General features: G+C 63.8%; 109 protein-coding genes, 1 pseudogene and 1 riboswitch (1 of these 111 only partly in view). Of the genes and pseudogenes, 46 read left to right on the top strand and 64 right to left on the bottom strand.

Annotation, left to right across the window (positions count from 1 at the left end):
* A protein-coding gene (hemB, locus tag P0X85_RS09005; RefSeq protein ID WP_275811702.1) for a porphobilinogen synthase crosses the window boundary here: on the bottom strand, positions 1 to 305 show its beginning. The gene continues 694 nt to the left of window position 1, outside the view; only the first 305 of its 999 coding nucleotides appear in the window; its start codon is at positions 303 to 305; its stop codon lies off the left edge, out of view.
* 129 nt (positions 306 to 434) lie between these two features.
* On the opposite strand from hemB, the gene P0X85_RS09000 reads away from it, so the two are divergent.
* The gene (locus P0X85_RS09000; RefSeq protein WP_275811700.1) at positions 435 to 965 is read left to right on the top strand and encodes a component of SufBCD complex; all 531 of its coding nucleotides are present in this window, start codon (positions 435 to 437) and stop codon (positions 963 to 965) included.
* Positions 966 to 1010: 45 nt separating this feature from the next.
* Positions 1011 to 4457, top strand: coding sequence for a transcription-repair coupling factor (mfd, locus tag P0X85_RS08995; RefSeq protein WP_275811698.1), 3447 nt, complete (start codon positions 1011 to 1013; stop codon positions 4455 to 4457).
* Positions 4458 to 4466: 9 nt separating this feature from the next.
* Here the strand turns inward: mfd and P0X85_RS08990 are convergent, their stop codons facing one another.
* The 6 genes from P0X85_RS08990 to P0X85_RS08965 form a co-directional block, all read right to left on the bottom strand.
* A complete protein-coding gene (locus P0X85_RS08990) occupies positions 4467 to 5642 on the bottom strand; it encodes a multidrug effflux MFS transporter (RefSeq protein WP_275811696.1) in 1176 nt (391 codons plus the stop codon).
* 154 nt (positions 5643 to 5796) lie between these two features.
* The gene (locus P0X85_RS08985) at positions 5797 to 6444 is read right to left on the bottom strand and encodes a DsbA family oxidoreductase (RefSeq protein WP_275811694.1); all 648 of its coding nucleotides are present in this window, start codon (positions 6442 to 6444) and stop codon (positions 5797 to 5799) included.
* On the bottom strand, positions 6441 to 7964 hold the full coding sequence (locus P0X85_RS08980) for a class I adenylate-forming enzyme family protein (RefSeq protein ID WP_275811692.1): 1524 nt from the start codon (positions 7962 to 7964) through the stop codon (positions 6441 to 6443). The genes P0X85_RS08985 and P0X85_RS08980 overlap by 4 nt, the downstream gene beginning before the upstream one ends.
* Before the next feature lie 113 nt (positions 7965 to 8077).
* Complete coding sequence (locus P0X85_RS08975) at positions 8078 to 8395, bottom strand: hypothetical protein (protein ID WP_275811691.1); 318 nt, start codon at positions 8393 to 8395, stop codon at positions 8078 to 8080.
* Positions 8396 to 8510: 115 nt separating this feature from the next.
* Positions 8511 to 8627 (bottom strand): entericidin, encoded by a 117-nt coding sequence (locus P0X85_RS08970; protein WP_275811690.1) that lies wholly within the window; start codon positions 8625 to 8627, stop codon positions 8511 to 8513.
* Between the two features lies 1 nt (position 8628).
* Positions 8629 to 10449, bottom strand: a complete 1821-nt coding sequence (locus P0X85_RS08965; RefSeq protein WP_420851814.1) for an extracellular solute-binding protein — start codon at positions 10447 to 10449, stop codon at positions 8629 to 8631.
* Positions 10450 to 10775: 326 nt separating this feature from the next.
* On the opposite strand from P0X85_RS08965, the gene P0X85_RS08960 reads away from it, so the two are divergent.
* Together P0X85_RS08960 and P0X85_RS08955 are read left to right on the top strand one after the other, a co-directional pair.
* Positions 10776 to 11549 (top strand): 3-hydroxybutyrate dehydrogenase, encoded by a 774-nt coding sequence (locus P0X85_RS08960; RefSeq protein ID WP_275811689.1) that lies wholly within the window; start codon positions 10776 to 10778, stop codon positions 11547 to 11549.
* Between the two features lie 52 nt (positions 11550 to 11601).
* Positions 11602 to 12639 (top strand): patatin-like phospholipase family protein, encoded by a 1038-nt coding sequence (locus P0X85_RS08955; RefSeq protein ID WP_275811688.1) that lies wholly within the window; start codon positions 11602 to 11604, stop codon positions 12637 to 12639.
* On the opposite strand, the gene P0X85_RS08950 is transcribed toward P0X85_RS08955, so the two are convergent.
* The 3 genes from P0X85_RS08950 to P0X85_RS08940 all read right to left on the bottom strand — a co-directional run bounded on the left by P0X85_RS08950 (position 12600) and on the right by P0X85_RS08940 (position 15243).
* Positions 12600 to 13346: a DUF502 domain-containing protein gene (locus P0X85_RS08950; protein WP_275811687.1), complete on the bottom strand. Its 747-nt coding sequence runs from the start codon at positions 13344 to 13346 to the stop codon at positions 12600 to 12602. The genes P0X85_RS08955 and P0X85_RS08950 overlap by 40 nt on opposite strands.
* A gap of 68 nt (positions 13347 to 13414) precedes the next feature.
* Complete coding sequence (locus tag P0X85_RS08945) at positions 13415 to 14350, bottom strand: pseudouridine-5'-phosphate glycosidase (protein ID WP_275811686.1); 936 nt, start codon at positions 14348 to 14350, stop codon at positions 13415 to 13417.
* Positions 14347 to 15243: a PfkB family carbohydrate kinase gene (locus tag P0X85_RS08940; protein ID WP_275811685.1), complete on the bottom strand. Its 897-nt coding sequence runs from the start codon at positions 15241 to 15243 to the stop codon at positions 14347 to 14349. Before P0X85_RS08940 ends, P0X85_RS08945 begins: the two co-directional genes overlap by 4 nt.
* 313 nt (positions 15244 to 15556) lie before the next feature.
* On the opposite strand from P0X85_RS08940, the gene rpsB reads away from it, so the two are divergent.
* Entirely contained in the window at positions 15557 to 16321 is a 765-nt protein-coding gene (gene rpsB, locus P0X85_RS08935; RefSeq protein WP_275811684.1) for a 30S ribosomal protein S2, read from the top strand.
* A gap of 71 nt (positions 16322 to 16392) precedes the next feature.
* The gene (gene tsf, locus P0X85_RS08930; protein ID WP_275811683.1) at positions 16393 to 17271 is read left to right on the top strand and encodes a translation elongation factor Ts; all 879 of its coding nucleotides are present in this window, start codon (positions 16393 to 16395) and stop codon (positions 17269 to 17271) included.
* 85 nt (positions 17272 to 17356) lie between these two features.
* On the opposite strand, the gene P0X85_RS08925 is transcribed toward tsf, so the two are convergent.
* The 18 genes from P0X85_RS08925 to P0X85_RS08840 form a co-directional block, all read right to left on the bottom strand.
* On the bottom strand, positions 17357 to 18127 hold the full coding sequence (locus P0X85_RS08925; RefSeq protein ID WP_275811681.1) for a LuxR family transcriptional regulator: 771 nt from the start codon (positions 18125 to 18127) through the stop codon (positions 17357 to 17359).
* Positions 18128 to 18244: 117 nt separating this feature from the next.
* On the bottom strand, positions 18245 to 19993 hold the full coding sequence (locus P0X85_RS08920; RefSeq protein ID WP_275811679.1) for a SulP family inorganic anion transporter: 1749 nt from the start codon (positions 19991 to 19993) through the stop codon (positions 18245 to 18247).
* 23 nt (positions 19994 to 20016) lie between these two features.
* Complete coding sequence (locus tag P0X85_RS08915; RefSeq protein ID WP_275811677.1) at positions 20017 to 20448, bottom strand: TIGR01244 family sulfur transferase; 432 nt, start codon at positions 20446 to 20448, stop codon at positions 20017 to 20019.
* 101 nt (positions 20449 to 20549) lie between these two features.
* The gene (locus P0X85_RS08910) at positions 20550 to 21413 is read right to left on the bottom strand and encodes an MBL fold metallo-hydrolase (protein ID WP_275811879.1); all 864 of its coding nucleotides are present in this window, start codon (positions 21411 to 21413) and stop codon (positions 20550 to 20552) included.
* 75 nt (positions 21414 to 21488) lie between these two features.
* A complete protein-coding gene (gph, locus tag P0X85_RS08905; RefSeq protein WP_275811675.1) occupies positions 21489 to 22151 on the bottom strand; it encodes a phosphoglycolate phosphatase in 663 nt (220 codons plus the stop codon).
* Positions 22148 to 22705: a thioredoxin family protein gene (locus tag P0X85_RS08900; protein WP_275811673.1), complete on the bottom strand. Its 558-nt coding sequence runs from the start codon at positions 22703 to 22705 to the stop codon at positions 22148 to 22150. The genes gph and P0X85_RS08900 overlap by 4 nt, the downstream gene beginning before the upstream one ends.
* A 10-nt stretch (positions 22706 to 22715) precedes the next feature.
* On the bottom strand, positions 22716 to 23663 hold the full coding sequence (locus P0X85_RS08895) for an MBL fold metallo-hydrolase (RefSeq protein ID WP_275811671.1): 948 nt from the start codon (positions 23661 to 23663) through the stop codon (positions 22716 to 22718).
* A 3-nt stretch (positions 23664 to 23666) separates the two neighbouring features.
* A complete protein-coding gene (locus tag P0X85_RS08890) occupies positions 23667 to 24575 on the bottom strand; it encodes an MBL fold metallo-hydrolase (RefSeq protein ID WP_275811669.1) in 909 nt (302 codons plus the stop codon).
* Between the two features lie 99 nt (positions 24576 to 24674).
* A complete protein-coding gene (gene rpe, locus P0X85_RS08885; RefSeq protein WP_275811667.1) occupies positions 24675 to 25364 on the bottom strand; it encodes a ribulose-phosphate 3-epimerase in 690 nt (229 codons plus the stop codon).
* 17 nt (positions 25365 to 25381) lie between these two features.
* Complete coding sequence (locus P0X85_RS08880) at positions 25382 to 27706, bottom strand: nitric oxide reductase activation protein NorD (RefSeq protein WP_275811665.1); 2325 nt, start codon at positions 27704 to 27706, stop codon at positions 25382 to 25384.
* Between the two features lie 7 nt (positions 27707 to 27713).
* Positions 27714 to 28565 carry a CbbQ/NirQ/NorQ/GpvN family protein gene (locus P0X85_RS08875; RefSeq protein WP_275811663.1) on the bottom strand — a complete coding sequence of 284 codons (852 nt, stop codon included), beginning with the start codon at positions 28563 to 28565 and terminating at the stop codon, positions 27714 to 27716.
* Between the two features lie 79 nt (positions 28566 to 28644).
* The gene (locus P0X85_RS08870; RefSeq protein ID WP_275811661.1) at positions 28645 to 29004 is read right to left on the bottom strand and encodes a ribulose bisphosphate carboxylase small subunit; all 360 of its coding nucleotides are present in this window, start codon (positions 29002 to 29004) and stop codon (positions 28645 to 28647) included.
* 39 nt (positions 29005 to 29043) lie between these two features.
* The gene (locus P0X85_RS08865) at positions 29044 to 30474 is read right to left on the bottom strand and encodes a form I ribulose bisphosphate carboxylase large subunit (RefSeq protein ID WP_275811659.1); all 1431 of its coding nucleotides are present in this window, start codon (positions 30472 to 30474) and stop codon (positions 29044 to 29046) included.
* A 68-nt stretch (positions 30475 to 30542) separates the two neighbouring features.
* Entirely contained in the window at positions 30543 to 31610 is a 1068-nt protein-coding gene (gene fba, locus P0X85_RS08860; protein ID WP_275811657.1) for a class II fructose-bisphosphate aldolase, read from the bottom strand.
* A gap of 75 nt (positions 31611 to 31685) precedes the next feature.
* Entirely contained in the window at positions 31686 to 32687 is a 1002-nt protein-coding gene (gap, locus tag P0X85_RS08855; RefSeq protein ID WP_275811655.1) for a type I glyceraldehyde-3-phosphate dehydrogenase, read from the bottom strand.
* A gap of 10 nt (positions 32688 to 32697) precedes the next feature.
* Complete coding sequence (gene tkt, locus P0X85_RS08850) at positions 32698 to 34668, bottom strand: transketolase (protein ID WP_275811653.1); 1971 nt, start codon at positions 34666 to 34668, stop codon at positions 32698 to 32700.
* A 15-nt stretch (positions 34669 to 34683) separates the two neighbouring features.
* On the bottom strand, positions 34684 to 35556 hold the full coding sequence (locus P0X85_RS08845; RefSeq protein ID WP_275811651.1) for a phosphoribulokinase: 873 nt from the start codon (positions 35554 to 35556) through the stop codon (positions 34684 to 34686).
* Between the two features lie 2 nt (positions 35557 to 35558).
* Entirely contained in the window at positions 35559 to 36554 is a 996-nt protein-coding gene (locus tag P0X85_RS08840; RefSeq protein ID WP_275811650.1) for a class 1 fructose-bisphosphatase, read from the bottom strand.
* Between the two features lie 104 nt (positions 36555 to 36658).
* Here P0X85_RS08840 and cbbR point away from each other — a divergent pair, with 104 nt between their 5' ends.
* From cbbR to P0X85_RS08825, 3 genes are read left to right on the top strand one after another with little or no spacing between them, the layout of a single operon-like run.
* A complete protein-coding gene (gene cbbR, locus P0X85_RS08835) occupies positions 36659 to 37597 on the top strand; it encodes a LysR family regulator CbbR (protein WP_275811648.1) in 939 nt (312 codons plus the stop codon).
* A 42-nt stretch (positions 37598 to 37639) separates the two neighbouring features.
* The gene (locus tag P0X85_RS08830; protein ID WP_275811646.1) at positions 37640 to 38047 is read left to right on the top strand and encodes a carboxymuconolactone decarboxylase family protein; all 408 of its coding nucleotides are present in this window, start codon (positions 37640 to 37642) and stop codon (positions 38045 to 38047) included.
* A 4-nt stretch (positions 38048 to 38051) separates the two neighbouring features.
* Positions 38052 to 39023, top strand: coding sequence for a quinone oxidoreductase family protein (locus P0X85_RS08825; protein WP_275811644.1), 972 nt, complete (start codon positions 38052 to 38054; stop codon positions 39021 to 39023).
* Between the two features lie 86 nt (positions 39024 to 39109).
* Here P0X85_RS08825 and P0X85_RS08820 read toward each other — a convergent pair whose 3' ends face one another.
* The 8 genes from P0X85_RS08820 to cobU form a co-directional block, all read right to left on the bottom strand.
* Entirely contained in the window at positions 39110 to 39784 is a 675-nt protein-coding gene (locus tag P0X85_RS08820) for an adenosylcobinamide amidohydrolase (protein WP_275811642.1), read from the bottom strand.
* On the bottom strand, positions 39781 to 40533 hold the full coding sequence (locus P0X85_RS08815) for an ABC transporter ATP-binding protein (protein WP_275811640.1): 753 nt from the start codon (positions 40531 to 40533) through the stop codon (positions 39781 to 39783). Before P0X85_RS08815 ends, P0X85_RS08820 begins: the two co-directional genes overlap by 4 nt.
* Positions 40530 to 41525: a FecCD family ABC transporter permease gene (locus P0X85_RS08810; RefSeq protein WP_275811638.1), complete on the bottom strand. Its 996-nt coding sequence runs from the start codon at positions 41523 to 41525 to the stop codon at positions 40530 to 40532. The genes P0X85_RS08815 and P0X85_RS08810 overlap by 4 nt, the downstream gene beginning before the upstream one ends.
* Positions 41522 to 42370, bottom strand: a complete 849-nt coding sequence (locus tag P0X85_RS08805; RefSeq protein ID WP_275811636.1) for an ABC transporter substrate-binding protein — start codon at positions 42368 to 42370, stop codon at positions 41522 to 41524. The genes P0X85_RS08810 and P0X85_RS08805 overlap by 4 nt, the downstream gene beginning before the upstream one ends.
* Complete coding sequence (locus P0X85_RS08800) at positions 42357 to 44180, bottom strand: TonB-dependent receptor plug domain-containing protein (RefSeq protein ID WP_275811634.1); 1824 nt, start codon at positions 44178 to 44180, stop codon at positions 42357 to 42359. Before P0X85_RS08800 ends, P0X85_RS08805 begins: the two co-directional genes overlap by 14 nt.
* A gap of 123 nt (positions 44181 to 44303) precedes the next feature.
* Positions 44304 to 44503: riboswitch (cobalamin riboswitch) on the bottom strand.
* A 56-nt stretch (positions 44504 to 44559) separates the two neighbouring features.
* On the bottom strand, positions 44560 to 45306 hold the full coding sequence (cobS, locus tag P0X85_RS08795; RefSeq protein WP_275811632.1) for an adenosylcobinamide-GDP ribazoletransferase: 747 nt from the start codon (positions 45304 to 45306) through the stop codon (positions 44560 to 44562).
* The gene (cobT, locus tag P0X85_RS08790; RefSeq protein WP_275811630.1) at positions 45303 to 46319 is read right to left on the bottom strand and encodes a nicotinate-nucleotide--dimethylbenzimidazole phosphoribosyltransferase; all 1017 of its coding nucleotides are present in this window, start codon (positions 46317 to 46319) and stop codon (positions 45303 to 45305) included. Before cobT ends, cobS begins: the two co-directional genes overlap by 4 nt.
* Positions 46303 to 46827: a bifunctional adenosylcobinamide kinase/adenosylcobinamide-phosphate guanylyltransferase gene (gene cobU / locus P0X85_RS08785; protein WP_275811628.1), complete on the bottom strand. Its 525-nt coding sequence runs from the start codon at positions 46825 to 46827 to the stop codon at positions 46303 to 46305. Before cobU ends, cobT begins: the two co-directional genes overlap by 17 nt.
* 45 nt (positions 46828 to 46872) lie before the next feature.
* Here cobU and P0X85_RS08780 point away from each other — a divergent pair, with 45 nt between their 5' ends.
* The 4 genes from P0X85_RS08780 to cobD are packed head-to-tail and all read left to right on the top strand — an operon-like array spanning position 46873 to position 50214.
* Positions 46873 to 47472: a histidine phosphatase family protein gene (locus tag P0X85_RS08780; protein ID WP_275811626.1), complete on the top strand. Its 600-nt coding sequence runs from the start codon at positions 46873 to 46875 to the stop codon at positions 47470 to 47472.
* On the top strand, positions 47469 to 48281 hold the full coding sequence (locus tag P0X85_RS08775; protein WP_275811624.1) for a propanediol utilization protein: 813 nt from the start codon (positions 47469 to 47471) through the stop codon (positions 48279 to 48281). Before P0X85_RS08780 ends, P0X85_RS08775 begins: the two co-directional genes overlap by 4 nt.
* The gene (cbiB, locus tag P0X85_RS08770; RefSeq protein WP_275811622.1) at positions 48278 to 49216 is read left to right on the top strand and encodes an adenosylcobinamide-phosphate synthase CbiB; all 939 of its coding nucleotides are present in this window, start codon (positions 48278 to 48280) and stop codon (positions 49214 to 49216) included. Before P0X85_RS08775 ends, cbiB begins: the two co-directional genes overlap by 4 nt.
* A gap of 8 nt (positions 49217 to 49224) precedes the next feature.
* Positions 49225 to 50214 (top strand): threonine-phosphate decarboxylase CobD, encoded by a 990-nt coding sequence (cobD, locus tag P0X85_RS08765; RefSeq protein WP_275811620.1) that lies wholly within the window; start codon positions 49225 to 49227, stop codon positions 50212 to 50214.
* Here cobD and P0X85_RS08760 read toward each other — a convergent pair.
* From P0X85_RS08760 to P0X85_RS08725, 8 genes are all read right to left on the bottom strand, one after another.
* Positions 50200 to 51645: a cobyric acid synthase gene (locus P0X85_RS08760; RefSeq protein WP_275811618.1), complete on the bottom strand. Its 1446-nt coding sequence runs from the start codon at positions 51643 to 51645 to the stop codon at positions 50200 to 50202. The two genes, cobD and P0X85_RS08760, sit on opposite strands and share 15 nt — an antisense overlap.
* A gap of 3 nt (positions 51646 to 51648) precedes the next feature.
* A complete protein-coding gene (cobO, locus tag P0X85_RS08755; RefSeq protein WP_275811616.1) occupies positions 51649 to 52260 on the bottom strand; it encodes a cob(I)yrinic acid a,c-diamide adenosyltransferase in 612 nt (203 codons plus the stop codon).
* A 67-nt stretch (positions 52261 to 52327) separates the two neighbouring features.
* Positions 52328 to 54568, bottom strand: coding sequence for a hybrid sensor histidine kinase/response regulator (locus P0X85_RS08750; RefSeq protein ID WP_275811614.1), 2241 nt, complete (start codon positions 54566 to 54568; stop codon positions 52328 to 52330).
* Entirely contained in the window at positions 54565 to 55743 is a 1179-nt protein-coding gene (locus P0X85_RS08745) for an FIST N-terminal domain-containing protein (RefSeq protein ID WP_275811612.1), read from the bottom strand. The genes P0X85_RS08750 and P0X85_RS08745 overlap by 4 nt, the downstream gene beginning before the upstream one ends.
* 21 nt (positions 55744 to 55764) lie before the next feature.
* A complete protein-coding gene (locus P0X85_RS08740; RefSeq protein WP_275811610.1) occupies positions 55765 to 56475 on the bottom strand; it encodes a response regulator in 711 nt (236 codons plus the stop codon).
* Between the two features lie 149 nt (positions 56476 to 56624).
* The gene (locus tag P0X85_RS08735; protein WP_275811608.1) at positions 56625 to 58391 is read right to left on the bottom strand and encodes a PQQ-dependent methanol/ethanol family dehydrogenase; all 1767 of its coding nucleotides are present in this window, start codon (positions 58389 to 58391) and stop codon (positions 56625 to 56627) included.
* 139 nt (positions 58392 to 58530) lie between these two features.
* Positions 58531 to 58914, bottom strand: a complete 384-nt coding sequence (locus P0X85_RS08730; RefSeq protein WP_275811606.1) for a c-type cytochrome — start codon at positions 58912 to 58914, stop codon at positions 58531 to 58533.
* 208 nt (positions 58915 to 59122) lie between these two features.
* Positions 59123 to 59668, bottom strand: coding sequence for a tetratricopeptide repeat protein (locus tag P0X85_RS08725; RefSeq protein WP_275811604.1), 546 nt, complete (start codon positions 59666 to 59668; stop codon positions 59123 to 59125).
* Between the two features lie 160 nt (positions 59669 to 59828).
* Between P0X85_RS08725 and P0X85_RS08720 the strand changes: the two genes are divergently transcribed.
* The 5 genes from P0X85_RS08720 to P0X85_RS08700 are packed head-to-tail and all read left to right on the top strand — an operon-like array spanning position 59829 to position 63904.
* Positions 59829 to 61001 carry an ABC transporter substrate-binding protein gene (locus P0X85_RS08720; RefSeq protein WP_275811602.1) on the top strand — a complete coding sequence of 391 codons (1173 nt, stop codon included), beginning with the start codon at positions 59829 to 59831 and terminating at the stop codon, positions 60999 to 61001.
* Positions 60998 to 61957, top strand: a complete 960-nt coding sequence (locus tag P0X85_RS08715) for a YVTN family beta-propeller repeat protein (RefSeq protein WP_275811600.1) — start codon at positions 60998 to 61000, stop codon at positions 61955 to 61957. The genes P0X85_RS08720 and P0X85_RS08715 overlap by 4 nt, the downstream gene beginning before the upstream one ends.
* A 21-nt stretch (positions 61958 to 61978) precedes the next feature.
* Entirely contained in the window at positions 61979 to 62407 is a 429-nt protein-coding gene (locus P0X85_RS08710) for a cupredoxin domain-containing protein (protein WP_275811598.1), read from the top strand.
* Positions 62400 to 63122: an ATP-binding cassette domain-containing protein gene (locus P0X85_RS08705; protein ID WP_275811596.1), complete on the top strand. Its 723-nt coding sequence runs from the start codon at positions 62400 to 62402 to the stop codon at positions 63120 to 63122. The genes P0X85_RS08710 and P0X85_RS08705 overlap by 8 nt, the downstream gene beginning before the upstream one ends.
* Positions 63116 to 63904, top strand: coding sequence for an ABC transporter permease (locus tag P0X85_RS08700; protein WP_275811594.1), 789 nt, complete (start codon positions 63116 to 63118; stop codon positions 63902 to 63904). The genes P0X85_RS08705 and P0X85_RS08700 overlap by 7 nt, the downstream gene beginning before the upstream one ends.
* Here the strand turns inward: P0X85_RS08700 and P0X85_RS08695 are convergent.
* From P0X85_RS08695 to P0X85_RS08685, 3 genes are read right to left on the bottom strand one after another with little or no spacing between them, the layout of a single operon-like run.
* Positions 63871 to 64488, bottom strand: coding sequence for an ABC transporter ATP-binding protein (locus P0X85_RS08695; protein ID WP_275811592.1), 618 nt, complete (start codon positions 64486 to 64488; stop codon positions 63871 to 63873). The two genes, P0X85_RS08700 and P0X85_RS08695, sit on opposite strands and share 34 nt — an antisense overlap.
* The gene (locus P0X85_RS08690; protein WP_338030523.1) at positions 64485 to 65288 is read right to left on the bottom strand and encodes an ABC transporter permease; all 804 of its coding nucleotides are present in this window, start codon (positions 65286 to 65288) and stop codon (positions 64485 to 64487) included. The genes P0X85_RS08695 and P0X85_RS08690 overlap by 4 nt, the downstream gene beginning before the upstream one ends.
* Before the next feature lie 18 nt (positions 65289 to 65306).
* Positions 65307 to 66272, bottom strand: coding sequence for an ABC transporter substrate-binding protein (locus tag P0X85_RS08685; RefSeq protein WP_275811590.1), 966 nt, complete (start codon positions 66270 to 66272; stop codon positions 65307 to 65309).
* Positions 66273 to 66497: 225 nt separating this feature from the next.
* Between P0X85_RS08685 and pedF the strand changes: the two genes are divergently transcribed.
* Both pedF and P0X85_RS08675 read left to right on the top strand, forming a co-directional pair.
* Positions 66498 to 67160, top strand: coding sequence for a cytochrome c-550 PedF (pedF, locus tag P0X85_RS08680; protein WP_275811875.1), 663 nt, complete (start codon positions 66498 to 66500; stop codon positions 67158 to 67160).
* The gene (locus P0X85_RS08675) at positions 67160 to 68089 is read left to right on the top strand and encodes a substrate-binding periplasmic protein (protein ID WP_275811588.1); all 930 of its coding nucleotides are present in this window, start codon (positions 67160 to 67162) and stop codon (positions 68087 to 68089) included. The genes pedF and P0X85_RS08675 overlap by 1 nt, the downstream gene beginning before the upstream one ends.
* Before the next feature lie 3 nt (positions 68090 to 68092).
* Here the strand turns inward: P0X85_RS08675 and P0X85_RS08670 are convergent, their stop codons facing one another.
* From P0X85_RS08670 to P0X85_RS08655, 4 genes are all read right to left on the bottom strand, one after another.
* Positions 68093 to 68953, bottom strand: coding sequence for an FAD:protein FMN transferase (locus tag P0X85_RS08670; protein WP_275811586.1), 861 nt, complete (start codon positions 68951 to 68953; stop codon positions 68093 to 68095).
* Complete coding sequence (locus tag P0X85_RS08665; protein WP_420851813.1) at positions 68950 to 71016, bottom strand: 4Fe-4S binding protein; 2067 nt, start codon at positions 71014 to 71016, stop codon at positions 68950 to 68952. The genes P0X85_RS08670 and P0X85_RS08665 overlap by 4 nt, the downstream gene beginning before the upstream one ends.
* A 41-nt stretch (positions 71017 to 71057) precedes the next feature.
* Complete coding sequence (locus P0X85_RS08660; RefSeq protein ID WP_275811584.1) at positions 71058 to 72683, bottom strand: alpha-D-glucose phosphate-specific phosphoglucomutase; 1626 nt, start codon at positions 72681 to 72683, stop codon at positions 71058 to 71060.
* Between the two features lie 110 nt (positions 72684 to 72793).
* Positions 72794 to 73843 (bottom strand): ATP-binding protein, encoded by a 1050-nt coding sequence (locus P0X85_RS08655; RefSeq protein ID WP_275811582.1) that lies wholly within the window; start codon positions 73841 to 73843, stop codon positions 72794 to 72796.
* A gap of 218 nt (positions 73844 to 74061) precedes the next feature.
* Between P0X85_RS08655 and P0X85_RS08650 the strand changes: the two genes are divergently transcribed.
* Complete coding sequence (locus tag P0X85_RS08650) at positions 74062 to 74463, top strand: hypothetical protein (protein ID WP_275811580.1); 402 nt, start codon at positions 74062 to 74064, stop codon at positions 74461 to 74463.
* A 13-nt stretch (positions 74464 to 74476) separates the two neighbouring features.
* On the opposite strand, the gene P0X85_RS08645 is transcribed toward P0X85_RS08650, so the two are convergent.
* Genes P0X85_RS08645 through P0X85_RS08630 form a run of 4 tightly spaced genes read right to left on the bottom strand, consistent with a single transcriptional unit; the run spans position 74477 to position 76733 of the window.
* Positions 74477 to 74647, bottom strand: coding sequence for a hypothetical protein (locus P0X85_RS08645; protein ID WP_275811578.1), 171 nt, complete (start codon positions 74645 to 74647; stop codon positions 74477 to 74479).
* Positions 74644 to 75174 carry a gamma carbonic anhydrase family protein gene (locus P0X85_RS08640; protein WP_275811576.1) on the bottom strand — a complete coding sequence of 177 codons (531 nt, stop codon included), beginning with the start codon at positions 75172 to 75174 and terminating at the stop codon, positions 74644 to 74646. Before P0X85_RS08640 ends, P0X85_RS08645 begins: the two co-directional genes overlap by 4 nt.
* Positions 75171 to 75806 (bottom strand): guanylate kinase, encoded by a 636-nt coding sequence (gene gmk, locus P0X85_RS08635; protein ID WP_275811871.1) that lies wholly within the window; start codon positions 75804 to 75806, stop codon positions 75171 to 75173. The genes P0X85_RS08640 and gmk overlap by 4 nt, the downstream gene beginning before the upstream one ends.
* Positions 75807 to 75818: 12 nt before the next feature.
* Positions 75819 to 76733 carry a YicC/YloC family endoribonuclease gene (locus P0X85_RS08630; protein ID WP_275811574.1) on the bottom strand — a complete coding sequence of 305 codons (915 nt, stop codon included), beginning with the start codon at positions 76731 to 76733 and terminating at the stop codon, positions 75819 to 75821.
* Between the two features lie 162 nt (positions 76734 to 76895).
* On the opposite strand from P0X85_RS08630, the gene P0X85_RS08625 reads away from it, so the two are divergent.
* Positions 76896 to 77627 (top strand): PAS domain-containing protein, encoded by a 732-nt coding sequence (locus tag P0X85_RS08625; RefSeq protein WP_275811572.1) that lies wholly within the window; start codon positions 76896 to 76898, stop codon positions 77625 to 77627.
* Between the two features lie 70 nt (positions 77628 to 77697).
* Here P0X85_RS08625 and P0X85_RS08620 read toward each other — a convergent pair whose 3' ends face one another.
* Complete coding sequence (locus tag P0X85_RS08620; protein WP_275811570.1) at positions 77698 to 79071, bottom strand: class II 3-deoxy-7-phosphoheptulonate synthase; 1374 nt, start codon at positions 79069 to 79071, stop codon at positions 77698 to 77700.
* Between the two features lie 238 nt (positions 79072 to 79309).
* Between P0X85_RS08620 and P0X85_RS08615 the strand changes: the two genes are divergently transcribed.
* The 9 genes from P0X85_RS08615 to P0X85_RS08575 all read left to right on the top strand — a co-directional run bounded on the left by P0X85_RS08615 (position 79310) and on the right by P0X85_RS08575 (position 88759).
* A complete protein-coding gene (locus P0X85_RS08615) occupies positions 79310 to 80371 on the top strand; it encodes a GlxA family transcriptional regulator (RefSeq protein ID WP_275811869.1) in 1062 nt (353 codons plus the stop codon).
* 178 nt (positions 80372 to 80549) lie between these two features.
* Complete coding sequence (locus tag P0X85_RS08610; RefSeq protein ID WP_275811568.1) at positions 80550 to 81734, top strand: ABC transporter substrate-binding protein; 1185 nt, start codon at positions 80550 to 80552, stop codon at positions 81732 to 81734.
* 104 nt (positions 81735 to 81838) lie between these two features.
* A complete protein-coding gene (locus tag P0X85_RS08605) occupies positions 81839 to 82699 on the top strand; it encodes an ABC transporter ATP-binding protein (protein ID WP_275811566.1) in 861 nt (286 codons plus the stop codon).
* Positions 82696 to 83400 (top strand): ABC transporter ATP-binding protein, encoded by a 705-nt coding sequence (locus P0X85_RS08600; RefSeq protein ID WP_275811564.1) that lies wholly within the window; start codon positions 82696 to 82698, stop codon positions 83398 to 83400. Before P0X85_RS08605 ends, P0X85_RS08600 begins: the two co-directional genes overlap by 4 nt.
* Positions 83401 to 83403: 3 nt before the next feature.
* Positions 83404 to 83841 carry a hypothetical protein gene (locus P0X85_RS08595; protein WP_275811562.1) on the top strand — a complete coding sequence of 146 codons (438 nt, stop codon included), beginning with the start codon at positions 83404 to 83406 and terminating at the stop codon, positions 83839 to 83841.
* Positions 83841 to 84848, top strand: coding sequence for a branched-chain amino acid ABC transporter permease (locus P0X85_RS08590; protein ID WP_275811560.1), 1008 nt, complete (start codon positions 83841 to 83843; stop codon positions 84846 to 84848). The genes P0X85_RS08595 and P0X85_RS08590 overlap by 1 nt, the downstream gene beginning before the upstream one ends.
* Positions 84845 to 86176 (top strand): branched-chain amino acid ABC transporter permease, encoded by a 1332-nt coding sequence (locus tag P0X85_RS08585; RefSeq protein WP_275811558.1) that lies wholly within the window; start codon positions 84845 to 84847, stop codon positions 86174 to 86176. Before P0X85_RS08590 ends, P0X85_RS08585 begins: the two co-directional genes overlap by 4 nt.
* A gap of 94 nt (positions 86177 to 86270) precedes the next feature.
* Entirely contained in the window at positions 86271 to 87836 is a 1566-nt protein-coding gene (gene guaA, locus P0X85_RS08580; RefSeq protein ID WP_275811867.1) for a glutamine-hydrolyzing GMP synthase, read from the top strand.
* 161 nt (positions 87837 to 87997) lie between these two features.
* Positions 87998 to 88759: a GNAT family N-acetyltransferase gene (locus tag P0X85_RS08575; protein WP_275811556.1), complete on the top strand. Its 762-nt coding sequence runs from the start codon at positions 87998 to 88000 to the stop codon at positions 88757 to 88759.
* Positions 88760 to 88761: 2 nt separating this feature from the next.
* Here P0X85_RS08575 and aroB read toward each other — a convergent pair whose 3' ends face one another.
* Both aroB and P0X85_RS08565 read right to left on the bottom strand, forming a co-directional pair.
* Complete coding sequence (gene aroB, locus P0X85_RS08570) at positions 88762 to 89871, bottom strand: 3-dehydroquinate synthase (RefSeq protein ID WP_275811554.1); 1110 nt, start codon at positions 89869 to 89871, stop codon at positions 88762 to 88764.
* Entirely contained in the window at positions 89871 to 90440 is a 570-nt protein-coding gene (locus P0X85_RS08565; RefSeq protein WP_275811552.1) for a shikimate kinase, read from the bottom strand. Before P0X85_RS08565 ends, aroB begins: the two co-directional genes overlap by 1 nt.
* 192 nt (positions 90441 to 90632) lie before the next feature.
* Between P0X85_RS08565 and P0X85_RS08560 the strand changes: the two genes are divergently transcribed.
* Genes P0X85_RS08560 through P0X85_RS08545 form a run of 4 tightly spaced genes read left to right on the top strand, consistent with a single transcriptional unit; the run spans position 90633 to position 94665 of the window.
* Positions 90633 to 90779 carry a hypothetical protein gene (locus P0X85_RS08560; RefSeq protein ID WP_275811550.1) on the top strand — a complete coding sequence of 49 codons (147 nt, stop codon included), beginning with the start codon at positions 90633 to 90635 and terminating at the stop codon, positions 90777 to 90779.
* On the top strand, positions 90769 to 92352 hold the full coding sequence (locus P0X85_RS08555) for a hypothetical protein (protein ID WP_275811547.1): 1584 nt from the start codon (positions 90769 to 90771) through the stop codon (positions 92350 to 92352). The genes P0X85_RS08560 and P0X85_RS08555 overlap by 11 nt, the downstream gene beginning before the upstream one ends.
* Positions 92349 to 93311 (top strand): site-specific tyrosine recombinase XerD, encoded by a 963-nt coding sequence (locus P0X85_RS08550; protein ID WP_275811545.1) that lies wholly within the window; start codon positions 92349 to 92351, stop codon positions 93309 to 93311. The genes P0X85_RS08555 and P0X85_RS08550 overlap by 4 nt, the downstream gene beginning before the upstream one ends.
* A 31-nt stretch (positions 93312 to 93342) precedes the next feature.
* The gene (locus P0X85_RS08545) at positions 93343 to 94665 is read left to right on the top strand and encodes an HlyC/CorC family transporter (RefSeq protein WP_275811543.1); all 1323 of its coding nucleotides are present in this window, start codon (positions 93343 to 93345) and stop codon (positions 94663 to 94665) included.
* 72 nt (positions 94666 to 94737) lie between these two features.
* On the opposite strand, the gene P0X85_RS08540 is transcribed toward P0X85_RS08545, so the two are convergent.
* The 6 genes from P0X85_RS08540 to P0X85_RS08515 form a co-directional block, all read right to left on the bottom strand.
* Positions 94738 to 96306, bottom strand: a complete 1569-nt coding sequence (locus tag P0X85_RS08540) for a trimethylamine methyltransferase family protein (protein WP_420851812.1) — start codon at positions 96304 to 96306, stop codon at positions 94738 to 94740.
* Positions 96307 to 96378: 72 nt separating this feature from the next.
* Positions 96379 to 97467, bottom strand: coding sequence for an ABC transporter ATP-binding protein (locus P0X85_RS08535; RefSeq protein ID WP_275811541.1), 1089 nt, complete (start codon positions 97465 to 97467; stop codon positions 96379 to 96381).
* A complete protein-coding gene (locus P0X85_RS08530) occupies positions 97460 to 99103 on the bottom strand; it encodes an alpha-glucosidase (protein WP_275811540.1) in 1644 nt (547 codons plus the stop codon). Before P0X85_RS08530 ends, P0X85_RS08535 begins: the two co-directional genes overlap by 8 nt.
* A gap of 1 nt (position 99104) precedes the next feature.
* A complete protein-coding gene (locus P0X85_RS08525; RefSeq protein ID WP_275811538.1) occupies positions 99105 to 100238 on the bottom strand; it encodes a carbohydrate ABC transporter permease in 1134 nt (377 codons plus the stop codon).
* 12 nt (positions 100239 to 100250) lie between these two features.
* Positions 100251 to 101246 (bottom strand): carbohydrate ABC transporter permease, encoded by a 996-nt coding sequence (locus tag P0X85_RS08520; protein WP_275811536.1) that lies wholly within the window; start codon positions 101244 to 101246, stop codon positions 100251 to 100253.
* Positions 101247 to 101309: 63 nt separating this feature from the next.
* Positions 101310 to 102659, bottom strand: a complete 1350-nt coding sequence (locus P0X85_RS08515; RefSeq protein ID WP_275811534.1) for an ABC transporter substrate-binding protein — start codon at positions 102657 to 102659, stop codon at positions 101310 to 101312.
* A gap of 282 nt (positions 102660 to 102941) precedes the next feature.
* On the opposite strand from P0X85_RS08515, the gene P0X85_RS08510 reads away from it, so the two are divergent.
* The 11 genes and pseudogenes from P0X85_RS08510 to P0X85_RS08460 form a co-directional block, all read left to right on the top strand.
* Positions 102942 to 103982 carry a LacI family DNA-binding transcriptional regulator gene (locus P0X85_RS08510; RefSeq protein WP_275811862.1) on the top strand — a complete coding sequence of 347 codons (1041 nt, stop codon included), beginning with the start codon at positions 102942 to 102944 and terminating at the stop codon, positions 103980 to 103982.
* A gap of 12 nt (positions 103983 to 103994) precedes the next feature.
* The gene (locus P0X85_RS08505; RefSeq protein WP_275811532.1) at positions 103995 to 105326 is read left to right on the top strand and encodes a GH1 family beta-glucosidase; all 1332 of its coding nucleotides are present in this window, start codon (positions 103995 to 103997) and stop codon (positions 105324 to 105326) included.
* Positions 105323 to 106306 carry a glucokinase gene (locus P0X85_RS08500; RefSeq protein ID WP_275811530.1) on the top strand — a complete coding sequence of 328 codons (984 nt, stop codon included), beginning with the start codon at positions 105323 to 105325 and terminating at the stop codon, positions 106304 to 106306. The genes P0X85_RS08505 and P0X85_RS08500 overlap by 4 nt, the downstream gene beginning before the upstream one ends.
* 111 nt (positions 106307 to 106417) lie before the next feature.
* Entirely contained in the window at positions 106418 to 106693 is a 276-nt protein-coding gene (locus tag P0X85_RS08495; RefSeq protein WP_275811528.1) for an STAS domain-containing protein, read from the top strand.
* On the top strand, positions 106690 to 107055 hold the full coding sequence (locus P0X85_RS08490; RefSeq protein ID WP_275811526.1) for a response regulator: 366 nt from the start codon (positions 106690 to 106692) through the stop codon (positions 107053 to 107055). Before P0X85_RS08495 ends, P0X85_RS08490 begins: the two co-directional genes overlap by 4 nt.
* A 10-nt stretch (positions 107056 to 107065) precedes the next feature.
* Positions 107066 to 109195 (top strand): chemotaxis protein CheA, encoded by a 2130-nt coding sequence (locus P0X85_RS08485; RefSeq protein WP_275811524.1) that lies wholly within the window; start codon positions 107066 to 107068, stop codon positions 109193 to 109195.
* A gap of 4 nt (positions 109196 to 109199) precedes the next feature.
* The gene (locus P0X85_RS08480; RefSeq protein WP_275811522.1) at positions 109200 to 109664 is read left to right on the top strand and encodes a chemotaxis protein CheW; all 465 of its coding nucleotides are present in this window, start codon (positions 109200 to 109202) and stop codon (positions 109662 to 109664) included.
* A 20-nt stretch (positions 109665 to 109684) separates the two neighbouring features.
* A complete protein-coding gene (locus P0X85_RS08475) occupies positions 109685 to 110539 on the top strand; it encodes a CheR family methyltransferase (protein WP_275811520.1) in 855 nt (284 codons plus the stop codon).
* A complete protein-coding gene (locus P0X85_RS08470) occupies positions 110530 to 110916 on the top strand; it encodes a response regulator (protein WP_275811518.1) in 387 nt (128 codons plus the stop codon). Before P0X85_RS08475 ends, P0X85_RS08470 begins: the two co-directional genes overlap by 10 nt.
* The gene (locus P0X85_RS08465) at positions 110916 to 111299 is read left to right on the top strand and encodes a hypothetical protein (RefSeq protein ID WP_275811516.1); all 384 of its coding nucleotides are present in this window, start codon (positions 110916 to 110918) and stop codon (positions 111297 to 111299) included. The genes P0X85_RS08470 and P0X85_RS08465 overlap by 1 nt, the downstream gene beginning before the upstream one ends.
* Positions 111300 to 111409: 110 nt before the next feature.
* A pseudogene (locus P0X85_RS08460) lies at positions 111410 to 111541 on the top strand (transposase); the annotation flags it as partial.
* Positions 111542 to 111744 lie beyond the last annotated feature (203 nt).

Genomic DNA, 111744 nt, shown 5'->3' with positions numbered 1-111744 from the left:
GGGTCCCAAGCCATCTCGCAGGTCTCGGTCTTGACCGCCGGATCGGTGAAGGGAAAGAGGCAGATCGCCGGGATACCCAGCTCCGCCGCCTCTTGAGCCGCGCGCACAGCGCCGTCGAGCGTGCGCCGCACGACACCCGGCATCGAGGAAATCTCGACATCGGCGCCGGGCACATCGGTGATGAAAATCGGCCAGATCAGATCCTTGACGCTCAGCCGGTGTTCCTGTGCGAGATCGCGCAAGGCTTCGGTGCGGCGCATCCGGCGCAGGCGCGTGTGGGGGAAGGGCGGCAGGATCGGGGTCATGGCTGTCTCCTCAAAGCTGTTCCCGAGGTGCCACGGATTGCCGCGCGCATCAAGCGCCTCGCATCTCCAAGACTTGCAAAGCGCGGCCAAAGGCGGTCAAACAGGACCTTGGGGCAAGAGAGGCGCAAGGTGCAGATCTTTCACACAATCCTGGACCTGATCGCGATGCGGTCTTTCTCCAATCTTTGGTATTGGATCGCGCTGGCGGTGACGTGGTCGTCGGCCTCGCACTGGGTGCTTGGGGTGCCCTATGACATGGTGTTGCGGGCGCGGCGCGTGGGCGGGCAGGCGCAGGAAGATCTGGTGCTTCTGGCGCGGCTCAATGTGGCGCGGCTTTTGAATATCGCGCGTGAGGCGGGGCTCATTCTGGCGATCATGGTGCCGTTCGGGCTGACGTTTCTGCTGGTGACGGGGTTCTTTTATGGCTCTGAACTGGCGCAGGCGGTGTTTCTGCTGATCTTCCCGCTGTCGGGCGTGGGCCTTCTGAGCCTGCGGACCGCCGCGCGGCTCGAACCGATCGTGGCCGAGGGCGATGCGACGCTCGTCGACCGTATCCTGTCGCGGCACCGGATTTCGGTTCAGGCGATCGGCATGGTGGCGATCACCTGCACGGCGCTTTGGGGGATGTGGCAGAACCTGAAATTCTCGGTTCTGGGCTAGGCCTTGCGGCCTTGACACCGGCGCGGATGCGGATACCTCGGGGCCATGGATCACTTTCTTCTCTCGGGCGCGCCGGAAGGCTTTGACGCGAAGCTTCTGGCGGATGAACTCGCCAAGGGGCGGCCCGTGCTGCATATCGCGCGCGATGACCGCCGGCTTGAGGCGATGCGCTCGGCACTTGGCTTTTTCGCACCCGATGCGGTGGTGCTGAGCTTCCCGGCCTGGGATTGTCTGCCCTATGACCGGGTTTCGCCCAATCCCGATATTTCGGCGGCGCGGATGGCGACGCTGGCCGCGCTTCAGGGCGGGATCAAAGGGCCGTTCATCCTGCTCACCACGCTGTCGGCGGCGATGCAGCGGGTGCCCGCGCGCGAGGTTCTGGCGAAGTCGAGTTTCTCGGCGCGTGTGGGTGGGCGCATCGACGAGCGCGCCTTGCGCGATTTCCTCGTGCGGATGGGCTTCAGCCCGGCCTCGACCGTGTCCGAGCCGGGTGACTATGCGATCCGGGGCGGGATCATCGACATCTATCCGCCCGGTGAGGGCGGGCCGGTGCGGCTTGACCTGTTTGGCGATGTGCTGGACGGCGCGCGCGGCTTCGATCCGGTGACGCAGCGCACCACGGCGCAATTGAAAAGCGTCGATCTTGCGCCCGTTTCCGAGGTCATCCTCGACGAGGCCTCTATCACGCGCTTTCGGCAGAATTACCGGGTCGAGTTCGGTGCAGGCGGCGCGGATGACCCGCTCTATGAGGCGGTCTCGGCAGGGCGCAAGCATGCGGGGATGGAGCATTGGCTGGGCTTCTTCCATGAGCGGCTGGAGACGATCTTCGACTATCTGCCCGAGGCGAGCGTGATGCTCGACGATCAGATCGAGCCGCAGCGCGAGGCCCGCTGGGAGCAGATCGCGGATCAATACGACACCCGGCTGGAGGCGATGAAGCGGCGCGACCGGGTGGACAGCGTCTACAAGCCCGCCGCGCCCGATCTGCTTTATCTGGACGAAAACGGTTGGGAGGCGGCTCTGGACCCGCGCCGCGTGTTGCGGCTGCAAGTGCTGCCCGCGCCGCCCGGTCCGGGTATCCTGAACGCGGGCGGGCGGCTGGGGCGTAATTTCGCGCCCGAACGGCAGCTTGAAAATGTAAGCCTTTTCAGTGCCTTGAAGGATCATGTTGAAGTCCGCACTGGACAGGGGCCGGTGGTTGTCGCCTCATGGTCCGAGGGCGCGCGCGAGCGGCTCAAGGGGCTGATGGAGGATGAGGGTCTGATCGGTGCGCGGCTCATCCGCGATATCCGCGAGATCGGGCCGGGGGTAAACCTGTGCATCTGGGCGCTCGATCAGGGGTTTGAGGCCGAAGGCCGGATGCCGATCACGGTCATATCGGAGCAGGACGTTCTGGGCGACCGGCTGATCCGCGCGCCCAAGAAAAAGCGCAAGGCCGAGAACTTCCTGACCGAGCATCAGACGCTGAGCCCGGGCGATCTGGTGGTCCATGTCGATCACGGGGTCGGGCGCTATACGGGGCTTGAGACCATCACCGCGCTTGGCGCGCCGCATGATTGCGTGGCGCTGGAATATGCGGGCGGCGACCGGCTCTATCTGCCGGTTGAGAATATCGAACTGCTGAGCCGCTATGGCCACGAGGAGGGGCTTCTAGACAAGCTGGGTGGCGGCGCGTGGCAGGCCAAGAAAGCCAAGCTCAAGGAGCGTATCCGCCAGATCGCGGACAAGCTGATGCGGATCGCCGCCGAGCGGTTGCTGCGCCGCGCGCCCGTGCTGGAAGCACCGCATCACGACTGGGAGGCCTTTGCCGCGCGCTTCCCATATAGCGAGACCGAAGACCAGATGAGCGCCATCGAGGATGTTATCGCGGACCTCGCCTCGGGCACGCCGATGGACCGGCTGATCGTGGGCGATGTCGGTTTTGGCAAGACCGAGGTGGCGATGCGTGCGGCCTTTGTGGCGGCGCAGGCAGGGGTTCAGGTGGCGGTGATCGCGCCGACGACGCTGCTCGCCCGCCAGCATTACAAGACCTTTGCCGAGCGCTTCCGGGGCACTGCGATCAACGTGCGCCCGCTCTCGCGCTTTGTCTCGGCCAAGGCGGCGAACGAGACCCGCGCGGGGCTGGCCGATGGCTCGGTCGATATCGTGATCGGCACCCATGCGGTGCTCGCCAAGGGCGTGAAATTCGCCAATCTGGGCCTGTTGGTGATCGACGAGGAGCAGCATTTCGGGGTGGGCCACAAGGAGCGCCTCAAGGAGATGCGCTCGGAAATTCACGTGCTGACACTCACCGCGACGCCGATCCCTCGGACGCTGCAACTGAGCCTGACCGGCGTGCGGGACCTGTCGATCATCGGCACGCCGCCGGTGGACCGGTTGGCGATCCGCACCTATGTCAGCGAATTCGATGCCGTCACCATCCGCGAGGCGCTGTTACGGGAGCATTACCGCGGCGGGCAGAGCTTCTACGTCGTGCCGCGCATCTCGGATCTGGCCGAGGTGGAGGAGTTCCTGAAAACCCATGTGCCGGAGGTGAGCTATCTGGTCGCCCATGGGCAGATGTCGGCGGGGGAGCTCGACGACCGCATGAACGCCTTTTACGACGGCAAGTTCGACGTGCTGCTGGCGACGACGATTGTCGAGAGCGGGCTGGATATTCCGACGGCGAACACGATGGTCGTGCACCGCGCCGATATGTTCGGCCTGTCTCAGCTTTACCAGATCCGGGGCCGGGTCGGGCGCTCCAAGGCGCGGGCCTATTGTTACCTGACGACGAAGCCGCGCCTGCCGCTCACGCCGCAGGCGACCAAGCGGCTGCGTCTTCTGGGGAGCCTCGACAGCCTTGGGGCCGGGTTCAATCTGGCGTCTCAGGACCTCGATCTGCGGGGCGCGGGGAACCTCTTGGGCGAGGAGCAATCGGGCCATATCAAGGAAGTCGGCTACGAGCTCTATCAAGCGATGCTCGAAGAGACGATTGCCAAGCTGAAATCGGGTGAGCTGGGCGAGCTGGAGGAAGACGGGCAATGGGCGCCGCAGATCAATCTCGGCGTGCCGGTGATGATCCCCGAAAGCTATGTGCCCGATCTGGATGTGCGGCTGGGGCTGTATCGGCGGCTCTCGGGCCTGTCGCGGAAGGTCGAGTTCGAGGGCTTCGCCGCCGAGCTGATCGACCGCTTCGGCCCGCTGCCCAAAGAGGTCAATACGCTGCTTCTGGTGGTGCGGATCAAGGCGATGTGCAAGCGCGCCCATATTGCGCGGATGGATGCCGGGCCGAAGGGCGCGACGGTGCAGTTCCATAACGACAAGTTCCCGAACCCTCAGGGGCTCGTGGAGTTCCTCACCGCGCAGAACGGGCTGGCCAAGATCACCGGCAACAAGGTCTCGATCCGCCGCGACTGGTCCAAGGACAGCGAGAAGATCAAGGGCGCCTTCGCGATTGCCCGCGATCTGGCCGAGAAGGTTGTGGCGCTGGAGAAAGCGAAGAAGGTCTGAGCCGGGGGCTCAGACTTCGTCCTGAGTTCGCTTCATCAGCACATAGGCCAGTGCCGAGCAGGCCAGCGTCGCAAGCACGATCGGCTTGGCGGAGCCGTCGAACAACAGCCCCACGGGCGCCGCGATCACGACCGCGCCAACGGTGGAGATGGCGGTGATGACCGAAGCGGCAAGCCCCGCGATATGGCCCATCTTCTGCATCGCCAGTGCGTTCAGATTGCCAAAGGTCACGCCCGCCATGAAGAAGACGGTCACAGACCAGAAGAAGATGAACGGAAAGCCCGGCGCGCCTTCGGTCAAGCCGCTGAGCGTCAGAACCAGCATCACGCCAGAGGCCACGATCTGCATGAGATAAGCGCCCGTTGCGATCTTGCGCATGCCCAATTTCATCACGAATTTTGCGTTGAAGATCGTGCCGGTCCCGGCCAAGAGCGCCATGGCCGCGAACCAGCCGGGGAAGGTGTCGCCTACGCCATGCGCCGCAAAAAGCTGCTGCGCCGAGGAGAGCAGTGCGAACATCTGCCCAAAGCCGAGCGCGAGGACGACGATGTAAATGCGCACATCGGTATCGCGGAGCACTTCGACCACGGCCTTGGAGAGTGTCCCAAGATGCAGCGGGCGGCGGCGCTCGGGGGGTAGGGTCTCGGGCTGGCGGATAATCAGCCACGAAGCCCCGATCAGGCCAAAGACCACAAAGGCCCAGAACACGCCATGCCAGCTTGAAAACGCGATGATGACCGCCCCGATCGAGGGCGCAATCGCGGGCACGAGGATGAAGAGCATCATGATGAACGAGGTCACCCGCGCCATCTCGCGCCCCGAATAGAGGTCGCGCACCAGAGCCATCGGCACGATCCGCGCGCCCGACGCGCCAAGCCCCTGCACGAAGCGCGCCAGCAGCAGCACTTCGAGGGATTGCGCATAGACCGCCCAGACCGCGCCCGCCATGTAGATCGCGATCCCGCCGACAATGGTGGGGCGCCTTCCAAACGCGTCCGAGATCGGCCCGACGAAGAAGGTTCCCACGCCCATGCCCGCCACGAAAGAGGTGAGCACCAGCTGCGCCCGGTTCACGTTGTCGGGCGAAAGCGTCGCCGCGATCTCGGGCAGGGCGGGCAGCATCGCGTCGATGGAAAAGGCCACCGTCGCGATCAATGCCGCCAGCATCGCGGTGAATTCAGGCATGGAAAGCCGCCGCTGAGGGGTCTCTTGCGGCGTGGAGAGAGGAGTATGCGTCACGGGAAATCTCTTTGACTGTCGAAGCGCGATGGTAGCGCGAACGCGCGCGAAGGCCAGTGCCCCGCGCGCGCAACGGGCTGTGCGGATTTGCCGATGGGCGTCAGTGGCGCGCGGTCGAGGGGGCTTCGCCGTGCAGCTCGTCGATGACCTGAAGCCAGAGCGCGGTGGGTTGCGCGCCCTCGACCGCGTGCCGATTGCCGATGATGAAGGTGGGCACCGCCTTGATGCCGCGCTCGCGGGCATGGGCGTCGCGGGCGATGATCTCGTCGCGGTCGGCGTCAGAGGCCAGAAGGCGCGCGACCATCGCGGCATCCATACCCGCCGTGCCCGCAATCTCGCTCAGCACCTCGGGGCGGCCGATATCGCGCCCCTCCACCCAGAAGGCGCGCATGATCGCGTCCACGACCTGCGGCTGACGTTCTTCGAGCCCGGCCCAGTGGATCAGCCGGTGCGCGTCGAGCGTGTTGGGCTGACGCTGAACGCCCAGCAGGTCGATCTCGATGCCCTCGGCGCGGGCGATCTCCATCAGTTGCACATGCATCTCGACCGCACGGTCCTGCCCGAATTTCGCTTGCAGGTAGTCCGCCCGCGCCATGCCCTCGCGCGGCATGGTCGGGTTAAGTTGAAACGGATGGAAGGCAAGCGAAAACCCGTGATCGGGACGCGCGGCCAGCGCCTTGTCGAGCCGCGCCTTGCCGATGAGGCACCAGGGGCAGACCGGGTCGATGAACAGATCGAGGGGCGTCATGTCGGGCCTCCATGGCCGGGCCAGCTTTCACGCAGGGCGCGGCGGTTGAGTTTGCCATTCGGGTTGCGCGGGATCGCTGCCACATGGGCAAAGAGGCGCGGCTGTTTGTAGCGCGCGAGATGCGCGGCGGCGTGGGCGGCGAGCGCCTCGGGCGTGGCGGGGCCGGTATGGGCGAGCGCGATGACGCTTGCATCGGCCTTCACGCGCAGCTCGATCGCGGCGACTTCGCCCGCGTCGGCGCACTGCGCCATGGCGCTCTCGACCTCGATGGGCGAGACGCGGAACCCGCCGGCATTCATCATGTCGTCATCGCGCCCAAGGTAATAGATTGCGCCATCCTCGGCCATCGAGACCGTGTCTCCGGTCACGAACCAATCGCCCTGAAACCGCGCGGCGGTTTCTTCGGGGGCGTTCCAATAGCCCAGAAACAGCCCCGGATCGGAGCGGTGCACGGCGAGCGTGCCGGGCGCGCCGCGCGCGACAATCGCGCCTTCGGGGGAGAGCACGGCAATGCGGCGGCCTGTCTGCGGATAGCCAGAACTGCCAGCGGGGGCAGGGTGGTCGGGTGCGCCCGAGATAAAGGTCGAGCATTCCGACATGCCGAGCGCCTCGTAGACGCGGGTGCCGGTGGCCGCGTTCCAGCCCGCGCGCACAGGCTCGGGCATGGCTTCGCCCGCAGTCAGCCCGTGGCGCAGCTTGGGCAGCTCGAGGCGCGTATGCTGGCGCAGGATTTGGCGGTAAATGCCGGGGGCTGCGGCGAAAATCGTCGCATCGAACCGGCGGAGCAGCAGCGGCAGCTGCTCGGGTGTTACGCCCGCGCCGGGGATCAGCGCCGAGGCCCCCACGCTCCACGGGTCCATCAGCCCCGTGCCCAGCGTATAGGTCCAGTTGAACGCGCCCGCATGAAGCAAGCGGTCGGCCTCGCTCAGCCCATACCAGCCGTGATGCATCATCTGCCGCGCCCAGACCGCGCGATGGGCATGGATCACGGCGCGCGGGCTGCCCGAGGTGCCGGAGGTATAGATCAGATAGGCCGGGCGGTTCGGATCGCCCATCGCATAATCGCAGGGCGGCAGCGCCTCGAAGCCCCGCAACTCGGTCTCGGGGATGATCAGCGCATCGCCCTCGGGAAGCGCGATCCCGTCGCCCGCCACCACCGCGCGGGGCGTGATCTGCGCCGCCATCTTGGTGATCTCGCCCGCCGTCAGCTGCGACGATGTCGGGACCGGCAACAGCCCCGCCGCGATGGCGCCCAGAAAGGCCACGGGAAACTCGGGCGTATTGCCCAGGCGCAAGAGCACCCGGTCACCCGGTTCGAGCCCCGCGCGCAGGAAACCCGTTCCGGCCCCGCGCACCGCTGCCAAAAGGCGCCCGTAGGACCAGCGCTCGGCTCCTGTCGGGCGCACGATCTGCATCGCCATCTTGTCCGACAGGCGCTCGGCATGGGCCAGCACATAGGCCGCCATGTTGAAAGCCGCGGGCGGGGCGGGCAGGGGATCGGAGATGAATTCGGCGCGCATGGGCCGATTGCTACGCCCGCAGCGGGGGCATTGCAAGCGCGGGCCCGGCTTTCAGAGAACCCGAAATATTCCGGGGGCAAAGCCGCCGCAGGTGGGCTTGGGGGCGGCGCACCCTATGTGCCATCCCCGAAGCGCGCATCGTCGTCATATTCGTCCTCGCCATCGGGGACGTATTTTGCCGAATTCGTGATGGAGTGATTGTCGTGGCTCGGGTCCATCACGACATCCGAGGGCAGTTCCCCCGTGATCCACTCGCGGATCTCCTCGCGCGCCTCGGCGGCGGATTGATCGTTCAGCCCTGCGATATAGGCGACGAAATCGCGCTGATCGCCGTCTATCTCATCGAGGTCGGCTTCCTCCGCCTCGGGCCAGCGATCCATGATCGCTTCGTAGAACGCGTGCCAGTTATCCTGAACGTGATGCCATTTCATGCGCGACCTCCTTCCCGTAAAGCCCCGCAATCACGGGACTCTCCGGATCAGTCTGCGCCCGCTCAGCGCCAAAGGCAAAGCTTTTCGAAAGGTCTTGGTTGCCGGAAGGTTGACCTCAGAGCCAGTCCTGCACCTGCCGCGCGCCGCCCGAGATATCGTCGCCGATCCCCGCCACGGTGTTGCAGCCAGCCAGCGCAAGGGCCATCGTTCCGATCAGGATAAGTGCCTTCATCTTATTCTGCCTCATACCACCAGACATCGGGCTGAAAGCCCGGCCAATCCCCGTATAGCGGAAGCCGCTCGGGGTAGTGAAGCGCCTTTACGTAGGCCAGACGCGACACTTTCGAATACCAGCTCGGGATGACATAGCGCCCCGCCGTCAGGATACGGTCGAGCGCCTGCACGGCGGCGCGGAAATCTTCTTGCGAGCGCGCCTCGAGCATCGCGTCGATCATCGCCTCGGCGGCGGGCACGTTCATCCCCATGAGATTGCGCGAGCCCGGCTCGGTCACGCCGCGCGCCCCCCAGTAGAGATACTGCTCGTTGCCGGGGCTGAGCGAGGTTGCCACCCAGTGCCATGTCATGTCGAACTCGTAGCTGTTGCGCCGCGCGGTATATTGCGCGTCATCCACCGTTTCCACGGTCGGGAAGATGCCCAGGCGGCTCAGCGCCTCGACATAGATATCGACGATGGAGGAGGTTTCCGCAGCACCCTGTTGCAGCAGGATCGAGAAGGTGAACGGCGCCCCGCTTGCGTTTTTCAGCACCCCGTCCGTATCAACCTGCCACCCGGCCTCTTCCAACAGCGCAACTGCCTTGCGAGTGTTCTTGCGGTTGAGTTCCGAGCCGTCCGAAACGGGCAGCTCATACCCCTCGATCACGCCGGGCAGAAGGTCCGCCGCATAGGGCGCAAGCAGCTCTGCGACCTTGCCCTCGGCCGGACCCGGTCGCATCCCCAGTGACGAGTTGGCGAAATAAGAGGTGATGCGCGGTTCGGCCCCGTTATTGAGCGTGGCGTTGATGAATTCGAAGTTGAAGGCCAGCAGCATCGCCTCGCGCACCCGCCAGTCGGCAAAGACCGGGTTACGGGTGTTCATCACAAAGCCCTGAATGCCCGAAGGCCGTGCGTGCGGGATCTCGGCCTTGATCACCTCGCCCGACTGCACCGCCGGGAAGTCGTAATCGCGCGCCCATTTGGCGGCGTTCGTTTCGCGCCATGTGTCCAGCTCGCCCCCTTTGAAGGCTTCGAAGACCACCCCGCCATCGTTGAAATAGTCAAAGCGCATCTCGTCGAAATTATGCCGCCCCGCGTTGAAGCCAAGATCCTTGCCCCACCAGTCCGGGTTGCGTTCGAGCGTGAGGTATTTGCCCATCTCCACGGTGGCGATCCGGTAGGGACCCGAGCCGATCGGCGCGGTCATCGTGGCCTCGGCGAAGTCCTGATCCTGCCATTGCGCCTTTTGCAGCACCGGGCGCATCCCCATGATCAGGGCCAGCTCGCGGTCCGCCTCGGAGAAGGTGAAACGCACCGAGCGCGGGCCGGTCTGTTCCATCTTGGCGATCTTGCGCCAGGCGTTCTGATAGCGCGGATGACCCTGAAGCCCGAGCGTCTCATAGGACCACATCACGTCTTCGACGGTGACGGGCGATCCATCCGAGAAGCGGGCCTCTTCGCGCAGCGTGAACTCGACCCAAGAACGCGCGTCATCGGTCTCGACGCTCTCGGCCAGAAGCCCGTAGAGCGTGAAGGGCTCGTCATAGGACCGCTCCATCAGGCTTTCGGCGACGAAGTTCGAAATCGCCACCGGCGCACGGCCCTTGACGACCCACGGGTTGAGCGAATCGAAGCTGCCCGATTCGCCCATGCGGATTCGTCCGCCCTTGGGGGCCTTGGGGTTGGCATAGGGCAGATTCGTGAAGCCCTGTGGCAGATCGGGCGCACCATACATGGCGATTCCATGCATCGGCTCCGCAAGGCTCATGTTTGCCAGCAAAATCGGGGCTGCGATCAGTCCCGCCACATGAAACTTCCGGAAAAATACCGATCCCAACATCGCAACAATCCCCCATTTGCCTGTATTATCAGGGGCAAGCTAGCCCTGCGTGGGGGCGAGCGCAAACTTTTCCCTTGGACCCCGGCGCTTTAGTGCTTATAAAGAACTCACTGCTCGATAGGTTTCTTGCCTGTATGAAACCTGCCTCATGACTTAACGCCCGCCTTGTGCGGGCGTTTTTTTTGGTTCCGGCGGGGGCGGTGCTGCATCGCCGCATTTTCACCCCGCACCGGCAGAAAAATCGGAACCGGATGGCGCGCTTTTCCCTTTCATTTGAGGATGCCCGGACTAGTCTCGGGCCAAGTCAGACCGAAAAGGGGGTTCTCATGTCGCTCAAGGGTAAAACGGCCATCGTCACCGGCTCGAATTCGGGGATCGGACTGGGGGTGGCGCGCGAATTGGCGCGGGCGGGCGCGGATGTCGTGCTCAACTCCTTCACCGACCGCGATGAGGATCACGCGCTCGCCGCCGAGATCGGCAAAGAGTTCGGTGTCAACGCGCGCTACATCAAGGCGGACATGTCCAAGGGCGACGAATGCCGTGCGCTGGTCGAGCAGGCCGGGCGCTGCGATATCCTTGTGAACAACGCAGGCATCCAGCATGTCGCCGCCATCGACGAGTTCCCGACCGAGAAATGGGACGCGATCATCGCGATCAACCTGTCTTCGGCCTTTCACACCACGGCGGCCGCCCTGCCGATGATGCGCAAGGCGGGGTGGGGGCGTGTGGTCAACATCGCCTCGGCGCATGGGCTGACCGCCTCGCCCTATAAATCCGCCTATGTCGCGGCTAAGCATGGCGTTGTCGGGCTGACCAAGGTGACCGCGCTCGAAACTGCCGAAGAGCCGATCACCTGCAACGCGATCTGCCCGGGCTATGTGCTGACGCCCCTCGTCGAGGCCCAGATCCCCGACACGATGAAGAAATATGACATGGACCGCGAGACCGTGATCCGCGAGGTCCTGCTCGAACGCCAGCCCTCCAAAGGCTTTGCCACCGTCGAGCAACTGGGCGGCACCGCTGTCTTCCTGTGCTCGGATGCCGCAGAGCAGATCACCGGCACCACGATCTCCGTCGATGGGGGCTGGACCGCGCTCTGAGTGCGGGCAGGGGCGCACGCCCCTGACGCTTCTTCCAGCGAAAGGCGGGCAGATGGAGACGCGACGCATCAACCTCGCGCTGCAAGGCGGCGGCGCGCATGGCGCGTTCACCTGGGGCGTGCTTGATCGGCTGCTGCAAGAGGACTGGCTGGAGATTGCCGCGATTTCGGGCACTTCGGCGGGCGCATTGAATGGCGCGGCGCTGAAGGCCGGGCTTGCGCGGGGCGGGCGTGAGGGCGCGCGGGAAAACCTCGCATGGCTCTGGTCGCAGGTCTCGGAGGTCAACGACCTGCGCCTCGACCGCTGGGTCTCGGCGCTCTTTCCCTATCCGGAGGCGATCAATCGTTGGATCGAGGCGTTTACGCCCGCCGCCTGGATGGATCAGCTCTCCCGTATGATCTCGCCCTACGACTCCGGGCCGTTCTACGTGAACCCGCTGGAACGCATCGTCGAACGATTTGAGTATGACGATGTGTGCGCCAAGGAGGGTCCCGATTTCTTCGTTTCGGCCACCAATGTGCGCACCGGCAAGATCCGGGTGTTCTCGGGCGACGAAATCAACGCGGATGCGATCCTCGCCTCGGCCTGCCTGCCGAACCTGTTTCGCGCGATCGAGATGGAGGACCCGCAGACCGGCCGGACCGAGGCCTTCTGGGACGGTGGCTTCACCGGCAACCCGGCGCTTTTTCCCCTGTTCGAGCCGCAATATCCGCGCGATGTGCTGATCGTGAATATCAACCCGCTCCTGCGAGAGGGCGTCCCGCGCACGCCCGCCGAGATCGAGGAGCGCGTCAACGAGATCAGCTTCAACTCATCGCTTCTGCGCGAGTTGCGCGCGATCCAGTTCGTGCGCCGTCTGATTGCCGACGGGCGGCTGAGCGAGGGCGGGATGAAGGATGTGCTGATCCACATGATCGCCGATGACGACGTGATGACCGATCTGGGCGCGGCCACCAAGGTGACGCCGACGAATGGCACGCTGGAGCGGCTGCACGGGGCGGGCGTGGCGGCGGCAGAGCGGTTCCTCTCGGCGCATAGCGGCGACCTAGGTCAGCGCGCCTCTGTCGATCTCGAGGCGCTTTTCGGCTGAGCGGTTCTGGCTTGCGCGCTGGCCGCTTTCTCGGCTTTTTCGGCCTTTGTTGGCGGATAGACCAGCCCCGCCGAAATGATGAGTTTCGCGGCCTCTTCAACGCTCATATCGAGATAGGTGATCTGCGAGCGCGGCACGAACAGCAAGAACCCAGAGGTCGGGTTCGGCGTGGTCGGCAGGAAGACCGAGATCAGCGGGTCCTCGGTGCTGCCAAATCCCGCGACCTCGCCTTTGGCGGTCGAGGAGACGAAGGCGATCGCCTTCAGCCCTTCGCGCGGATATTCGATCATGCAGGCGCGGTCGAACTTGTCGTCGCCCTGGCTCAGCACGGTCTCCGCGATCTGCTTCAGCCCGGAATAGATCGTGCGCACCACCGGCATCCGCTCGACGATGCTCTCGCCCGTGCGGATCAGCGCGCGCCCGAAGAAGCCCTTGGCCAGCCAGCCCACGATCACTGTGAAGATCAGGAAGATCAGCACCCCGATCCCGCGCAGGTTGATGCCGATATATTGCTCGGGGCGCCATTGATGCGGCACCAATGGCAGGACCCAGCTATCGACCCAGCCGGCAACCGTCCAGATCAGCCACAGCGTGAGCCCGACCGGCGCGACCACGATCAGCCCCGTCAGGAAAGAGGCGCGCAGCCCGCCGAACCGCCCTTTGCGGCGGTGATGGGTCTGCGGGTCGGGCAAATGTTGGGCGCTCATCGAGGTTCCGGAAAAAGGTCACGGGGCCTAACCTATGTGCGGCCCGAGGCCCGCGCAATGGCTGGCACTCAGCGGCCAGCGATTTCCGAGGCGATTTTCGCCGCCAGCCGCGCATTGTTCAGCACGAGGGCGATGTTCGCCACAAGCGAGCGCCCCTCGGTCAGCTCGAAGATGCGTTGCAGCAGGAACGGGGTCACCGCTTTGGCGGCGATGCCCTGTTGCGCTGCCTCGGCCAGCGCGGTCTCGATCACGGGGGTGATCTCGGTTCTTGCAATCTCGGCTTCGGGCGGGATCGGGTTGGCGACAAGCTGCCCGCCCGCAAGCCCCAGCCGCCCGCGCAGGATATGGGCGCGCGCAATCTCGGCGGCGCTGTCGGCGCGCAGGGGGGCGGTCAGACCGGAGCTGCGCGACCAGAAGGCCGGGAAGTCATCCTGCCCGTAGGCGATGACCGGCACGCCATTGGTTTCCAGCACCTCAAGCGTCTTCGGCAGATCGAGGATCGCCTTCGCGCCCGCCGCGACCACGGTGACGGGGGTCTGGCCCAGCTCGGCCAGATCGGCGGAGATGTCGAAGCTCTCTTCGGCGCCGCGATGTACGCCGCCAATGCCACCCGTGGCAAAAACCGAAATCCCCGCCAGATGCGCGCAGATCATGGTCGCGGCGACGGTGGTCGCCCCCACGCGACCTTGCGCCAGACAAACGGCCAGATCGGCGCGGCTGAGCTTCATCACGCCTTCGGCCTGCGCCAGGGCCTCAAGCTGATCGGGATCAAGCCCGATATGAATCTTGCCGCCCATGATCGCGATGGTCGCGGGCACGGCCCCGCTCGCGCGGACCTCGGCCTCGACCCGCTGCGCGGTCTCAAGGTTCTGAGGATAAGGCATGCCGTGCGTGATGATCGTCGATTCCAGCGCGACAATGGGCAGCCCCTCGGCGCGAGCCTTGGCCACTTCGGCGGAGTAGATCAAGAGATCGGCGAGGTCGGTCGAACGGGTATGGGTCATGTGGCGGCTTCTCCGGAAACATAGCGTGCAGCAGCAGTGAGGGCGCGGGACAGGGCCTCGGCGGGGGGCTGGCCCTCGCGCTCGGCGACGATATGGGCGGCCATGAATGTGTCGCCCGCGCCGGTGACGCGGGTGACCATGACGGACGGCGGGGCCGCGGTCAGCACACCATCGGGGCCGCCATCGGCAGCGGGTCGCCCGCCATCCGTGACCAGCGCCCGACGCGCACCCCGCGCGAGAAGCCCGCGCGCGGCTTCTTCGGCGCTCTCGAAGGTGGTCTGGCAGAGCACGCCCGCCTCTTCGAGATTGACGTAGAGCGTGGCCGAGGGGTGGCGCATCAGCGGCATCAGGCGCTCGGCCTTACCGGGGCTGGCAGGCGCGACGCGCAGATCGGCGCGGGCAAAAAGAGGCGAGCGGGCGATCTCGGACAAGAGCGCCACGGTCAGGTTGCCATCCAGCGCCACAAGACCTTGCCAAGGCGCCTTCTCGGACCCAAGCCGTCCATCCGCGAGCGGACGCAGGATCTTGTCGCCCGCGCTCTCCAGGGAATGCGCATCCGCAATCGCGGCAATCAGCCCGTTCGCCCCCTCGACCGCCATGTAGCGATCCGTGGGCAAGTCGTCTGAGCGGTAAACATAGTCGCAGGAAATCCCAAGCGTTCCCGCCGCCTCGATCAGGTCGGCACCCTGGCTGTCGCGCCCGATCGCGGTCAGAAGCGCGGGCCGCAGCCCGAAGCGCGCCAGCGTCATCGCGATATTCATCGCCACACCGCCCGGCAGCCGGGTGATCCGCCCCGCCACATCCGAGCCCGCGCGCATATGCACCGGCGCGCGGCCGATGATGTCCCACAGCGCGGAGCCGATGCACAAAATGTCAGGGCGGGATTCGGTCATGTCTTTTCGTCGCCCAGCCCGCGCCCGCGCGCAAGGACAATCCCACTGGCCCTCGCGGCAGGGATGCTTTGCCCTTGCCATGTCAGTCTGCCCCAAATATCCCCGCCGGAGGCTCCGGCGCGTGCCACGGGCGCCTTTGCCGGGCATTACCGGCCCGCCGTGCCAAAGGGCTTGTCATCCCGGTTCGCACCCGCTATATCGCGCGCACTTCACAGGCGGAGGCGGGCCCTCGGGGGAGACATCCCTGAACGGTCCACCGGTTGGGCAGATGCCCTGATCCTCCGCTCAGGCGCAAACCGGAAAGGATACCATTATGGCGCTTCCCGAATTCTCGATGCGTCAGCTGCTCGAAGCTGGCGTTCACTTTGGCCACCAGACGCAACGCTGGAACCCCCGCATGGGCGAGTTCATCTATGGCGAGCGTAACGGCATCCACATCCTCGACCTGACCCAGACCGTTCCGATGCTGGACGCGGCGCTGCAAGTCGTGCGCGACACCGTCGCCAAAGGCGGCCGTGTGCTCTTTGTCGGCACCAAGCGTCAGGCGTCCAAGCAGATCGCCGAAGCCGCTGAAAAATGCGCGCAATACTACATGAACCACCGTTGGCTGGGCGGCACGCTCACCAACTGGAAAACCGTTTCGCAATCGATCGCGCGTCTGAAGCAGATCGACGAAGTGCTCGCCGGTGGCGCCGAAGGCCTCACCAAGAAAGAGCGCCTCGGCATGGAACGCGAACAGGCGAAACTGCAAGCCTCGCTCGGCGGCATCCGCGAAATGGGCGGTCTGCCGGACCTGCTCTTCGTGATCGACGTCAACAAGGAAGATCTCGCCATCGCGGAAGCCAAGAAGCTTGGCATCCCGGTCGTGGCCGTGGTCGATACCAACTGCTCGCCCAAGGGCGTTGACTACATCATCCCGGGCAACGACGACGCGGCACGCGCCATCGGCCTCTATTGCGACCTCGTTTCGCGCGCAGCTCTGGACGGCATGACCGCTCAGATGGGCGCCGCCGGCGTCGATCTCGGTGCGCTCGAAGAAGCCCCGGTCGAAGAAGCCGTCGAGGCAGCCGAGGCCTGAGCCTCGCGTCACGTCACTGACATGAGGGCGGGGGATAACCCCGCCCACCACAACATCTGAGGAGAAATCCTATGGCGATCACCGCAGCGATGGTGAAAGAACTGCGCGACTCCACCGGCGCAGGCATGATGGACGCGAAAAAAGCGCTGACCGAGACCAATGGCGACATGGAAGCCGCCGTGGACTGGCTGCGCACCAAGGGTCTTGCGAAAGCGGCCAAGAAATCGGGCCGCGTGGCCGCTGAGGGCCTCGTGGCTGTCGCGGTGAATGGCGGCGTTGGCGTCGCGGTCGAAGTGAACTCGGAAACCGATTTCGTCGGCAAGAACGCAGACTTCCAGAAAATGGTCGGCGGCATCGCGCAGACCGCTCTGGCTGTGTCGGATGTCGAAGCACTCAAGGCCGCGCCGATGAACGGCAAGCCGGTTGCGGATGTCATCACCGACGCGATCGCCGTGATCGGCGAGAACATGACGCTGCGCCGCATGGCCCGCGTCGAAGGCGACGTGGTGGTGGACTATGTGCACAACGCGGCAGCTGAGGGCATGGGCAAGATCGGCGTGCTCGTCGCGCTGAACGGTGCCGATAACGGCATTGGCAAGCAAATCGCCATGCATATCGCCGCGACCAGCCCGGCGGCACTCTCGGAAGCTGATCTGGACCCGGCCGTGGTCGAGAAAGAAAAGCAGATCCAAATGGATATCGCGCGTGAATCGGGCAAGCCCGAAGCCGTGATCGAGAAAATGATCGAAGGCCGTATGAAGAAATACGTCGCCGAAGTCACGCTGCTCAACCAGCAATTCGTGATCAACCCCGACATCACCGTGGGTCAGGCTGCGAAAGACGCTGGTGTCGAGGTCGTCGCCTTTGCACGCGTCGAAGTCGGCGAAGGCATCGAGAAGAAAGAAGAAGATTTCGCGGCGGAAGTCGCCAAGACCATGCAAGGCGCCTGATCGTCTTCCACAGTCTGGAAATCACGAACGCCGTCCCCGAGAGGGGGCGGCGTTTCGCTTTGTTTCATGTTGTGCCGTGATCGCCTCAGCTCGCCTGCCGCTCACGCCGCGGTCCGCCGAGGAAGATCTGTTTCTGCATCGAGGCTTTAAGCACTGCCTGCGCCGTGGTTTCGACGTCAAGCGCCTCACGCGCCAGACGCAGGTGCTTTTCGACCGAGGTCAGCGTCAGGCCCATCCGAAGCGCGATATCCTGCGTGGTCTTGCCATCCGCGACCCATTCGAGCACTTCGCGCTGACGGTTGGTGAGCGGCCGGCGCGCCGTGGCAAAGGGCATGGCGGATATGCGCAGATGGGTGAGAGCGTTAATCACCATGATCTCGCGCCCGTGTTCGGCCCAGATCCGCTCGACCTCGTATTGGCGCATGCCTTTGCGTGCGCACAGGCCAATCGCCCCTTTGGAACGATCCCCGCTGCTTGGAAAGGCGATAGAATACCCGGCCCGGATACCATAGCGCAGGTTGAGCTGCGTCGCGCGCTGTTCGAGCAAGTTCAGATTTCCCGCCCGCATCTGCTGATCGACCCACCGCCAGGAACAGGCGCCCTCATTGCGCGCGGCCCATTTCACCATGGGGGCGTTTTCGAAATGCTCGGGCTGAAGCGCGACTTCGAGATAGTCGGGATCATGGTTGGACAGGATCAACATGTCGTCGAGCTTGCCGAACCCGTCATGCTGTCGAAAGCGCGTAAAGGCATAAATCAAACGATCGAACCCGTATGCCGTCATGTAATCGACATGAAGGTCCCAGACGCCGGCGATGTCTTTTTGCGCCAGCATTTCTTCCAAATGTTTGAGCATTGCCCTCCGGTCCAGGCCTGAATATTGCGTGTAGCCGCGTGTGGCGGAAAGATTATTGCTATAGTTTCACGTTCTTTTAAATAACAATCAAGTGGCGCGCCAGTCGCGCAGCCGCGTTTACTTTGCGGTTTCGCAGCGCGGCTGGGTCAGGGTCGCGGCGGTAATCTCGGGGGCAAGGGCGCGCAGCGCGTCGTAATGCGTCAGGTAGATCTGTCCGCCCATATGGGTGATGAGATCGGATTGCACGAGGCGATCCATGACCGGACCCTTGACCTCGGAGAGATGCAGCTTCACGCCCGCGTCCTTGAGCTGCGCATTGACCGCTTCGAGCGCCTCGAGCGCAGAGGCGTCAATGAAATTGATCGCCGGGCAGTTCAGGACAACATGGCGGATGCGCGGATCGGCCGCGACGCGGTCGTAGATCGTATCCTCGAGGAAGCGCGCATTCGGGAACCAAAGGCTTTCGTCGATGCGGATCGAGAGCACCTCCGGCACGGTCTCGACGCGATGTCGGTCCACATTCCGGAAATGCTCGGTGCCGGGGACCTGACCCATGATCGCGTAATGGGGGCGCGAACTGCGCCAAAGGTGCAGCAGGATCGACAGGCCCACGCCCGCCGAAATCCCGGTCTCCACCCCGAAGATCAGCGTGACGAGGATCGTGGCCACCATGGCTGCCGCGTCAGACGGGCAATAGGCGAAGGTGCGTTTGATTGCGCCCAGATCGACGAGGCTCAGGACCGCGACGACGATGGTCGCCGCCAGCGTCGCCTGCGGCAGGAAATAGAGCGCCGGCGTCAGTGTAAGGGTGGCGATGGCCATGCCGATCGCGGTAAAGGCGCCGGCCGCCGGGGTCGCGGCACCCGCGTCGAAATTCACCACCGAGCGGGCGAAACCGCCCGTGACCGGGAAGCCACCGGAAAAGGCGGAGCCGAGATTCGCGCCGCCAAGCGCGATCAGTTCCTGATCCGGGTCGATACGCTGGCGTCGCTTCGCCGCGAGGGTCTGCGCGACCGAAATCGTCTCGACATAGCCGACGATGGAGATCAGCAGCGCGGGCAGGGCGAGTTGCGTCCAAAGCCCGAGCTCGAGAGGCGGCATCGCGGGCATCGGAAGGCCCTGCGGCACGTCGCCGACGATCTTCACACCCCAGCCCTGAAGCCCAAAGAGCCAGACGAGGAGAATGGTCACCACGACCGCAGAGACGGGCGCCGCGCGCACGGCCAGACCCGCCAGCCGTTCCTTCATTCCGCGCGCTTTAAGAAACGGTTTCAAGCCTTTGCGCGACCAGAACAAAAAGGCGGTCGCCAACGCGCCGATAAGCACTGTGGGGATGTTGATCGAGGCGATATTCCCGACCAGAGATGTGACGATCTCGGGGAGTGTCTTGCCATTGGCGGAGACGCCCAGAAGGTGCTTGATCTGGCTCGACGCGATCAGGATGCCCGAGGCCGAGATAAAGCCGGAAATCACCGGATGGCTCAGGAATGAGGCGATGAAGCCCAGACGCAAAAGCCCCATGCCCAGCAGCATCAGCCCGGACAGAAAGGCCAGCGCGATGGCCGCGCCGAGATATTCGGGCGTGCCGCGTTGGGCCAGTTCGCCCACCGCCGCCGCTGTCATCAACGAGGCGACGGCAACCGGGCCGACCGCGAGTGCCCGCGAGGTGCCCAGCACCGTGTAGATCAGGATTGGCGCAATCGAGGCGTAAAGCCCGACTTCCGGCGGAAGCCCCGCGAGGAGCGCATAGGCGAGCGATTGTGGGATCAGCATGATCGTGACGATCACCGCCGCCACGATATCGGCCTCGAATGTCATGCGCGAATAGTCGCGCCCCCAGGTCAGGATAGGAAAGAAGCGTTTCACATCAAGTCCTTGGGCGTGGTTCTTCAACTATTGGAGCGGGCCTCGATCAGGGGAGCCAGACCGCTGTGGTCATACCCCCATTCGGCGGCGCGGCGCAGGATTTCATCGGTGGGCATCTGACCGGCCTGATCGAGCGCCCACAGATGCGAGCTGCGCGTGCCCGAACGACAATAGGCCAGAACCGGGCCTTCGGCGGTCTTCATCACCTCGGAGAAGGCATCGGCCAGATCCTCGGTCAACATGCCCGGATAATAGGGCAGATGATGATAGGCGAGACCGGCCTCGGCCGCCGCCTTTGCCATTGCCGCGCTTTGCAGTTGATCCTCGATCTCTTCGTCGGGACGGTTGTTGATCAGGGTGCGAAACCCCATCGCCGCCGCCTCGGCCAGATCCTCGGGTTCGATCTGCGGGGCCACCGCAAATTCCGGCGTCAGCCGTCGCAAATCCATAACCATGTCCCTGTTCCCGTTCCCTGTTGCGGGTCATTCTTGGTTACGCGCTCTCTCGCGCAAAGAAAAGCCCGCCCGTACTGCAAAACCAGCGCGGGCGGGCGCGTTCAGAGCACGTTGACCGGAACCTTGAGATAGGTCTTGCCGTCCTCGTCCTTGGGCGGCATCTGCCCGGCGCGCATATTCACCTGCAAGGAGGGGATGATCAGCTTGGGCATCGCCAGTTGCGCGTCGCGCTCGGTGCGCATCTTGACGAATTCATCCTTGGATTTGCCACCGCCGATATGGATATTGCGGGCCTTTTCTTCGGCCACGGTGGTTTCCCATGCGTATTCGTCGCGGCCCGGTGCCTTGTAGTCATGGGCGACGAAGATGCGGGTTTCATCGGGGAGCGCGAGGATCTTCTGGATCGAGTTGTAAAGCGTTTCGGCCGAACCACCGGGGAAATCGCAGCGCGCCGTGCCGAAATCGGGCATGAACAGCGTATCGCCCACAAAGGCCGCATCCCCGATCACATAGGTCAGGCAGGCGGGCGTATGGCCGGGGGTGTGGAGCACATGGCCCTTGAGACCGCCCACTTCGAACGTATCGCCTTCAACGAAGAGCTTGTCGAATTGCGAGCCATCGCGCTGGAACTCGGTGCCCTCGTTGAAGATCTTGCCGAACGTGTCCTGCACGACCTTGATCCGGTCACCGATCCCGATCTTGCCGCCCACGCGTTCCTGAAGATAGGGCGCGGCCGACAGGTGGTCGGCATGGACATGGGTTTCGAGAATCCACTCCACGCGCAGCCCCTCCGCCTCCACATGGGCGATGACCGCATCGGCGGATTTCGTGTCCGTGCGGCCAGAGGCGTAGTCGAAATCGAGCACGCTATCCACGATGGCGCAGGCACTCGATTTCGGGTCCTTGACCACAAAGGTCACGGTGAAGGTGGCTTCGTCGAAGAAGGCTTTGACTTCGGGTTTCAACATCGGACGACTCCCTGATTTCGTCTCTCGAATATGGGGCCGCAGGGCGCGCGGGCAACGGGGTGGGACAGTCTGTCACCCTGATTTGTAATGGCTCACGAGGCCGGGGAGCATCGCGAAATCCGAGAATACCGCGTCATGGGGCAGCTCATGGACAGGCGTCTTGCGATAGCCTTCGGTGAACAGCAGAAAGGGCTGCTCCGCTGCTGCGGCGGTCTCTGCGTCGATTTCGCTGTCGCCGACATAGACGACCGGACCGCCGCCGATCAGCGCGATCGCATGGTGGAGCGGCTCCGGATCGGGCTTGCGCACAGCCAGCGTATCGCCCGCGACGATCACCTCGAAAAAGTCGAGCAAACCTACATGGGCAAGCGTGGCGCGGGTCGGCTCCATCGGTTTATTGGTGCAAACGCCCAGCTTGTGACCATCGTCGCGCAGCGCCTCTAGCGCCGCAAGGACGTTGGGGTAGGGCGTGTTGCCCTCGACCTCGATGGCGTAACGCTCGATGAAGCGGGCCTGAAGATCGTCGAACAGCGGCCCCTCGGGCGGCAGCCCGGCCTCTTGCATCACACAGGCCACGAGATGGGCCACACCGCGCCCGACAAAGCCACGCACCTGCATCAGTGTCACCGGCGCGAAGCCCTGTTCCGAGAGCACCTGATTGGTCACCGTATGGATCGCAGGCACCGAGTCGATCAGCGTGCCGTCGAGATCAAAAATCACGGCGGGGCGGCTCATGCGCTGTCCTTCCACTTGATCGAGCAACCCATCGAGGGGATTTGCTCTGCCGGGCCGACGCCCGTTTCGGCCACCTGCATCATCGCCTCGAACAGCTCGCGGCGCGCATCCGCAGGCCCCGCCTGACGGCCCGACGCATCGAGCCGCCCGCGATACTGCAATTCACCCTGCGCGTTGAAGCCAAAGAAGTCGGGGGTGCAGGCCGCGTCATAGGCGCGCGCGACCTCTTGGCTCTCGTCGTAGAGATAGGGGAAAGAGAAGCCCTTTTCCTTGGCCATCCGCACCATGTTGATGAAGCTGTCCTCGGGATAGGCCTCGGCATCGTTCGAAGAAATCGCCGCAATCCCGATCCCTGCCGCCTGAAGCGCCTCGGCATCGCGCAGGATGCGGTCGAGCACGGCCAGCACATAGGGGCAGTGATTGCAGATGAACATGATGAGCGTGCCGTTTGGCCCGCGAACATCCTCGAGCGTGTAGACCCGCCCATCCGTCCCCCCGAGTTTGAAATCGGGGGCTTTCCAGCCAAAATCGCAGACGGGCGGTGTGACAGCCATGGGGCGCTCCTTATTCCCACTCCATTTCTTCAAAGACCACGCCCGCATTCTTGGTGGCAAGCTCCTCGAACGTGTCGAGATGGGCGTAGGGGCTTTGATCGACATAATAGGCTTCGGCCAGATCGCCGCCTTCGTCGATATGCGCGCGGATTTTCTCGCGCAGGTAGACGAGGTAATCGCGCGTATAGCGGCGCACCTGGGCGAGGTTGGTCGGGTGGCCGTGGCCGGGGATGACATAGGTCGGGTTCAGCGGCTCGAACTTGGTTTCCCAGGTCTCGATCCAGCAGCTCGTGCAGGTGCCCGAGAAGATCGGCGGCATCCGCTCCGAAAAGGCGATATCGCCCGCAATCATGAAGCTTTGCTTGGGCAGCCAGACCTGCGTGTCGCCGGGGCTGTGGGCTGGGCCGAGATGCATCACATGAATCTCGAACGCGCCCATCTCGATGATTTTCTCATCCTCGAAGGTTTCGGTCGGACCCATCGGATCGGTGCCTTCGGTATTCTCCTTGGCATAGGCCTTGAGCGCGGTCCACGCGCCGCCCATGTCATGCTCGAATTCCTCGGCGGCCTCGACATGGGCGAGGATCGGCACGCCTTGCTCGATCCAGTAGTTGTTGCCCAGCATTGCATGGCCCTGACCGTTCTCGTTGATCACGAGCTTGACCGGTTGATCGGTGCGTTCCTTGATTTCATCATGGAGCGCCTTGGCCAGCAGGTAGGAGGCGCCCGAGTTGACCACCACGACCCCGTCGCCCGTGACGATGAAGGACAGGTTGTTGTTATGGCCCGCGTTCTCATAGGTCGGCGGCGCGGTTGCGCCAATTGAGGTGAAGACGCCGGGGATCACCTCAACCGGCTTCGAGTAGAGCACCGATTGCGGGTATTGATCCGGGATGTCCTCGGAGGCGAGCGCGGGCAGGGCGAGCACGAAGGGCAGGGCGGCGAGAAGCTGTTTCATTGCTCAGACCTCCGGCACGAAGCGGAACACGCCGTCAGCGCGCTCGACCCGGCCGATGCCGCCCTCGGGCAGGTGGAAGCCCACCATCGGCATTTGCTGATCGGCCAGATAGGCCAGAAGCGCCATCCGCGTCTCGATCCCCAGATCGGGGTTCTGGTCGGAGCCCGACACCCAATCAGGCGCGGCGAAGGCGAGGTGATGGTTGCCAATCGCATCGCCCACGATCATCACCGCGTCATTGCCCTGACGCAGTTCAAACGCCATATGCCCCGGTGTGTGGCCATAGGAGGCGTGCGATTTGATGCCCGGCAGGATTTCCTGATCGGCACCGAAGGTCTCGATCTGATCTTCCATCGCCTGAAGACGACGCAGCGCGCCGGCTGCGAAGCTCTGGCGGCCCTCGTCGATCGTGTTCACGGTCTCGGGGTTGATCCAGTAATCGAATTCGTCCTTGCCCATCATATGAGTAGCGTTCGCAAAAAGCGGATCGTCGAAATCGTCAAGCACGCCCCAGAGGTGGTCCGGGTGGCCGTGCGTGAAGACGACATGGGTGATCTCATCGGGGGACACGCCCATCGCGTCGAGCGTATCGAGCAGCTTGCCCGCGGTCGGCATGAAATCGGGGCCCGCGCCGACATCGAAAAGCACCGTGTTGGTGCCATCGCGGTAGAGCGTGACGTTGCAGGGCGGTGTGACCTGATCGCCGGTCACGCCAAGGGACGCCATCTTTTCAAGGGCGCCCTCGTGATCCGTCACGAAGTTCATCGGTAGCACCAGATTGCCGTCGGAAACGGTCTCGAGCGTGGCGCCGCCCAGCGTCATGGTCTGCGCCGCAAAGCCGCGCAGAGGCAGAGCGCCTGCAATCCCCGTTGCCAGCGCCGTGCGCATGAAAGTCCGTCGCGTGAAAGCCATGCCAGTCCTCCCTACTGGTATTCAATCATGCGAATATGAACGACAGTTTGTCGCAGGGCAAGAGGCTCTGCCCGCTCGCCCTGCACAATTGTGATGCGCTTAGAGCGCAGCTTCTGCGGCAGCGCGGATGGCCGCGATATTCTGGCCGTAAACCTCGGGGTTCGAGACTGACCCGCCCTTGAACACGGCCGAGCCCGCAACGAAGCAGTCGGCGCCCGCCTTGACCAGCGGCCCCACGGTGGTCGGATCGACACCGCCATCGACCTGAATATGGATCTCGCGGTCGCCAATCATCTCGCGGACCTGCCGCACCTTGTTGATGCTGGACGGGATGAATTTCTGCCCGCCAAAGCCGGGGTTCACGCTCATCACAAGGACCATATCCACAAGGTCCAGCAGCTCCGAGATCACGCTGGCGGGCGTGCCGGGGTTGAGCGAGATGCCGCATTTCACGCCCTGCGCCTTGATCGCTTGCAGCGTGCGATGCGGGTGCGGGCCCGCTTCCCAATGGGCGACGATCATATCCGCGCCCGCCTCGGCATAGGCCTCGATATAGGGATCGACCGGCGCGATCATCAGGTGCACGTCCATGAAGGTCTTCACATGCGGACGGAAGGCTTTGACGGCGGGCGGGCCGAAGGTCAGGTTCGGCACGAAATGCCCGTCCATCACATCGACATGGACCCAATCCGCGCCTTGCGCCTCGATGGCCTGAATTTCCTGGCCGAAATTGGCGAAATCGGCGCTCAGGATCGAGGGGGCGATCTTGATCTTGCGGTCGAAGCTCATGGGGTCCTCCGTGGGATTCATTTGGTCAGTTGCGCGAACAGCGTCGGCAGTTTTTCGGGCAGGCGTTCGACCTGGTCGATGATGGTATAGTTATTCGCGCCGAAGATGCGCGACACGTAACGGTCTGCCTCGGGATCGAGCGTGAGGCAATAGCTGTGAATCCCGATTTGGAGCAATTCCGCAACCGCTTTCTTGGCATCCATGCGCAGATATTGCGGGTCGCGCTCGTCGATATCGGCGGGTTCGCCGTCGGTCACGATCAAAAGCAGCTTATGCGCCTCGGGGCGTTGCAGGAGGTGATGGCTCGCGTGGCGCATCGCGGCGCCCATTCGGGTCGAGAGCCCGCCCGTCATGCCGGCGAGCCGCGCCTTGGCCTCATCCCCGAATTTCTGCTCGAAATTCTTGAAGCGCGAGTATTGCACATCGTGGCGCCCGTCCGAGGCAAAGCCGTGGATCGCAAACGGATCGCCGATCCCCTCGATCGCCGAGGCGACCAGCGCCGAGGCCTCGCGCGTGAGGTCCAGCACCGTCTTGTCCGAGCCGCGCACGGTTTCATTCGTCGATTCCGACAGGTCGAGCAGGATCAGCACCGCCAGATCGCGGCGGTTGATGACATTGCGCATGGTGATCCGCATGTCGGGCTGCATGCCGATGCGCTGCATCACGGCGGCCTCGACGGCGGCGTTCAGGTCCAATTCGTCGCCATCCTCAAGGCGGCGCTGGCGCGAGACACCCTGCGGGCGCAGGCGGTCCACGATCTGCTTGATCCGGTGGCGGATGCCGCGATGCGCGTTGAGGATCGTGTCGATGGTCTCCGGGTCGCCTTGCGGCGGGCAGTGTTCATAGACCGTGGCCCAGGACGGGCGGGCGAGCTGCACCTTGTAGTCCCATTCTCCGTAATGGAACGGGTCGGAGATCGGCGTCTTCCCCTCGCTTTCGTTGAAGGACACGCCCTCATCCTCATAGGGGAAGAGTTCCGAGGACAGCACCCAGACCTCTTGCGCGTCATCGCCCGCGGTCTCCACATCAACCTCGTTGATGAACTCCATCAGCCCGACATGGCGGCGCACCTGACCCTGCGCGGGGAGGTAGGCCACGTTGTCCCAGTCATAGCCATCGAGCGCCCAGACGAAACGGTTGTCGTCGCGGTAAGGGATGCGCAGGGTTTCCAACACGCGCAGGCTCGGCACGGCACGGCGTTGGGCGAGCAGGTTGTAAAGTTCGATCCCCAGCGACCATGAGAACATCGTCTCGCGCAGGTTGTTTTCGACCTCGCCGTGGAAGGTCTCGACCAGATTGTCGATCTCCAGATCGCCCGTGCGCCGCCCCGGCTCGATCAGCGCAATCGCCAGCTTTTCGAGCAGATACATGCTCTCATGCTCGTAGGTCTTGGGCGGGCTTTCGGGCATGAGGGCGCGGAACATCGTCGCCAGCCCCGGAAAGGCGCGGATCGCGCAATGCTCGACACGGGCATCTTCGATCAGGCCTATCAGGAAAATCTGCGCGGGGTTGAGCGCCTCTTGCCCAAGCCCCCGGTCGGAATAGACGATATGGGCGGCCATATGCGCGCACATCGCGCGGTAGAGGTCGAGCCCCGAGACAGAGCCGATCGCGTCCACCGCATCGGGCAGGTGCAGCGCGCCATCTTCGATGAAGGGACGAAAGCCGTTGAAATCCGCCGCCGAAGGCCGCAGGAAGAAATCGCGGCCCCAGAACGCGCGCAGGTAAAAGTTGAGCCGCCGCTGGCTGTCGATAAACAGCGTGCCTCGGCGCTCCTGTTTGAGAACCGCGCGGCTGTCCTCACTCACGAGCCCGAAGTAATCCGCCTGTTTCGGCAGGTCGCGCCGATAGGCCTCGGCGCCGAAATCGACCCAGCGGCGCAGGCCGGAGAGCGTGAGTTTGCTCAGCAATTCTTCGAGCACGCCGAACATCGGGCGCAAGCCTCGCGGCGCGTTCGCGGCCAAGCGGTGGACGAGTGCCAGATAGCCGCGCAAGAGATCGGGGTCGCCAAAGCGTTGCGCCGCGCCCGGCATGGTCGAGATCATCAGCGTGATGACCTCGCCCGAGACCATCGAGGTCAGCTTCATCACGGCGCCCACCACGTCGCGGATCACGTCCTCGCCGCATTCCTTCACGACCTGCGGCATCTCGTCGAGATAGGCGGTGAGCAGGCGCGGCCCCTTGCCAAGCGCATTCATCGCGCGCGCGCCGTCCATGTAATCCTTGAGGCCCGCCGGCGACATCAGCCGCGCGGCCTCGTGAAACAGCCCTTCGAGGCTGTCCTCGAGCTCGGGGGCGGCCTTGATCAGCTCGGGCGCGTAGTCGTCGAGCGCGACTTTCATGGCGACCTCAGGCGACCTTCGCGCCCTCGGCGCTGTCGGGGAAGAAGGTGGATACGGCGGCTTGCAGCGTGTCACGCATGTCCGGATCATCGGTCAGCGGCTCCACCAAAGCCATCAGGCAGGCGGCCTGCGCGGGGATGTCCTGCGCGATCAACTGGCCCGCATAGACCAGAAGCCGCGTCGACATGCCCTCATCCAGCCCATGCCCCTTGAGATTGCGCGAGCGTTCGGCGACCTGCACGAGCCTCTCGGCAGTCTTGAGATCAATGCCCGCCTCGTGGCTGACGATCTCGGCCTCGGTCGCGGCGGTCGGATAGTCGAAACTCATCGCCCCGAAGCGCTGCTTCGTCGATTGCTTCAGGTCCTTCATCATCGACTGGTAGCCGGGGTTATAGGAAATCACGACCTGAAAATCGGGATGCGCATTGACCAACTCGCCCTTCTTTTCCAGCGGCAACTGGCGGCGGTGGTCGGTCAGCGGGTGGATCACCACGGTCGTGTCCTGACGCGCCTCCACCACCTCGTCGAGGTAGCAGATCGCGCCGATCCGCGCGGCGATGGTCAGCGGCCCGTCCTGCCATTTGGTGCCGTTGATATCCAGCAGGAACCGCCCGATCAGGTCGGAGGCGGTCATGTCCTCGTTACAGGCGACCGTGATCAGCGGGCGTTGCAGCTTCCACGCCATGTATTCCACGAAGCGCGATTTGCCACAGCCCGTGGGGCCCTTGAGCATCACCGGCATCCGCACGTCATAGGCGGCGACGAATTGCTCGATCTCGCGTCCGACAGGGCGGTAATAGGGTTCTTGCTCGACGCGGTATTGGTCGATGTCAATCTCGGTCATGGCTGCATCGGTCATGGTGGGGCCTCCCGTTCGCGCTTGGGGTCAGATCGGGGCAGGGCGGGCGGCCACGCGGACCGCCCGCCCCGAGCTTGCGTTACGCCGTCATCTCGGCGCGGTGGACCACCATCGAGGTGCCCTGCGACTGTTTGAAATTGTCATAGCCGACAAGGCGCACATGGTTGCCGGGGTTGGCCTTCTTGCACATCTCGATCTCGTTAAAGATCGCATCCACATCGGTTTCCCCGAACATCGGCAGCTTCCACATATACCAGTAGTTCGAGCGCATGTTCTCGGGCTCGGTATGTTCGATGGCCGGGTTCCAGCCCTTGCGCACAATGTATTCCACCTGTTTGCGCAGCTCCTCAGGCGTGAGTTGCGGCAGGTAGGAGAAGGTGCCCATCTTGCGGCTGTTCGGGTCCGACAGGCGCGAGCCGTAATCTTGCATTCCGCTCATGTTTTCAATCCTTTCTCAGGCGTTGGGGAGAGGCGAACCTTAGCGGTGCGCGACGTCCAGCTTGTCCACGGTATCGAACTCGAACTTGATCTCTTTCCACGTCTCCATGGCGATCTTGAGTTCGGGGCTGTGCTTGGCGGCCTCGGTCATGATGTCTTTCGACTCGCGCTCGAGATCGCGGCCTTCGTTGCGGGCCTTGACGCAGGCCTCGACCGCGACACGGTTCGCCGCGGCACCCGCCGCGTTGCCCCAGGGGTGGCCAAGCGTGCCGCCGCCGAATTGCAGGCAGCTGTCGTCACCGAAGATGTTGACCAGCGCCGGCATGTGCCAGACGTGGATGCCGCCCGAGGCCACCGGCAGAACACCCGGCATCTGGCCCCAGTCCTGATCGAAGAAGATCCCGCGCGAGCGGTCCTCTTTGACGTATTTGTCGCGCATCAGGTCGATCCAGCCAAGCGTCGCCGCACGGTCGCCTTCGAGCTTGCCGACAACGGTGCCCGAGTGCAGATGGTCGCCGCCCAGAAGCCGCAGCATCTTGGCCAGAACGCGGAAGTTGATGCCGTGCTTGGGGTGACGGTCGATCACGCCATGCATCGCGCGGTGGACGTGCAGCAGCATCCCGTTGTCACGGCACCAGCGCGAGAGCGAGGCCTGCGCCGCCCAGCCGAGCGTGAGGTAATCCGACATGATGATCGGCGAGCCGATCTCCTTGGCGAATTCCGCGCGCTTATACATCTCTTCGATGTTGGGCGCGGTCACGTTCAGATAGTGACCCTTGCGCTCGCCGGTTTCCTTCTCGGCTTTCTCGATCGCTTCCTGACAGAACTCGAAGCGGTCGCGCCAGCGCATGAAGGGCTGCGAGTTGACGTTCTCATCGTCCTTGGTGAAGTCGAGGCCGCCCCGGAGTGCCTCATAGACAGCGCGGCCGTAGTTCTTGGCCGAGAGGCCGAGCTTCGGCTTGATCGTACAGCCAAGGAAGGGGCGGCCATATTTGTCGAGCTTGTCGCGCTCGACCTGAATCCCGTGGGGCGGGCCGTCGCAGGTGGCCACGAACCACAGCGGGAAGCGCACATCCTCAAGGCGCAGGGCGCGTACGGCCTTGAAGCCGAACACGTTGCCGACAAGCGAGGTGAAGACGTTGACGACCGAGCCTTCTTCGAACAGGCCCATCGGGTAGGCGATGAAGGCATAGTAGCTTTCGTCGTCGCCCGGCACGTCCTCGATCGCATAGGCGCGACCCTTGTAGTAGTCGAGGTCGGTCAGAAGGTCGGTCCAGACCGTGGTCCAGGTGCCGGTCGAGGATTCCGCGGCCACGGCGGCGGCGGCCTCTTCGCGCGGGACGCCCGCTTGCGGGGTGATCTTGAACACGGCCAGAACATCGCTGTCCTTCGGCGTGTAGTTCGGGTCCCAATAGGTCTCCCGATACTCTTTCACGCCAGCCGAATATTTGCCTGGTGCTTGCTGATTCATCTGAGGGTCTCCTTTGCTCCCTGAACTCTTTTGATCGCCTCCGCCCGACCTCCTCGCCGGGCAGGGCTTCAGCTTCCCACGCTCGGATCGAGCGTGCCGGCGGCGTAGCGCTTCGCCATGTCATCCATGTCGATGACGTCGATCTTCGAGGCATTTCCGGCGGTGCCGAAACGCTCGAACCGGTCGAGGCAGAGCTTTTCCATCTCTTCCATGGCCGGGATCATGAATTTGCGGGGGTCGAACTCGGTCTTCTTGCTGGTGGCGACCTTGCGGAACTGACCGGTGATCGCCATGCGGTTGTCGGTGTCGATATTGACCTTGCGCACGCCCGATTTGATGCCGCGCTCGATCTCTTCGACGGGGACGCCATAGGTCTGGGGCATCTCACCGCCATAGTCGTTGATCAGGTCCTGAAGATATTGCGGCACCGAGGACGAGCCGTGCATGACAAGGTGTACATTCGGGATCTTGGCGTGGATCTTCTCGATCTGGCTGATCGCAAGAATGTCGCCGGTGGGCTTGCGCGAGAATTTATAGGCGCCATGCGAGGTGCCGCAGGCGATGGCCAGCGCGTCCACCTTGGTCAGCTTGACGAAATCAAGCGCCTCATCGGGGTCGGTCAGAAGCTGGTCGTGGCTGAGCTTGCCCTCGGCACCCGAGCCATCCTCTTTCGCGGCCTCGCCGGTCTCGAGATTGCCGAGCACGCCCAGCTCGCCTTCGACCGAGGCACCCACCCAATGCGCCATGTCTGCCACGCGCTTCGTGATGCCGACATTGTAGTCCCAATCCGCGGGGGTCTTCATGTCTTCTTTCAGCGAACCGTCCATCATCACGCTGGTAAAGCCGTGCTTGATCGCGCTCAGGCAGGTGGCTTCGTTATTGCCGTGGTCCTGATGCATGCAGAGCGGGATGTGGGGATACATCTCGGCCAGCGCCTGGATCATGTGGCGCAGCATGATGTCGCCCGCATAAGAGCGCGCCCCGCGCGAGGCCTGCATGATCACCGGCGCGTCGCATTTCGCGGCCGCCTTCATGATCGCCAGACCCTGCTCCATATTGTTGATGTTGAAGGCCGGCACGCCATAGCCGTATTCCGCCGCGTGGTCGAGCAATTGTCTGAGCGTTATCAGTGCCATATCGTCCTCTTTTCATCTATTTGGCGTCATCAGGCCAAAAATACTCCGGGGGTGCGGGGGCAGCGCCCCCGCTGCTCAGATCAGGCGACCCAAGGCGGCGGCGGTATCCGCCATCCGGTTCGAGAAGCCCCATTCGTTGTCGTACCAGCTCAGGATTCGGACCATCCGCCCGTCCATCACCTTGGTCTGATCCATGTGGAAGACGGATGAATGAGGATCGTGGTTGAAGTCGCTGGAAACGTTTGGTTTATCGGTGTAGCCAAGGATGCCGTTCATCGGGCCGTCAGCGGCGGCGCGGATCGCGGCGTTCACCTCTTCTACGGTGGTGTCTCTGGCGGCCTCGAAGACGAGATCAACGACCGAGACATTCGGGGTCGGCACACGGATCGCCACACCGTCGAGCTTGCCATTCAGCTCGGGCAGCACGAGACCCACGGCCTTCGCAGCGCCGGTCGAGGTCGGGATCATGCTCAGCCCTGCGGCACGCACCCGATACATGTCGGAATGCATCGTATCCAGCGTCGGCTGGTCGCCGGTATAGCTGTGGATTGTCGTCATGAAGCCTTTCGAGATACCGATCGCGTCATTCAGCGCTTTGGCCACGGGCGAGAGGCAGTTCGTGGTGCAGGATGCGTTGGAGACGATCCTGTCGTCCTTGGTGAGCGCGCCGTGGTTCACGCCGTAAACGATCGTCTTGTCGGCCCCGGCTGCCGGTGCGGAAACCAGCACCCGCTTGGAGCCGTTCTCAAGGTGGAACGCGGCCTTTTCCCGCGCGGTGAAGATGCCTGTGCATTCCATCGCGATATCGACATCGCCCCAGGGCAGCTCCCGCGGATCGCGGATTGCCGTGACCTTGATCGGGCCGCGACCGGCGTCGATCCAGTCCTCGCCCGTGGTCACGGTCTGCGGGAAGCGACCGTGCACAGAGTCGAATTGCAGCAGATGTGCGTTGGTCTCGACCGGGCCGAGATCGTTGATTGCTACGACTTCGACATCGGTCCGTCCCGATTCCGCGATCGCGCGCAGAACATTTCTTCCGATACGGCCAAAGCCGTTAATGGCGATTTTGACAGCCATGACGATCCTTTCAGATCAAAGATTTCGCTTCGTCCACAATCGCTTGCGGGGTGATATTGAAATGCTCATAGAGCTGGGGCGCAGGCGCCGAGGCGCCGAAGCCCGTCATCCCCACGAACCCGTCGGCAGGCCCGAGGAACAGGTCCCAGCCCATCCGCAGCGCCGCCTCGACGCCAATCCGGGGGGCCGTTCCAAGAATGCGCTCGACATAGGCGCGCGGTTGGGTGGCGAAGGCCTCGAAACAGGGCGCCGAGACCACAGCCGCCTTGATGCCCTCCGCCGCCAGAAGATCCGCCGCCGCGAGGGCGATCTCGACCTCCGAGCCCGTGGCGATCAGGGTCACGTCACGCTTTTCCGGTTCGCGCAGCAGATAGGCGCCGCGCGCGGTCTGATTTTCATCGGCACTATCACGCACCACCGGCAGGTTTTGACGCGAGAGCACCAACATCACCGGCCCATCGGTGGCGGCCATCGCGACTTCCCAGGCTTCGGCGGTTTCGACCGCGTCCGCCGGGCGGAAGACCCGCAGGTTCGGGATCGCGCGAAGGCTTGCCAGATGCTCGACCGGCTGGTGGGTCGGGCCGTCTTCGCCAAGGCCGATGCTGTCATGCGTCATCACATAGGTGACCGGCACGCCCATCAGCGCGGCAAGGCGGATCGAGGGGCGGGCGTAATCGGCGAAGGCAAGAAACGTGCCGCCATAGGGCTTGAAGCCGCCATGCAGCGCGAGCCCGTTCATCGCGGCCGCCATACCATGCTCGCGGATACCGTAATGGATATAGTTCCCAGAAAAATCATTGGCTTGCACCGACTTCATCGCCTTGGAACGGGTCAGGTTCGACCCGGTCAGATCGGCGGAGCCGCCCACCGTGCTGGGCACGGCCCCATTGACCACCTCAAGCGCCATTTCGCTCGCCTTGCGGGTCGCAACCTTGGGTTTATCTGCGATCAGTTTGGCCTTGTAAGCGGCCATGGCGCGGGGCAGGGCGCGCGTGTCGCCCGCCTCAGCGGCAAGGAATTCGGCACGGGCCGGATGGGCGGCCAGACGGTCCTCCCACGCGGCCCGCGCCGCTGCCCCTCTCTCGGCGACCCGGCCCCAGGCCGCGTAGAGATCAGAGGGGATTTCAAACGGTGCGTGCGGCCAGTCGAGTGCCTTGCGCGCTGCGGCGATTTCTTCGGCGCCAAGCGGTGCGCCGTGGACATCGTGGCCGCCTTGCTTGTTCGGCGCGCCAAAGCCAATCACGGTCCGGCAGGCGATCAGCGAGGGGCGCGGGTCTTGCCGTGCGGCCTCGATCGCATCCGCGATCCCGGTCGCGGTGTGCCCGTCGCAGGCGAGCACGTGCCAGCCAGCCGCCGCAAAGCGCGCCATTTGATCGGTCGCGGTCGAGAGATCGGTGCTGCCGTCGATGGTGATCTTGTTGTCATCCCAAAGCACGATCATGCGCCCAAGCCCGAGATGCCCGGCCATGTCGATCGCCTCGTGGCTGATACCTTCCATCAGGCAGCCGTCACCTGCGATGACATAGGTGAAATGATCCACGATATCATCGCCATAACGTGCGTTCTTCATGCGCTCTGCAAGCGCCATGCCAACGGCTGTGGCGATCCCTTGACCAAGCGGCCCCGTGGTGACTTCGATGCCGTCCGCATGACCGTATTCCGGGTGGCCTGCGGTGCGGCTGCCGAGCTGACGGAAGCTGCGGATCTGGTCCATGCCCATGTCCGCGTAGCCGAGGAGATGGTTGATCGCGTAGATCAGCATCGAGCCATGGCCCGCCGAGAGAACGAACCGGTCCCGGTCGGCCCATTTGGGCGCCGCGGGGTCGATAGAGATAAAGCGGTTGAACAGCACCGTCGCCACATCCGCCATGCCCATCGGCATGCCCGGATGGCCAGATTTCGCCGCCTCGACCGCATCCATCGCCAGTGCGCGGATCGCGTTCGCCATACGGGTTTCTTGAGTGATCTGAATGTCTTTCATGGCATTCCTCATCTTTCAGGCGCGTTTGGCTTCGCGCACGAGACGCTCGATCAGCGGCGTCAGGATCAGTTGCATCGCGAGGTCCTGCTTGTTGCCCGGGATCACGATCGAATTCGCCCGGCTCATCCAGGACCCCGAGATCATCGAGGTCAGGTAGGGGAAGTCGATGCCGCGCGGGTTCTTGAAGCGGATCACGACAAGGCTTTCGTCGGGGGTCGGGATCCAGCGCGCGATGAACGGGTTCGAGGTGTCGACCACGGGCACACGCTGGAAGTTGATATCGGTCTGCGAGAATTGCGGCACGATGCAGTTCACATAGGAATGCATGCGGCGCAGGATCACGTCGGTGACGGCTTCGGTGCTGTAGCCGCGTTGTGCGCGGTCGCGGTGGATCTTTTGAATCCATTCGAGGTTGATGACCGGGACCACCCCGATCTTGAGGTCAGCCAGCCCCGCGAGGTCCACCGCGTCATTGACCACGCAGCCATGCAGCCCTTCGTAGAACAAGAGATCGGAGCCGCCCTCGAAATCGGCCCAGTCGGTGAAATGTCCCGGCGCGGTGCCGTAGCGTTCAGCCTCGATATCGTCATGGACATAATGGCGGGTCTTGCCCTTGCCGGTCTCGCCATAGTCGCGGAAGACACGCTCCAGCTCGCCAAGCTCATTGGCTTCGAAAGAGAAGTGCGAGAAACCCTGATCGCCCGCGCGGTAGCGGTTCTCGAGTTCGGCCTTCATATCGGCGCGGTTGAACCGGTGAAAGGCATCGCCCTCGATGGAGACAGCCTTGATCCCCTCGCGGCGGAAAATCTGATCGAAGGTGTTCTTGACGGTCGAGGTTCCCGCTCCGGAAGAGCCGACGACGGAAATGATGGGGTGTTTCTTGGACATTTTCAGCTCCGGAACAGGCCGCGGGTGTTGAAGAGGGCGTGGGTCTCGTCGAGCGGCAGGTCGTGATAGGCCGCGACGCGCGCGACCTTGGAGACGGAGCCAAAGACAAAGGGGGTGCGGGCGTGCAGGCGGTCGGGCAGGGCGGTCAGGATCTGATCCGCGCCATCGGTCGCGCCGCCGCCCAGTTGGGTGATGAGAAACGCGATCGGCGCGCATTCGTAGACGTGGCGCAGGCGGCCGCGCGCATAGCCGTCGCGGTCATCGCCGGGATAGAGGAAAACGCCACCGCGACAGATGATCCGGTGGGTTTCGGCCACCAAAGAGGCGATCCAGCGCATGTTGAAATTACGCCCGCGCGGCCCCTCGGCCCCTGCCACCATATCGTCGATGAAGGCGCGGATCGGCTGCGGCCAATGCCGATAGTTTGAGGCGTTGATCGCATATTCCGAGGTCTCAATGGGCAGCGGCTTGGGGTCGGCCACACGCGCCCAGCTATCGGTGCCGGGCTCCAGGACCCATTGATGCACGCCATGCCCGAAGGTCACGACCAGCGCGGTCTGCGGCCCGAAGATCATGTAGCCGCCAGCGATCTGCTCAATTCCGGGGCGCAGGAATGTCGCATCAGGACCGTCGGCGACCGGAAAGACCGAGAAAATCGTGCCGATCGAGACATTCACGTCGATATTTGACGAACCGTCCAGCGGATCAATCGCGAGGCCCAGCGTGCCCTCGCCGAAATCGACGACCTCGTCCTGCTCTTCCGAGGCATAGTAGCGCACGGCGCCGGCGTTCAGTTCTGCCATGAACGCATCGTCCGCGATCAGATCCAGCGCCTTCTGACCATCGCCGCCCGCATTGGTGCCCGCGGCTTCGGCGAGGTTTCCCTCGATCCCGTTTCGGGCAATGATGCGTGCCAGCCGCGCGCCGACACGGGTCAGCCGGGTCATGGTGTCTTGCAGATCGGCGCTCAGGCCGAGCCCTTCGAAGCTCACGGACATCTCTGCCTCCTCCACAGCGATGCGGTTCGAAGCGAAAGATTGCGTGATGTGAGTTTTTATGAAATTTAAATGATTGGAAGACATATTAAAGAAAGTTTAAAAACATGCGGATGAATGCGGTCACTCTCAAGCAGCTTCGCGCCCTTGATGCGGTGGCGCGGGGCGGGTCACTGACCGCCGCCGGCGAGATTTTGGGTCTCACAACCCCCGCGGTTCACACGCAAATCAAGGGACTGGAGGATTTGCTGGGCATTTCGCTGATCCGCCGCGCGAGTGACGGGGCGGGCTCGGAATTAACCGAGGCGGGAGAGGCGCTGCGCGATGCGGCGCTGCGGATCGAGGACAACTTGTCGCAGGCCGTTGCCAATCTACGGGCGATTCAGGGAGGGCAGATCGGGCATGTGACGCTCGGCGTGGTCTCAACTGGGAAGTATTTTGCGCCGCGCCTCGTGAAGATGCTGCAAGACCGGCATCCCGAGATCGAATTCGCACTCAAGATCGGGAACCGGACGGAGATTCTCGCGGGGCTTGAGCGCGGCTCCTACGACATGGCGATCATGGGCCGCCCGCCGCGCCATCCCACGGTGATTGCCGAGCCGCTGGGGCCGCATCCGCACGGGCTTGTCGCGCCGCCAGGTCACCCGCTGATCGGGCATGAGGCCGATATCGACGCGCTGTTCGAGCAGACCTTTGTCGCGCGCGAGCAGGCCTCGGGGACGCGCATTCTAATGAACCGCTGGCTCGATCGGCTCGGGGATGGGCGGCTTTACGATACGTTGGAGATGGATAGTAACGAGACCATCAAACAGGCGGTGATGGCGGGTCTTGGGATTGCGTTTCTCAGCCTGCACACGGTTATGGATGAGCTGGCCACCGGACGGTTGGTCGCGCTTCATATCCCCGGATTGCCGCTGATCCGCCACTGGTTTCTGGTCCGACCCGAGGCCGGTCGTCCGCGCGATCTGGCGCTGCGCATCTGGGACGAGATCGTCGCGCTGAACGGTCAATTTCTGCCGGACGGGCGCGCGGATTCAAGTGATTGACGGGGCAGGGCGCCGGGCTATTCTGAGTCACCGGAGGACCCTATGGCGACGATCACACCCCCCAAAGATCCCGAATCCGACCCGCGCGTAAAAGCTGTGTTCGACGATATTCGCGCGACTCGCGGCACGGATTTCATCAACAATGTCTGGCGCTATCTGGCCTTCGATCCGGGCCTTCTGGAGCAAACATGGGCTGAGGTGAAGGCGGTGATGGCAGCACCGACCGCGTTGGAGCCTAAGGTGAAGGAAATGATCTACGCCGCTGTTTCTATTGCGAATTCCTGCGAATATTGCACTCATTCGCACCTCGCGGCGGCGCGCGCGAAGGGCATGACGCCCGCAGAGCAGGCGGATTTCTTCCGTGTGGTCGCATCGGCGGGCAAGACCAATCATCTTCTCAACGGGCTGCGCATTCCCGTTGATGACGCATTCCTTATGGATAAGGAGTAATCGCATGGCCTATGCAATGGCGATCCGCCAGCCCGGAGGACGTGAGCAACTGCACCGGGTCGAGATTGACATCCCCAAACCCGCGGCAGGGGAGATTACTTTAAGACATACCGCTATTGGCCTGAATTTCATTGATATTTATTTCAGGACAGGGCTTTACCCTTGGCCTGTAGAGCGCGATCTGATCACCGGGGCGGAAGCGGCCGGGGTGATTGAGGCGGTCGGTGACGGGGTCGATCTGCGGCCCGGGCAGCGCGTTGCCTACACGATGCCGAACGGTGCTTATGCGACGCATCGTGTGATCAAGGCCGATCAGGCCGTGCCGATCCCGGACGACATCTCGGATGAGGTGGCCGCTGCAATCATGGTCAAGGGCCTGACCGTGCATTACCTTCTACATCATTCTTACCCCGTAAGTAACGGAGAGACCGTTCTTTTTCATGCCGCTGCGGGGGGCGTCGGGCTGATTGCCGGGCAATGGCTCAAAGCGCTTGGAGTGCGTGCGATCGGCACTGCGGGCGGGCCGGAAAAATGCGCGCTGGCGTCCCGGCACGGGTATGACGCAGTCATCGATTATCGCAGCGAAGACTTTGTCGCGCGTGTGAAGGCGTTGACGAATGGCGCCGGAGTTCCGGCGGTCTATGATTCCGTTGGCGCCGATACGGTTATGAAATCGTTGGATGTTTTGGAGCGGTTCGGCACATTGGTGTGTTTCGGGCAAAGCTCTGGTCCGGCGGCGGAATTCAAGATCGGCGATCTGGGGCGCGGGTCCTTGCGGCTTACGCGGCCGACCTTGTTCCATCACACGGCGCGTCCGGGCTGGCTTCAGTCGGCAAGCGCGGAGCTGTTTGCGATGATCGCTGCGGGCAAGATCAAGATCGAGATCGGGCAACGCTGGGCACTTGAAGAGGTGGCAGATGCGCATGCTGCGCTGGAGGGACGCCAGACGGTCGGTTCCAGTGTGCTGATACCATAAAGCCCATAAATCAAGGGTTTGAAGTGGCATATCGGTTACATAATACCGATTATGGGTAAATCCTGTGAGCCCGACAGGTGCCCCGTTCACGATCTGTGATGCGTCCGTTTCGCAATCTGAACGTGCAGATTCTCTTGTGCCGTCAGCGCGCCCTCATGGACCGCCTCTCGCACCGCACGGCCGAGCGCCTCACCCAGAGCGGTATGCATCCCGGCGAAAGCGAAGCTCGGCGCATCGGTCCGCGTGGCGAGCGCGATGCAATCCGTTCCGGTTCCGGTTGCGCGTCCGGTCGGCAAGTCGATTCCGGCATCCATGATAGCGGCCGTGCGCGCGGATGCGATGATACTGAGCGCCTCGATGCGCGCCGCCTCGCTCAGGGCCCCATGGACCTGAGCCGCGATATTGATCGTGCCCGGCCCCCGATACGGATTGAGCCGCCGTCCCACAGCTTCGGCATTGCCAAGCCCGACAGTCGCCAGCACCTCGACCGAGGCGTCTTCGATGCTGACATGGCGATAGTGATGCCGTCGGACATCACGCGAGGTCAGAAAGCAGACCGTGTCGAGGGCGTTTTTTGAACGGAGTTCGCCTTCCAGCCATCGCTCCACGTCGAAATCCGCCGTGAGGTCGGCATTACGCACCTCACGCCATAAGATGCGTTGCGCGCGCTGAAATCCGGGCCGATACGGGCACCAGCTGAGGATCTCGTGCTCTGCCTCGAGATCGGCGCAAAGCCATGGCTGCGCGCAGTCGATCTTCATGGAGAAATCACTGATAAGGCTTGGAAAATCGGCCCATCTGCGCGCCACTCGATATGGGCGCGGATACGGAAAACCCGTGCGAGATTGGCGTCGGTCAAGACCTCTTGGGGTGTGCCGTCGGCAACCACCCTGCCCCGTTCGAGCATGATCAGCCGCGTGCAATGGCGCGCGGCCAAACCCAGATCGTGAAGCGAGGCAACTACCGCGCCGCCCTCTTGCGCGTGGCGGGCAAAGACCTCCATCACCGCAATCTGAGCGGCCGGGTCGAGACCCGCTGTCGGCTCATCCGCGATCAGAACCGGGCTTTCCTGTGCCAGCGCGCGCGCGATAAGAACGCGCGCCTGTTCGCCGCCCGAAAGCTGGGTCGCGGGACGATGGCGCAGCACCTCAAGGCCCATGCGTTCGATCGCGCGTTCGATCGCCGCCTGATCGCCAGCCCGGTTGCCGCCATGCGCCATGCGCCCCAGCGCCACGACATCTTCGGCAGGCATCGGCCAGGCGATCTCGCGCTCTTGGGGCAGGAAGGCGGCTTGTCGTGCGCGCGGGCCGGGTGCCAGATCGGTCAGCGAGGAGTGCCCCTCATGCGCCAAGAGACCAAGTGCGCCGCGCATCAGCGTCGTTTTGCCCGCTCCGTTCGGGCCAAGAAGCCCAATAATTTCGCCAGGTTGCACAGCAAAGCTCACGCGATCCACGACCGGGCATTCGCCGCGGCGCACGGTCAGATCATTGAGCGTCAGAAGCGCGCTCATGCGGCATCCCTCCGCGTGCGAAGGATGAGATGAAGGAAGAACGGCGCGCCGACAATGGCGGTCAGAACGCCCAGTTTCAGGTCCCGGTCAGGCGCGATCAGGCGCACGGCGATGTCGGCGGCCAGAACGACGGCGCCTCCGCCCAGAGCGGACGCCGGCAAGAGCCGTGCCGGCCGGGCCCCGACGGCGCGGCGTAGAAGGTGTGGCACGACGAGACCGACGAAACCAATCGCGCCCGCCACCGCCGTTGCGGCCCCCACGAGCGCTGCCGTGCCGACGATCAGCCACAGGCGCAATGCACGGATATTCACCCCCATCGAGGCGGCGGCATCCTCGCCAAGCGTCAGCGCATCGAGGGCCCGTGCCCGGCTCAGCGTGATGAGGCCACCGAGCACGATCAGGGGGGCGGCAATGCCGACATGCACCATTGACCGATCAGCCAGCGACCCCATCATCCAGAACATGATTTCCGAGGCTGCGAAAGGGTTCGGAGAAAGGTTCAGGACCAGAGACGTCAGCGCGCCCGCAAGCGCGGAAATCCCGATCCCGGCGAGGATGATCGTCAGTGTCGTGCCGCGTGACCCGGCGAGCAAAAGGATCAGCCCGACCGAGATCAGCGCACCGAGCAGCGCCGCTGCCGGCAGCGCCCAGACAAAGGCAACCGAAAGACCGGTCTGGATGGAGATCACCGCGCCAAGCGCTGCCGAGGCCGAAGTGCCGATCAGGCCCGGTTCAGCCAGCGGATTACGCAACAATCCTTGCATTGCCGCGCCTGATAGGCCGAGGGCCGCCCCTACCAAGACGCCCAGAATGGCGCGCGGCAGGCGCACCTCGCGCATCACCAGAGTGACCATTTCGCCTTCGCCCCGGAACAGCGCGGCAAGGCTGTCCCCAAGGCCGATCGCGGCTGGGCCGATCAGCAGCGAGGCGACGAAGAGCACAGCCACGACTGCCGCCAGCCCCGCCATCAGGATCGCGTAGCGCGTGCTCATTTCCCGGCCTCCAGTTCATGTCGCGCTGCGCGCAACGCCGCGATGACCGTCAGAACATGGGGCGTGCCGCAAATCCAGTCCCGATCGGCCAGAATCTCGCGCGAGACTTCGCCACCAAGTTGGCGCAGTGCCGGATGGGCGAGGATTTCTTCGGAGCGTGAGGCGCCCGGATAGCGCGCGCCCCTCACGATCAGGTCGGGATTCTCAAGGATCAGCACCTCAAGCGGCAGGAACCCGCCCGAAGTCAGTCCGGCCTCGGCAGTGGCATTGCGAAAGCCCGAGGCTTCGAGGATCTGCCCCGCCAGCGTATCCTTGCCCGAGGAATAGCCATTCGCATAGTAGAGCGCGGCGCGCGGGCGGGTCTCCATCGGTGTCGGATCGGCGCGCAGCGCGGCCAGATCGGCGTCGAACCGCGCGATCATCGCCTCGGCGCGGGGTCCCTGCCCCAACGCTTCGCCCATCGCTCGGAGATTGGCCCGCACATCGTCCAGAGAATAAGCGGGCGCAAAGACCGCCACCGGAATGTCGAGCCGCTGCAAAAGGCTCGTCGTCGCGCGCGCCGTATATTGCCCGGCCAGAACCAGATCGGGCTTTTGCAGGAACACCTCTTCGGCCAGCCCATGATTCATCGGATAGGCGGCGGCCTCCTCGGCCATCACCGAGCTATGCGTATCCGAGGCAAGGTTCGAGAGCGAGACGATCTGCTCGGGGTCTGCCAGCAACAGCGCCATGTGGTCGGTGCACAGGTTGATCGAAACCACCCGCCTGGGCGGTTCGGCCCCGACCGGAGCCGCGAAGCCGACGGCAAGCGCCAGCCCCGCGATCAGATGCTTAGAACGATGCACGCAACCCAACATAGAGCGCGCGGTCCGAGGAGTTGTAACCGCCTGCAATCTCGTAGTCACGGTCAAAGAGGTTCTCGATGCGCAGGTAACCTTCGACGTTATCAGTGAGTTCATAAGCCGCAGTGACATCCACTACGGTATAATCCCCGACCTTGTGCCCCACTGGCGCATAGACTGATGGCTCGATGTCACGCGCGTGGCGCAGTGTCAGTGTTCCCGCGAGACGGTCGGAGAACTCCGCCTCTACACCAAACGCCAGTTCATGCTTTGGCTGCCGCTGCAAACGCTCGCCGTCTTTGGTCTCTGCATGGGTGTATGTGTAGGCGGAGGTGACGGAGATGCTCTCAGATAGATGGAGGCGTGACGAAAGTTCCAGCCCCTTCGATACGAAATTCTGGATATCGAAGCAGCCTGGAAACGTGGGTGAACTCGCAGGGCATGCCGTGGAATTTGAATTCCAATCAATCTTACCGTTGATATCCGTATAGAACAACGTTGCCCTTATGAAGTCTCCGCGGCCCAACGAATGCTCAATCCCGAGTTCGGCGGATTTGCTGTTCTCCGGCTGAAAATCCGGGTTTCCATAATATTCGCCCAATTCAAGCAAGGACGGAAACCTGTAGCCAGTGCCAAATTGTGCGCGAACGATCAAATCTTCGACAGGACTCCATGCCATCGAAAGTCGTCCGGACGATTCGGAATCGAACTTCGAAGAAGTGTCGTGACGAACCGAAAGGACAAGGTCAAAATCTTCATTCGGATCGAATGCCCATTCTGCGAAGGCTCCAAGTGAGTCAATCGCATCGCTGGCACTGCGTTCCTCTACGTAGTCAATGCCAAAGGACAGATCCGACGAACCTATCTGCGTGTAGCCTTCATAGGTCCAATTGTCGCGTTCTCCCTTGAAATAGGGTGTAAATCCGGTATCCCACCGTTCCGAAGTCATTGTAGAGAATGATAATTCGTGATCAATTGATCCAGTGGAAAACTTCGTGAACAGGCGACCTCCACGCTGTTCAAGATCAGTGTAGTCGTTCCCGATGTCTCCACTATCGTATTCTACATAATTATCGATGGCGATCAGATTGGCGCCGATCAGAATATTGTCCGTAAGCCGATGACTTACCCCGAAATTTGCTTGAGAACCTCGAAACGCATCATCTTCCTCATTATCAGATTTTGCAGAAAACCCATCCGTTTCCACATGTGACAGTGAAAAAGACAACTCTGTTCTCTCATTGAGAAAACCTAAGCTCAGGCCCTCGCTGAGAGTATTGAAACTGCCATATTCCAGTGACGCCTTTCCTGAGAACCCGCTTTGGGTGGGGCGCCAGCTCTCTAGGTTCACGACACCCGCCACAGCCCCCGCTCCAAAGCGCGCCGATTGCGAACCCTTAAGGATTTCTGCGCGCGAAATTCCGAGTCCGATCATTCCCCCCCAATTAAATCCGTTTCCCGTGCTTGAAGGGTCGGAAAGTTCGATTCCGTCAAATAACACAGGGACGTATGCATCTCCGAGACCACGAATTCTAAGAGACGTCGTCGTTCCCAATCCACCGTTGGAGGTCATTGTGACGCCCGGAAGGCTTTGTGCGTAATCAGAAAATTTCTGAGAGGAATGAGCCTCCAGATCGTCCTCCGTCACCACCTCGACCGTCGCGCCCGAACGGCTCAACGCGGTTTCCTCGCGGTTTGCGGAAACGGTGATCTCGTCGAGCGTGAAGATCTCCTGTGCGCTGGCGGCAGAGGCGATCAGGCTCGTCGAGCCGATGGCGGTGGTCAGAAGAAAGGCGGTGCGAAGACCGGTCATGATGTCCCTCGTCGTGTCGGGCCGTTCGGCCCATTGGTGATGATCCACGAGAGGGAATCCCCGCCCGCAGATGGTGCATGTCACCACTGCGGACAAACCGCTGCCCATGCGCGCCCCGCGCCGGACAAGGGTGATCGCTCGGCAGGTCTCCTGGCTTGCGGGTCGTGGGTCGGGCGGCCTTCCCGGGTTTCCCCAGTGGCATTTCGCCGTTCCTCACCGCTTACAGTTGCGGGGGCAGCCCCGGACTTGTCCTTGCGGACGCACCGGTGTTCCCTTGAACCGATGTGAGTTATACATCGGAGCCTGAGCTAGCCCGTTGGATAGGGGGTAAGCCGGGGGAGCGTCAAGGCGAAACGCGGCAGATGGCGGATGAAAACCGTCAGATGGGGCGCGCGGCAAGCGCGATCCAGAGCGCGGCTTCGCAGACCACCTGAACCGCGCCAAGCACATCGCCGGTTTGCCCGCCAAGGCGACGGCGGGCCTGCGCGGCGATAGCCAGACACAGCGCGCCAGCGATGAGCGCCGCGATCAGCCCGGAGATCCCGAGCGGCCAGAGCAGGATCGGCATGAGCGCCATGCCCGGCCAGAGCGCGCGCGCGCCCTGCCCCGTGGCCATCCGTCCCATCCCGTCGGCGCGCGCGGGCGGCAGGGCGATCAGCACCCAGAGCATCGCCGTGCGGGACCCGGCCCCGGCCAGCAGGAAAACCCACGGTGCGTCACCAATCGCCGTCGTGCTCATCGCGCTCCAGATCAGCCCCAGCACGACAATCAGCGCGATCACCCCGTAGCTGCCGATCCGGCTGTCGCGCATGATCTCAAGCGCGCGGGTCCGGTCGCGCGCGCCCATCCCGTCCGCGTAATCCGCAAGCCCGTCGAGATGCAGCGCGCCGGTCGCGCCGATCTGAACCGCCAGCGTCAGCCCCGCTGCGACCGGCACCGGAAGCCCAAGCGCCTGCGCGCCCGCGAACCCCGCCCAACCAATCGCGCCGATCACCAGCCCCACAAAAGGGAAGGCCCACCGCGCCGCCGAAATCGAGGGCGGCTCGCCCGCGAATTGCCCGACGGGCAGCCGCGTCAGCAGCATCAGCGCCAGCCGCGCCTCGGACAGGCGGGCCGCAAGCGTCATGCGTCGGAGACCCCGGCCTCGGCAAAGGTCGCCATGCCGTTGTGACATTCGAGCGCCGCGCGCAGCACCCCAAGCGCCAAGCCCGCGCCCGACCCCTCGCCAAGCGCCATGCCCAGATCGAGGATCGCAGTTTGCTCCATCGCGGCCAGCAGCTTGCGATGGCCCGGTTCGGCGCTCTGATGCCCGACAAGACAGTGATCGAGAAAGCGCGGATCGGCCTTGTAAAGCGGGGCGGCGGCGGCGGTGCAGATAAACCCGTCAAGGATGACCGGGATGCGCAGCGCCCGCGCCTCGATGATCGCGCCGCAGATCGCCGCCTGCTCGCGCCCGCCAAATGCCGCCAGTGTCCCCAGCGGGCTTGCACCGCCATGAAGCGCGATCCCGCGCCCGATCACCTCGGCCTTGAGCGCACGCCCGGCCTCGTCGGACCCGGTGCCGCGCCCGACCCATTCCTCCGGCGCACCGCCAAAACTCGCACAGGCGAGGGCCGCCGCAATGGTCGAATTGCCGATCCCCATCTCGCCAAGGATCAGCACCTGCGCGCCCTTGTCCACGGCCTCCGCCCCCCGGCGCATCGCGTCGAGCGTCTCGGCCTCGGTCATCGCCGGGCCAGCGGTGAAATCCTGCGTGGGGCGATCCAGATCGAGCGCTACGACCGCCAGATCCGCGCCGGACACACGGCAAATCTGGTTGATCGCCGCCCCGCCGGCCTCGAAATTGGCGACCATCTGCACGGTCACCTCTTGCGGGAACGGGTTCACGCCTTGCGCGCAAATGCCGTGATTGCCCGCGAAGACGAGGGCCTGCGCGCGTGCAATCGCCGGGCGCGCCGTGCGCTGCCAGCCCGCCATGAACACCGCCATCTCCTCAAGCCGTCCGAGCGAGCCCGGCGGCTTGGTCAGGCTCATCTGCCGCTCCTTCGCCTCTGCGATCGAGGCGGCATCCGGCACCGGCAGCCCGCGCGCGAGGATCGCGATGGTCGAGAGATCGGAGATGTCAGAGAGGATGGTCATTCGGTTTCACCTTCACAGGATAGCCCGCGACGCACAGATACACCGCGTCGCAGGCCTGAGCCACGGATTGATTGAGCCAGCCCGCCGCATCGCGGAACTCGCGGGCGAGCCGATTTTCGGGCACGATGCCCGCGCCGACTTCGTTCGTCACGAAGACAACCGGCGCTTCCTGGGCCGAAAGCGTCGTGACGAGCCGATCCGCTTCGGCCCGCCAATCTTGTCCCCCAAGCATCAGATTGGTGAGCCACAACGTCAGACAATCGACCAGCCGGGGATCGCCCCCGTCGCTTTGCGCCAGCGCACCGACCAGATCGAGCGGGGCATGGAGGTTGCGCCATTCCGGTCCGCGCCGTGCCTGATGCTCGGCAATCCGCGCGGCCATCTCGTCATCGAAGGCTTCGGCGGTTGCGATATAAATCGCGCGCCCGGTCGGCTTCAGCGCCAGCCGCTCGGCCAGCGTGCTCTTGCCCGAGCGCGCGCCCCCGGTGATGAGTATCGACTTTTCCATGCGCCCGTGACAAAGCAAATCCCGGTTGCGAAGGGAAGGGCAAATATGCCGAAGCCGCAAATGCCCGGGATCGAAGGGCCTCAGCTTGTCGTGCTGCGCCATGCGCCGATTGCAGAGCCGGGGCGGCTGTGCGGGCGCACGGATGTGGCGGCCCGGATTGATCCTCGGGCGATGGAACCGCTGGCCGAGCGGCTGGCCGGGATCGTGCTGCGCGGGTCCAGCCCGGCGCTACGGTGCCAGCAGACCGCGCAGGCGGTCTGGGGCGCGGTGCCCGCGCTCGATCCGCGTCTGTGGGAGCAGAATTTCGGCATTCATGACGGGGCGGATTATGCCGCCCTGCCCGATCTTGGCGTGCTGACAAACGAGGCGCTTGCCGCGCATCGTAACGAGGATGGAGAGAGTTTCGCCGATCTGTGCACGCGTGTCGCGCCTGCCGTGCAGGCCCATGCTGCCCGGGCGTGGGAGGCACAGGCGCCGGTCGTGCTGGTCGCCCATGCAGGCGTCGCGCGCGCCTCGATCGCGCTTGCAACCGGCGCGGTCCCTGCCGCCCTGTCCTTTGAGATTTCCCCCCTTTCTCTCACCCGGTTGCGCGTTGGCCCTGAGGGCGTGTTTTCTGTCATCGCGGTCAATGAGGTCCGCGGATGATGCGCCGTGCCGTGGTCGGCGGGCATTTCGGCGAGTGGCTGCAAGGCCGCATGGGGCCGAAGGGGCCGGTTGCGCTGGTGACTTTGCCCTGCCCTGCTTTGGCCTCCCGCGTCTGGTTTCAAGACGCCTCTGCGCTGACCATCGACGGCCCCGACCCCGCAACGCCCGAGCTGATTGGTCGCTTTCTTGCGCGGTTGCGTTTGCCTGTGTGCGGACGCTTTCGGATCGGTCTCGACATGCCGATGGGCGGTGGTGCGGGTGCCTCGACCGCGACACTGATCGCCATTGCGCGAGCCGCCGGATTTGACGGCCGGACCGAGGATCTGATCGCCGCCTGTCTGGCCACCGAGGGGGCGAGTGATCCGCTGATGCTGCCCGCCCCCGATCAGGTGCTCTGGGCCTCGCGCGAGGGGCGCGTTCTGACACAACTGACCGCACCGCCCGTTTGCGAGGTCATCGGCGGTTTCTGGGGTGATCACATTAAAACGCGCGCGCAAGACAATGACTTTCCAGACATTTCCGATCTCGTGAAAGAGTGGGTGGCGGCCGCGAAAGTCGGTGATCTTGGGCGATTGGCCGCGCTCTCCAGTGCTTCTGCCCAAGCCTGCACAGCGGCCCGTGGTCCAGCCGGTGATCCGGCGGCTGATCTCGTCCGGAGCCTTGGCGCGCTTGGCTGGGTGCGCGCGCATACCGGGTCTGCGCGCGGGCTGATCTTTGCCGTCGGCACAGTGCCCCAGAGCGCGGCTGAAGCCTTGGCCGAGGCCGGGCTACGTGACCTTGTGCAGTTTCAATCCGGAGCCAGCGCATGAGCTTTGCCGGCATGATCGCACTGGCCGCGCTGATCGACGCGGGTCTGGGCTGGCCGGACCGGCTCTATCGTCGAATCGGTCACCCGGTGACGTGGCTTGGCCGCGCAATCTCGGCGCTGGAGGGGTGCCTCAATCAGGGCACGCGCGCGCAGAAGATCGCGATGGGCGGCGTGACCGTGGTGCTGATCGTGGTCTTGGCCGCCCTGCCCGCCTGGCTGCTTCAGAGCATGTTCCCGCCCGGGAGTGCAGGTCTCGTCATCGGAGCCGTGCTGGCGTGGCCCCTGCTCGCACTGCGCTCGATGCACGATCATGTGGCGGCGGTGGCAAAGCCGCTGCTGGGCGACGATCTGGACTCCGCGCGCCATGCGGTGTCGATGATCGTCGGGCGGGATCCGGCGCAGCTCGATGCGCCGGGCATCGCGCGGGCGGCCCTTGAAAGCCTTGCGGAAAACAGCTCGGACGGGATCGTTGCGCCGATCTTTTGGGGCGCGGTGGCGGGCTTGCCGGGTTTGGCCGCCTACAAGGCGATCAACACGATGGATTCGATGATCGGCCATCGGAATGACCGCTACGAGGCCTTTGGCAAGATCGCCGCGCGCCTCGACGATGTCGTGAACTGGGTGCCTGCGCGGCTGACCGGAGGGCTGTTTGCTTTGGCATCCGGGCGCCATGCCGCGCGTGCACTCCGCGTTATGGCCCGCGACGCGCACGCGCATCGCTCGCCCAATGCGGGCTGGCCCGAGGGCGCGATGGCGGGCGCGCTGAATGTGCGGCTCTCGGGGCCGCGCGTCTACGGAACCCATATCTCCGAGGAGCCGTGGCTGAACCCCAAGGCCCCCGACCCGACGCCTGGCGATCTTGCGCGCGGGCTGTCGCTTTATCGCCGTGCAATGGCGCTGATGGTGCTTGCCTTGGCGGCGCTGGCCCTGCTTTAACCCGGCCTATGACGCACCTAACCCTTCCACGCGATCACGGTGGCAATCTCGACGCGGCGCAGGCGCGCTTTGGCGGCGCGCTTGGGGATTGGATCGACCTCTCGACCGGGATCAACCCCTGCCCCTATCCGATCCCCGAGATCCCCGCGGATGCATGGGCGGCCCTGCCGCGGCGGCGTGAGATGGATCGGCTGATCGAGGCTGCGCGAGCCGCCTATGGCACCCAACTCGCCATCGCGCCTTTAGCCGGTGCGCAGGGCGCCATTCAGATCGTGCCCTACCTGCGCGCCGCAGGGCAGGCGCGGGTTCTTGCGCCCACCTATAACGAGCATGCGGGCGCGCTGCGCGGGGCGGGCTGGCAGGTGACCGAGTGCCCGACGCTGGATGCGCTTGCGGGCGCCGATCTCGCCGTGGTCGTCAATCCCAACAACCCCGATGGGAAACACTATCCACCCAAGGCATTGCAAGCCCTCGCCAAGACAGTCGGGCTCTTGGTAGTGGATGAGAGTTTTGCCGACCCGACTCCGGACCTAAGTCTTTGCGGCACTTTAGACTTGCCATCCAATATATTGATTTTGCGGTCTTTTGGGAAATTCTATGGGCTGGCGGGTCTGCGGCTTGGCTTCGCCATTGGCGCGCCGGAATTGGTGATGGATATCACCCGAATGGCTGGGCCATGGCCCGTGGCGGGTCCTGCGATTTCCATTGCAGAACAAGCGCTTGCAGACCGTTTCTGGCATGGCCAAACGTGTCTTCGCCTTCGGGCTGCCAGCGCGCGGCTTGACCAGCTCGCGCAAAGTGCGGGTTGGCAGCTTGTCGGCGGCACCTCGCTGTTTCGCACCTATGCCTGTCCCGATGCCCAAGCCACGCAAGACCGTCTTGCGCGTGCTCATCTCTGGACCCGGATATTTCCCTATTCAAAACAATGGATTCGGCTTGGTCTCCCCGGCACAGAGGCGCAGTGGGAGCGCCTTACCCGCGCCTTAGCGCGCGAGTGAAAGGATGCCCGCGACATCCAGATGCGTCTCGAGATGGTCGGCCAAGGCGTCAAGCGCCGCATCGACACCTGCCTCGTAACGTTCTCCGCTCGCTTGCACATTGAGCCCCCCGAGCCACGCGCGCCGAAACCCGTCATCGGAAAACATGCCGTGCAGATAGCTGCCCTGCACCCGGCCATCCGGGCTGATGGCGCCCTCGTTCTCGGTGCCTATCCGCGCAAAGGGACGTGCACGATCGGGCCCCTCGCTGCGCCCGATATGGATTTCATAGCCCGCCATCTGGTGCCCGGTCGGAACGTGGATCGCCCGGGTCTCTGTCAACCGCTTGTCGCCCGTCATCACCGTCTCGATTTGCAGCAGGCCGAGGCCAGCGCTTTCGCCAGGCGCACCTTCGATCCCCTCCGGGTCTGAAATACGGGTCCCAAGCATCTGATATCCACCGCAAATCCCCAAGATGCGCCCGCCTCTGCGATGATGCGCCAAAAGGTCGATATCCCAGCGCTGCGCGCGCATGAACGCCAGATCGCCGCGCGTCGATTTCGTCCCCGGCAAGATCACCAGATCGGCATCTGCCGGGATCGGGCGTCCCGGCCCGAGCATCGTGACGCGGACATTTGGCTCTTGGCCCAGCGGGTCCAGATCGTCGAAATTCGCAATCCGTGAGAAGCACAGGCAAACGATATGGAAACCGTCCGCCGCACCCGGTGCCTCAAGGTCCACCGCATCTTCGGCGGGCAGCTTCCACGCATCGTAGAACCACGGGGCCACACCGAATCCGGGCCAGCCGGTCTGTTCGGAAATCAGCGCATAGCCATCGTCAAACAGTCGAGGATCGCCTCGGAACTTGTTGATCGCAAATCCTTTAATCATATCCGCATCAGCCGGGTCGAGCACCGCCTTGGTGCCGACGATCTGCGCGATGACGCCGCCACGATCAATATCGCCGACCAGAAGAACCGGGCAGCCCACGGCGCGGGCAAAGCCCATATTGGCGATGTCATTGGCGCGCAGGTTCACCTCGGCGGGGCTGCCGGCCCCTTCCACGATCACCAGATCATGGGCAGCTTCAAGCCTTTGAAAGCTCTCAAGAACCGCGTCCATCAGGCGCGGTTTCAGCGCCGGATAGTCGGCGGCGGCCGTCGAGGTCAGTCGCCGCCCCTGCACCACGACCTGCGCGCCGATATCGGTCTCGGGCTTGAGCAGCACCGGGTTCATGTCGGTCATCGGACGCAGACCACAGGCGCGGGCCTGAAGCGCCTGCGCGCGCCCGATTTCGCCGCCATCCTCGGTTACGGCCGCGTTGTTCGACATGTTTTGCGGCTTGAACGGCGCCACCTTGATCCCGCGACGCAGCGCCGCCCGGCACAGGCCCGCCACCAGCATGGATTTGCCGACATTCGAGCCCGTGCCCTGCACCATGATCGCGGGCATGGATCAGAACTCCACGCCTTTTTGCGCCTTCACCCCGTCCTTGAACGGGTGCTTCACCAGCGTCATCTCGGTCACCAGATCGGCGGCCTCGATCAGCTCGGGCTTGGCGTTTCGGCCCGTCAGGCAGACATGGGTCATGTGCGGCTTCTCGGTCAGCAGGAACTCCACCACCTCGTCGATATCGAGATAATCATAGCGCAGCGCGATGTTGATCTCGTCCAGCAGCACGAATTGATAGCGCGGGTCGCGGATGATTTCCTTGGCGCGCTCCCAGCCCGCACGGGCGGCGGCGATGTCGCGCTCGCGGTCCTGCGTGTCCCAAGTGAAGCCCTCGCCCGAAATCACGAAGGTGCATTCCTCGGCAAAGCGCTTGCGCAACAGCTCGCCTTCGCCGGTGATCCAGGTGCCTTTGATGAACTGGACGACCGCGCAGGGCATACCGTGGCCGATGGCGCGCATGATCATCCCGAATCCCGACGAGGATTTGCCCTTGCCGTTTCCGTCATGGACGATGATCAGGCCCTTTTCCTCGGTCTTGGTGGCCATGATCTTGTCGCGCGCCGCTTTGATTTTCTTCATCTTTTCGCGGTGGCGGCTGTTGATGTCGTCGCTCATGGCATTCTCCTCTGGCCTGTTCGCCGGCGCATTTGGCACGCTTGCGCGGGGTGTGTAAACCGAGGGTTTAGCGGCGTGTGCCAAACAGGAAAGCGGCGAGTGCGGCGGGGGGGATCGGCTTGGCGAGGATCTCGGCGCGCAAGGCCCGCGCCTCGTCCCGCAGCGCCGCGGAGCGGGCGGCGGTGACCAGCCGCGCGGCGATGTCCTCACCGAAACGGCGGCGTAGTTCCCGCAGCAGGTCAAGCCCGTTCATCCCCGCCCCAAGCTGGTAATCGAGCAGGAAAATATCGGGTTCGAGCCCGGTCGCCTCGATCAGCTCCAGGGCTTCCTCGCCCGAGGCAACATCGAAGACCGTCACCCCCCATTTCTCAAGGAGTTGTGTCATGGCGCGCGACAGTTCGGCATCGTTTTCAACCAGCAGCGCGAGGATTTCCCCGGTATCGGGCCGCACGCCTTCAGGCGAGAGGGTTTCCTCGGCACGCGGCTGGGCATCGCGCGCCGGGCGCAGACCAATGGCAAAGGTGGAGCCGCGTCCGGGTGCCGAACGCAATTCGAGCGGGTGTCCCAGCAACGAGGCGGCACGGTCCACGATCGCAAGGCCAAGCCCCATCCCTTCAGAAGCCGAGGCGCGTGCATTGAGCCGGTGGAATTCGCGGAAAATCTGATCCTGATCCTCCTCGGCGATACCCGGTCCGCTGTCGCGCACCTCGACGACATGAAAGGCACCGCGCCGACGCAGGCAAACGTAAACCCGCCCCGCCTCTGTGTAGCGGATTGCGTTCGAGATCAGGTTTTGCAAAATGCGACGCAGGTAACTGCGATCCGAGATGACCGTGAGCTCGGTCGGTCGAATGATCAGCTCCAGCCCCTTGAGCGCGGCAATCGGTGTGAATTCGTCGGCCAGTTGCCGGAACATCGGCCCAAGCGCCACAGGCCCCATATCGACCGAGACAGACGCGCTTTCGAGCCGCGAAATGTCGAGCAGCGCGCCAAGGATGCCCTCGACCGAGCCGAGCGCGCTTTGCACCTTGTCGAGCGTGCGTTGCGCACGCGGATCGACCATGTCGTCGCCCAGCGAGGCGAGATAGAGCTTGGCCGCCGAAAGCGGTTGCAGGAGATCGTGGCTTGCGGCGGCGACGAAACGCGCGCGCGAGGCATTGGCCCGCTCTGCCCGGCCCAACGCATCCTCAAGCTCCAGCGTGCGCTCCATCACGCGCGCCTCGAGCGTCTCGTTCGCCTTGGAGAGCGCAGCCAGCGCCTGCCGTTCCGCCGACATATCGGCCAGCGACATCACGAAGCCGCCATCGGGCATTTCCTGCGCGAAGATTTCATAGACCTGACCGTTCTCGCGCGTGACCTCCATCGAGAACTGATCCTTGCGGCGCACCCGGCGCACCCAGTCCGACAGGCGATAGGCGCTCAGCCCATGCGGAAAGACGAACTGGTCTCGCACCTGTTCAAGCAGCGTGTCGAAATGCATTCCCAGCCGAAGCCGGGTGCGCGGCAGCGTCAGAAACTCTGCCAGCCGCTCGTTCCAACCGAGCAATTGCAGCCGCGCGTCGAAAATACAGACGCCGAGCTTGAGATGTTCGAGCGTCGCGCGCAGGATGCGGGCCTGATCGTCGAGCATCCGCCCGCGCTCCTCCCGCTCGGCGCGGATCAGGTCGGTCACCTCGGTCTGCAAGATCACCGTGCCACCATCGAGCGTGCGATGCTCGGAGACCTGCATCCAGCGATCCTCGCCCATCTGCTGAGTCAGGATGAAATGGTGTTCGAGGTGGCGCTTGAGTCGCATTTCGCGCCAGTCATCGGCGGTCATGCCCTCGGGCATGCCCAGATGCGCCGATTGCGCGGCGATCTGGATATAGGTGTCGAAGGGCAGCCCCGGCACGAGCTGATCGCGGATATCGGGCAAGAGCGCGTTGAAGCGCGAATTGCACATGACGAGCACGTCATTCGCGTCAAAGAGTGCAAAACCCTCCTGCACGGTCTCGATCGCGGCGGCGAGGTTTTGCCGCGCGAGTTCGGTTTCGCGGTTCGCATCCGCAAGCCGCGCGTTCGAGACATTGAGCAAATCGAGCGCGCGTTCGAGGTCGCGGGTGCGTTCGCGGACCTGATCTTCGAGCATGGCGGCGCGCTGAAACTGCGCATAGCCCGCGCCGCGATCCTCGGTCATCTCCTCCGCATGGCGGATCAGCACCTCGGCGATGGCGAGGAGCTTCTGGTTCTGCCGTTCGTGACTGTCGCCGGGCGCCACCAGCGAGGAAAGCCGGGGTGGCAGCGCGGCGTGCAGGTCGGGCGCGCTCATCGGCGCGGCTCCGGCGGGTAGAAGGCGACGCCGGTCATGGTCTGGTTCACATGCATCGCCCCGATCTGTTCGCCATAGGTCGAGAAGCCCGCAACCCGGTGCCGCGCAAGGATCTGCGAGACCTGCCCAACCTTCTGACGCCCCTCCGCCTCAATCCGGCGGAAGAAGCAGTCGAAACCGAGGATCGCGCTTGGCGGCTGGATGCGCGAGAGGCTTGAGAGTTCCGCCTCTAGGTGGTCGGCGATATCGGCAGGGTCGGCGATGGTGAGCACCAGCCCCTCGTCGATGGCGGCAAAGAAGATCAGCGAGTTTTCCGGCCCGACGCCCTGGATTGCGCGGACATGGTGGCGTCCGCCTGCGCGCACCAGAACCGGATGCGCGGCGAAAACGAAGGGCGAGAGCTGTTCGGGCATAAGCCCCAGCAAGCGCGCATATTCCTCGGCCGCCGGTTCGTCATTGATCCGCGCCACCAGCCGGTGCCGGGGGTCGGCGCGGGTCACCACCATGCGCGCCTCGGTCGGTCGGGTGTTGTCGAGCGAGAAGGTCCGCACTTCGCACAGCCCGCGCATAAGGCACAGGACGGCAGCGTTCTCATGGATCTTGCCGTTAAAGGAAAGAAGCGTGCGCCGGAACGCATTTCCGTCCCCCGCAGAGCCGCCAACCATCGGCACCGGGCCAAGCCCCCCCGAGAGCGCCGCGACCAGCGCGTCCTCCTGTCCCGAGAGCCCGTCGACCAACAGCAGGGCGAATTCATTCGGCATCCCCTCGCCGCGCCGTGCAAGCGACTGGCGCGCGCGCAGAAGGTCGGCGATCAAGGCCCGCGTGTCGAGATCCTCGATCCCCTCGATCAGCAGCGCTTCCACCTCGAAGCCCTGCTGCGGAAAGGCAAAGGCCACGATCTGCCCGCTGTCATAGCCCGCATCCGTGATCTCGCCGGCGGTGGTGCAGCCGCAGATCGTCGTGCGCGGGAACGCGATTTGCGCGGTTTGCGTGAGGCTCTCCAGATCGGCTTCGGGGCTGGCGAAGATCAGCACGAGCGCAAACGGTCCCGGTCCCAGCCCGGCGACCAGCCGGTCAAGCGCGTCGTCTGCGCGCGCGGGGGCGCAGGCGCGGCGCGGGCATGGCCCCTGCCCGCCCGGCGCGGTGCGACGGTCTTCGGTCTGCGTAGCGGTCATGCGATCCTCCCGGACCGAAGCTTAGCCGTTCCGCCACGTCTCGGGCAATGGCCCGGTGGCCTGCGCTTCGCGGGCAATCAGAACGGCTTGCGTGCGCGAATAGACGCCCAGCTTGCGCATGATGGCGGTGACATGCGCCTTGACGGTGGTCTCGGCTATCGAGAGGTCGAAGGCGATCTGCTTGTTCATCTTGCCCTCGCAGATCTGCTCAAGGATCTTCGCCTGCTGGCGGGTGAGCTGGCTCAGGCGGCGGATCGCCTCGTCCTGCGCGCTCATGCCATTGCCCTCGGCCAAAGCCTCGCCGTTCGATTCCGGCACAAAGACCTCGCCCCGCGCGATCGCGGCAAAGGCCGCGCGGAAAAGTTCCCGGCGCGAGTGCTTCGGCACGAACCCCGCCGCGCCCGCCAGTATGGCCGAGCGGATCACGCGGGGCTCGTCGATGGAGGACACCACCACGATCGGCAGGCTGGGGGCCGCCAGCCGCAGCCGCATCAGCCCATCAAGCCCGTTCACATCCGGCAGGTTCAGGTCCAGCACGATGACATCCGGTGTCACGCCCGCCTCGATCATCTCGACCGCCGCCGCGAGCCGGTCCGCATGGTCGACCTGCTCAATCCCGGCCACAGCCTGAAGCGTCATCGCGAGGGCGTCGCAAAACAGCGGGTGGTCTTCGACGATCATGGCGCGTCGAAATTCGGCGCGGGTGCCGGAACGGGGGGTCTGAATATGCATCTGGCGGCCCTTGGGCTAAAGTCTCTCTCTGTGGTCCCAGCCTAGCCCGGCGCAAGTCGCAAGGGAAACTGTCCATAAGTCGGAGGCGCAGGAAAACGGGCGCGAGGGTTCCCCCCGCGCCCGCCCGGTCGCGTGTTCCGGTGTTGCGATCAGTTCGCCGAGGCGAGCTGTTTCGGCAGTTTGAAGGTCCAGACGACGCCACCCTGGTTGAGGTAGTTCACCTTTTTGGCGACTTCGCCACCCCAGAGCGGAACCGCACCGCCCCAGCCCGAGATGACCGAGACATATTGCTCGCCATCCTGATCCCAGGTGATCGGCTGGCCGACGATGCCCGACCCGGTCTGGAACGACCAGAGCTTCTCTCCGGTCTCGTCGTCGAAGGCGATGAACTCACCCTCGGGCGTGCCGGTAAAGACAAGGCCGCCCGCGGTCGTCATCACGCCACCCCAGAGCGGGGCCTCGTTCTTGAACTCCCATTTCACCTCGCCGGTATTCGGGTCCATCGCCTTGAGCGAGCCGATGTAATCCTCGAAGAGCGGCTTGATGGTGAAGCCCGCGCCCAGATAGGCCGCGCCCTTCTTATAGGAGATCGGCTCGTTCCAGATATCCATGCCCCATTCGTTCGAAGGCACGTAGAACAGGCCGGTTTTCGGGCTATGCGCCATCGGCATCCAGTTCTTGCCGCCAAGGAAGGAGGGCACGGCAAAGACTTGCTGGCCCTTACCGCCTTCGGCTGCCGCATCGGGCGCGCCGGGACGGTTGTCCTCGTTGTAGATCGGGCGGCCATTCTCGTCGATGCCGCTGGCCCAGGTGATGTCCTTCACGAAGGGATAGGCGGCGACGAATTTGCCGTCTTCGCGGTTGAGGATGTAGAAGAAGCCGTTGCGGTCGGCGGTGGCGAAGCGCTTGTTGCCGTCCTTGTCGACGAACGCGACCACTTCGTTCACCCCGTCAAAGTCCCAGCCCTCGCGCGGGGTGGTCTGGAAGTGCCATTTGATCTCGCCATTCTCGGGGTCGATCCCGAGACGCGAGGCGGCATAGAGGTTGTCGCCCGTATTGCCCTCGACGGGCGTGCCCGCGTTGCGCAGATGCGAGTTCCAGGGGGCCGGGTTGCCCGCGCCAAAGACCAGCGTATTGGTGTCCGCGTCATAGGAGCCACCAAGCCAGGTCGCGCCGCCCCCGGTTTTCCACATATCGCCGGGCCAGGTCGCGTTGAGCGTCCCGGTCATGGTGCTTTCCTCGCCCTTGAACGTGCCCATATGGCCCTCGATCACCGGGCGGGTCCAGACCAGCTCGCCGGTCTCGGCGTCGCGCGCCTGCACTTCGCCGACGATACCGAATTCACCGCCCGAGTTGCCGGTGATGACCAGACCGTTCACGATCAGCGGCGCGGCGGTGTAGGAGTACCCCTCTTTGTAATCGGCGATCTTCTTGTTCCATTTCACGTCGCCGGTCTTCAGGTCCAGCGCCACGATGCGCGCGTCCAGCGTGCCGAAATAGATGTTGTCGCCATAGATCGCGCCACCGCGGTTGATCACGTCACAGCAGGGCAGGATACCTTCCGGCAGGCGCGCGTCGTATTGCCAGATCTCCTTGCCGGTGGCGAGGTCGATGGCATACATCCGGGAATAGGAGCCGGTGATATACATCACGCCGTCATGGATCAGCGGCTGGCTTTCCTGCCCGCGCTGTTTCTCGCCGCCAAGGCTGAAGGCCCAGGCCGGGACGAGGTTCTTGACGTTGTCCTTGTTGAGCATGGTCAGCGGGCTGAAGCGCTGAAGATCGCGCCCCATGCCGTTGGTCAGCACGTTATGCGTGGAGGTCGCATCCTCCAGCAGGTCTTGCTCGGTCACGCCCGCATGGGCGGCTCCGGCACAGGTCATGGCCACGACTGCGGCCAGCACGAAACGGTTCATCGCTGTCTCCTCCCGATAAGTCAGCGCCCGCGCGCGGTTCGTTCCACGCGGGGGCATCGGGACAAGTATCGAGGCGCAGGCGCGGACGTATATTGTCCATTGGTCTTACGACCCGGCCCCCGCGCCCCGAGCTGCGGCCTCAGTGCCCGACCGAGGCGAGATAGGAGACGATGAAATCCTGCACGGTCGGATCGGTGATGCCGACATGGCGCATCTTGGTGCCGGGCACGAAGGCATCGTTATCCTCCATCCACGCCCGCAGCGCGCCCGCGGTCCAGGCAAAGCCCGCCCCGGCCAGCGCCTCGGAATACTCATAGCCTTCGAAGGTGCCCGCCTTGCGCCCGACGATCCCGTCGAGCAAGGGGCCATAGCTCGGATCGGTCGCATCGACCGCATGGCAGCGGCGGCATTGGGCATCGAACAGGCTCTCGCCCGCGTCGATCTTGATCCGGTCGATCGCATCGGCAAAGGCCGGGGCGGCCAGCAGCGCTGCTGTGGCGGCAATCATCATGGTGCGAGTCATCTCGTTCTCCTGTCGCTTGACGTTCGGCCCGACTTTCGCGCCGCAGCCCGCATCAGGGGTTGATGCAGGTCAAACGGTCTATTGCACTTTGGTCGTAAGGCGCGGGGTTTGCTGGCGATATCGGGCGGCCGGACGAGGTTGGAAGAGGGAGGCGTCCGGCCGCCCGCTGCGACATGGGCCCCGAGCGCCCTGTCGAGCCGTGGTCCCGTCAGGACAGCGGGATGTAGCGCCATTCATCGGCATCGGGCGTGACCTCGTCGAGGTCATAATCCGCGCCCTGCAAGCGGCGCGCCACCGGAAGCCCCGCCCGCGCGGCCTCGTCGATGAGGGCACGACCAGCCACCTCGTCACGCGCCACGCCGCGCCCGCGCAGCAGATCAAGGCCGAAATTGAATTGCCCGACCGGATCGCCCGCTTCGGCGGCGCGCCGGTCCCATTCGGCGGCGGCTTTCGGGTCCGAGGGCGCGCCAAGCCCATTCTCGTCAAGCTGGCTCATCCATGTCATCGCCCCCGTCCAGCCGTCCTCGGCGCAGCGCTCGAACAGCTCGCGCGCCATCCCGTGACGGCCTGATTTGGTGATGAAATACCCCGTCGCGCAGGTCGTCATCGAGGTCTCGCCCCGCGCGATATTTTCCATCATGCGGTTGAGCGAGAGTTCCTCGCGGTTCAGATCGCCAAGTGCGGCAATATCTTCCTCGGCCCAGGTGGGCAGTGCGATGCAGGCGCCAAGCGCCGCGACCATCCAGTAACGCATCTTGTCCTCCCTTCGAAGCCACGGGGTTCGTCCCAGCCTAACACAGCCCCACGTCACCGGCGCGCCCGGCGGCGCTGCCCGGCCCTAGACATTGGTCGTATTGCGACTACGACCCCGCGCCCGCAGGTTGAGCCGGGGAGCGAAAATACCGGGAGGAGTGATGCGGTTAGCGTGGTCCATGATGGCGCTTTGCCTTTGGCTTGGCAGCCCGGCCATGGCCGAGGCGTTGCGCTTCGACTATCTCGAGCGTCAGGTGACGCAGCCGCCGGTGCTGTCGAATATGTCCGCCCTGCCCGAGGATCTGGGGCTTGCGGGCGCGCGTCTGGGTCTTGAGGACATCGCCACGACCGGACGGTTCACGGGCATCGATTATTGGCTCGAAGTGACACAGGTGCCGCCCGAGGCAGAATTTCTGCCCGCCGCTCGCGCGCTGCTTGAAACCGGGGCGCGCGTGTTGATCGTGAACGCGCCCGCCGCGGATCTTCTGGCGCTTGCCGACCTGCCCGAGGCGCAAGATGCGCTCATCTTCAATATCGCCGCGCCCGAGCGCGACCTGCGTGCCGAAGAGTGCCGGGCCAACATGTTGCACACGGTTCCGAGCACGGCGATGCGCGCGGATGCGCTGGCGCAGTTCGCGCTTTGGAAGCGCTGGACCGATGTCGCGCTGATCGCGGGCAGTTACCCAGAGGATGTCGAATTCGCGGATGCGCTGCGGGCCTCTGTCCTCAAGTTCGGCTTTGAGATCAAGGGCGAGAAAACATGGGCGTTCGATGCGAATATGCGCCGTGCGGCGAGTGCCGAGGTGCCTCTGTTCACGCAGGACCTGCCCGATCACGACCTCCTTCTCGTCGCCGATGAGCGCGGCGATTTCGCCCGCTACATCGCCTATAACACCTGGGAACCGCGCCCTCTGGCCGGGTCCGAGGGCGTTCAGCCGCGCGGCTGGTCGGGCGTCGTCGAACAGCATGGTGCGGCGCAGTTGCAAAACCGCTTCCGTGACCTGTCGGGGCGCGAGATGCGCGCGACCGATTATGCAGGCTGGGCCGCGATCGCCGCGCTTGGCGAGGCGGCGACGCGCTCTGGCGCGCGCGAGGCCGAGGGGTTGCGCGGCTATCTGCTCTCGGGGGAGTTCCGGCTCGCCGGGTTCCTCGGCACGCCTTTGTCTTTCCGCGCGTGGAACGGCCAGATGCGCCAGCCGATCCCGCTTGTGACCGAGCGTGCTGTGGTCGCGCTCGCGCCGCTCGAAGGCTTTTTGCACCAGAATTCCGAACTCGACACGCTGGGCTTTGACGCGCCTGAAAGCCCCTGCACCGCCTTTGGAGAAACCCGATGATCCGCACGCTTCTGCTTTGCACTGCCCTTAGTCTGCCCGCCGCCGCTGACGAAATCTGGGTGACGAATGAAATGGACGACACGGTCAGCGTGATCGACGTCACCACGCTGGAGGTCAAGGCGACCTACCCGACCGGGGAGCGTCCGCGCGGGGTGACCTTCAGCCGCGACTTCAAGCGGCTCTATATCTGCGCCTCCGACTCGGATGCGGTGCAGGTCATGGACCCAGATACCGGCGACATCCTGCACGAGCTGCCCTCCGGCGAAGACCCAGAGCAATTCGTGATCGCCCCGGATGACCGCCTTCTCTACATCGCCAATGAGGATGATGCGATCACCACCGTCGTCGATACCGAGACCCGCAAGGTCGTCGCGCAAATTGATGTCGGGGTCGAGCCTGAAGGCATGGGGATTTCTCCTGATGGGACGCTTCAGGTGACCACCTCCGAAACCACCAACATGGCGCATTGGATCGACACCACGACGCATAAGATCGTGGCGAATTCGCTGGTCGACTCGCGCCCGCGCCATGCCGAGTTCAGCCCTGACGGGCAGGTGCTTTGGGTCAGTTCCGAGATTGGCGGGACCGTGACTGTGTTCGATGTGGAAACAAAGGCAGAGGTTGGCAAGATCCGTTTCGAAATTCCGAATATTCGCGCCGAAAAGCTGCAACCGGTCGGAATGAAATTCTCGCCCGATGCCACGAAGGTTTTTGTCGCGCTTGGCCCGGCTAACCATATCGCTGTGGTCGATGCGCAAAGCTACGCGGTCGAGCGATATATCCTTGTCGGGCGGCGCGTCTGGCACATGGCGATCTCGCCCGATCAGACCAAGCTGTTCACCACGAACGGTGTCTCGGGCGATGTGACGGTGATCGATCTGGCGACGCTTGAACCCATCAAATCCATCAAGGTCGGGCGCTTTCCCTGGGGCGCAGCCGCCCGTCCGACCCCGTGATCTGCACAGGAGCCTGATCCAATGAAATTTTCCCTGACCCTCGCCGCTGCGCTCTGCGCCGCCCTTCCCGCCGTTGCCGATGGCGATGCCGCCCCGGCGGGCCTTCTGGCCGGTCCGAACAAACACGATCTGCCCGAAATGATCCTGTCGGTCGGAGAGCCTCTTGGCGGGCCTTGGGCACTTAAATCCGGGGCCTATTACGAGGTTGAGATCACCTCGGACGGCTCGGGAGAGATCGGGCTTCAGGGGGGCGACTTCTTCCGGGCGATCTGGATCGACGAGATCGTCATCGAGGGATTGGAGATTCGACCCACCGGCTTGCACTCGGTCGAGTTCGATCAGCCCGGCACGATGGAGATTGGCTTCGTCGCGGTGAAACCGGGGCGCTACAGTCTCGAGATACCGGGCGCGCGCGGCGACGATCAACGGCTGGAGATCACGATTGACTGACGCGCTCGCCATCCGCGATCTGAGCCATGCCTGGGGCCGCAAGTCGGCGTTGGACGGGGTCGGGTTTCGGGTGGCACGGGGGCGTTTCTCAGCGTTGCTCGGCCCGAATGGCGCGGGCAAATCGACGCTGATTTCGGTCCTGACCGGGTTGATCCGTCCGCGCCCCGGACGGGTGGAGATCGGCGGCATCGATCTGGCGCGCGCGCCTCGTGCCGCGCTGGCGCAGATCGGGGTCGTGTTTCAAAGCGCAACCTATGACGCAGAGTTGAGCGTCCTGTCCAACCTGCGATATTTTGCGTCTTTACAGGGGCTTGACCGGAAAACTTCAAGTCAGCGGATCGACGAGGCGCTGGATCGTCTGGACATGCGCGAACGAGCGCGGGAGCGGGTGCGCGATCTCAATGGCGGGCATCGGCGGCGCATGGAAATCGCGCGGGCGCTCTTGCATCGTCCGGCACTTCTGATCCTTGACGAGCCGACTGTTGGTCTGGATGCGCCTGCCCGCCGCGCGATCACTGATCATGTTCATGACCTCACCGGGCACGGCGTGTCGGTGCTCTGGGCCACCCATCTGAGCGACGAGATCCGCGACTCGGATCAGGTGGTCTTGCTGCATCAGGGGCGGTTGCAGGCTGATGGGACGGCGGGAGCGTTGCGCGCGGGCAGTGCACTGTCGGACTGGATGCTGCGCGAAACGGGGGCGATGCCATGCTAGCCCACCCTGCCCGAGCGGTCGGCGCAATCGTGACGCGCGAGCTACGCCGGTATCTCAGCCAGCGCGCCCGTTTCCTCGCCGCGTTGGTGCGCCCCTTGATCTGGCTTCTGGTCTTTGCGGCGGGTTTTCGGGCAGCGCTTGGCCTCTCGATCATCGCGCCGTATCAGACCTACATCACCTACGAGACCTATATTCTGCCGGGCCTCTGCGGAATGATCTTGCTGTTCTCGGGGATGCAAAGCTCGCTCAGCCTCGTCCATGACCGCGAGAGCGGCGCGATGCGGCTTTTGCTCACCGCGCCCTTGCCGCGTTGGTTTCTGCTGGGCGCAAAGCTTTTGGCGGGCGCGGTGGTCGGGCTGGTTCAGGTTGCGGCTTTTCTTTTAATCGCAGCGCTTTACGGAATAAAGCTTACGTGGATTGGGGTGATTTCCGCACTTCCCGCCCTGATCCTTTGCGCGTTGATGCTGTGCGCCTTGGGGCTCCTGCTTTCAGCGCGCGTGCGCCAGCTTGAGAATTTTGCCGGGGTGATGAATTTCGTGATCTTCCCGATGTTCTTTCTGTCCACGGCCCTCTATCCGCTGTGGAAAATGCAGGAAAGCTCGGAGTTTCTGGCGTGGCTCTGCCGGGTCAACCCGTTCACCCACGCGGTAGAGTTGATCCGGTTCGCGCTTTATGGGCAGCTCAACCTGCCCGCCCTCGGCTGGACGGTGTTGGCCTTGATCGTGTTTTTCGGGCTCGCTGTCTGGGGTTATGAGCCGGCACGCAGCCGCGTTTCGAGATAGTCGAGATGGGCCGGCCGGCCACTTAGATGCGCACGCCGGGTTGCCAGTGCGTCCAGTTCGGCGGCGCTGTGCGAGGCCAGAATGACCGCAGGTCGATGCTGCGCGATGAGGTCCTGGGTCAGGGTCAGAAGATCGCTGATCCGGTCCGCGTCGAGCGACGAAAAAGGCTCATCCATCAAGAGCATACGCGGTGTTCCGACGAAAGCGCGCGCCAGTGCGACGCGCCGCGCCTGGCCCAGCGACAACTGACCGGGCCAAGCCGCCTCATGCCCGGCAAGCCCGACACGGGCAAGCATGGCGCGGGCGGCCTCGGGGCGGCATTGTGTGGGGATGGTGATATTGTCCAACACGCTGCGCCACGGCAGCAGCGTGGGCGACTGAAACACCATCGCCCGTTCCGCAGGCGCGTCGAGCCGTCCGTCAAAGCGGGTGTCGAGCCCTGCGACGATGCGCAGAAGCGTGCTTTTGCCGATGCCCGACGGGCCGGAGATCCCAAGCACCTCGCCCGGCGCGACCTCGATCCGCATTGGCCCGAGGACCTGCGTCCTGCCATGTGCCTTGCTTCGCAGATCGAGTGAAATCATGGCTGCCTCCAGCGGTTGGCCCGCCGCGCGAGCGGGGCGAGAAGCAGCCATTCGACAGCCAGCATGATGGCCACGAAGGCCAGCGCATGGGCCAGCACGCCAGCGATATCGAACATTTGAAAGTCGAGATGAATCCTGAACCCTATCCCATTGGAACGGCCCAGAAATTCGACGACGAGAACGATCTTCCAGATCAGCGCGATACCGGCTCTTGCGGCGGCGCTCAGATGCGGGGCGAGCTGTGGAAGCAGGATATGGCGAAGCCGCGCGAGCGCGGGCATCTGGTGGAGGCGCGCCAGATCGCCAAGCGCCGGATCGCGCGCTCGTGCGCCTTCGCGCAGCATCACCGCCACCATCGGGATCTTGTTGATCGCCACCGCCGCGATCGCCGCGGTTTCGTTCAGCCCGATCCACAGGTAGCACAGCACGATCGTCACCAGCGCGGGAATGTTGAGCGCAATGGTCAGCCACGGATCAAGCCAGCGATCAAGCGCGGGCATTACGCCGAGCAGCAGCCCCAGCGCGGTGCCGATCCCCATGGCGATGGCAAAGGCGATCACCACCCGCCCCAGCGTCGCCCCCAGATCGGGCAGCATCGTGCCGGTCACGACCCCCTCCCACAGACGCGGCAAAACCAGATCGGGGCCGGGCGCGTGACGCGGATCGCCAAGCCACGCCGCGATTGCCCACCACAGCCCGAGCAGCAGCAGCACCGAGACGAGCGCGACCGGGCGCGGCACGCCCGGAGCGTCGATCTGCGGCATCTGCACGCCGCGCTCGATGCCTGATCTGTGATCCACCCCGCTCAGGCGCATGGGTCAGTAAGACAGGAACGTGCCCGGCGGCACTGTGCGCGCAGGCCCCATCAGCTTTGCGCCGCCCAGTTCCACCATCAGCCCCAGCATCCGGTCCGCAGCCTCGAGATCAACCGCTGCCGCCGAGGGGATACCTGCGCGGTAGCCTGCCTTGAGCGCCTCGAACTGCGCATCGGATTTCGCACGCATGATCGGGCGCAAGCGGTCGAACGCCGCCTCATCGGTGGCGAGCTTGTCCTTGGCGGCGCGCGAAGCCCCCGCCAGAGCCGCCGTGAGGTCCGGGTTCTGATCGACGAAATCACCGCGCAGGACATAGCCCAGAAGCGGGGTCTCGGGGTCCAGCCCCAGATCGCTTGCGGCCTCGGCGACCGACAGCAGCGTGGTCATGCCCGCGGCTTCCATCTTGGCCTGAAAATGCCAGAAATTGATCGCGGCATCGACCTCGCCCGAAAGGGCAGCCTCCATGATCAGGGGCGGTGCGCCAAACACTTGCTCGGTCTCGGCGGCCAGATCGAAACCCGCCTCTTTCTGCGCCCAGGCCTGAAGGATCAGCCAGCTCTTGTCGAGCGGCCCGCCGGCGATGCCGATTTTCTTGCCCTTGAGATCGGCCAGCGTGCTCAGCCCCGCCTCGGGGCGCACAACCAGCCCGCCCACCGATTTCGAATAGGGGATGAAACGGTAATCCTCGCCCTCGGCGCGCATCCGCGCGACCCAAAGCCAATCGGTGACGATCGCGTCCACCTCGCCAGCCTGAAGCGCCACGCTGGATGCGGATTTGCCCGCGACCGGCATCACCTCGAGCGTGAACCCCGCCGCCGTGTCGAGCCCGTAATGGGTGATCGTGTCGAGTTCCCATGTCACCGTGCCGCCCTCGAGCGTCGCCAGTTTGAGAACCGGTTCGGCGCTGGCCAGCCCGGCCCAAAGCGCCACTGCCGCGCCAAGCGCGCGGGCCATCGTGGTGATTGCCATCATATCCTCCCTCACACTCGCACGAGCAAAGATGCGCGAGCCTCGTCCCAAGCCTAGAACGCGCCCCCCGCCCCGCCTATTCGACCAAAGGCGTAGAGCGATCCGGCGTGGGCCCGCCCGACCCGATACCAAGGTCGAATGGCGGGCGTGCTGCGCTGCGGCTAGACCAGAGGCAAGGAGCTTTTCACGAGGGAGGAGAAGATGCTCGACGCCCGTACCCGCCGGATGATCGGCGTGCTGACGCTGGTCACCATCACCCCGATGCAGGTGTTCGCCCATGGCGATGTCGCGCCGCAGGCGGTCAATACCGATGCTCTGCCGGAGGTCGGCGAAGAGTGGCTGACCGAAAACCCCTATCGCGCCGAGGCCGCCGGGGACGAGGTCTGGTCGAAAGCCGTTCAGATCGGCGATTCCGGCTTCAACCAGAACTGCGCGCGCTGCCATGGTCTGGGCGCCGTCTCGGGCGGTCTCGCCCCCGATTTGCGCTATCTCGAAGCCGAGGAATATGGCGATGAGTGGTATATCGAGCGCTTCCGCCACGGCATGACCCAGAACGGCATCACCAAGATGCCCGCTTTTGGCGAGGTTCTGGGTCAGAAGGCGGCCTGGGCGATCCGCACCTATATCGAGACCCGCCCCGACGATGGCGCGCTCGACGATCATGGCACGCGGCTCAAGGCGATCCGGGATGAGCTGGCAGCGGGTCAGGGCGACGGCGAAGCGCTCAAGGCGGAACTCGCCGAGATCGCGGGACAGGTGCCGACCGCTTCCGGTGCGCCGGTGGCCGACAGCGCGGTGTCGCGCGCGGCCCATGCGCTTAGCGCTGATCCCGAGAGCTTCAAACACGCGGCCGAATTGCTCACGATCGGCCTTTCGGCGGCGCATTGATGCGGGCGCGGGGCGGGCTGGCCAGGTTTCGGGGCCTGGCCGGTGCTCTGGTCCTGAGCCTGTGCGGGGTTGCGGTGATGGGACCGCGCCCCGCTTTGGCCGCTTGTGAAGGCGTGCCCCCCGAGCAACGTCTGCAAAACACCGCGCCGCAGGATATCGGGCGCTCCTACGACCAGATCGTCGAAGATGGCTGGATCGAGGTGGCCGTCTACGAGAATTTTGCGCCCTGGTCCTGGGAAGAAGCGGGCCAGCCGCGCGGCATTGATGTCGAGATCGCGGATCTGATCGCGCAGGAACTTGGCGTCGAGGCGCGTATCCGGTTCGTGCAGCCCGGAGAAACGCTCGATCAGGATCTTCTCAATTACGTTTATCGCGGCGCCACGGTTGGCGGGCGGGTGTCGAACCTGATGCTCCATGTGCCCTATGACGTGGATTATGCCTGCCGCTTCGATCAGGTCACCTTCACCGGGCAATATGCGCAGGAGCGGCTGGCGATTGCCTATCGTGCGGCGGATTACCCCGAGAAAGGGCCGGTCCCCGCCGTGTTCCGCTATGATCCGGTGGGGGTCGAGAATGACTCGATCTCGGATTTTTACCTGACGTCGGTCGCGCATGGGGCCACGGCTGACAAGGTGCATCGCTATCCGACCACGCTTGATGCGATGGCGGGTCTGGCGGGCGGCGAGGTGATGGCGGTGATGGGGCCGCGCGCCGAGCTTGAGGCGGGGCTTGCCGAAGGGTTGCTCGTGCATGAGCCGCCGCTTCTGGGGCTTGCGCGGTCGAAATGGACCGTAGGGGCGGCGTTGTCGTTCCAGCATCGGCCTTTGGGCTATGCGGTCGATGACGCCATTGCAGCAGGGCTGGCCGATGGGCGGATCGCCGGGATTTTTGCGCGATACGGTGTCGATTTCATGCCGCCGGAACGCTAGGCCTCAGAGCGTCACCAACCCACCTTCGGCATCGACCAGACGCACCGGGCCAAGGCCAAGCCGCGCCTTGGCCCGTTCGATTGCGGGCCTCTCCATGAGAACGAAGCCGGTCGAGGCTGCATCCGCGCGCATGGCGGTTCGTGCCTCCACCGTCACCGATGACCAGCGCGGGCGCTGACCGTCCGGACCAAGGATATGCCCCTGCCCGTCTGTGAACCGCAACGCCCCCGGCGCAGAGGTCGCAACCGCGCGCCCTGCCCGCAGAGTGATCTGCCCCAGAATCCCGGCTTCCGGGTCCTCGATCCCAAGCCGGAAATCGCCGCCAAGCGCGGCGAACTCGCCGATATTGATCAGGCAGTCCCGATAGCCCGCAGATGCCAGCAGCGCCGCGATCCGGTCGGTCGCATAACCCTGCGCGATCCCGTTCAGCGTAAGGGCCTGACCGGCAGCGAGGCGGATGTCATGGCCGATCTTGATGTCGTGGAGACGATGGCGCAACGCCGCAGGCGCGCGGCCTGCGGCCAGCGCCGCCCACACGGGCTGCACCGATGGGTCGAAGGCCCCATCCGTGGCCTCGTGCACCATGAGCGCCTCGTCCAGAACCGCGCGCAATGCGGGCGAGACTGCCGCCCTGCCCGTGGCGTTCAACTGCGTGAGTTCGGACGGTTGATGGAGCGAGAACACCGCTTCGATCCGGGCAAGCTCCGCCCGGATGTGCGCAAGCGTTTCTTTGGGCAAAGCCCCTCCGCGTAGCGTGATCCCGGCCTCCGCCCCGAGCGCGCGGCCCTGCCATGTGGCCGCCCGCGCACCGGTCCCGCACAGCGCCGCCGCGCCCACGATCTGCAAGAACCGTCTGCGCTTCATGCGGCCTTCCTTTCGGCTTTGCGCGCCTTGAGGATCAACGGCACACATTGCGCGGGATCGTCGTGGATCGTTACGCAGTCGAGGCATTGGAAACACTCGGAATAGCGGATCGCGCCTTGCTTCTGGATCGCGCCGTAACGGCAGCGCACGCGGCAAAGCTGGCACGGGCTGCCGCATTCGACGCGACGGGGTATCCAGCGGCGCAGGCGCAACAGCCCGCCCAGCCGCATCAGCGCGCCCAAGGGGCAGATCGAGCGGCAGAAGCCCTTGAACCAGACCATCGACACGGCGAGCCACCCACCTGCCCAGAGCACATAGGGCCAGGGCCGGTCGAACTGCATCGTGATCGCGGTCTTGAACGGCTCGATCTCGGCCACGGTTTCCGCGTGTTCCGGGGCGGCGAAAGCGACGAGGACGAGCGCCACCAAGGCCACCGGTCCTGTCCAAAGGAGCGCGCGACCAAGGCTTTGCGGCGGCTCCCATTCTGGAAGGCGCAGCGCACGACCGAGGTGATGGGCGAATTCCTGAAGCGCGCCGAAGGGGCAAAGCCAGCCGCAGAAAAACCCGCGCCCCCAGAGCACGAACCCAAGGATCGCAGCCGCCCAGAGGATCAGCGAGAACGGGTCATAGAGAAGCACCTCCAGCCCGCCGCCCTGCACCAGCCCTCGGATCACGGCCAGCGGTGTGACGATTGAAAGCTGCCCCTGCCCCCAGAAGCCGATGAAGCCGGTGACGATAGCAAGAATGCCAAGCCGGATCGGTGTGAACTGGCGCAGTCCTGCGAGCCAGGATTGCCGGGCAAGCGCCGCGAAGAGGATCACTAGGGCCCCGGCCAGAAGCCACAAATCCGCCTGCCGGTTGATGGCCGCTTCAAGCCAAGGCGGGCGCTGCACCGGTGCTTCGGGGCGCAGGAAGAAGCGCTCGGGCAGGCCCATGGCGAGGGAGAAATGGCGCGAGCCGGGTTCGGGCTGGAACATGCCGTGGAGCCGCAGCGCCTGCGCTTCGAGCGCCCAGTCGCGGCTTGGATCGAAGCCCAGACGGCGGTCGAGACGGAGGACCATCGCGGTGGCGTCCTGCAAGGCCTCGGGCAGATCGGGGTGGAGGCGCGGCAGAATATCGGCGTCGCGCAGCGCCAGGGGCAGCCCGTCTTGCGTCGCCGCCACCCGGTCCGGCGCGGTGTTGCGCACGAACTCTTCAGAGACGATCCCGTGCCGTCCGGCCTCGATCAGCAGGATCAATTCGTCATCGGGGGCGCGGGCCGCAAATCGCGCGATTTCGGCTAGCGTTTCAGGGGCGAGCACAGCGCGCGCAAGGGCCGGCGGGCCGAGGTCAATGGCATAGAGGTCAAGATAGGCGGCATCCGGGTCAGCCTGCGCCTCGGGGTCGTCATCGGCCCAGATTGACCCCGCGAAGGCGGCATCCAGCTCGGCATTGCTCACCCGCAGATGCCGCACAAGCCCATCCGCGAGCGCACTCTCCCAGGTGATCGCTTCGTCGTGGTCCGGATCAGGGCGCGGCGGCGGCCCCGCGCTCACGCCCTGCATCTTCTCACGCGCCACCGCGAGCGTCGCAGCGAGGATCGACTCATGCGCGATCCGGACGCTCGCGGTCGCCTTGGTCACCCCCGCCAGATAGGTCAGGTCCGACCCCGCACCGCCCCCGCCATAGGGGGTACCCACGACCAGAGTCTCGGAAATCGAATGGCCCTGATATTGCGTCAGAAAATCGCGCAAGGGCGCCTCGCCCAGACCCGAAACGAAGATCGGCTCGTTCTGCGCCAGCAGCCGCGTGTCGATGAAGCGGCCCTCGCGGTCGAGCATGACGAGGATGTTGATCGGTTGCCCCGAAAAGCCCGGAAGCGGTGCCAGTTCGCCCGTTTCAAAGACGAATCCCGCCTCGCCGCCGCCCGAGTTCAAAAGCACCCACACGCCCTTGTCGTTGACCGCCTCCCCTAACGCATAGGGCGCGACGATCATCCCGGCGATGTCGTCACGCGTCAGCGGCGCCGCGAAAAGCGGCGTTGCAAGCAACAGCCAAAGAAGACATGCGCGGATCATGGTCATAGCCTATCCGCGCGCGCGAGGTTGGGAATTAGACCTAAGTCTCAGGTGATGACGTCCGGCCCTTTGCGGCCAGAGCGCGCCCGAATGCCGACCAGCGCTTCGGTCGCCGCGATGATCGGGGCGAGCGCCTGTTGCGGGTCGAGGTCTAGCCCGTCCGGCCCCGGCGCGAAGCGCTCGAGATAGACCCGGAGCGTCGCCCCCTCGGTGCCCGTCCCCGAAAGCCGCAGAACCACGCGTGAGCCGCCCTCAAAGAGAATACGGAAGCCCTGCTGCGCGGAGACAGAGCCATCGACCGGGTCGGTATAGCTGAACTCATCCGCGGTCTCGATCCGCAGTCCCTCGACGGCCTGCCCCGGCAGGTCCGCCAGACGGTCCCGCAAATCGCCCAGCATCGCATCGGCCATCGCCACGGGGAGTGCCTCGTAATCGTGGCGAGAGTAGTAATTGCGCCCGAAGCGCGCGAAATGATCGGCCATGATTTCGGCCACGCCCTGCCCACGTGCCGCGATGATATTGAGCCACATCAGCACCGCCCAAAGCCCGTCCTTTTCGCGGACGTGATCGGAGCCGGTGCCGAAGCTTTCCTCGCCACAGAGGCTCACCCGGCCCGCATCCATCAGGTTGCCGAAGAACTTCCAGCCGGTGGGCGTCTCGTAGCAGTCGAGACCCATCGCCGCCGCGACCCGATCCACGGCGGCCGAGGTCGGCATCGAACGCGCGACCCCCTTCAGCCCGTCCTTGTAGCCCGGCACCAGATGTGCATTGGCCGCAAGCACGGCGAGGCTATCCGAGGGCGAGACATAGACCTGTCGCCCGAGGATCATGTTGCGATCGCCATCCCCGTCCGAGGCCGCGCCGAAATCGGGGCCATCCTCGGCCATCATCTCGGACATCAGCTCATGCGCCCAGGTGGGGTTCGGATCGGGATGCATCCCGCCGAAATCGGGCAAGGGCTGTTCATGGGTGACTGTGCCTTCGGGCGCGCCCAGCCGGTTTTCGAGGATCTCGACCGCATAGGGGCCGGTGATCGCGCACATGCTGTCCATGCGCATCGTGAATCCTTCGTGAAAAAGGCCACGCAACGCTTTGAAATCGAACAGGGTTTCCATCAGGTCGGCATAGGCCATAACTGGATCGACGACTTCGACGACCATCGGGCCGAGGTGACTTTCGCCAATGGCGGTCAGGTTCACGTCAGGGGCCTGTAGCTTGGCGTATTCGGTGATTTCCAGCGTGCGGGCATGGATGGCCGCGGTCACCGCCTCGGGCGCGGGGCCGCCATTCGCCATGTTGTATTTCACGCCGAAATCTTCGTTCGGCCCGCCCGGATTGTGGCTCGCCGAGAGGATCAGGCCACCATCGGCCTCGCGCTGACGGATGAGGTTCGAGGCAGCCGGCGTCGAGAGCCACGCGCCCTGCCCGACGATGACCCGCGCGGCGCCGTTCGCCGCCGCCATCTTGAGGATGACCTGCGCAGCCTCAGCGCCGAAATAGCGCCCATCCCCGCCCAAGACGAGCGTCTTGCCCGCCACCCCGCCAATCGCGTCGAAGGTCGCCTGCACAAAGTTCTCGAGATAATGCGGCCCCATGAAGACCGGCGTCTTCTTGCGCAACCCCGAGGTGCCGGGTTTCTGGCCGTCAATCGGGGTCGTGGCGATCGTATTCATGGCACATCCTTACAGGGTCATCTTGTTGAAGTTTCAGCGAAAGCTGCGGGATTTACAAGGCGACCACGGGCGTCCGCGCCCACCCGTCGGAGCCTTTCCGCCGATCTCGCCTAAGTCTCGGGCAAAGTGACGATAAAGCGCGCGCCCTCGCCCTTCGCGCTTTCGATACGCAGCCGTCCCCGATGGCGGTTGACGATATGCTTGACGATGGCAAGGCCAAGCCCGGTGCCGCCCTGTTCGCGCGAGCGGTGGGTATCGACGCGGTAGAAGCGCTCGGTCAGGCGCGGCAGGTGGCGCGGGTCGATCCCCTCGCCCTTGTCGATCACGCTGACCCGGAGCGCCGGGCCGCGCAGCACCGGCTCATGCGCGATCCGTTCGACATCGACGCGCACCTCACCGCCCGAGCCACCATATTTGATGGCGTTCTCGATCAGGTTGGAAAAGACCTGGGTCAGTTGATCCGCATCGCCCTTGATCCGCAGCGGCCCCGCCTCGCCGCTGCGCAAAAGCTGCACATTCTGGGCCTCGGCCACGCCCTGAAGGGTTTGCGTCGCCCCCCTGAGCACCGCGCTCAGATCGACGGTGGCATCGGGGCGGCGGCGCTCGTCGGATTCCACCCGGCTCAGCGACAGCAAATCGCCCACCAGCCGGTTCATCCGCGAGGCCTCGCGTGCCATGATCCCCAAAAAACGCTCCCGCGCCTTGGGGTCATCCTTGGCGAATCCGGTCAGAGTCTCGATAAACCCCATGAGCGCGGTCAGTGGCGTGCGCAGCTCGTGGCTGACATTGGCGACGAAATCACGCCGCATCTCCTCGGCGTTCTCAAGAGCTGTGACATCCTCGACCGAGAGCACCGCCCCGCCCCCCGGCAAAGCGCTGCCCGGTGGCAGAGGCGCGGCATGGATGCGCGCGGAAATCTCGCGCTCGCGCGTGGTGATCGTCACCTGCCCGGTTTCCGCGCGACCGCCCGCCAAGGCCTGATCGAGCGCCTGCCCGATCGCGGGCTGGCGCAAGACGGTGACAAAGGTGCGCCCTTCGAGCCCCTCGCCCAGCATGGCGCGCGCCGGGGCATTGGCCTGCATGATCCGCTCCTCGCGGCTGACGACCAGAACCGGGAGCGGCATCGCCTCGATCAACGCCCTGAACTGGTCTTCTGCCATGGTCTCAGCCTCCTGCAATGCCTGTGAATTCAACCGATTCAGCAGCCCGAGTAAACAGGGCCAAGAGTGTAACGCGCCGATGACAGACATTTTTACCATAACCGCGAAATCCGCGGCTTTTTGCTTGAGAGGTGGCCCGCGCAGGGCTAAACCTATGCGTGTGTCGCATTTTGCGACAGTCGAGAGAAACCGCATCCCGAATTGCGCAGGGGTCACGCATGTCGAAACCGACGACGCCGTCCAGTCAGGGCCCCTCCACGGTAGAGACGCTTGGTGCCGCCTTGGCCGGGCGCCGTGTCCTTCTGCTTGATCCGACCCATACCTTGCCCGACCTGTTGCGTGGGGTTCAGGGGGTGATGCTCACGATCGGGCGTTTTGGCGCGCTCGATGCGGGATATCTGGCCGACAGCCGCCCCGATGCGATCCTCGCGCCGCTGGTCGGTCAGGATTACGACGTGCTCGATCTGACGCGGCGGTTGCAAGAGCTCGGCTTCAAAGGGGCCCTGCGCGCCTATTGCCGCCCGCTGCCCAATACGCGCCTTGTGCGGGGCGAGGTCGCACATATCTGGCCCGAACTGGATTTCGAGATTTTCGAAGTGCCGGCGCTTGGGGCGGAGTGATCCGCGCGTCTCGTCAGGGCAGGAACAGACGCCGAAAGACGAAGCCGCTCACCAGCGCCAAACCGGCGCCAACGAAGACATAGCCCTGATCGAAAGCGGCGGCGGCGGCGATAAGCGGCACGGCGACCACGGCGATACGCACCCAGAGCGGACGCAGATAGCGGCTTTGCGGATCGAGGATCATGCGGCACCGCCGATCGCGCGCAAACCCGCACGGTAGCGCGCGGCGTTTTCGCGGTAATGTGCGGCGGATGCCAGAAGCCGCTCTTGCGCCGCTGCATCGAGGGTCCGCACCACCTTGCCGGGCGCGCCCATGACAAGGCTGCCATCGGGGATGTCCTTGCCCTCGGTCACGAGCGCCCCTGCGCCGATAAGACATCCCTTGCCGATCTTCGCCCCGTTCAGGATCGTCGCGCCCATCCCGATCAGGCTGCCTTCGCCAATGATGCAGCCGTGGAGCATGGCCTTATGGCCGATCGTGCAATGCGCGCCGATCACCAGCGGAAAGCCCATATCGGTGTGGATCACCACGTTTTCCTGCACATTGGAACCGCGGCCCACGCGGATTTCCTCGTTATCGCCGCGCAGTGTGCAGCCGAACCAGACCGAGGCCTCGGCCTCGAGCACCACCTTGCCGATCAGGTTGGCATCAGGTGCCACCCAGGCGTCGGCCGCGATTTCGGGGGCAATCCCGTCAAGTTCATAGATCATCGCGCGTCAAACTCCTTATTGAGGCCCCGGACGAAATCAGTCAGGCCCGGCTGGCGGTCGCGGCGCATGCGTTCGGCCATCAGGATCGTCTTGAGCTCGGCCTCGGCCTTGTCCAGATCGTCGTTCACCAGAACATAATCATATTCCGCCCAATGGCTGATCTCGGCCTGAGATTTCGCCATCCGACCCGCGATCACCTCGTCGCTGTCCTGCGCGCGAGTGTGCAGCCGCGATTCCAATGCGGCAATCGAGGGCGGCAGGATGAAGATCGAGACCACATCCTTGCCAAGCGAGGAGTTCCGAATCTGCTGCCCGCCCTGCCAGTCGATGTCGAACAGCGTGTCGCGCCCCTCAGACATGGCGGCCTCGACCGGACCTTTCGGCGTGCCGTAGTAATTGCCGAACACCTCGGCGTGTTCGAGCATCTCGCCCGCCGCGACCATTGCTTCGAATTCGGGCTTCGATTTGAAGTAATATTCGACCCCATCCGTCTCGCCGGGTCGCGGCGCGCGGGTGGTCGCGGAGACCGAGAATTTCAGGGTCTCATCCCATTGCATCAACCGCCGCGACAGCGTCGATTTGCCCGCCCCCGAGGGCGAGGACAGGATGATCAGCAGCCCACGGCGCTGGATCTCGGTCATCTCTCACTCCACATTCATGATCTGCTCGCGCATCTGGTCGATGGCATATTTCAGGTCCAGCCCGACCTGGGTCAATGCGGCATTCCCGGATTTCGAGCAGAGCGTGTTGGCTTCGCGCACGAATTCCTGCGCGAGGAATTCGAACTTGCGCCCGACGGGGCCGTCTTCGGCCAGAAGGGCGCGGGCGGCGACGATATGGGCACGGAGCCGGTCGATTTCTTCGGTGACGTCGGATTTGACAGCAAGCAGCGCGAGTTCCTGTGCGATGCGGTCGGGATCGGCGCCAGGCGCGCCGTCGAGCACCCGTGCGAGCGCCGCTTTCAGCGCTTCGGCGGCTTGCGGACGGCGGGCCTCGGCCAGGGCTTCGGCCTGCGTCGTCAAAGCTTCGACGGTGTCGATCTGCGCGGCCACAACGGCCCCAATCTGAGCCCCTTCCGCACGGCGCATTGCCACAAACGCGCCCAGAATAGCGTTAAGATCCGCAAGCAAAGCTGCGCGCAATCCGGCCGGGTCCTCGATCTCGGGCGCGCCTTGTTCGATCACGCCGCGCAGCGCCAGAATATCCGTGGGCGTCGGCGGAACGAAGGTGATGCCGCGATCCTTGGCAGCGATCTCGACCTTGACCACGGCTTCGATCGCGGCCTCCAGCCCCGACTTGCTGAGCCGCAGCCCCTCGCCCGCTTCCTTGCGCGACAGCCGGAGATTGAGGGTGATATTGCCACGTTTGGCGCGCTGTGCGACGGCCTCGCGCACCGCCGCCTCAAGCCCCTCGATCTCGGGCAGCCGCAACCGCAGGTCAAACCCCTTGCCATTGACCGAGCGGATATCCCAGCTCCACTCATGGCCGAGCCCGGCGCCCTGGCCTGAGGCGAAACCGGTCATCGAGACCGTGCGCAACGCAATGTCGGAGTTAACCATTTAAGACTTTAGTTCCCCATGTGGCAGAAAAAAGGCGTATTAAGAGTTCAGTAATCATTTCGCTCCCGGGGTCAACCGAAAGACCCAAATCCGCCGAAGGCAGGAGTGCTAGTCAGTGACCCCGAGACCTGTGCTCTGGGTGCGTGTCATCGAGGTGGGATCATGAAACGCGATAACGACCGGTTTGGGAATGTGCTCGATCTTGGGATCGGCCCCCGTCCCGATCAGATCATCAACGAGCTGCGTGGCTATTGGGAAGGGTTGCGCCGCGGTCGGCTTGTGCCCTCGCGCACCGATGTGGACCCTAGAGGGATCGAGCGTGCGCTGGAATACGCGTTCATCCTCGAACGTGTCGCGCCCGGCATGGGGCGGTTCCGGCTGGCGGGAATGCATCTGAACGACCTGATGGGCATGGAGGTGCGGGGCATGCCGCTCACGGCGCTGTTTGCCCCGGCCGGGCGCAAACGGATCGCCGAGATCAACGAGGCGATGTTTCAGGAGCCGGCAGTGGTCGAAGTTGAGCTGCGCGCCGAAACCATGATCGGCAAGCCCGAAATGACCGCCAAGCTGTTGATCTTGCCGCTGCAATCCGATCTGGGCGATGTCACCCGCGCGCTTGGTTGCCTGATCGCCACCGGCGAGATCGGTCGCACGCCGCGCCGCTTCGAAGTGGCCGCAGCCACGGTGACCCCAATCAAGCCGGGCGCCCCCACGCCGCGCGAAACCCCTGCACCGCCCCGACCGCAAGCGCTTGGTTTCGCAGAGGCGCCGGAGGGGTTCGAGCCGCTCTTTCCGCATCTGACACGCGGCCGCCGCGCTGATGACCGACCGGCGCAGGCACTCTCCCCGGATGAGCGTCGGGCGATGTTCAAGCTTGTGAAGAGTGACGCGTAACAGATTGATGTAAAAGAAAAGGCCCGCTCGGTTGGAGCGGGCCTTCTGCGTGTTGTAGGTGCTGCGGCGATCACATGCTTGCAGCGGATTTCTGCGTGGCACGCCGCGCTTGCAATTCCTCTGCGACGAGGAACGCCAGCTCCAGCGATTGCGAGGCGTTCAGACGCGGGTCGCAGGCCGTGTGGTAACGGCTCGACAGGTCCTCGTCGGAAACGGCACGCACGCCGCCGGTGCATTCGGTCACGTCCTTGCCGGTCATCTCGAAATGCACGCCGCCCGGGATCGTCCCTTCGGCATTATGCACCGCGAAGAACTCGCGCACCTCTTGCAGCACCGAGTCGAAAGGCCGCGTCTTGTAGCCCGAGGCCGATTTGATGGTGTTGCCGTGCATCGGATCGCAGGACCAGACGACATTCGCGCCCTCGGTCTTAACCGCCTGCACCAGACGCGGCAGGTGCTCGCCGACCTTGCCCGCGCCGAAACGTGCGATCAGCGTCAGACGCCCGGCCTCGTTCTCGGGATTGAGCTTGGCCATCAGCACCTTGAGATCGTCCGCCGTGGTCGTCGGCCCGCATTTGAGCCCGATCGGGTTCTGGACGCCGCGGCAGAATTCGACATGCGCGCCGTCCGGCTGGCGGGTGCGGTCCCCGATCCACAGCATGTGGCCCGAGCCCGCGATCGGCAGGCCGGTCGTGGTATCGGTGCGGCACAGGGCCTCTTCATACTCGAGGAGCAGCGCCTCATGCGAGGTGTAGAAATCGACCGTGCCCAGCTCATGCGCGGTGTCCGAGGTCACGCCCGCAGCCGCCATGAAATCCATCGCCTCCGAGATCTGATCCGCGACCTTGCGATAGCGCTCGGCTTCATCGGCATCGGTGAAGCCCGAAATCCAGCTTTGCACGCGGTGAATATCCGCGAAACCGCCCGTCGAAAACGCGCGCAGCAGGTTCAGCGAGGCCGCTGCCTGCGTGTAGGCTTGCAGCATCCGGGCCGGATCGGGCTGGCGCGCCTCCATCGTGGCGTCGAAACCGTTGATGATGTCGCCGCGGTAGCTCGGGTATTCCACCCCGCCGATCACCTCGGTTGGTGCGGAGCGCGGCTTGGCGAACTGACCCGCCATGCGCCCCACCTTGATCACCGGAACCTTCGCGCCCCAGGTGAGCACGATGGCCATTTGCAGCATGACCTTGAACGTGTCGCGGATATTGTCTGCGGAAAACTCGCCAAAGCTCTCGGCGCAGTCACCGCCTTGCAGCAGGAACGCCTCGCCACGCGCGGCTTTGGCCAGATCGGATTTCAGGCGCCGCGCCTCGCCGGCAAAGACCAGCGGCGGCATTTTCGCCAGCGTGCCCTCGACCGCGTTCAGAGCGCCCGCGTCGGGATAGTCCGGCATCTGCACCCGCGGTTTCGCGCGCCAGTCCGATTTCGTCCACCCCTTGCCCATCTTCTCCTCCGAGCGTTTTGATGCATCAGGACGCGCTTATACGCGGCTCCGTTAGCGAGAACAAACCCGATTTTCACTTTTTTGCCGCGGCCCATGCTCCCATTCAGCCCGCTCAATCGCCTCTTGCGAGCGACCGGGTTCCCTGATTGTTTAGGTCGGTATCATTCAATGCGGGTCGCAAATGCGCAAATCCACCCCCATCAAGAAAACGGCCCGCCCGGCCCCCTCCCATGGCGCGATGAAGATCACGCCACCGTCCAAACCGCGCCGCTTCATCTTTTTGCTGCTCGACCGGTTCACGATGATGGCCTTTACCTCGGCGATCGAGCCGTTGCGTCTGGCCAATCAGGTGGCGGGGGCCAAGCTTTATGATTGGCGGCTGGCCAGTGAGGCCGGCGACGAGGCCACCTGCTCCAACGGTGTGCGGGTGCGCGTTGACATGGGGCTCGACGAGGTGACACGCGATGACACCGTGTTGGTTTGTGGCGGGATCGACGTGGTCGAGGCGACCTCGAAACCGATCCTGAACTGGCTCCGGCGGGAGGCGCGGCGGGGCGCGGCGGTTGGCGGTCTGTGCACCGGCGCCTGGGCCGTGGCCAAGGCGGGGCTGCTGGATGGCAAACGCGCCACGATCCACTGGGAAAATCAGGACGCCTTTCTCGAGGATTTCGAGGAAGTTCTGCTGACCAAATCGGTTTTCGTGATCGACGGCAACCGGCTGACCACGGCGGGCGGCATGGCCTCGATCGACCTGATGCTGCGGCTGATCGCACGCGACCACGGCGAGGCGCTGGCCAATACGGTGGCCGATCAGCTGATCTATAACTCGATTCGCACCGATCAGGACAGCCAACGCCTGTCGATCCCGACGCGGATCGGCGTGCGTCACCCCAAGCTGAGCCAGGTCATCGGCCGGATGGAGGCCAATATCGAAGAGCCGATCAGCCCCTCCCGACTGGCGGAAGAGGTCGGCATGTCCACCCGGCAGCTCGAACGTTTGTTCCGGCGCTACCTGAACCGCAGCCCCAAGCGCTATTACATGGAAATCCGCCTGCAAAAGGCGCGTAACCTGTTGATGCAAACGGAAATGAGCGTGATCAACGTGGCGCTGGCCTGTGGCTTTGCCTCGCCGTCGCATTTCTCGAAATGCTATCGGGCGCATTACCAGACGACGCCTTACCGGGAGCGCGGCACCTCGGGCGCTGCGGCTGGCAGCGATGCTGTTAGCGCAGGCGAGGCGCTTGACGCGATGGCCGAAGGCTTCGAGATCGGCTTCCCGCTGGATGATCTGCCAGAGTGACGACCGGCGCAACGTCACCCTTTCTCGCGCAGAAAATTCGGGATAATCCGCCTGCGCGCAAGAATCTTCGACCCAAGGGTCAAAATGACGCTGACTAAGCAAGAGCCTGCTATTTTCTTTTGCCATGGTCCGCACTAACCTTCGCGCAGGACACTGTTCCAACACGGGAGTGAAACATATGAAAAAACTGCTTCTTGCCACCGCCACCGTTGCGCTGTCCGCCGGTGGGGCATTCGCAGAGGATGTGAAGATCGGGATTTCGCTGGGCTTTACCGGTCCGCTGGAATCGATGTCGCCGGCGATGGCTGCCGGCGCCGAACTGGCGATGAAAGAGGTCAGCGACTCGGGCAAGTTCATGGGCGGCGCGACCGTGACCCCCGTGCGCGGCGACTCGACCTGCGCCGATGCCGCCGCGGCCACCGCGACGGTTGAGCGTCTGGTGACCACCGAAGGCGTCAAAGGGATCGTCGGCGGCATGTGCTCGGGCGAAACCACCGCCTCGCTGCAAAACGTCGCGATGCCGAATGGCATGGTGATGATCTCGCCCTCGGCGACCTCGCCCGCGCTCTCGTCGCTCGAAGATAACGGCTTGTTCTTCCGCACCGCACCGTCGGATGCCCGTCAGTCCGAAGTGATGACCGAGATCATCATGGAGCACGGCATCAAGGAAGTCGCCGTGACCTATACCAACAACGACTATGGCAAGGGTCTTGCCGACAGCTTCCAGGCAGCCTTCGAGGCCGCGGGCGGCAAAGTCACGATCAACGCCGCGCATGACGATGGCAAGTCGGACTACGCCGCCGAAGTCGGCGCGCTGGCATCCGCTGGTGGCGAGGCGCTCGTGGTGGCGGGCTATGTTGACCAAGGCGGTTCGGCCATCACGCGTGGCGCGATCGACTCGGGCGCTTTCTCGACCTTCGTCTTCCCGGACGGCATGGTTGGCGACAAGCTGCAAGAGAATTTCGGCGCGGAAGTGAACGGCTCGTTCGGTCAGATTCCTTCGGCTGAAGGCGAAGGCAAGGACAAGTTCATGGCGCTGGCGGAAGCGGCGGGCTTCAATGGCTCGGACGTTTACGCGGGCGAAGCCTATGACGCCGCTGCGCTGATCCTGCTCTCGATGGCCGCGGCCGGGACGACCGATCCGGGCGTCTACAAGGACAAGGTCATGGATATCGCCAACGCACCGGGCGAGCCGATCCTCGCAGGTGAGCTGGGCAAAGCGCTCGAACTGATCGCCGCGGGCACCGATATCGACTATATCGGCGCGTCCTCGGTCGAGCTGATCGGCGCGGGTGAATCCGCCGGCACCTTCCGCGAAATCGAAATCAAGGACGGCGTGATCGAAACCGTCAAGTATCGCTAAGACGCATATCAGAGATGAAACAGCCCGGGAAACCGGGCTGTTTCGCATTAATAACAACGCCCAAAGAGGCATTCTTCATGTAACGCATGAAGTCAGGGGACTGCATGATCAGGGTCGAAAACCTGCATAAGCATTTCGGCGGCTTCCGCGCTGTCGACAATGCATCGCTCGAGATCGCAACCGGCTCCATCACCGGGCTTATCGGCCCGAACGGTGCCGGAAAATCCACCTTGTTCAACGTGATCGCCGGGGTTCATAAACCGACCTCAGGCACGGTGACGATGGATGGCGAGGATATCACCGGGCTTGCCCCGCATGAGCTGTTCCACAAGGGGCTGCTGCGCACGTTCCAGATCGCGCATGAATTCCCCTCGATGACCGTGCGCGAGAACCTGATGATGGTGCCGGGCGATCAGTCGGGGGAGAGCCTTTGGAATACGTGGTTCCACCGCTCCCGCATCGCACAGGAAGAGGCTGCGCTTCTTAAGAAGGCCGATGAAGTTCTTGATTTTCTGACCATTTCGCATCTCAAGGATGAAAAGGCCGGGAACCTCTCGGGCGGGCAGAAGAAGCTTCTGGAACTTGGCCGGACGATGATGGTCGAAGCCAAGATCGTGTTCCTCGATGAGGTCGGCGCGGGCGTGAACCGCACCCTTCTCAACACGATCGGCGACGCGATCGTGCGTCTGAACAAAGAGCGCGGCTATACTTTCTGCGTGATCGAGCACGACATGGATTTCATCGGGCGCCTGTGCGACCCGGTGATCGTCATGGCCGAGGGCAAGGTGCTCGCCGAAGGTTCCGCGGAAACGATCATGCAGAACGAGGCAGTCATCGAAGCCTATCTGGGTCGCGGCCTCAAGAACAAGGTCAAGGCCGAGATCGACAGCGAAACCGCCCGCCATGAAAGCCACGGCGCACAGCCCGGACTTGGCGATGAAGCAGGACATGGGGGCGCAGCATGAGCTTTCTGGACGCATCGGACATGGTGGGCGGCTATGGCGCCACCAACATCCTGCATGGCTGCACGCTTCAGGTCGAGAAAGGCCAGATCGCGGTCATCGTCGGCCCGAACGGGGCGGGCAAATCGACCGCGATGAAGGCGGTGTTCGGCATGCTGAACCTGCGCGAGGGCCATGTGAAGCTTGATGGCGAGGATATCACGGCCCTGTCGCCGCAAGAGCGCGTGAAAAAGGGCATGGGCTTCGTGCCGCAGGTCAACAACGTCTTCCCGACGATGTCGGTCGAGGAGAACCTCGAAATGGGGGCCTTCATCCGCGAAGATGACTTCACCGACACGATGGAGCAGGTCTATGAGCTGTTCCCGATCCTGCGCGACAAACGGCATCAGAATGCCGGCGAATTGTCCGGCGGCCAGCGCCAGCAGGTCGCGGTCGGTCGCGCGCTGATGACGAAGCCGAAACTCCTGATGCTCGACGAGCCGACGGCGGGCGTGTCGCCCATCGTTATGGACGAGTTGTTCGACCGTATCATCGAGGTCGCCCGCACCGGCATCTCGATCCTCATGGTTGAACAGAACGCCCGGCAGGCGCTGGAGATCGCGGATCGCGGCTATGTTCTGGTGCAGGGCGCGAACAAATATACCGATACCGGGGCCGCGCTGATGGCCGATCCGGAGGTGCGCCGCACCTTCCTGGGGGGCTGAGTCATGGCGAAACCGCTGCTGAGCCTGACCGCCCTGACACTGGCGACCGCCCTGCCCGGCCTCGCGCTGGCCGACACCGGCCTGCAAGAGATCACCTGTCGGTTCACCACCGAATGTATCGGCACCGATGGCTGTCAGGACACGGATTACCAGATGACGATCCGATACGTCCCCGACCCGAACACCTATGTCCCCGCCGATCCGGAAACGGCGCCGCCCGATATCTTCACCGTCGAGGTGAGCGATGTGACGGGCGACTTCAAGGCGGCCCCGATCACGGATGGCAGCTTTGGCGCGCGACTTTTTGGTTTTACCGCCTTCAATGCAGAGCGCACGCAGCGGCTCTTGACCATGTCGGGCGGCACCGGGCGCTACTCGGTCCACATGGTCGATGAAGGGCTTGCGCTCTATTATGAAGGCACCTGCGAGGAGGCGGAGTGATGGATATCCTCAACGCTCTGGTGGCGATCACCAACTATATTCTGATCCCCGCGACGGCCTATGGCTCGCAGCTTGCGCTCGGCGCGCTTGGGGTGACGCTGATCTACGGGATCTTGCGCTTCTCGAACTTTGCCCATGGCGACACGATGGCCTTTGGCACCGCGATCACCATCATGGTGACCTGGGGGCTTCAGGCGATGGGTGTCAGCTTTGGCCCGCTGCCGACGGCCCTTCTGGCGCTGCCTGTGGGGATTGCGGCCACGGCGGTTCTGGTGCTGGCAACCGACAAGCTCGTCTATAGCTATTACCGCCGGGTGCGCGCGGCGCCGGTCGTGATCGTGATGGTCTCGGTCGGTGTCATGTTCATGATGAACGCGCTGACCCGGTTTCTGATCGGGGTGGATGACATCAACTTTGCCGACGGGGCACGGTTCGTCATCACCGCGCGCGAGTTCCGCGACATGACCGGGCTGGCAGAGCCCCTGCCGATCCGCTCGAGCCAGATCATCACCATCGTCATGGCCGCGCTGATCGTGGCGGCCTTGTTCTGGTTCCTCAACCGCACGCGCACCGGGAAATCCATGCGGGCGTTTTCGGATAACGAGGATCTGGCGCTTTTGTCGGGGATCAATCCGAGCCGCGTGGTCGCGGTCACCTGGATCATCGCGGCGGCGCTGGCGACTACGGCGGGCGTGCTTTACGGGCTCGACAAGAGCTTCAAGGCCTTCAACTATTTCCACCTGCTGCTGCCGATCTTCGCCTCGGCAATCCTCGGCGGTCTGGGCAATCCGCTGGGCGCCATTGCTGGTGGTTTCGTCATCGCCTTTTCCGAGATCGGCGTGACCTATGCGTGGAAAAAGGTGGCGGGCTATCTCTTGCCCGCCTTCGAGCCCGACGGGCTGCTGCAATTGCTCTCGACCGAATATAAATTCGCGGTGAGCTTCGTCATCCTGATTGCCGTTCTGCTGTTCAAGCCGACCGGCCTGTTCAAGGGGAAATCGGTATGAGCCAGCATCAACCCAAGGAAGCCTGGGGCGGCCAGTGGCGCGCACCCGTTCTCTTTGCGATCATGGCCGCGCTCCTCGTGTTCGAGGGCCTGAGCAACGGCTGGAACGGCGCGCTCGGCATCATCAACATGGGCCTTATCTCGGCGATCCTCGCGCTCGGGGTGAATGTACAATGGGGCTATGCGGGGCTGTTCAACGTGGGTGTTGTCGGCTTCGTCGCGCTTGGCGGTCTGGCACCTGTGCTGATCGCAATGCCCCCCACCCCCGGCGCGTTCAAGGCGGGCGGTCTGGGTGTTCTGCTCGCGCTGGCGGTTGCCATCGTCACGCTTGGCCTGGCCGTCTGGATCAACAAGACGCAGGCCAAGCGCATTCGGCTGATCGCCATTCCGGCGGCGCTGATCGCGGGGTTCTTTGCCTACCGGGCGCTTCTCGACCCGGCAGTGGCGATGATCGAGGCGATCAACCCCTCGGCCACCGGCTATCTCGGTGGGTTGGGCTGGCCGACGCTGATCGCATGGCCCGTGGGTGCGCTGATGGCGGCTGCGGCTGCATGGGCGATCGGCAAGACCGCTCTCGGGCTGCGCTCTGACTACCTTGCTATTGCGACGCTCGGGATTGGTGAGATCATCGTTTCCGTCCTGCGCAACGAGGAATGGCTGGGCCGGGGCGTGATGAACGTGAACGGCATCCCCCGCCCCTGGCCTGTCCCCTATGAGATCGACCTGCAAAACGATCCGGGCTTCGTCGAGCGTATGGCAAGCTTCGGCCTCGATCCGGTGACGGGCTCCACGATCCTCGTGAAACTCCTTTACACGGGCCTTTTTGCCGTGATCCTTCTGGCGCTGATCTGGGCCTCTGAAATGGCGCTGAAATCGCCTTGGGGCCGGATGATGCGCGCGATCCGCGATAACGAGATTTCGGCGGCGGCGATGGGCAAGCATGTCACCAAGCGGCATCTGCAAATCTTCATCCTCGGCTCGGCGGTCTGTGGTCTCGCGGGCGCGATGATGATCACGCTTGACGGGCAGATGACGCCGTCGTCTTACAACCCGCTGCGCTATACCTTCCTGATCTGGGTGATGGTGATCGTGGGCGGCTCCGGCAATAACTGGGGTTCGGTGCTGGGTGGCGTGTTGATCTGGTATCTCTGGATCAAGGCCGAGGCCTGGGGGCCCGATATGATGGAATTTGTCACCGCGCAAATGTCCGAGGGCAGCCTCAAGCAACACCTGATCGATTCGGCGGCGCATATGCGGTTGCTGACGATGGGTCTGATCCTGCTTCTGGTTCTGCGCTTCAGCCCGCGTGGTTTGCTGCCCGAAAAGTGACCGGCGCGTCGTGCCTGTCGAAAAACTCCAGAGGTCCGGTGGCTTGGCTGCCGGACCTCTTGCTTTTGGCCCGCGCCGCGCCTATTCCCCGCACATGACCCAGCATCAACGCCTCCTCATCATCGACTTCGGTTCTCAGGTCACGCAGCTCATTGCGCGGCGCCTGCGCGAGCTGAACGTCTATTGCGAAATCCATCCCTATCAGAACGTCACTGACGCGTTCCTGAAGGATTTCGATCCCCAAGCCATCATCTTCTCGGGCGGCCCGGACAGCGTCACCCGTGAAGGCTCGCCGCGCCCGCCGCAATCCGCCTATACGCTTGGCGTGCCGATCCTTGGCATCTGCTACGGGCAACAGGTGATGATGCAGGATCTGGGCGGCCTCGTCGAAGCCGGCCAAAGCCACACCGCCGAATTCGGCCGTGCCTATGTGACGCCGGGCGCCACCCGTATCGACCTTCTGAACGGCTGGTTCATGGATGGCTCGGGCCGCGAACAGGTCTGGATGAGCCATGGCGATCACGTCTCGAAAATCGCACCGGGCTTTGAGGTCTATGGCACCTCGCCCGGCGCGCCTTTCGCAATCACCGCGGACCTGTCGCGCAACTTCTATGCCGTGCAGTTCCACCCCGAGGTGCACCACACGCCGAACGGCAAGACGCTCTACGAGAACTTTGTCCGCATGGCGGGGTTCACGGGCGACTGGACCATGGCGGGCTATCGCCAGCAGGCGATCGAGGCGATCCGCGAACAGGTGGGCAACGCCCACGTGATCTGTGGCCTCTCGGGTGGCGTGGACAGCTCGGTCACCGCGATCCTGCTTCATGAGGCGATCGGCGACCAGCTCACCTGCGTCTTCGTCGATCACGGCCTCCTGCGGATGAACGAGGCGGAGGAAGTGGTCACGATGTTCCGCGACCACTATAACATCAAGCTGATCCATGCCGACGAGAGCGAGCTGTTCCTCGGCGAACTCGAAGGCGTCACCGACCCCGAGGTCAAGCGCAAGACCATCGGGCGGCTCTTCATCGACGTGTTCCAGAAATACGCCGATGAGATCAAGGATGCGGAATTCCTTGCCCAAGGAACGCTCTATCCCGATGTGATTGAATCGGTCAGCTTCTCGGGCGGGCCTTCGGTCACGATCAAGTCGCACCACAACGTGGGCGGCTTGCCGGAAAAGATGGGCCTCAAGCTGGTCGAGCCGCTGCGCGAGCTGTTCAAAGACGAGGTGCGCGCGCTTGGGCATGAACTTGGCCTGCCCGCCTCGTTTATCGGGCGTCACCCCTTCCCGGGTCCGGGTCTCGCGATCCGCTGCCCCGGTGAGATCACCCGTGACAAGCTCGATATCCTGCGCAAGGCCGATGCGGTCTATATCGACCAGATCCGCAAGCACGGGCTGTATGACGATATCTGGCAAGCCTTTGTGGCGATCCTGCCGGTGCGCACGGTGGGCGTGATGGGTGACGGTCGGACCTATGACTATGCCTGCGCGCTGCGGGCGGTGACCTCGGTCGATGGCATGACTGCCGACTATTACCCGTTCACCCATGAATTCCTCGGCGAGACCGCGACGCGGATCATCAACGAAGTGAAGGGCATCAACCGGGTGACCTACGACATCACCTCGAAGCCGCCGGGCACGATCGAGTGGGAATGACCCTGATTGGACCGCCTTCGGGCGGTCTTTTCCTGTCCGGGGCGGCGCGATCCGCCGCTCCTTGAAATTGCCACGATCCGCGCGTTATCTCTGCCCCGCCTTCGGGCTTGTATCTGTATCGGTTCGCGGGTTGTGATCCGCAGGAAAGGAGACCCCGTTCAATGGCTTTGGTCACGCTCAAGGGGCGCTTGATATGCGCCAGCGCCGAGCAACGCCGCGCGGTCCTGCGCGCCCTGCCCGAGCATATGCGCGCGACGCTGCGCGAGCCGGGATGCCTGTATTTCGATGTCACCCAGAGCGCTGACCCGATGATCTGGGAGGTGTGCGAAGGGTTTGCGAGCGAGGCCGCCTTTGATGCCCATCAGAGCCGGACGCGGGACAGCGCGTGGTTCGCGCAAACCCGGGACATCGCCCGCGACTATGTCAAAAGCAGCGCCCGCGCAGAGATCACCACCGAAGCCGAGGGCGATGCGAAAGCAATCTATCTGCTGCATCGGGACGGGTTCGGGCGTGAGGATGAGGCCAAGTTCGTCGACGATCTGCGCGCGGCGGGTGATCTGGTGCTCTCGGTCGTGGCCCGGCTGGGCCGTGCCTATCTGGGGCATGTGGCCTTCACCCCGATGATCGGCGCGCCCAAGGTCTGGGCGCTTGCGCCGGTGGTGGTGCGGGACAGCTGCCGTAATCAGGGGGTGGGCACCGCGCTGGTCGAAGCCGCGCTCGAGATCGCGCGGGAGAAGGGTGTCGATGCCATCCTCTCGCCCTCCGAGCAGCCCTTTTTCAAGCGTTTTGGCTTCACGCTCGAGGATGCGGCAAGCTATCGAAGCCCGTCCGTGAAAACCCGGTTGATCGCGCGCAATTTCCGTACCACCCCGCTCAACGGGCGTGACCACAGCTGGCACCCGGCTTTCGAACGGCTCGCCTGAGATCAACGTCGCGCGGCCAGCGCCTGCTCCAGCACGGTCTTGAGCACATCGCGCGGCACGTCCGCCGTGACAAACGCCGCGCCGATGCCGCGCGCGAGGATGAAGCGCATCTGTCCGTCGAGCACTTTCTTGTCCTGTGCCATGAGGCCGATCAGCGCATCTGCATCCGGCAAATCCCCATCAATATCAGACAGATCCACCTTCATCTTCATATCGCGCAGATGGGCTCGGACGCGCGAGGGCGCCTCTTGGCTGCACAGGCCAAGCCGCTGGCTAAGCTCAAAGGCCAGCGCGCAGCCGATCGCCACGCCCTCGCCATGCAGCAAACGGTCGGAATAGCCGGTCGCAGCTTCGAGCGCATGGCAGAAGGTGTGCCCAAGGTTCAAGAGCGCACGGTCGCCCTCTTCGGTCTCGTCGCGCGCCACGATCTCGGCCTTCATCTCGACCGAGCGGGTCACCGCATGCAGCCGTTTCTCAAGGTCCCCCGCCGCCAGCGCCGGACCGTTCGCTTCGAGCCACTCGAAAAACGCCGCGTCGCCCAAAAGCCCGTATTTGGCGACCTCACCATAACCGGCGAGAAAATCCCGCTCGGTGAGCGTGCCCAGCACCTCGATATCTGCGAGGACAAGGCTTGGCTGATGAAAGGCGCCGATCAGGTTCTTGCCTTGCGGCGCATTGATCCCGGTCTTGCCCCCGACAGAACTGTCCACCTGTGCCAGAAGCGAGGTCGGGATCTGCACGAAGCGCACACCCCGCCGCAGCACGGCGGCCGCAAAACCCACCAGATCGCCGATCACCCCGCCGCCAAAGGCGATCACGATATCCTTGCGCTCGACCTTTTGTTCGAGCAGCCATTCGACCGTGCGCGTGAACTGCGGCCAGCTTTTCGTGGACTCTCCGGCGGGCAAAGCGAGATGGACCATCTCGACCCCGCCCAGACCCGCGCGCAACGCGTCGAGATGCAGCGCACTCACGGTTTCATCCGAGACCACCGCCACGCGCGGCCGGCGCAAGAGCGGCGCGATTTCCGCCCCGGCATTGGCGATCAGTCCGGTGCCGATCCGCACGTCATAGGCGCGCGCACCGAGGGGAACATGGATCGTGTTGCGCATCAGGTCTCTTCCTCTTCCATCAGGCCCGGCACCCCCTTGAGCGCCTGCGCCACCTTGGTGGCCATTTCCTCGACCGACAGGGCGGGCTCGGCATCGACCACGACCTGCGCAAGCCCATAGCTTGGCTCGCGGGCCGCCAGCAAATCGCGCAGCGTCGCCTTTGGGTCGCTGGTGCGCAGGAGTGGGCGGGTATTCTTGTGTTTGACCCGGTTCCACAGGAGGTCCAGATCGGCACGCAACCAGACAGAGACCCCCATTCGCCCAATCGTTTCACGGTTGTTTTCGAACAGGAATGCCCCGCCCCCGGTCGAGACAACGGCGGGCGGGCCGGACATCAGCCGCTCGATCACTTCCGATTCGCGCGCTCGAAAGAACGGCTCCCCGTCGCGGGCGAAAATCTCGGCCACGCTCATCTGGGCGGCGCGTACGATCTCTTCGTCGCTGTCAAGAAAGGCCACGCCCAACTGCCGCGCAAGCGCCGTGCCGACCGCCGTCTTGCCCGCCCCCATCATCCCGACCAGAACGATGGATTTGCGCAACCTGCCCGTCTTTTGCCCCGTCTGCTGCACCGCCAGCCCCGTCTCGCGCCTGTATCGCTGCGCAAGACCCCGCTGATCGGCGGTCGGTTGCGCAATCGTGAACTCTGCCCCCCTGAATGGCGTGAACTTCCGGGAATTGCCATATATAATCGACGTGATTAGACCAGTTTGGCCGGCGCTTCGCGTCAAGGCCAACATCAGAGCAGAAAGAAAAGAGACGTTATGGGGCGCATCCTGAAGGCCATCGCAATCCTTGTCATTCTGGGCGCTATCGGTGTGGCGGGATATGCCTATCTGGGCGATATGGCGCCGCGGACCGAGGAGCAGAGGATCGAGATCACCCTGCCCGGAGGCACGAGTGGCAGCTAAGCGCGCGCCTTTCGGCGGGGTCGCACTCGCCGCGTCGATTTGCCTGACGCCCGCCTTCGCCGAAGATGCGCCGATGTCAGCGATCGACTGGCTGTCCAATTCCGTGGTGACGCCCGCGGCCATCGCGCCACAGCCCGGTGGAAGCCGGGCGATCTTGCCGCCTCTGCCCGGCGAGCCACCGGTCTCGAGCGGGGCCACGGTGGGCGATGTCTCGGTGATTTCGCTCGACAAGCCCTCGGCCAATGCGATCGGGTTGTTGCCGGTGTCGCGCACCGGCTTGCCCCGCGATCTGTGGGGGGTGACGCCGGAAACGGAACTGGCCGAAGCGCTGCGCCGTGAACGGTTCGAAATGCTGCCCGCGATGCAGGGGCTCTTGCTCAAGCTCGCGCTTGCAGAGCTTGCGCCGCCAGCGATCACGGCGCCCGGCGGTCGGCCCGTGCTGTTTCTGGCGCGCGTGGACAAGCTGCTGGAACTGGGCGCGCTGGAGCCTGCGCTCGCGCTTCTGGAACAGGCTGATGCCACCGACCCCGAGATCTTCCGTCGCCGCTTTGACGTGGCGCTGCTGCTCGGCGAAGAAAACCGCGCCTGCGATGCGCTGCGCGACACCCCCTCCATCGCGCCCGCCTATGCGACCCGCGTGTTTTGCCTTGCGCGGGGCGGCGATTGGGATACGGCGATCCTGACCTTTGGCACCGGACGCGCGATCGGCCAGATCGAGCCCGAAATGGAGACCGTGCTGGAGCGCTTCCTCGACCCGGAGCTTGATGACGGAGGAGACCTGCCGCCGCCCTCGCGCCCTTCGCCGCTGATCTTTCGGATGATGGAGGCGATTGGGCAGCCGATGCCGACCGGTCCCCTGCCTGTTGCCTTCGCGCAGGCGGATCTGCGGGCGAATACCGGCTGGAAAGCCCGGATCGAAGCGGCCGAGCGTCTCGCGCGCAGCGGTGCCATCGACGCCAATCAGCTTTTGGGTCTTTATACCGAGAATGAAAAGGCGCCTTCGGGCCGGATCTGGGATCGCGCCCGCGCGATTGCCACGCTCGACCGTGCCATCACCGCCTCCGACCGCACAATGATTGCGGCCACCCTGCCCGAGGCCTATCGGCTGATGGAGGAAGAACAGCTCGAGATGGTGCTCGCCACGCTGTGGGGCGCGCAACTTGCCGGGCTGGGGATGGAGGGTGACGCCGGTGAGATTGCATTCCGGCTTGGCCTGCTTGGGGAAAGCTATGAAAGCGTCGCACGAGCGCACCGGGTCCATGACCGCGATGATGCCCTGCTGATCGGGATCGCGCGTGGGCAGACCGGCCCTGTCGAAGCACAGGACCAGCTTGGGCTGATGCTCAAATCGGTGTTCGACAGCGTGCCGGATACAGTGCCCGCGCCCTATGCGGATCGCGCAGGCGGCGAGCTTGGGCTGATGCTGCTGGCGGCGATCGACGATGTGACCGAAGGCGCGCGCGGCGATTATCCGCGGGCCGCCAACGGCTTGCGGATGCTGCGTCTGGCCGGGTTGGAGGACGTGGCGCGGCGCGCGGCGCTAGAGCTTATCATTCTCGAGCGGCGCGGATGAGCACAGCGCCGCCCGATATCCGCTGGATCGGCACCTTCCTAGAGGCACTTGCCGCCGAGCGCGGGGCAGCGCCGAACACGATCAACAGTTATGCGCTCGATCTCAATGACTTCTACGGCTTTGTTGAGGCTAAAGGTCATGCGTTCGAGACACTCAGCCGCGACGATATCGAAGCCTATCTGATCCGATGCGAGGCCGAGGGGCTGGCGAAATCGACCCGCGCGCGGCGTCTGTCAGCGATCCGTCAACTCTACCGGTTCGCCTATGAAGAAGGTTGGCGCGCGGATAACCCGGCCATCCGCATCTCGGGGCCGGGCAAGGCCAAACGTCTGCCCAAGACGCTCGATATCGACGAGGTCGAGGCGCTGCTCGAAGCCGCCTGCGATCAGGGACGCTCGGCCCCCGAGCAGATCCGCAACCGCTGTCTTATGGAACTGCTCTATGCGACAGGGATGCGGGTGTCGGAGCTGGTCTCGCTGCCCGTCGCGGCGGCGCGAGGCAATCCACAGATGCTCTTGATCCGGGGCAAGGGTGACAAGGAGCGGATGGTGCCGCTCAGCCCACCGGCCCGTGCGGCGCTGGCCGACTGGCTGGCGGCGCGCGATGCCGCCGAGGAAGAGGCCCGACTGAAACGCCGCGCGCCGCCCTCACGGTTTCTGTTCCCGTCGAGCGGCAAGGAAGGCCATCTGACCCGGCAGGGATTTCATCGGATGCTGAAGGATCTCGCCGTTGCGGCGGGTATCTCGCCAGCCCGTGTCACACCCCACGTCCTGCGCCACGCCTTTGCCACGCATCTCTTGCAAGGCGGCGCCGATCTGCGGGCGATCCAGACACTTCTGGGTCATGCCGATCTATCGACCACCGAGATTTACACCCATGTCCTTGATGAGCGGCTGAAATCTCTTGTGCTGGAGCATCATCCGCTGGCGCAAGACATCCTCAAGCGCAGCCCCTCTTGAATGGTCCGGGGCAGAGCCCCATAACAAGGCGATGGATCAGACAGAAACCTTCCTCGACGCCGCCTTTTGGTTGACCGCCGCCGCGATTGCGGGGCTGCTTTTACTATCGGCCTTTTTCTCTGGGTCCGAGACCGCGCTGACCGCGGCCAGCCGGGCCAAATTGCGTGCGCGCGCCGACAAGGGCGATCGTGGCGCAGAGCGCGCTCTGAGCGTGACCGAGGATAGCGAGCGGCTTATCGGCGCGATCCTTCTGGGCAATAACGTCGTCAACATCCTCTCGGCCTCGCTGGCGACGGCGCTGCTGACGCGGCTTTTCGGCGATTCCGGTGTGGCGCTGGCGACGCTTGGGATGACCGCACTGGTGCTGGTCTTTTCCGAGGTTCTGCCCAAGACTTATGCAATCACCCTGCCCGAGACCGTCGCCGCCCGCGTGGCCCGTCCCATCGGCGTCCTGACGCTCATTCTCGCGCCGATCGTGACTGTGGTGCGCACCATCGTGCGCGGCATTCTCTGGGCCTTTGGCATGCGCACGGATGCGAACCAGCACATGTTTTCGATCCACGAGGAAATCGCGGGCGCGCTGGCCATCGGCGCCTCCGAGGGCACGGTGGACAAGGAAGACCGCGACCGGCTTCTGGGCGCGCTCGATCTGGGTGAACGCACCGTCGAGGAGATCATGCTGCACCGCAGCCAGATCGAGATGATCGACGCCGAAGCCGATCCTGACACGATCCTCACGGCGGTGCTGGGCTCGGCCCATACGCGCCTGCCGATCTATCGCGGCGAGCGGGAAAACGTGATCGGTGTGATCCACGCCAAGGACCTGCTGCGCGCGGTCGAAAAGGTCGTGCGGGGGGGTGACGGCACGCTGGAGAGTATCTCGGATCTCGATGTCACCAAGGTGGCGATGAAGCCCTATTTCATCCCCGAGACCACGCCTCTGGACGAGCAGATGCGTGAGTTTCTCAAGCGTCACACGCATTTCGCCCTGGTTGTGGACGAATATGGCGAATTGCAGGGGTTGCTGACGCTTGAGGATATTCTCGAGGAAATCGTGGGCGAGATTGCCGATGAGTTCGACCCCAAGGCCGAGAAACGGCTGAAGCCGACCGAGTCGGGCGACTATTTCGTCGAAGGCGCGATGACGATCCGCGACCTCAACCGCGAGACCGACTGGACGCTGCCCGATGACGAGGCCAATACGATCGCGGGTCTGGTCATCCACGAAGCACAGACCATCCCGACCGAGGGGCAGGTCTTCTCGTTCCACGGCTTCCGCTTCGAGGTGGTGACGCGCAAGGATAACCGGATCACCATGCTCAAGATCCGGCCGCTTCTTTCGCATCCGGCGTGAAAAAGGGGGGCATGGCCCCCCTTTCCTGTCTTCGCAGTGTCACTTGCGAGGCGCGCCCCGCGCGGCCAGAGCTCACATGAAGGAGTCGGGCTCGGCTGCCTTCTTCTTGGCCACAAACGCGTCGAGCGCTTCGACCACGCCGGGATCAATCGCCGGAGGCTGATACTCGCCGAGCATCTTCTGAACGCGGGCCGAAGCCAGCGCCACGGTGTCACGCGCGCCTTCTTCTTCCCAGGTCTCGAAGGGCTTGTAGTCGAGCACACTCGTCTTCCAGAAAGCATCCTTGAAATTCGCCTGCGTGTGGGCACAGCCGAGGTAGTGGCCGCCCGGGCCGACTTCGCGGATCGCGTCCATGCCCTGCCCGTTCTCGGACATATCGATCCCGGCGGCGAGCCGATGCAGCACGCCAAGCTGGTCGGCATCCATCACGAATTTCTCGTAGGACGAGACGAGGCCGCCTTCGAGCCATCCACAGGCGTGGAGCATGAAGTTCACGCCCGACAGAAGGCCGATATTGAGCGAGTTGGCGGTCTCATAGGCGGCCTGAGCGTCGGGCAGCTTGGAGCCGCAGAACGAGCCAGCCGATCGATACGGCAGGTTCAGGCGGCGGGCGAGTTGCCCTGCGCCCAGCGTGATCTGAGCGGCCTCGGGGGTGCCGAAGGTCGGTGCGCCCGAGTTCATGTCGATCGAGGTCACGAAGGCCCCGAAGATCACCGGCGCGCCCGGACGGATAAGCTGGCTATAAGCCACGCCCGCCAGCACCTCGGCCAGCACCTGCGTGAGCGTCCCCGCGACCGAAACCGGCGCCATGGCACCGCCCACGATGAAGGGCGAAATGATGCAGGCCTGATTGGCGGCCGCGTAGACTTCGAGCGCGCCCATCATCACGCTGTCGAAGGTCAGCGGCGAGTTGATGTTCACCAGCGAGGTCATCACGGTGTTATCGTCAACGAATTGATCGCCGAAGAGCACCTTGGCCATCTCGACCGAGTCTGCGGCGCGCGACGGTTCCGTGACCGAGCCCATGAAAGGTTTGTCCGAGAGCGTCATATGCGCGTAGAGCATGTCGAGGTGACGCTTGTTCACCGGCACGTCGGTCGGCTCGCAGACGGTGCCGCCCGAATGGTGCAGCCATTTGGACATCTGGCCGAGCTTCACGAAGTTGCGGAAGTCCGCGATGGTCGCATACCGGCGACCGCCGTTCAGATCGCGCACGAAGGGCGGGCCGTAGACCGGGGCCAGAACGAGGTTCTTGCCGCCGATGACAACGTTACGCTCGGAATTGCGCGCGTGCTGGGTGAACTGGCTGGGCGCGGTGGCGCAGAGTTGACGAGCGAGACCGCGCGGAATGCGCACGCGCTCACCCTGAACATCGGCCCCCGCCTGACGCCAACGCTCGAGCGCGGCCGGGTTCTCGACGAAGTTGACGCCGATCTCTTCCAGCACCGTCTCGGCGTTGTATTCGATGATCTCGAGCGCCTCTTCGTTGAGGATCTCGAAATTGGGGACATTGCGCTCGATGAAACGCGCAAATTCCAACTTCGGCCCGGTGCGCTCTGCGCGACGCGCAGCACCGCCGCCGCCGCGACCCCGCCGCCCTGCACGTTCCGGTGCCTGTTCCGCCATGTCCAAATCGCTCATTGCGCCCTCCGCTGGTGCCCTGTCATCCCGTTTTATCCAAGATGCGCGCGGCGCCGTGCGCGGATTCCGACATCAGCGATATAGAAGCGACCGTCCCTGCGCGAAGAGATGCACCTTTTCAGGTGCCGCGCGCAGGGTCACTTCGGAGCCGCGCATGCCGTTATGGATGCCCGGCAGCTTGGCGATCACCGGCTCGCGCCCGCCTTGCGGCGCGAAATAGAGAAGCGTCACCTCTCCCAGTTTCTCGGTGATCTGGACAGTGCCGACATAGCTTGCCTGATCGGGCTCGCAGGGGGTGAAATCCTCGGGGCGGATGCCGATATTGACCGCCATCCCCATATCCTCGGCCCGCGTCGGCACCGCCGAAATCGCCCGCACGCCCGTATCGAGTGTGACCTCGGTCTGCGCGCCGGTGGCGGTGATCTTGCCTGGCATCAGGTTCATCGCCGGGCTGCCGATGAACTGCGCGACGAACTCGTTTTCGGGGCGTTCATACAGCTCCAGCGGGGTGCCGACCTGCGCGATCCCCTTGTTGGCCAAAACCACGATCCGCGAGGCCAGCGTCATCGCCTCGACCTGATCGTGGGTGACGTAGATCATCGTGCGCTCGGGCATCGCTTCCTTGAGCTGGGCGATCTCGATCCGGGTGGCAACTCGCAGCGCCGCGTCGAGATTGGAGAGCGGCTCGTCGAACAGATAAACCTTGGGGTCGCGCACAATGGCGCGCCCGATGGCGACGCGCTGACGCTGCCCGCCAGAAAGCGCCTTGGGCAACCGATCAAGATAATCGGTCAGTTGCAGGATACGCGCCGCGTTTTCGACCGAGGCGTCGATCTCGGCTTGCGACTTCTTGGCAATGCGCAGCGCGAAGGCCATGTTCTCGCGCACCGTCATATGCGGGTAAAGCGCATAGGACTGGAACACCATGGCGATCCCTCGTTGCGCGGGCGGCACATCGTTCATCACCTGCCCGTCGATCGTCAGCGTCCCGCCCGAGATTTTCTCAAGACCTGCGATCATGCGCAGCAATGTCGATTTCCCACAGCCCGACGGACCAACGAAAACGATCAGCTCTCCGGCTTTAATATCGAGATTGATCTCTTTGAGAACATTCACTTCTCCATAGGATTTCGCAACATCGGTGAGCGTCAGATCAGCCATCGCGGCCTCCATCGAGAATAAGAATACTTGGCTGCCACGGGCCTAGGTGCAGCGTGTGATCGGGCATCGGTGTGATCGAGCCCAGCTCGCCGCCGATCGTCACCCAATGCCCCGCCGGAACGGTCACATTGATCGGGTGATCGGAGAGGTTGAAATAGCACAGGATCGTTTCCTGCGCGTCCGAGCGGATGAATTTCAGGAGCCCGTCCGTCGCTTCAACTTCCGTCATAGCTCCGGCGCGCAAAGCACTGTGTTGTTTGCGAAAATGGATCGCACGCCGGTAGTGATGCAAAAGCGCGCCGGGGTCGTGCTCGGCGACATCGGCGGCGAGGTAGTGATGCACCGAAGGCACCGGCAACCAAGGCCGCGCCTGAGAGAACCCGCCATAGGCCGCATCCTTCTCCCAGACCATCGGGGTCCGGCACCCGTCGCGGCCCTTGAATTCGGGCCAGAACTCTTTGCCATAGGGGTCTTGCAGGTCCTCATAGGCGATTTCCGCCTCGGGCAAGCCAAGCTCTTCACCCTGATAGAGGCATACGGAGCCACGCAGGCACATCATCAATGTCGCATAAACTCTTGCTGCTGCTGGAGAAAGATCCCAGCGAGAGATATGCCGCTCGACATCGTGGTTGGAATAGGCCCAGCAGGCCCAGCCCTCGGGCGCGACGGTTTCGACCTTCTCGAACACGCTTGCGATATATTCCGCCGAAAGCGGCGCGTGGCCTGACAAAAGCTCGAACGCGTAGGACATCTGCATCTTGTCCTCGCCGCTGGTATATTCACCGAGGATTTCCAGCCCGCGATGGCTATCGCCGATCTCCCCCACGGCCGCAGCGTTGTAATTGTTCATCAGCGTGCGCAATTTCCTAAGGAATTCAACGTTCTTCGGGTGGTTCTTGTCGTAAACGTGGTTCTGATGGTTATACGGATTGACCTTCGGCGCAGTAGAGTCGTTGCGATCCTCGGGCGCGAGCGGAGGATTGTCGCGCAACGCCTCGTCATGCATGTAGAAATTGATCGTATCGAGGCGGAACCCATCAACCCCGCGCTCCAGCCAGAACTGCGCCACACCCAGCAATTCCTGCTGCACCTCGGGATTGTGGAAGTTCAGGTCCGGCTGCGAGACGAGGAAATTGTGCAGGTAATACTGCTCGCGCCGGCTATCCCAATGCCAGGCCGGGCCGCCGAAGATCGACAGCCAGTTATTGGGCGGCGTGCCATCGGGCTTGGGGTCTGCCCAGACATACCAGTCGGATTTGGGATTATCACGGCTCGCGCGGCTGGCCGCGAACCACGGGTGCTGATCCGAGGTGTGGGACAACACGAGGTCGATCATCACCTTGAGGCCAAGCGCATGGGCCGTCGCCACGACCTGATCGAAATCGGCAAGCGAGCCAAACATCGGATCGACATCGCAATAGTCGGACACATCATAGCCGAAATCGCGCATCGGCGAGGTGAAGAAGGGTGAAATCCAGATCGCATCGGCGCCGAGCGACGCGACATGCGGCAACCGCCGGACGATCCCCAGAAGGTCTCCGATCCCGTCGCCGTTGCTGTCCTGATAGCTGCGCGGGTAGATCTGATAGATCACCGCGCCGCGCCACCAATCCGGGTTTTTCTTCAAGACGTTCAACTCAGCCCCCTTTGACCGATCCCGCGAGAAGCCCGCGGACGAGATATTTCTGCATGGCGAAGAATACGAAGAGCGGCACGGCAATCGAGATGAAGGCCGAGGCCGCGAGGATTTCCCAATCGCCCCCGCGCGAGCCCAGCAATTCGCGCAGCACGCCCGTCATCACCAGTTGATCCGACGAGTTGCCAAGGAACACCGTGGCGACCAGCAGATCGTTCCAGACCCAGAGGAACTGGAAGATCGCAAAGCTGGCGAGTGCGGGGAAGCTGAGCGGCAGGATGATGCGGCGGAAGATCTGAAACTCGGTCGCGCCGTCCACGCGGGCGCTTTCGATGATCTCGCGCGGCAGGCCCACCATGTAGTTGCGCAAGAGATAGATGGCGAGCGGCAGGCCAAAGCCCGTATGCGCAAGCCAGATGCCCATATAGCCCTTCCCAAGCCCGATATCGTTATGCAGCTTCAGGAGCGGGATCAAGGCGAGCTGCAATGGCACCACCAGCAGCCCCACGACCCCCGCGACGAGGAGGGCGCGCCCCGGAAACTCCATCCACGCCAAAGCGTAGGCCGCAAAGGCCGCGATCAGGATCGGGATGACAGTGGCGGGGATCGTCACCGTGAAAGTGTTCATGAACGCGCGCCCCAGCCCCTCGGCGCCGATCACGCGGGCGTAGTTTTCTGTGGTGAAGCGCGGCGGGTCGAGCGTGGTGAGGAAAATCCGCATCCCGCGGGTCTCGGTGAATTCTGTGGGCGAGGTCAGCCGGTAGGTGCCGGTTTCGCTCACGGTGAGTTCCTGCCCGTCCTTAAGCGCAACCGTCTCGCCCGGTGTATATGCTGATGGGTCGCGCGAGGAGGTGCCCCAGGCGCGCAGCCCCTGCCCCTCTTGCAGCAATTCGCCCGAGATCACCCAGAGGTCGCCTTCGGCCACCTGGTCGGCGGCGGTGCCCGCCCGCTCGAAGCCGGTGCTCTCGGCGCTCATCGGCGCGCGCCACCAGCCCGAGGTGGAAATCTGATCCCGGTCGCGGAAGGAGGAGACCAACAGCCCGAAGGTCGGGATCGTCCAGAGCAGCACCAGCGCGAGTGCTGCGAGATTGACGGCCCAGACGAGGCACGATTTGGTTCCGGCGATATTATCCATGACCTGTCCCCCTCAGCGCATCTCGCGCCGCGCGTTGCGGATGTTCCAGACCATGATCGGCGTCACCAGAAGCATGATAACCAGCGCAATCGCGGAGCCCCGGCCATAGTCGGGCGCGCCCCGGAACATCCAGTCATACATCAGGTTCGCAAGCACCTGCGTGCCCCATTGCCCGTTGGTCATCACGAAGACGATGTCGAAGACCTTGAGCACGACGATGGTGATCGTGGTCCAGACCACGGCGATGGTGCCCCAGATCTGCGGCACCTTGATCTTGAAAAAAAGCTGCCACGGGTTCGCCCCGTCGATGATCGCGGCCTCGATGGTTTCCTCGGGGATGCCGCGCAGCGCGGCCGAAAGGATCACCATGGCAAAGCCCGTCTGAATCCAGATCAGCACCGCCATCAGGAAGAAATTGTTCCAGAACGGCAGCGTGAGCCATGTCTGCGGATCGTTGCCCAAGCTCGTCCAGATGGCGTTCAGAAGGCCGATCTGCTCTTGGTCCGCGCCGCGATAATCGTAGATGAATTTCCAGATCACGCCCGCGCCCACGAAGGAAATCGCCATCGGCATGAAGATCAGCGACTTGGCCATATTGCCCCAGCGAATGCGGTCGGTGACCTGCGCCGCGATCAGGCCAAAGAGCGTGGAGAGCGCGGGCACGACCAAAAGCCAGAGCATGTTGTTGAAGATCGACTCACGGAATTTCGCGTCGCCCAGCAACCAGCGGAAATTGTCGAGCCCGACCCAGTTCTGCCCCGCCGCGTCATGGAGCGAGCGCCAGACAGAATTCACGACCGGATACACCAGATAAACGCCGAGGCAGAGCAGCGCAGGCCCCACGAAAAGCCAGGGCCGGATCAGGTTGGCCCGGTTGATGTTGCGTCCGGCCTGCGGCCCGCGCGGCGGCAGTGCCCAGTCCAGCAGCATATTCGTGCCCCAGAACCACGCAACGCATCCGAACATACCCGCGATGATCGTACCCGCGGCAAATCCTAGCTGTTCCATTCCGCCCCCCCGGATAGGAAACGCCCGCCCGTGCAAGCCTGCGCACGGGCGGGCGACATTGGGTTACTTCAACGTGTCCCAGGTGCCCTGGATCGCCTTGGCCACGTCCTCGGCGGATTTGCCGCCCGTGTAATCGACCATGCCGGTCCAGAACGCCCCCGCGCCAATCGCGCCCGGCATCAGGTCCGACCCGTCGAAGCGGAAGGTCGAGGCGTTGAGGAGGATGTCCCCCATCTTCTTGAGCGTGGGATCGCCGTAAACCTCGGTATTCACGCCCGTGTAGGGGGTGATGAAGCCGGTCTGCGCCATCCAGACCTCATGTGCGATGGGCGATTGCAGGAAGCTGATGAACGCGTCGCTGGCCGGGTTGTCGGTGAGCTTGGCGAAAAGCGTCCCGGCCCCCAGAACCGGCTTGCCGAGATCCTTTTCGGCATAGGCGGGGAAGTAGAAGAAATCGGCATCCTGCCCGATCACGGTGCCATCGGGGAAGAAGGAGGGAATGAAGCTTGCCTGACGGTGCAGGTAGCATTGCGGCGGGCTCGCAAAGAGACCCAGCGGGCTTTCCCGGAAGTCGATGGTCGAGACCGCGCCCGCGCCACCTTGCACGAAGGCATCGTTGCGCGCGAACCAGCCGAATTCCTCGATGGCGCCGACGACTTTGGGATCGTCGAAACGCAGCTCGTTCTTGACCCAGGCGTCATAATCTTCGGGCGTCTGGGTGCGCAGCATCATGTCCTCGACCCAGTCGGTCGCGGGCCAGCCGGTCGCGCCACCCGACCCCAGACCGATGCACCACGGCGTGCCGCCATCGGCCACGATCTGCTCGGTCAGCGCCTTGAGGTCCTCCATGGTCTCCGGCACTTCATAGCCGGCATCCTCGAAATTCTCGGGCACATACCAGACCAGCGATTTCACATCGGCCTTGAACGGGAACGCATAGTGATGCGGCGCGCCGTCCGGGCCGGTATAGGTGCCCAGATCGGCCCAGCTTTGCCCGGCGGCATAATTGGCGGCGACCCAGTCTGCGGTGCCATCTGCGAGAGGCTTCAAAAGCCCCTTCTTGGCGAGGTCGGCAGCGAGGCCCGGCTGCGGGAAAACGGCAATGTCGGGCGGGCTGCCGCCTTCGGCATCAATCACGATCTGCTGCTCGAAACTGTCGGACCCGGCATATTGCACATCCGCACCCGTGGCCGCTTCGAAATAGGCGATCACGCTTTCCACGAGATCACGGTCGGCGGACATCCACGGGCCCGAAACGGTCAGCGTCTGCCCCGACAAGTCCATGGATTTGAGCGCCTCGTAAGACGCCCAGTTGAACCGTGCATCCTCACCCGGTGCGAATTTGAGGTCCTGCGCAACACCGGCGCCCGCCGTGAGCGCCAGCGCTGCCGCGCCCAGATAAAGTGATTTCATTCTATCCTCCTCCCAGAGCGGGGCCGCGCCCCATTGTCAAACCGGCAGCCGCCCGCTGGCGACTCAATCCAAAGCGGTTTGGATGTCGCGAAACTTGCAAACGCGCCGCCCCTTGTCAATCATCGATCACGCCGCACATGCAGCGCCATCCCCATGATTTATTATGCGCTCGCAGAAACCTATGTGGCAAGAGCCGAACGGTCGATCAGAGTTCAAGACATGTTGACGCGCCTCTTTGCGCTGCCTAGTCTGCAACCTGTTTCAAACCGCTTTGGGTTCTCGATGACGCTCAAGGAGCTTGCACAGATACTCGGTCTGTCGCCGACCACCGTGTCGCGCGCGCTCAATGGCTATCCCGAGGTGTCCGAGTCGACGCGCCGCCGGGTCGCCGAGGCCGCGACGCGTCACAATTACCATCCCAACGTGCAGGCCAAAAGACTAGCGACCGGGCGGGCGATGGCGATCGGCCATGTGATCCCGATCTCGACCCAGCATGAAATCGTGAACCCGGTTTTCGCCGATTTCATCGCTGGCGCGGGTGAGGTCTACGCCCGCGCGGGCTATGACATGATCATCTCGATCGTCGCGGATGATGACGAAGAGCAAGCCTATCGCACGCTGCGCTCCAAGGGGAATGTGGACGGGGTGATCGTGCATGGCCCCAAGCGCGGCGATCCGCGTCCGGCGCTGCTGGACGAGCTCGGCCTGCCCTATGTCGTGCATGGCCGCGTGAGCGACTATGCGGCGCCCTATGCCTGGGTCGACGTGAACAACACCCGCGCCTTCGAGCGCGGCACCGCCTTTCTGAGCGATCTCGGGCATCGCCGGATCGCGCTGGTGAACGGTCTTGAGAGCATGGATTTCGCCGCCCGTCGCCGTGAAGGCTATGAGGCGGCGCTGGCAGCGCGCGGGCTTGCCCGAGACCCGGCGCTGATGACAGCGGGCGAGATGACCGAGGCGCAGGGCTATGATGCCGCCTGCGCGATGCTGTCCTTGCCCGACCCCGCCACGGCCTTTCTGACCTCGTCGCTCTTGTCGGCGATGGGCGTGCGGCGCGCCATAGAGGAGCGCGGTCTGGCGCTGGGGCGCGATGTGTCGGTTCTGACGCATGATGACGAGCTGAGCTACATGAAGAACGGCACCGAATTGCCGATTTTCACCGCAACCCGCTCTTCGGTGCGCGAGGCGGGCCGGATCTGCGCGCAAATGTTGCTCGACCGGATTGCGGCCGGACCAGAGGCACCGATCGCCACGCGACTTCTTGAAGCGGTGCTGGTGGTGGGCCAGTCCACCGCCCCCGCGCGGCATCTCATTGCTTCGTGACGGACCACAGCCATGCCCCCGACCCTGCCTTCCCGCGCAGATTTTCCGACCGGTTTCCAGTTCGGAGCCGCCACCTCGGCCTATCAGATCGAGGGGCAGAGCTTTGGCGGTGCCGGGCTGAGCCACTGGGACAGTTTCGCCGCGACGCCGGGAAATGTGGTGCGCGCGGAGAACGGGGCGATTGCCTGCGATCATTATCATCGCTGGGCCGAAGACCTCGACCTGCTGGCGGGGGCAGGCTTTGATATCTACCGCTTCTCGACGTCTTGGGCGCGGATTCAGCCCGAGGGGCGCGGGGCGGTGAACCCGGAAGGGCTCGACTTCTACGATCAGTTGGTGGACGGGATGCTGGAGCGCGGGTTGAAACCGGCGCTCACGCTCTATCACTGGGAGCTTCCCGCCGCCCTCGCCGATCTGGGCGGGTGGCGGAACCGCGAGATTGCGAACCGCTTTGCCGATTTCACCGAGATCGTGGCCCGGCGTCTGGGCGACCGGATCTGGTCCGCCGCGCCCATCAATGAACCGTGGTGCGTCGGCTGGCTGAGCCATTTTCTCGGCCAGCATGCACCGGGTCTGCGCGACATTCGCGCGACGGCCCATGCGATGCATCACATCCTTCTCGCGCATGGGCGCGCGATTGAGGTGATGCGCGGGCATGGCATGGGCAATCTGGGGGCGGTGTGCAATTTCGAATTCGCGCATCCCGCCGATGAAAGCCCCGAAGCCGCGCGCGCAGCCGCGACCTATGATGCCTATTACAACCGTTTCTTTGTCGAAGCGCTGTTCAAAGGGCGCTACCCCGATCTGGCGCTTGAGGGGCTGGGGCCGCATCTGCCGACGGGCTGGCAGGACGACTTCGACACGATCCGGGCGCCGCTCGACTGGCTTGGCCTGAACTATTACACCTGCAAGCGGATCGCCCCCGATACTGGCCCGTGGCCCGCGCTCAAGGAGGTGCCCGGCCCGCTTCCGAAAACCGCGATGGGCTGGGAGATCGACCCGCAGGCGCTTGGGCATTTCCTGCGCATGGTGAGCCGCGAGTATTCCGGCACCCTGCCCCTCTATGTCACCGAGAACGGTATGGCCGCGCCTGACCCGTCGCCCGATCATCCCGATGACGACCGGATCGCGTATTTCGCAACGCATCTGGCCGAAGTCCGGGCCGCGATTGCCGATGGCGTGCCGGTCGCGGGCTATATCGCATGGTCGCTGCTCGACAATTACGAATGGGCGCTTGGCTATGAAAAGCGCTTCGGCCTCGTGCATGTCGATTTCGAAACCTTGCGGCGCACCCCCAAGGCGTCCTATCACGCATGGAAGACAGCATTGGACGCGCGCAGATGATCGACCCCACCCCGAACCGCTACACGCTTCTGGCCGATATCGGCGGGACCAACACGCGGGTCGCGCTGGCCGAAGGCGACCGGCTGCTGCCCGAGACCATTTCGCGCTATGCCAATGCGGGGCGACCCGCGCTGGAGCCGATCCTGACGGACTATATGGAGAGCACGGGGGTGCGCGACCTTGCGGGGGCCTGCGTGGCCGTGGCCGGCCCGGTCGCGGTGGATGGGCAGACCGCGTCCATGACCAATCTCGACTGGACCATCGGCACGGGGCCGATCGCACGCGCGACCAAGGCCGAACAGGTCTTTATCCTCAACGATCTTCAGGCACAGGGTTATGCGCTGGGGGCGCTGCCCGAGGGCGCGACGCGGCAGATCGTGACCGGGCAGGCAGCGCCGCACGGAGCCAGCCAGCTTGTGATCGGGATCGGCACGGGCTTCAACGCCGCTCCCGTGCATGAGGCGCCGGGTGGGCGTCTCGTCGCGGCCTCGGAATGTGGTCATGCGAGCCTGCCGATCCTTGATGAGACCGATATCGCGCTGATGCGCTTTGTCGAGGGCGCGCACGGGTTTCCGGGTGTCGAGGATGTGCTCTCGGGGCGCGGGCTGGAGCGGGTGCATGCGTTCGTGACACGCGAGGCGGGACGACCGACCCAATGCGGCGCGGCCGAGATCATGGGACAGATGGAGGCGGGCACCCCCGATGCGATCCGCACGGGGGCGCTTTTCGTGCGGATGATGGGGATGGTGGTGGGCGATCTGGCGCTGATCCACCTGCCCTTTGGCGGGATCTATCTCTGCGGCGGGGTCGCCCGCGCCCTCACCCCCTATCTCGAACGGTTCGGCTTTGAGACCGCGCTGTGCAGCAAGGGGCGCTTTTCCGATTTCATGCGCGCCTTCCCGGTCGCGGTGATCGAGGATGACTATGCCGCGCTGACCGGCTGCGCAGCCTTCCTCAGCGCAAGACTGCGCGCGCAATAATTCTTCCGGCGTCAAGCCAATCTTAACGGCTTCGGCCTAAGCCTCTTTCATGTTCGAATGAAAGGGGAACATCGTGACGACCATTCTCTCCGCCGCCACGGCAGGTGCGCGATGACCAGTCTGACGCTCGCGCCGCGCCTCGACCTGACGCAGGTTTCCGATATGGCGACCGCGATCCGTGCCCATGCGGGGGCGGATCTTGTGCTGGATGCCGGTCAGGTCACACATCTCGGCGGGCTTGGTCTGCAACTGCTCGCGGCCAGCGCACGGCATTGGCGCGCTGGCGGTCACACTCTCACGATTTCCCCCCGTTCTCCCGCATTTGACGAGGCGCTCGCCATTTTCGGCGTCTCACTCGACGATATTCAATCGGAGGAGGCCGCATGAGCCTGAAAGTTCTTGCTGTAGACGATAGCCGGACGATCCGCGACATGCTCAATCTCGCGCTAACAGAGGCAGGAATTACCCTGTATCTCGCCGAGGATGGGGTGCACGGGCTTGAGGTGCTCGACGGGATCGAGCCCGACGCCATCATCTCCGACATCAACATGCCCCGGCTCGACGGGTTCGGCTTTATCGAGGCTGTGCGCCAGCAAGATCGCCATCGGGCGACGCCGATCCTCGTGCTCACCACCGAATCCGCGCCCGAGCTCAAGGCCCGCGCGCGCGCCGCCGGGGCAACCGGCTGGATCGTCAAACCCTTCGATCCGCCCAAACTGATCAAGGCCCTCCAGATGGTCGCAGGCTGAGGGGGCGGATATGGCAACGGACCCGATGGCAGAAATCCGGGCATCCTTCTTCGTCGAATGCGAGGAACTGCTCGAAAGCCTGCAAGATGCGCTCTCCGAAATGGACGAGGGCCAGCATGACGACGAAACGATCAATGTCGTCTTCCGTGCGGTGCATTCGATCAAGGGCGGCGCGGGCGCGTTCGGCCTTGAGGCGCTGGTCGGTTTTGCCCATCGGTATGAAACCGTCCTCGACGAACTGCGCGCGGGGCGCCTTGCCATTACGCCCGAAGCGATGAAGCTTTTCTTCCACGCTGCGGATTTGTTGCAAGATCAGGTTCGTGCGGCACGCGATGGTGGCGCCCCGCCAGCCGACGCCGAGACATGCCTGCAAGAGCTTGAAGCGCTGATCGGAGGCGTTGCCCCTGCACCCGAAGCGGAGGAGGTTTCCGATTTTCAACCCATGGGTCTTGCGCTCGATTTTGGCGATCTGACGATCGAGCCACCCGCACCGAACCAATGGCGTGTCCGTTTCACACCGCATGACGCGCTCTATGCGTCGGGCAACGAACCCCTGCACCTGCTGCGCGCGCTCGGTGAACTTGGCGATTGCGCGCTGCGCTGCGACTTTGAACGGCTTGGCACGTTGGACGGGTTCGACCCGGAGAAAGCACTCCTCTCCTGGGAAGCGACGATCACCGGCGAATTGACCGAGGGCGAGATCCGCGAAGTGTTCGATTTCGTCGAGGATGTCTGTGACATCGATATTCTCTCGAACGAACCGTCTCAAGAGGACGGATTTTCCGACATGGCCCTCCCCCCCCTCGACACGGGTTTCACCCCCTCAGAAGAGATCACGGACCCTCTGCACGCGGCGGAATCACCGGCCCAAGCCGTCCCTCCAGAACCCGCCGATAGCGGCGCCGAAGTCGCCGCCCCACGTGAGGTGGCGAAGGAGCCGGGCGCCACCGTGCGCGTTGATCTCGACCGGATCGACCGGCTGGTCAATCTCGTTGGAGAGCTTGTCATAAACCAAGCGATGCTCGCGCAGAGCGTTGCCGAAGCGGGGCTGGCGCCGAACTCCTCGGTGATGACCGGCCTCGAAGCCTTCATGATGCTGACCCGCGACATTCAGGACAGCGTCATGATGATCCGGGCGCAACCGGTCAAACCGCTCTTCCAACGCATGGCGCGGATCGTGCGGGAGGCTTCAGCCGCGGTCGGCAAAGAGGTTCGCCTCCGGACCGAAGGCGAGGCCACAGAGGTCGATAAAACGGTGATCGAGCGCCTTGCGGACCCGTTAACCCACATGATCCGAAACGCCGTCGATCATGGCCTGGAAACGCCGTCGGAACGTCGGGCCGCGGGAAAACCGGAAGAGGGCGTCATCACGCTCACGGCGCAGCATCGTTCGGGCCGTGTGATCATCGAGATTTTCGACGATGGCGCGGGGATCAACCGCCCCAAAGTGCGCGAGATCGCCTGCCGCAAAGGCCTGATTGCCGAAGATGCCGTCCTGAGTGACAGCGATATCGATAATCTTCTGTTTCTGCCGGGCTTTTCGACCGCGTCACAGGTCTCGGCGCTTTCGGGTCGCGGTGTCGGCATGGACGTGGTGCGATCGGCCATCCAGGCACTTGGTGGGCGGATATCAATTGCGTCCGAGCCCGGCAAGGGCACGCGGTTCTCGATCTCGCTGCCGCTGACGCTCGCGGTGCTTGACGGTATGGTCGTGAATGTCGCGGATGAAACGCTCGTCGTTCCGCTGTCTTCGATCCTGGAAACGGCAACCCTCACCGCCGAGGATATCCGATCCCTGGGACCAGAGACCCATGTGGTCCACGTTCGCGGCGTATTCGTGCCGCTTTACGATCTGGGGGCCGAGCTTGGTTATCGTTCCCCCAAGAAAAACTACGAAGGCGATATCGTATTGTTGACGGCGCATGAAAACGGAGCGCGCAGCGCGCTGATCGTCGATACGATCTTGGAGCAACGACAGGTCGTGATCAAAGGTCTGCAACGCAGTTACGGCCACATTCCGGGAGTCGCGGCCGCGACCATTCTTGGCGATGGTCAGATTGCGCTGATCCTCGACCCGGCAGATCTCGTTCAGAACGCATCAGGCCATACGCGCGCCAACCAACTTTCTCTCGCAGGATAACGCCATGACATCTTCTTCAACGCAAAGCTCCGCCGAAGTCGAATTGCTCTCTTTCCGCCTCGCGGAGGAAGAGTATAGCGTGGACATCATGTCGGTTCGGGAAATTCGCGGCTGGACCCGTGCAACGCCGCTTCCACATGCACCGCCCTATGTCCGCGGCGTCATCAATCTGCGCGGCACCGTTCTGCCGGTGGTCGATCTCTCCGTCCGGCTTGGCATGGCGCCAGTAGAAGGCGACGCCCGAAACGTTATCATCGTCGTTCAGGTCGGCAACCAAACCGCTGGACTGCTGGTCGATGCCGTCTCCGACATTCTGGCCTTACCCAATAGCGAGTTGCAGGCACCGCCCGAACTGACCGCAGACAGTGCTCACAGCTATATTGCCGCCCTGACGATCGTTGAGGGCCGCATGATCCGCGTGCTCGACCTCAATGCCGTCCTTCCCGACGAGGTCGCCGAAGCCGTATGATGCAAGAAGGTCACTTCAACATGATGGCGGTGACGCCTGAGGAGCGTGATCTGCGCGCTCTTGCTGAGATTCTCCATTATCACTCGGGGATCGTGATTTCGCCTGAGAAAGGATCAATGGTGCAGTCCCGACTCGCCAAACGTTTGCGGGCAAAGGGGCTTAACGATTACGGGAGCTATGTTGAACTGATCCAATCAGACGCAGGGCGCGACGAGTTGCGTGAAATGATCTCGGCACTCACGACCAACGTCACGCATTTCTTTCGTGAAAATCATCATTTTGAAATACTTAGACAACAAGCACTACCCAAACTCATTGAGCATGCCCGTGCTGGTGGGCGTATGCGCATCTGGTCAGCCGGAAGTTCGGATGGTCAGGAAGCCTACTCGATCGCAATGGTTTTGCACGATCTGGAGCCGAATGCAGAGTCATTGGACATCAGAATTCTCGCGACGGATATCGACCCGCGCATGATCTCACGCGGCAAGGCTGGTCTTTACGATCCGCACGCGATCGATTCGATTCCAGTTAAGCTCCGTGAGCGCTATTTCATTGAAACGAATGGTGGTTGCCAGATCGACGATTGCCTGCGGCGACTTGTGACTTTCAAGGAACTCAACTTGCATCATGACTGGCCGTTTCACGGTCCGTTCGACATCATTTTTTGCCGCAACGTAGTCATCTATTTCGCACCCGATGCGCAAGCACGACTGTGGCGCCGCTTCGAGGAGATTCTCAAGCCGGAGGGCTGGTTATTCGCCGGCCATTCAGAGCGTGTTCCTCTGGGTTTGGGAAGCGATCTGCGTCCGGCGGGAATTACGGCATACCGTCGCGCGCAAAGCAAGAATTCATCAGGAGCTCCATCATGTCACTAAGAGACCAGCTTAGGATTCTCGTCGTTGACGATATGTCGACAAGTCGCGGGTTGATCACCCAAGCGTTGGACGCAATGGGGATCAGACAGGTCGGTTATGCGACGGATGGTCCGAGCGCATTGCAAATACTAGAAAAATCGCCGGTTCACTTGGTGATTTCCGACTACAATATGCCAGGGATGGACGGGCTTCACCTACTTCACGCCCTGCGCAATCAACCGAAGACGCGCAGCATAGGATTTATTCTGATTACTGGTCGCGCGGATAAGCAGATTGTCGATACGGGGCGCAAGCTTGGCATGAACAACTTTCTTAAGAAGCCCTTCGCACCGCAAGACCTACGCGCCTGCATCGAAGCGGTCGTAGGTCGCCTATAATGGAAAGCTCTCAGACAAAGTCCGGAATTACGCATCGTGACCTGGAGCTCGACGCCCTGGCAGCCCGCATCGGAGATGAGCTCGAGACTTTGGCCCGCCTCTCGTCCGATGTTCAAAAAGCACTTTCAATGTGCCATTTCGCGGAACATACAGACCCAGCAGCGATCAGGGGGCTTCAGGGTATCGATCGTATAACGCAGGCGCTTGAGGATCTTGGCCGTCTTATGGCTGCGGTCTCAGGTGAAATGCCCAAAGACGTCAAGCTCCATGCTGTTCCTATCTTATCGCGGTTACGTCTGCATGAGCTCGTCAACAATCTCGACCCGGACGCGCAACCTGTGTTGATGTCGCGGGATTACGACGGCGAAGTTCAATGGTTTTAAGATTTCAGACCATTGCGCCAAGCTGAGAACTGAGCTGCTCTCCGAAATTCGGACACTGACATAAGCTATGAATTGCAGTCTGCTGATCTTCGACGAGAAGGAGATCAGAGATGTCGAAACGAAAACAACACGCGCCCGAGTTCAAGGCGAAGGTCGCGCTGGAAGCCCTGAAGGGTGAGGAGACAGCGGCCGAGCTGGCGAGCCGGTTCGGGGTGTATCCGATGATGATCCATCAATGGAAACGGGTCCGTCTCGAAGGCGTCTCTTGGGGCTGATGCCAATTTACCAAAAACCCAACACCAGCAGGCTGGCGAAAGGGCACAAGACCTATCCTTACCTTCTGAAAGGGCTGCGCATGGATCGTCCGAGGTAGCGTCCGTCAAGGTGGTGTAATTTCCCAGATGGCCTGAGGTCATGATCAGGCGGCTTTCGTGGTTATGCTGAG

The sequence above is a fragment of the Pseudothioclava nitratireducens genome (genome assembly GCF_029210495.1).
GTDB classification, from domain to species: domain Bacteria; phylum Pseudomonadota; class Alphaproteobacteria; order Rhodobacterales; family Rhodobacteraceae; genus Pseudothioclava; species Pseudothioclava nitratireducens.
The sequence above is the reverse complement of the archived record's forward strand: the minus strand, read 5'-3'. Positions and strand labels throughout refer to the sequence as shown.

Bases quoted from the DNA above. Each gene is read 5' to 3' on its own strand.
- mfd (WP_275811698.1), top strand. From the start codon at position 1,011: ATGGATCACTTTCTTCTCTCGGGCGCGCCGGAAGGCTTTGACGCGAAG.
- P0X85_RS08990 (WP_275811696.1), bottom strand. From the start codon at position 5,642: ATGCCTGAATTCACCGCGATGCTGGCGGCATTGATCGCGACGGTGGCC.
- P0X85_RS08985 (WP_275811694.1), bottom strand. From the start codon at position 6,444: ATGACGCCCCTCGATCTGTTCATCGACCCGGTCTGCCCCTGGTGCCTC.
- P0X85_RS08980 (WP_275811692.1), bottom strand. From the start codon at position 7,964: ATGCGCGCCGAATTCATCTCCGATCCCCTGCCCGCCCCGCCCGCGGCT.
- P0X85_RS08975 (WP_275811691.1), bottom strand. From the start codon at position 8,395: ATGAAATGGCATCACGTTCAGGATAACTGGCACGCGTTCTACGAAGCG.
- P0X85_RS08970 (WP_275811690.1), bottom strand. From the start codon at position 8,627: ATGAAGGCACTTATCCTGATCGGAACGATGGCCCTTGCGCTGGCTGGC.
- P0X85_RS08965 (WP_420851814.1), bottom strand. From the start codon at position 10,449: ATGTTGGGATCGGTATTTTTCCGGAAGTTTCATGTGGCGGGACTGATC.
- P0X85_RS08960 (WP_275811689.1), top strand. From the start codon at position 10,776: ATGTCGCTCAAGGGTAAAACGGCCATCGTCACCGGCTCGAATTCGGGG.
- P0X85_RS08955 (WP_275811688.1), top strand. From the start codon at position 11,602: ATGGAGACGCGACGCATCAACCTCGCGCTGCAAGGCGGCGGCGCGCAT.
- P0X85_RS08950 (WP_275811687.1), bottom strand. From the start codon at position 13,346: ATGAGCGCCCAACATTTGCCCGACCCGCAGACCCATCACCGCCGCAAA.
- P0X85_RS08945 (WP_275811686.1), bottom strand. From the start codon at position 14,350: ATGACCCATACCCGTTCGACCGACCTCGCCGATCTCTTGATCTACTCC.
- P0X85_RS08940 (WP_275811685.1), bottom strand. From the start codon at position 15,243: ATGACCGAATCCCGCCCTGACATTTTGTGCATCGGCTCCGCGCTGTGG.
- rpsB (WP_275811684.1), top strand. From the start codon at position 15,557: ATGGCGCTTCCCGAATTCTCGATGCGTCAGCTGCTCGAAGCTGGCGTT.
- tsf (WP_275811683.1), top strand. From the start codon at position 16,393: ATGGCGATCACCGCAGCGATGGTGAAAGAACTGCGCGACTCCACCGGC.
- P0X85_RS08925 (WP_275811681.1), bottom strand. From the start codon at position 18,127: ATGCTCAAACATTTGGAAGAAATGCTGGCGCAAAAAGACATCGCCGGC.
- P0X85_RS08915 (WP_275811677.1), bottom strand. From the start codon at position 20,448: ATGGTTATGGATTTGCGACGGCTGACGCCGGAATTTGCGGTGGCCCCG.
- gph (WP_275811675.1), bottom strand. From the start codon at position 22,151: ATGAGCCGCCCCGCCGTGATTTTTGATCTCGACGGCACGCTGATCGAC.
- P0X85_RS08900 (WP_275811673.1), bottom strand. From the start codon at position 22,705: ATGGCTGTCACACCGCCCGTCTGCGATTTTGGCTGGAAAGCCCCCGAT.
- P0X85_RS08895 (WP_275811671.1), bottom strand. From the start codon at position 23,663: ATGAAACAGCTTCTCGCCGCCCTGCCCTTCGTGCTCGCCCTGCCCGCG.
- P0X85_RS08890 (WP_275811669.1), bottom strand. From the start codon at position 24,575: ATGGCTTTCACGCGACGGACTTTCATGCGCACGGCGCTGGCAACGGGG.
- rpe (WP_275811667.1), bottom strand. From the start codon at position 25,364: ATGAGCTTCGACCGCAAGATCAAGATCGCCCCCTCGATCCTGAGCGCC.
- P0X85_RS08880 (WP_275811665.1), bottom strand. From the start codon at position 27,706: ATGAAAGTCGCGCTCGACGACTACGCGCCCGAGCTGATCAAGGCCGCC.
- P0X85_RS08875 (WP_275811663.1), bottom strand. From the start codon at position 28,565: ATGACCGATGCAGCCATGACCGAGATTGACATCGACCAATACCGCGTC.
- P0X85_RS08870 (WP_275811661.1), bottom strand. From the start codon at position 29,004: ATGAGCGGAATGCAAGATTACGGCTCGCGCCTGTCGGACCCGAACAGC.
- P0X85_RS08865 (WP_275811659.1), bottom strand. From the start codon at position 30,474: ATGAATCAGCAAGCACCAGGCAAATATTCGGCTGGCGTGAAAGAGTAT.
- fba (WP_275811657.1), bottom strand. From the start codon at position 31,610: ATGGCACTGATAACGCTCAGACAATTGCTCGACCACGCGGCGGAATAC.
- gap (WP_275811655.1), bottom strand. From the start codon at position 32,687: ATGGCTGTCAAAATCGCCATTAACGGCTTTGGCCGTATCGGAAGAAAT.
- tkt (WP_275811653.1), bottom strand. From the start codon at position 34,668: ATGAAAGACATTCAGATCACTCAAGAAACCCGTATGGCGAACGCGATC.
- P0X85_RS08845 (WP_275811651.1), bottom strand. From the start codon at position 35,556: ATGTCCAAGAAACACCCCATCATTTCCGTCGTCGGCTCTTCCGGAGCG.
- P0X85_RS08840 (WP_275811650.1), bottom strand. From the start codon at position 36,554: ATGTCCGTGAGCTTCGAAGGGCTCGGCCTGAGCGCCGATCTGCAAGAC.
- cbbR (WP_275811648.1), top strand. From the start codon at position 36,659: ATGCGGATGAATGCGGTCACTCTCAAGCAGCTTCGCGCCCTTGATGCG.
- P0X85_RS08830 (WP_275811646.1), top strand. From the start codon at position 37,640: ATGGCGACGATCACACCCCCCAAAGATCCCGAATCCGACCCGCGCGTA.
- P0X85_RS08825 (WP_275811644.1), top strand. From the start codon at position 38,052: ATGGCCTATGCAATGGCGATCCGCCAGCCCGGAGGACGTGAGCAACTG.
- P0X85_RS08820 (WP_275811642.1), bottom strand. From the start codon at position 39,784: ATGAAGATCGACTGCGCGCAGCCATGGCTTTGCGCCGATCTCGAGGCA.
- P0X85_RS08815 (WP_275811640.1), bottom strand. From the start codon at position 40,533: ATGAGCGCGCTTCTGACGCTCAATGATCTGACCGTGCGCCGCGGCGAA.
- P0X85_RS08810 (WP_275811638.1), bottom strand. From the start codon at position 41,525: ATGAGCACGCGCTACGCGATCCTGATGGCGGGGCTGGCGGCAGTCGTG.
- P0X85_RS08800 (WP_275811634.1), bottom strand. From the start codon at position 44,180: ATGACCGGTCTTCGCACCGCCTTTCTTCTGACCACCGCCATCGGCTCG.
- cobS (WP_275811632.1), bottom strand. From the start codon at position 45,306: ATGACGCTTGCGGCCCGCCTGTCCGAGGCGCGGCTGGCGCTGATGCTG.
- cobT (WP_275811630.1), bottom strand. From the start codon at position 46,319: ATGACCATCCTCTCTGACATCTCCGATCTCTCGACCATCGCGATCCTC.
- cobU (WP_275811628.1), bottom strand. From the start codon at position 46,827: ATGGAAAAGTCGATACTCATCACCGGGGGCGCGCGCTCGGGCAAGAGC.
- P0X85_RS08780 (WP_275811626.1), top strand. From the start codon at position 46,873: ATGCCGAAGCCGCAAATGCCCGGGATCGAAGGGCCTCAGCTTGTCGTG.
- P0X85_RS08775 (WP_275811624.1), top strand. From the start codon at position 47,469: ATGATGCGCCGTGCCGTGGTCGGCGGGCATTTCGGCGAGTGGCTGCAA.
- cbiB (WP_275811622.1), top strand. From the start codon at position 48,278: ATGAGCTTTGCCGGCATGATCGCACTGGCCGCGCTGATCGACGCGGGT.
- cobD (WP_275811620.1), top strand. From the start codon at position 49,225: ATGACGCACCTAACCCTTCCACGCGATCACGGTGGCAATCTCGACGCG.
- P0X85_RS08760 (WP_275811618.1), bottom strand. From the start codon at position 51,645: ATGCCCGCGATCATGGTGCAGGGCACGGGCTCGAATGTCGGCAAATCC.
- cobO (WP_275811616.1), bottom strand. From the start codon at position 52,260: ATGAGCGACGACATCAACAGCCGCCACCGCGAAAAGATGAAGAAAATC.
- P0X85_RS08750 (WP_275811614.1), bottom strand. From the start codon at position 54,568: ATGAGCGCGCCCGACCTGCACGCCGCGCTGCCACCCCGGCTTTCCTCG.
- P0X85_RS08745 (WP_275811612.1), bottom strand. From the start codon at position 55,743: ATGACCGCTACGCAGACCGAAGACCGTCGCACCGCGCCGGGCGGGCAG.
- P0X85_RS08740 (WP_275811610.1), bottom strand. From the start codon at position 56,475: ATGCATATTCAGACCCCCCGTTCCGGCACCCGCGCCGAATTTCGACGC.
- P0X85_RS08735 (WP_275811608.1), bottom strand. From the start codon at position 58,391: ATGAACCGTTTCGTGCTGGCCGCAGTCGTGGCCATGACCTGTGCCGGA.
- P0X85_RS08730 (WP_275811606.1), bottom strand. From the start codon at position 58,914: ATGACTCGCACCATGATGATTGCCGCCACAGCAGCGCTGCTGGCCGCC.
- P0X85_RS08725 (WP_275811604.1), bottom strand. From the start codon at position 59,668: ATGCGTTACTGGATGGTCGCGGCGCTTGGCGCCTGCATCGCACTGCCC.
- P0X85_RS08720 (WP_275811602.1), top strand. From the start codon at position 59,829: ATGCGGTTAGCGTGGTCCATGATGGCGCTTTGCCTTTGGCTTGGCAGC.
- P0X85_RS08715 (WP_275811600.1), top strand. From the start codon at position 60,998: ATGATCCGCACGCTTCTGCTTTGCACTGCCCTTAGTCTGCCCGCCGCC.
- P0X85_RS08710 (WP_275811598.1), top strand. From the start codon at position 61,979: ATGAAATTTTCCCTGACCCTCGCCGCTGCGCTCTGCGCCGCCCTTCCC.
- P0X85_RS08700 (WP_275811594.1), top strand. From the start codon at position 63,116: ATGCTAGCCCACCCTGCCCGAGCGGTCGGCGCAATCGTGACGCGCGAG.
- P0X85_RS08695 (WP_275811592.1), bottom strand. From the start codon at position 64,488: ATGATTTCACTCGATCTGCGAAGCAAGGCACATGGCAGGACGCAGGTC.
- P0X85_RS08685 (WP_275811590.1), bottom strand. From the start codon at position 66,272: ATGGCAATCACCACGATGGCCCGCGCGCTTGGCGCGGCAGTGGCGCTT.
- pedF (WP_275811875.1), top strand. From the start codon at position 66,498: ATGATCGGCGTGCTGACGCTGGTCACCATCACCCCGATGCAGGTGTTC.
- P0X85_RS08675 (WP_275811588.1), top strand. From the start codon at position 67,160: ATGCGGGCGCGGGGCGGGCTGGCCAGGTTTCGGGGCCTGGCCGGTGCT.
- P0X85_RS08670 (WP_275811586.1), bottom strand. From the start codon at position 68,953: ATGAAGCGCAGACGGTTCTTGCAGATCGTGGGCGCGGCGGCGCTGTGC.
- P0X85_RS08665 (WP_420851813.1), bottom strand. From the start codon at position 71,016: ATGACCATGATCCGCGCATGTCTTCTTTGGCTGTTGCTTGCAACGCCG.
- P0X85_RS08660 (WP_275811584.1), bottom strand. From the start codon at position 72,683: ATGAATACGATCGCCACGACCCCGATTGACGGCCAGAAACCCGGCACC.
- P0X85_RS08655 (WP_275811582.1), bottom strand. From the start codon at position 73,843: ATGGCAGAAGACCAGTTCAGGGCGTTGATCGAGGCGATGCCGCTCCCG.
- P0X85_RS08650 (WP_275811580.1), top strand. From the start codon at position 74,062: ATGTCGAAACCGACGACGCCGTCCAGTCAGGGCCCCTCCACGGTAGAG.
- P0X85_RS08645 (WP_275811578.1), bottom strand. From the start codon at position 74,647: ATGATCCTCGATCCGCAAAGCCGCTATCTGCGTCCGCTCTGGGTGCGT.
- P0X85_RS08640 (WP_275811576.1), bottom strand. From the start codon at position 75,174: ATGATCTATGAACTTGACGGGATTGCCCCCGAAATCGCGGCCGACGCC.
- P0X85_RS08630 (WP_275811574.1), bottom strand. From the start codon at position 76,733: ATGGTTAACTCCGACATTGCGTTGCGCACGGTCTCGATGACCGGTTTC.
- P0X85_RS08625 (WP_275811572.1), top strand. From the start codon at position 76,896: ATGAAACGCGATAACGACCGGTTTGGGAATGTGCTCGATCTTGGGATC.
- P0X85_RS08620 (WP_275811570.1), bottom strand. From the start codon at position 79,071: ATGGGCAAGGGGTGGACGAAATCGGACTGGCGCGCGAAACCGCGGGTG.
- P0X85_RS08615 (WP_275811869.1), top strand. From the start codon at position 79,310: ATGAAGATCACGCCACCGTCCAAACCGCGCCGCTTCATCTTTTTGCTG.
- P0X85_RS08610 (WP_275811568.1), top strand. From the start codon at position 80,550: ATGAAAAAACTGCTTCTTGCCACCGCCACCGTTGCGCTGTCCGCCGGT.
- P0X85_RS08605 (WP_275811566.1), top strand. From the start codon at position 81,839: ATGATCAGGGTCGAAAACCTGCATAAGCATTTCGGCGGCTTCCGCGCT.
- P0X85_RS08600 (WP_275811564.1), top strand. From the start codon at position 82,696: ATGAGCTTTCTGGACGCATCGGACATGGTGGGCGGCTATGGCGCCACC.
- P0X85_RS08595 (WP_275811562.1), top strand. From the start codon at position 83,404: ATGGCGAAACCGCTGCTGAGCCTGACCGCCCTGACACTGGCGACCGCC.
- P0X85_RS08590 (WP_275811560.1), top strand. From the start codon at position 83,841: ATGGATATCCTCAACGCTCTGGTGGCGATCACCAACTATATTCTGATC.
- P0X85_RS08585 (WP_275811558.1), top strand. From the start codon at position 84,845: ATGAGCCAGCATCAACCCAAGGAAGCCTGGGGCGGCCAGTGGCGCGCA.
- guaA (WP_275811867.1), top strand. From the start codon at position 86,271: ATGACCCAGCATCAACGCCTCCTCATCATCGACTTCGGTTCTCAGGTC.
- P0X85_RS08575 (WP_275811556.1), top strand. From the start codon at position 87,998: ATGGCTTTGGTCACGCTCAAGGGGCGCTTGATATGCGCCAGCGCCGAG.
- aroB (WP_275811554.1), bottom strand. From the start codon at position 89,871: ATGCGCAACACGATCCATGTTCCCCTCGGTGCGCGCGCCTATGACGTG.
- P0X85_RS08560 (WP_275811550.1), top strand. From the start codon at position 90,633: ATGGGGCGCATCCTGAAGGCCATCGCAATCCTTGTCATTCTGGGCGCT.
- P0X85_RS08550 (WP_275811545.1), top strand. From the start codon at position 92,349: ATGAGCACAGCGCCGCCCGATATCCGCTGGATCGGCACCTTCCTAGAG.
- P0X85_RS08545 (WP_275811543.1), top strand. From the start codon at position 93,343: ATGGATCAGACAGAAACCTTCCTCGACGCCGCCTTTTGGTTGACCGCC.
- P0X85_RS08540 (WP_420851812.1), bottom strand. From the start codon at position 96,306: ATGAGCGATTTGGACATGGCGGAACAGGCACCGGAACGTGCAGGGCGG.
- P0X85_RS08535 (WP_275811541.1), bottom strand. From the start codon at position 97,467: ATGGCTGATCTGACGCTCACCGATGTTGCGAAATCCTATGGAGAAGTG.
- P0X85_RS08525 (WP_275811538.1), bottom strand. From the start codon at position 100,238: ATGGATAATATCGCCGGAACCAAATCGTGCCTCGTCTGGGCCGTCAAT.
- P0X85_RS08520 (WP_275811536.1), bottom strand. From the start codon at position 101,246: ATGGAACAGCTAGGATTTGCCGCGGGTACGATCATCGCGGGTATGTTC.
- P0X85_RS08515 (WP_275811534.1), bottom strand. From the start codon at position 102,659: ATGAAATCACTTTATCTGGGCGCGGCAGCGCTGGCGCTCACGGCGGGC.
- P0X85_RS08510 (WP_275811862.1), top strand. From the start codon at position 102,942: ATGACGCTCAAGGAGCTTGCACAGATACTCGGTCTGTCGCCGACCACC.
- P0X85_RS08505 (WP_275811532.1), top strand. From the start codon at position 103,995: ATGCCCCCGACCCTGCCTTCCCGCGCAGATTTTCCGACCGGTTTCCAG.
- P0X85_RS08500 (WP_275811530.1), top strand. From the start codon at position 105,323: ATGATCGACCCCACCCCGAACCGCTACACGCTTCTGGCCGATATCGGC.
- P0X85_RS08495 (WP_275811528.1), top strand. From the start codon at position 106,418: ATGACCAGTCTGACGCTCGCGCCGCGCCTCGACCTGACGCAGGTTTCC.
- P0X85_RS08490 (WP_275811526.1), top strand. From the start codon at position 106,690: ATGAGCCTGAAAGTTCTTGCTGTAGACGATAGCCGGACGATCCGCGAC.
- P0X85_RS08485 (WP_275811524.1), top strand. From the start codon at position 107,066: ATGGCAACGGACCCGATGGCAGAAATCCGGGCATCCTTCTTCGTCGAA.
- P0X85_RS08480 (WP_275811522.1), top strand. From the start codon at position 109,200: ATGACATCTTCTTCAACGCAAAGCTCCGCCGAAGTCGAATTGCTCTCT.
- P0X85_RS08475 (WP_275811520.1), top strand. From the start codon at position 109,685: ATGATGGCGGTGACGCCTGAGGAGCGTGATCTGCGCGCTCTTGCTGAG.
- P0X85_RS08470 (WP_275811518.1), top strand. From the start codon at position 110,530: ATGTCACTAAGAGACCAGCTTAGGATTCTCGTCGTTGACGATATGTCG.
- P0X85_RS08465 (WP_275811516.1), top strand. From the start codon at position 110,916: ATGGAAAGCTCTCAGACAAAGTCCGGAATTACGCATCGTGACCTGGAG.